Here is a 91060-nt window from a genome sequence, read left to right as displayed (position 1 = left end):
TGCGGTTGCGGCTCGTGGGGTGAGGGTTTCGCCCCCGGGGATGCGCGCGTGTGTGTCCGCGGGTGCGTGGGGGCCGGTCGCGCAGTTCCCCACGCCCCTGGAGGGCGGGGGCTGCGCCCTCTGCCCTCCGTGCCTCCCCTCTGGCCCGCTACTTCGTTTCCGTTGCCGCTCCCTTGCGGCGTTTTCTCTGGGTGTAGGTCTCCAGGGCCTGCCAGAGGTCTCGGCGGTCGGCCTCCGGCCAGGGGGCGTCGGTGAAGTGGAGTTCGGCGTAGTGGGCGTGCCAGGGGAGGAAGTTGGAGATGCGGAGTTCGCCGCTGGTGCGCCACAGGAGGTCCACGTCGGGCATGGCGTGGTGCGGGAGGTGCGCGGCGAACTGCTGCTCGGTGACCCGGGAGGGGTCGATGTCGCCGGCGAGGGCGGCACGCGCGAGGGCCGCGCCCGCCTGGGTCAGTTCGGCGCGGCCGCCGTAGTTGACGCAGACATTGAGGGTCAGGCCCGTGCGGTGGCGGGTGGCGCGCTCCTGGGAGCGCAGGACCTCGACGACGTCGTCCGGGAGGCCGTCGGGGGAGCCGATCCAGCGCAGGCGCACGTCGTGCTGGAGCAGTTCGCCGTCGAGGAGTTCGGCGCGCATGATGGCGAACAGCTTGGAGACCTCGTCGGGTGAGCGCTTCCAGTTCTCCGTGGAGAACGCGTACACCGTCAGATGGCGCAGGCCGATCTCCAGGGCGCCCTGGACGACGTCGCGCAGGGCGACCGCCCCGGCGCGGTGCCCCTCGTCGCGGGGCAGGCCGAGGCCGGTGGCCCAGCGGCCGTTGCCGTCCATGACGATGGCCACGTGGTTCGGGAGTTGGGCGGCGGCGATCTCGGGCGGGCGTACGCCGTCGACGTGGGGGCGCGGCGGCAGCGGCGGCTCGGCGACCGGCACCGGCTGCCACTCGGGGGTGGGGTGCGGGGCGTCGGTGTCGGGGCCCGGGGCCGGGCGGCCACCGGGAGTGGTTGTGGTGGGCGGCAGGGTCAGCCGCCAGATCGCGGCGGCGCGGGCGCGGGCCGGGCCGAGGACGCGCCACTGCTTGTGCCGGGGGACGCGTACGGGCCGGCTCAGCGCGGCGGGGCCCGCGCCTATGATCGCGTCCAGCTCCGCGGTGAACAGGTCGACGGTGGTGTCCAGGACGATCGCCGGCCCCAGCGGCAGGCTGCCGCGCAGGACCCGGCGGGCGCCCTCCAGCCAGTCGCGGGCCTCACCCGTGAGGTGGGCGATGAGCCGCCGGACGGCGGGGGTCCACCGACGGGCGATCAGGTCGGCCGGGGCGACCTGGAACCGGTCGAGCACCTCGGTCGGGAACCAGACATGGCCGCCGTCGAGGTCCTCGGGGAGGTCGCGGAGCATGTCCGCGAGGAACAGCCCCTCCACGAAACGGGTGAAGCCCGGCACGTCCCGCAACCGTACGGGGACGGGCAGGCCGCACCGCACGAGCAGTCGCATGAACTGCTCGGGCCAGCTGATGTTCTGGGCGTGGGACCGTTCCCGCCACTCCTGCCAGGTGGCGACGGACTGCCGGTCGCCGTCCCGCTGGACCGCCTCCAGCGCGCCCAGCAGGTCGCCGAGGTCGAGCCCCCAGTGCCAGACGGCGTCGGTCAGCGCGAGCCGGATCGGGTCGTCGCTGGTGCCGCTGGTGAGGTCGGCCTCCAGCGCCGTCCGCCACTCCCGGAGCCGGTCGGCGCGCTCCTCGGGGGTGCCGTCGGTGGAGTCGAGCAGGTCGTCCGCGTGGGCGAACGCCGCGTACAGGGCCCAGCAGGCGGGCCGGGCCGCCGGGGGCATCAGACCCATCAGGGCGTACTCGGTGGGCCGTGTCGTGCGGACCAGGCGGCGGCACTCGTCGTAGGCGGCGTCGAGTGCCGATCGCTGTCGCCCGGACTGCGCTGTACTGCGACGCATGGGGTACCCCGCATACCTTCGAATGGAACCGATGGGACCGACCCGGGTGACAGCGATCGCCTGCGATTGGCTGCGATCGCTGCCCCCGAGCAGTGCCGGAACCGCTGAAACCATTCGAACGCGGAGCACGGCCACGCCTGTCTGCGACATTATCAGCCGCAAAGTCGCCGCACAGGCGCAGGCCCGGCGGTCACAGCCGGGGGTCGACCGGCTCCGACTCCAGGGCCAGTACCCCGAACACCGCCTCGTGCACCCGCCACAGCGGCTCCCCCTCGGCGAGCCGGTCGAGGGCCTCCAGACCGAGGACGTACTCGCGGATGGCGAGCGACCTCTTGTGGTTGAGGAAACGGCCGCGCAGCCGGGCCAGGTTGTCCGGGCGGGTGTACTCCGGGCCGTAGATGATGCGCAGGTACTCCCGGCCCCGGCACTTGATGCCGGGCTGCACCAGCCGCCCCTGCTCCGTACGGACCACGGCTCCGACCGGCTTGACCACCATGCCCTCGCCGCCGCGGCCCGTCATCTCCAGCCACCAGTCGACGCCGGCGCGGACCGAGTCCTCGTCGCCGGTGTCCACGAAGAGGCGCCGGGTGGTCTGCAACAGTCCGCTGGCGTCGAACTCGACGAGCCGGTCGATCAGGGCGAGCTGCTCGTCGTGCGGCAGCGCCGCGAGGCTGCGGCCCTGGACGGCGAGGATCTGGAACGGGGCGAGCCGCACCCCGTCCAGGCCCTCGGTGGGCCAGCAGTAGCGCCGGTACGCCTCGGTGAACGCGGCCGCGTCGGCGGCCCGCTCCCGCTGCTTGTCCAGCAACCCGCCCACGTCGACGCCCCGTGCCGCCGCGCCCTCCAGGGCGGCCAGCGCCCCGGGGAACACCGCGCCGGACGCGGCGCCGACCGCCGCGTACTGGGTGCGCAGCAGCCCGGACGCCTTCAGCGACCACGGCATCAGCTCGGCGTCGAGCAGCACCCAGTCGGTGTCGAGCTCCTCCCACAGCCCGGCCGCCGTCATGGCCTCGCGCACCCGGCCGAGGACCAGCTCGGTGCGGGCCTCGTCGTCGAAGAACGGGCGGCCGGTACGGGTGTAGAGGGAGCCGGTGGGGCCGTCCACACCGAACCGTCGGCGGGCCGCGTCCGCGTCACGGCAGACCAGGGCGACGGCCCGCGAGCCCATGTGCTTCTCCTCGCACACGACCCGCGCGACCCCGTCCTCCTTGTACTGCGCGAACGCCTCCGCCGGGTGCTCCAGATAGCCCTCGACGTGCGAGGTGGCCGTCGGCGCCATGGTCGGCGGGAGGTACGGCAGCAGCCGCGGGTCGACGGCGAAACGGCTCATGACCTCCAGCGCGGCGGCCGCGTTCTCCTCGCGGATCGAGACGCGGGCCTGGCCGTCGTAGCGGGTCTCGACGATACGGCGGCCGTGCACGTCCGTCAGGGCCAGCGGCCGGCCCTCGTGGCCGCCGGGTGCCTCGGAGGCCAGCGGTCGCGTCGGCTCGTACCAGACCCGCTCCGCCGGTACGTCGACCAGTTCGCGCTCCGGCCAGCGCAGCGCGGTCAGCTTCCCGCCGAACACCGCGCCCGTGTCGAGGCAGATGGTGTTGTTCAGCCAGGTGGCCTGCGGCACCGGGGTGTGGCCGTAGACGACGGCCGCGCGGCCCCGGTAGTCCTCCGCCCACGGGTAGCGCACCGGCAGCCCGAACTCGTCGGTCTCCCCCGTGGTGTCGCCGTACAGGGCGTGGCTGCGCACCCGGCCGGAGGTGCGGCCGTGGTACTTCTCCGGCAGGCCGGCGTGGCAGACGACCAGCTTCCCGCCGTCGAGGACGTAGTGGCTGACGAGTCCGTCGATGAACTCCCGTACCTGCTTCTTGAACTCCTCGCTCTCACCTTCCATCTGTTCGATGGTCTCGGCGAGCCCGTGGGTGTGCTGGACGCCTCGGCCCTTGAGGTAGCGGCCGTACTTGTTCTCGTGGTTGCCGGGCACGCACAGCGCGTCGCCCGAGCCGACCATGGACATCACGCGGCGCAGGACGCCCGGGCTGTCCGGGCCGCGGTCGACGAGGTCGCCGACGAAGACGGCCGTACGGCCCTCGGGGTGGACACCGTCGACGTAGCCGAGCTTGCCGAGGAGTGCCTCCAGCTCGTGGGCGCAGCCGTGGATGTCGCCGATGATGTCGAACGGGCCGGTGAGGTGGGTGAGGTCGTTGTAGCGCTTCTCGGTGACGATCGTGGCGTTCTCGACGTCGGCCACGCCCCGCAGGACGTGCACCTTGCGGAAGCCCTCGCGCTCCAGGTGGCGCAGTGAGCGGCGGAGTTCGCGGGTGTGGCGCTGGATGACGCGGCGCGGCATGTCGGCGCGGTCGGTGCGGGCCGCGTTGCGCTCGGCGCACACCTCCTCGGGCACGTCCAGCACGATGGCGATCGGCAGCACGTCGTGCTTCCGGGCCAGGTCGATGAGCTGCTTGCGGGACTCCGACTGCACGCTGGTCGCGTCGACGACGGTACGACGGCCGGCGGCGAGCCGCTTGCCGGCGATGTAGTGCAGCACGTCGAAGGCGTCCTTCGTCGCGCTCTGGTCGTTCTCGTCGTCGGAGACGAGGCCCCGGCAGAAGTCGGAGGAGATGATCTCGGTGGGCTTGAAGTGCCTGTGGGCGAAGGTCGACTTGCCGGAGCCGGAGGCGCCGATCAGGACGACGAGGGAGAGGTCGGTGACGGGCAGGGTGCGCCCCTCGGCCTTCCGCACGCCGGTCTCCACGGTGGTGTCGCTCATGCCGCCTTCGCCTCCTTCTCGTTCCTGTCGCTGATGCTGAACACGGCCATCTGGGTGGGTGGCCCCACCTCCGGGTCGTCGGGTCCGACGGGCACGAACGCGACGTCGTAGCCGTGCCGTTCGGCCACCGTGGCCGCCCAGGCGCGGAACTCCTCGCGCGTCCACTCGAAGCGGTGGTCGCCGTGGCGGACGTGACCGGCCGGGAGGGTCTCCCAGCGGACGTTGTACTCGACGTTCGGGGTGGTCACGAGGACGGTCCGGGGGCGGGCCGAGCCGAACACGGCGTACTCCAGGGCGGGCAGCCGGGGCAGGTCGAGGTGCTCGATGACCTCGGAGAGCACGGCGGCGTCGTAGCCCCCCAGCCGGTTGTCGGTGTAGGCGAGGGAGCTCTGGAAGAGCTGCACGCGCGAGGCCTGCCGCTCGCCCATGCGGTCGAGCTTGAGGCGGCGGGAGGCGATGGTGAGCGCGCGCATCGACACATCGGTGCCGACGATCTCGGTGAACCGCGGGTCCTTGAGCAGCGCCTGCACGAGCTGGCCCTGCCCACAGCCGAGGTCGAGCACCCGGGCGGCACCGGAGTCCTTCAGCGCCGCGATGATCGCGTCGCGGCGGAGCACGGCGAGGGGGGTGGGCCTGTCCTCGGTGGGCACGGCGGTCTCGGCCGGGCCGTCTGCGGTGGTGGGGACGGGGCTGTCGGCGGTGGTGGGGACGGCACCGTCCGTTCCCCCGGCCGTCCCGGCGGCATCGGAGGCACCGGCGGCATCCGAGGCATCGGTCGCCGCCGTCTCCTCCATCTCCTCCGGGTCCTCGACGGCGTTGTCGATCTCCTCGACCTCGCTGTCGTCGGCCTCGGCCAGGCGTACGAGTTCCAGGCGCTCCATGGCCTGGCGGGTCAGCGACCAGCGGCGGGAGAGATAGCGGCTGGTGATCAGCTTCTGCTCCGGGTGGCCGGACAGCCAGCCCTCACCGGCCCGCAGCAGCTTGTCGACCTCGTCGGACGACACCCAGTAGTGCTTGGCGTCGTCGAGGACCGGCAGCAGGACGTAGAGGTGGCGCAGTGCCTCGGACAGGGTCAGCGACTCCGACTCCAGGACCAGGTGGACGTACCGGGAGGCGCCCCACTCCGGGAACTGTGTGTCGAGCGGCACCGCCTCGGCGGTGACCGTCCAGCCGAGCGGCTCGAACAGCTTGGCTACGAGGTCGGGGCCGCCGCGCGCGGGCAGCGCGGGTATCTCGATGCGCAGGGGGCGGGCCTCGCCCGGGGCGTCGGGCCGGGCGGTGCAGCGGCCGCTCATCGCGCTGGAGAAGACGCTGCTCAGCGCGACGGCGAGCAGGGAGGAGGCCGCGTACGGGCGGTCGTTGACGTACTGGGCGAGCGCCGCGTCCGGGGCGCCGCCGCGGCCCTTGCCCTTGCCCCGCCGGACCAGGGCCACCGCGTCGACCTCCAGCAGCAGCGCGGCCGTGCACCGCTCGACGCCCGCCTCCGGGTAGAGGACATGCGCCTTGCCGTACGACGTGGAGAACGCTTGCGCGTTGTCGGGATGCTTGTGCAGCAGGTAACCGAGGTCGGTCGCGGGGCGCTCTGGGGTGCCGGTGGTACTGATCGTCAGGAACACGTGGAGTTGGCCTCGAGTCGGGTTGGAAGTGTCCCTACAACCTACAGAGAACGTGCTCTGGTCAGTGAGTATTTTCGGCCCGGACCGGACGACGGCCGGTGGGCGGCTCACCGGCCGTCACCTCGTCCTCGTGCGGGGTGTCGAGGCGCCGCGTTCGTGGGTCAGGCGGTGAAGCCGCCGTCGACGTGGATCGAGGCTCCGGTGATGTACGCGCCGTCGGGGCCTGCCAGGTGGGCGACGGTGCCCGCGATCTCGGCGGCTTGCGCGTAGCGGCCGACAGCGGTGAAGCCGGAAGCATCGCCGCCGCCGGCACCGGAAACCGGCGGGAATCGGACCTGGTGTTCGCCCCTGGAGATCCGGGCGGCGCGGGTCGGGTCGGGCGGCGCGGGTCGGGTCGGGTCGGGCGGCTCGTGCGACGATCGGTGAGGGCGCCGGGGACGGTGCCTCGATCGGTCGGGGCGCCGGGACGGTGCCTCGATCCGGGGACGAGGGCTGAGCGGAGGGCACGCGGGACATGGGGACGCAGCGGGATCGTTGGGCGGAGCTGACGGGCGGGCAGGGCGGGGAGGAGTACGCCCGGCGGTTCGCGCGGCTCGCCGCTTCCGGCCAGGACGTCCACGGAGAGGCCACCTTCTGCGCCGCGCTGCTGGAACCCGGCGCCCGGATCCTCGACGCCGGCTGCGGCACCGGACGGGTCGCCATCCGGCTCGCCGAGCTCGGGTACCACTGCACGGGGGTGGACATCGACCGGTCCATGCTGGCCGTGGCCCGGCGCGAGGCGCCCGCCTCACGGTGGCTGCACGGGGACCTCGCCCTCCTGGACACCCTCGGCCTCGACTCGGACTTCGACCTGGTGGTCGCCGCCGGCAACGTCATCCCGCTGCTCGCCCCCGGCACCGAGCCGACCGTGGTCCGGCAACTGGCCGCCGTACTGCGCCCCGGCGGGCTGCTGGTCACCGGTATGGGCCTGGACACGGCTCACCTGCCACTGCCCGAGGCGACGGTGACCCTCAACGACTTCGACGACTGGTGCGAGCAGGCCGGACTGTCCCTCCGGGAGCGCTTCGCCACCTGGGACGGCGCCCCCTACGAGCAGGGCGGCGGGTACGCGGTGAGTGTGCACGCCCGCGCCGCGGGCTGAGTGCCGGACCGCCGAGGGGCGGGCGCCGGGGCGGAGCTCCGTCCCCCGGCCAGGGGCGGAGCCCCACACCCCCTGCCGAGGACCGGGCCCCGCGCATCCCGCCGGGGGCGCGGGGCCTGGTCCGAGTCGTCCGAGGGGGCCGGCCCTACGACAGCTGCGACTGCACCTGCGAGGAGATCAGCTCCAGGTGGTCCAGGTCGTCGAGGTCGAGGACCTGGAGGTAGAGGCGCTGCGAGCCGATGGCCTGGTAGCGGCCGATCTTCTCGACGACCTCGGCGGGGGTGCCGGCGAGCCCGTTGGTCTTGAGCTCGTCGACCTCGCGGCCGATCACGGCGGCACGGCGGGCGACCTCGGCGTCGTCCTTGCCCACGCAGACGACCAGCGCGTTCGAGTAGACGAGGTCGTCGCCCTTGCGGCCGGCCTCCTCGGCTGCCGCACGGACCCGCCCGAACTGCCGCTCGCTGTCCTCCAGCGAGCCGAACGGCATGTTGAACTCGTCGGCGTACCGCGCGGCGAGGCGCGGCGTGCGGCTCGCGCCGTGCCCGCCGATCAGGACCGGCACCTTGGCCTGCGCGGGCTTGGGCAGCGCGGGCGAGTCGGTCAGCTGGTAGTGGGTGCCCTCGTACGAGAAGGTCTTGCCGACCTCGGTGGCCCACAGCCCCGTGACGATGGCCAGCTGCTCCTCCAGGCGCGCGAACTTCTCCTTCGGGAAGGGGATGCCGTACGCCTTGTGCTCCTCCTCGAACCAGCCCGCGCCCAGGCCGAGTTCGACGCGGCCGCCGGACATCTGGTCGACCTGGGCGACCTGGATGGCGAGCACACCGGGCAGGCGGAAGGTTCCTGCGGTCATCAGGGTGCCGAGCCGGATGCGCTTGGTCTCCCGCGCGAGCCCGGCCAGGGTGATCCAGGCGTCGGTGGGGCCGGGCAGCCCGTCCACGGAGCCCATGCGGAGGTAGTGGTCCGATCGGAAGAAGGCGTCGAAGCCGAGGTCCTCCGTGGCCTTGGCGACGGTGAGCAGCTTGTCGTAGGTCGCGCCCTGCTGGGGCTCGGTGAAGATGCGAAGATCCATGCCCTCCATCCTGCACGCTCGGACGCCGGTCAACTCCACCGGTCCTGGCCGCGCTCGTGGTGCCCTGTCGGGTGAAAATGCGTCGATCCGGTGTCTGCGAGGGGCGGCGCCAGTGACCGGCGGCAACGGTGATCGTTGCTCGGGAGGAGCCGGACCGCCCGGCACCCGTCGCCGGCGGTCGCTGCCGGGGCGCTCCCACACGTGCCCCCTCGGGGGGCGAGGGCCGAGGAGGCCGTCACATGTCCCAGGAAGCCGTGCCGGAGCAGGCCACCGTGCCTGCGCAGCCCAAGGGTCTGCTCCAGCAGATGGAGGAGTTGATGGCTGCCCTGAACGCGGACCTGTCCCAGCTCGACGCCGATCTGTCGGCGCCGCGTCCCGCCCCGGCGGAGGGCTCGGACTCCGTCTGACCGCCCCCGCGACGCCCGACCGGCCTCACCGCCCGACCGCCCGACCACCCGACCGCCCAGCCGTCGACCGTCCCGCCGTCCGATGCGGGTGCACCCGGTTGTGCGGCGGGGGCGGGGCCGGTCCTCGTCGGGGCGCGGGGAACCGCGCTGTTCGCCCCTCCTCCCCTCCCCCGGCGTCAGAACGGTTCAGCTGGCCGCCGCGTCCCGTTCCGCGAGGACCTGGTCCCGAACCGCCAGACGGCGGAGCATTTCGAGGACTCTGTCGCGGGCCTCGTCGGCGGCGTCGATCGCCTCCATGCACTGCCAGTACGTCGACTCCTCGTCGGCGGCGCTGGCCAGGCCGACCAGGGCGATACCGACCTCGCCGAGGAGGCCGCCGAGGCGGGTGAGGGAGTCATGGGCGTCGCCCAACTCGGTGAGCTGGGCGGCGCGTAAATCGCCCACCCCGAGCGGAGGAGCGCCGAGTATGCCGCAGCCGCTGCCCGCCAGCTCGGTCAACCCCAGTGCCTCACCGCGTAGTTCGGGTGGTCCGGAGACGGCGAGGCGGCTGCCGATCGCCTGCGCGAGGGCGTACGCCTGCCATGCCTCCGCCATCAGTTGAGGTTCCTCGACGCTGCCCGCCAGAGCGCGCCTGCTCGCCAAGATGAGCCGCACCGCGTCCATGCGCTGCTCCCGACTGTCCCGACGCGCTCTCACACGTCCCGCCCGACCTCTTGTCCGTTCATTACCCACAGTGAGGGTGACTGAGACAGAAAGCCAGAGGAAGCCGGAAATCTGTGGATAACAAGTCGGCAGAGCACCGCATTTCGACTACGGAGAGTCACATACGGGTGGGGTGGCTCGGCTTCACGGGCCTTCCGGCGCCGGGAACCTCCGTTCGTTGCGGTCGATCTTCGCGTCCAGTGCGGCCAGCGGATCGATGTCCAGCACCTCGCACAGCTGGAGCAGGTAGGCGAGGACGTCGGCGACCTCGTCGGTGACCCGGTGGGCGGTGTCGGGGTCCGACATCACCCGGGCCGACTCCTCGGGCGTCAACCACTGGAAGATCTCGACGAGTTCGGACGCCTCGACGCTGAGGGCGGAGACCAGGTTCTTCGGCGTGTGGTACGGCGCCCAGTTCCGGGCGGCCGCGAAGTCGGCGAGGCGACGCTGGAGGGTGGGGACGTCGAGTCCGTCCGGGGCTTCAGGATCTTTCACGGTCCAGGTGTACCACCGTCGCCCCGGGGACCCCGGCGGCCCAGGACGCGTCGCTCACCGCGCCCACCAGCCGGATGTGGCCGCGTTCGCCCATGCGGGCCGCCACGCACAGGAGTTGGGCGCGCTGGCGGGGGTCGAGGCAGCGGTCGAGGCCGTCGGCCAGGACGGTCAGTGTCTGGAGCGCCGCCGGGACCTCGGCGACCGGGTCGACCTCCAGTACACCGGGGCCGGTGAACAGCACCAGGGCCAGGGCGAGATACCGCAGCTCGCCGTCGCCGAGGAGGGCGAGGGGTGTCCGCACGCCGTCGCCACGGTCGAGCACCGCCCGCACCAGGGCGGGGCCGGTCCCGCCCCCGTGACCTGCTCCGCCCCCGTGACCTGCCCCGTTCCCGTGACCGGGTCCGCTCCCGAGACCGGGTCCGCGACCCCGTCCGTGGCCGACTCCGTGGCCGGCCCCGTGCGCGGCCCTGGGTGCGTCCCCGTGCCCGTTCCCTCCCGGAGCGGGTTCGGCGAGGAGATCGGCGACCGGTCCCACGCAGCCGTCCCGGACTGCCGCGACGAGTTGCGCGTGGCGTCGGCCGCACTCCGTGCGCGTGCGATACAGCACGTCGGCGAGGTTGTCGCAGCCGCGCAGGAGGCGGCCGGAGCCGAGCGGTACGGCGGCCCGCATACGGCGGGGGCGCGGGTCGCAGGCGAAGACCGAGCGGAGGGCGACCACCATCTGTTCGGCGGCGGCGAGGACCCGGCGCTGACCGTCGGTCTTGCCGGCGACGCGCAGGGGAAGCAGGGCGGTGCCGAGGCGGTCGTCGGGCAGGGGGCCGCGGGTGACGGGGGACGCGCCCGCGGTGTGCCAGGCGGCCTGGACGACGGGGCGGCTCGGGTCGACCAGCGCGGTCTCCAGGAGGGTCAGCCCGCCGGAGGTCAACCGCTCGCCGACGACGCGGAGTTCGGGGTCTGCCTGGACGGCGATGTCGAGCCGGATGGGGCCCTCGGGGCCGTCGGCGGTGCAGCCGAGACGGAAGCCGCGGCGGCGCTGGGTGTCCGGGCGGGCCCGCTCGGGCACGCATCCGTGCGGGTCGGGGAACGCCTCGTCGAGGCGGGCGCCGCCGCCGAGCCGCGCGAGCGCCTCGTACGCTCTGAGCGCCGTCGTCTTGCCGCTGCCGCTGGGCCCGGTGAGGAGGGTGAGCGGTCCGAGCGGGAAGGCGGTGCCGCGGTGGCCCGCGAAGGCCGAGAGCCGCAGTTCGGTGACGCTCGGCCGCTCCGGGCGGACACCGGCGTCGGCGCCGGGCCGCACCGGCGACGAGGGTGACACGGTCATATGCGGACCGTAGGGGGCGCCGCGCCAGACGAACCGTTCCACCACGTGGATCTTCCTACGTTCGAGGGAGCGCTTCCACACGGGGACGCGCCTTGGTTGTTCCGGGAGCGCCGGCGAGGGTCGGCGAGCGCGGGGTGAAGGGGGGCCGGAAACGCCCGGTGAAGGATTGGGGGAAACCCGGGCGATGGGGCTGGGGTTGCGGAGCGCCGGGGGCAGCACTCGGGTGACGGCTCACACCGCCGGGAGGTGGGCTGGGGGCGTCGGCCCGATGGCTCGGTGGCGCCGGCGGACGGCTTGGGCAGCGCCCGGACCGCTGGGCGGCATCCGCCCCTCGTTTGCCAGGGGCGCCCGTTGCTCGGAACCCAACCGGGCCCGACGTTGGGAAGCCGGCGGGAATCCGGCGGGAATCAGGGATTCGCCGGGCCGACGGCAGGCCGGGGCACGCCATCCGGGTTCGGGCACAGGCAATGACGCGGGGAGGGCGACCGCGGGGGGCGGGGCGGACGCCTCCCCCACGGGGCGGGACACCGGCGGCCGGAGCAGGCGGTACCTGCGAGGGCGGGGGCTCACCCTGGAGACAGGCCGCCGAACGTCGGCCGCAGGCCACAGGCCGCCGACGTATCGACTCGCCCCTTCGGAGGGGATGGCCAGCGGGCCGGGGCGAGGGCTCGGCGGGGGCCCGGGGGCTTGCCCCCGGCTGGCGGGTCACCGCCGGCGGGAACTGCCGCCGTGCGGCGTTCGGCCTCGCTGCGGCCGGGGGTGGCTCGAGGCCCGGCGGAGGGGCGGGACGCTGGCCCGCGTGGGCACCGCCATCGGTGCCGCCGCCCCCCGGCGGGCCGCCCCCGGGGCCCGGAGCCGCTCGGAGCGCCGCGCGTGTGGTGGGCGCTCCGAGCGACTCCCGGTGAGAGTTCAGACTCCGGGGACTCCCGCGTTCTCCATCAGGCCTCGGACCTCCATGCCGTGGGGTGTGAGGAGGAACACGTTGCGGTCGACTCGGTGCATTCCGCTGGCGAGGCCGAAGACGACGCCGGTGCTGAAGTCGAGGACTCGCTTGGCCACCTCGGTCTCCGCGCCGGAGAGGTCGAGGAGGACCGGAATGCCCGCCATCAGCGTCTCGGCGACGTCGCGGGCGTCCGCGAAGACATTGACGCGCAGGACGACGAAACGGCGCCGGGCCTCCGTCTCGGCCTCCGGTATGGTCCGGTGGTCGACCGCGGACGGCCAGGCGTCCCGGCCCCGCAGCGGCACGACCTGTGCGAGCCCCTCCCACTGTTCGTCGGTGACATCGTGGCTGTTCACCCTGTTCACCGGCCTTCCCCCTGGCTCACACTGATTGACTGCATCGACCAATTCTTACGCATGGTCACCCGTTCGGCCCAACAGCGACACGGACCGCGAGGTGGGCCGGGAGGCGGGCCGCGAGACCCCCTCCGACGTCTCGCCGGATCGTGGCCTCACAGCCCCGCGCAGGACGGTGTGTGGTGGGCGTAACCCCTCATGATCAGGTCATGTGACATCGACGTAATGGGCAATTCGTACGATCGAGCCTGCCCGGCGGCCATCAGGACGCTGAGCGGAAGCAGTCCGGCCGCCGTACCAGAAGGGGACCGGACACCCCGCACGCCGACAGAGAGGGGCCGCCCGTGGTCGCGCAGGGCCCGCCGAGCACCACCACCCAGGTGCGGACCGTGTGCTCGTACTGCGGTGTCGGCTGCGGCATGCTCCTGGACGTCGGGACGGGTCCCGACGGGCGGCGCACGGTCCTGAGGGCGACCGGCGACAAGTCCCACCCGGCGAACTTCGGCCGACTGTGCACCAAGGGCGCGACGACCGCCGACATGCTGGCCGCGCCCGGCCGGCTCACCACGGCCCTCGTACGGGACGACCGGGGTGACGAGCCGGTGCCCGTGCCGGTCGCGGACGCCCTCTCCGAGACGGCCCGGCGGCTGCGCGCGATCATCGACGAACACGGGCCCGACGCGTTCGCGTTCTACGTGTCCGGCCAGATGAGCCTGGAGGCTCAGTACCTGGCGAACAAGCTGGCCAAGGGCTTCATCCGCACCAACCAGATCGAGTCGAACTCCCGGCTGTGCATGGCGAGCGCCGGCACCGGCTACAAGCTGTCGCTGGGCGCCGACGGGCCGCCCGGCTCGTACGAGGACCTCGACAAGGCGGACGTCTTCCTCGTGATCGGCTCGAACATGGCCGACTGCCACCCCATCCTCTTCCTGCGGATGATGGACCGGGTCAAGGCGGGCGCGAAGCTGATCGTCGTCGATCCGCGGCGGACGGCGACCGCCGAGAAGGCCGACCTGTTCCTCCAGATCCGCCCCGGTACGGACCTCGCGCTGCTCAACGGGCTGCTGCATCTGCTGCACGCGAACGGGCACACCGACCCGGAGTTCATCGCCGCCCACACCGAGGGCTGGGAGGCGATGCCTGACTTCCTCGCCGACTACGCGCCGGACGCCGTCGCCTCCGTCACCGGGCTCGTGGCGGACGACATCCGCGAGGCCGCGCGGCTGATCGGCGAGGCCGCCGAGTGGACGAGCTGCTGGACCATGGGGCTCAACCAGTCCACGCACGGCACCTGGAACACCAACGCCCTCGTCAACCTGCATCTGGCGACCGGCGCCATCTGCCGGCCGGGCAGCGGGCCGTTCTCGCTGACCGGGCAGCCCAACGCCATGGGCGGGCGCGAGATGGGCTACATGGGGCCGGGGCTGCCGGGCCAGCGGTCGGTGCTCGTGGACGAGGAGCGGGCGTTCGTCGAGGAACTGTGGGGGCTGGCGCCGGACACGCTGCGCCCGGACGGTTTCGGCAAGGGCACCGTCGAGATGTTCCGGAGGATGGCCGACGGCGAGATCAAGGCGTGCTGGATCATCTGCACCAACCCCGTCGCCTCCGTCGCCAACCGGAAGACCGTGATCGAGGGGCTGGAGGCCGCGGAGTTCGTCGTCACGCAGGACGTGTTCGCCGACACCGAGACCAACGCGTACGCCGATGTCGTGCTGCCCGGGGCCCTGTGGACCGAGTCCGAGGGCGTCCTCGTCAACAGCGAGCGGAATCTGACGCTGGCCTCCGCGGCCGCCGACCCACCGGGCGAGGCGATGGCGGACTGGCGGATCATCGCCGCCGTCGCACGGGAGATGGGCTTCGAGAAGGGCTTCTCGTACGACAGCGCCGAGCAGGTCTTCGAGGAGATCAAGCAGGCGTGGAACCCGAAGACCGGGTGGGATCTGCGGGGAGTGACGTACGAGCGGCTGCGGTCGACGACGGTGCAGTGGCCGGCCGCGGAGGAGACCGGACCGGCGCGGAACCCGATCCGGTACGTGGACGCGGACGGCGGGCTGACGTTCCCCACCGCGAGCGGGCGTGCCGTGTTCCACGCACGGCCGCACATGGAGCCCGCCGAACTCCCGGACGACGACTTCCCGTTCGTGCTCAACACCGGGCGGTTGCAGCACCAGTGGCACACGCTGACGAAGACGGGCAGGGTCGCCAAGCTCAACCGGCTGAACCCCGGGCCGTTCGTGGAGGTGCATCCGCGGGACGCGCAGGCGCTGCACGTCGCCGACGGCGACTTCGTCGAGGTCGCCTCGCGGCGGGGGCGGGCCGTGCTGCCGGTGGTCGTGACGGACCGGGTGCGGCCGGGGTGCCTGTTCGCGCCGTTCCACTGGAACGACCTGTTCGGGGAGTATCTGAGCATCAACGCGGTGACCAGCGACGCGGTGGACCCGCTGTCGTTCCAGCCGGAGTTGAAGGTGTGCGCGGTGGGGCTGACGAAGGTGGCGGCGCCCGCGCCGTCGCCGACCGGGACCCAGCCGGTCGCGGCCGGCGCGGTCGACACCCGGACGGGCACGGCTCACACGGCCGAGGCGCTCGTCCCGACCGCGGTCGCGCCTGGCGCCAATCCCTTCGGGCTCGCACCCGCTCCTCCGCCCGTGCTCTCCGCCCAGGAGCGCCAGTACCTCACCGGGTTCCTCGCCGGGCTCGGGTCCGGGGTCACCGGGGTGCCCGTGCTGCCGCCGGACGCGCCGTTCAGCCCCGAGCACGCGCTGTGGGTGAACGGGGTGCTCGCCGGAATGTACTCGCGGTCCGCGGCGCCCGTGGCCGTCCCCACGGCCGGGGCGGCCGGGCGGGACGTCGTGGTGCTGTGGGCCTCGCAGACCGGCACCGCGGAGGAGTTCGCGGTGGCCGCGGCCGAGCATCTGGGCGCGGCGGGGCACCGGGCGACGCTGGTCGGCATGGACGAGGCCGCCCCGTCCGAACTGCCGCGCGGCGCGGACCTGTTGCTCATCACGAGCACCTTCGGCGACGGGGACGCACCCGACAACGGCTCCGGTTTCTGGGAGGCGCTCACGGACCGGGAGGCACCACGGCTGGACGGTGTGCGGTACGCGGTGCTGGCGTTCGGCGACTCGTCGTACGACGACTTCTGCGGGCACGGCCGGCGGCTGGACGCCCGGCTCGACGAGCTGGGCGCGGTGCGGCTGGCGCCCCGCACGGACTGCGAGCCGGACTACGAGCCGTCGGCGGACGCCTGGCTAGGCCAGGTGCTCACCGCGCTCGGCACCGGGACGGAGACCACCGCTGCACGGGGACTGACGGAGGCGGGCCCGCAGACCGCGCCCGGCACAGCCCCCGTCACGGCCCCCCTCTCCGCGCCCGTCGCGCCCCGGTCCGCCCGGCCCGCGCCCGCGCACGCCCGGCTGGTCGGCAACCGGCTGCTCAGCCTGCCGGGGGCGGGCAAGGAGGTACGCCGGTTCACCTTCGACACGAAGGGGACGGGGCTCACCTACGAGGCGGGTGACGCGCTCGGGGTGCGGCCGGTCAACTCCCCCGGCCTGGTCTCGGAATGGCTGGCGGTGACCGGTCTGGACGGCTCGGCCGCCGTGGAGGTCGCCGGTGTCGGCGAGGTGCCCTTCGCCGAGGCGCTGCACCGGCATCTCGACATCACCCGGATCACCCCGGACCTGCTTCGCTTCGTCTCCGAACGGACGCGGGACAACCGGGAGTTGAAGAAGCTGATGCGGCCCGACAACAAGGACGGGCTCGCCCAGTGGTCGTGGGGCAGGCAGGCCGTGGACGTGGTCGCCGAGTTCGCGGTGCGGGCCTGTGCGGCCGAGTGGGCCGGGGTGTTCAAGCGGCTCCAGCCCCGGCTGTACTCCATCTCGTCGAGCCCGCTCGTCGACCCGCACGAGGTGTCGCTGACCGTGTCAGTCGTGCGGTACGAGAACCTGCGCGGGCAGCCGCGCGGTGGGGTCTGCTCACCGTTCCTCGCGGACGGCGAGGCGGGGCTGGAGGTGCCGGTGTTCGTGCAGCGGTCACCGCACTTCCGGCCGCCGGCGGACGCCACGACCCCGATGGTCATGGTCGGCCCCGGCACCGGCGTCGCCCCCTTCGTCGGCTTCCTCCAGGAGCGGCAGGCTCTCGGCCACCGGGCGCCCAACTGGCTGTTCTTCGGCGAGCAGCACCGGGCCACCGACTTCTACTACGAGGACGAGCTGACGGAGCTGCGGCGGGTGGGGGTGCTGGACCGGCTGGACACCGCGTTCTCACGGGACCAGCGGGCGAAGGTGTACGTGCAGGACCGGATGCGTGAGCACGGCCCCGAGCTGTGGCACTGGCTCCAGGACGGCGCCCGCTTCTACGTCTGCGGCGACGCCTCCCGCATGGCGAAGGACGTCGACCGGGCGCTGCGGGACATCGCGGTCGCCCACGGCGGGCTGAGCGAGGCGGAGGCCGCAGCGTACGTGAAGCAGCTGGCGAACGAGAAGCGGTACGTGCGGGACGTGTACTGACGGCACGGGCTCGGGGGCCGGATCAGATCCAGCCCTGCTGCCACGCGTGGTGGGCCGCGGCGTGGCGCGTGGGGGCGCCCAGTTTGGACATCGCGGCCGAGAGGTAGTTGCGGACGGTGCCCTGGGCCAGATGGACCTCGGTGGCGATCTCGGCGACGGAGGCTCCGGTGCGGGCGGCGCGCAGAACCTGGAGTTCGCGGTCGCTGAGGGGGCAGTCGTCCTCGGTGAGCGCGGACGCGGCGATGTCGGGGTCGACATAGCGGCGTCCTGCGGCGACCTCGCGGAGGATCTCCGCCAGCCGGGCGGCCGGGGTGGTCTTGGGGACGAAGCCCCGCACTCCGGCGGCGAGGGCCCGGCGCAGCACGGCGGGCCGGGCGTGCCGGGTGACGATGACGGTGCGCGTGGGCAGTTCGGCGCCGATCTCCTCGGCGGCGCGCAGTCCGTCGGTCGGCGGCATCTCCAGGTCGAGCACGGCGATGTCCGGGCGGTGTTCACGGGCGAGCCGGACCGCGTCGGTGGAGGTGGCGGCCTCCGCGACCACCCGCAGGTCGTCCTCCAGGGCGAGCAGCGCGGCGAGGGCGCCGCGCAGGAGGTCCTCGTCGTCGGCGATGAGGAGCCGGATCATCGGGCCACTTCCTTCAGGGGTTCGGGGGTCGCGTCGGCCCGGCCGAGCGGCAGTACGGCCGTGACCTCGAAGCGGTCGCCGTCGCGGTGCCACGTCAACTCGCCGCCGGCTGCCCCCAGTCGCTCGGCGAGGGCGGTCAGGCCGGTGCCGTCCCCGCTGCCGGGGCGCTCGTCGGCGCCGTCGTTGGCCACGCGCAGCCGGGCGCGGTCGCCGGTGACCCGGTGGTCGATCTCGGCGTACCGGGCGCGGCTGTGGCGCAGGACGTTGGTGGTGGCCTCCCGCATGACCAGGCCGAGCAGATGGCGGGTGAGGTCGGCCAGGTCGTGGCCGGGGGCGGCGGGTTCGCGGGACGTGCGGGTGTCGATGCCGGCCGCGGCCAGCACCTTCCCGGCGTTGGCGATCTCGTCGTCGAGGGTGGTCCTGCGGTAACCCCGCACCACGGCCCGGGTGTCGCGCAGGGCGTCGGCCGACAACTGCCGTACCTCGCGCATCTCGGCGGCGGCCCGCGCGGGGTCCCGTTCCACGAGCCGCGCCGCCAACTCGCTTTTCAGGGCGATGACCTGAAGGTGGTGGCCCTGGATGTCGTGCAGGTCGGCGGCGAAGCGGAGCCGTTCGTCCCGCACGGCCAGCTCGGCCTCCAGGCGTCGCGCCCGGTCGAGGCGTCCGGCGATGTTCCAGGCCCACAGGGGGCCGAGCACCGTCCACGCGGTGAAGGCGACGAGCCCGGCCGGGAAGAGCGCGGCGTACGGCAGCTCCCCGTCACCGGCGGACAGACTGACCGCGGCGCCCGGCAGCGTGGCGAGGAGCACCGCGCCGGCGAGCAGGAACCTGCGGTGGCGGGGGCGGAGGAAGGTCGCGCAGACGGCCGTGGTGACGGCGGGGGCGACCGCCCACAGCTCGTAGGCCCGCCGGGCCAGTGGAAGGGCCGCGAGCACGACGGTGGCGACGACCAGGGTCACCAGCGCATGCCGTGGCGGGCGCGGAGGGTGGGCGCCGTCGGCGGCCGTCGACGGGCTCAGCGGCCGGCCGAGCAGGACCGCGCCGGCGACCGTGTCGACCACGAGGGCGACGGCGACCGGAACGCGCGCCCGGGCGGGCACGTCCGGGTCCAGGACCCACTCGCCGTAGAACAGCACCAGAAGGCACACGGTGGTCCCCGGCACCGTCCACCAGGTGAGACGACGGAAGCCCGTCAGCTCCGCCCCGCGCTCGCTCTCCCCGTCCCGCACCCGGTCATTGTCGTACGGCCGTGCCCCCGCATGACAGATGTCACGCGGAGACGTGACAACGCCATGCGCGGGCGTGCGGATACGGCACTACTGGCGGCGTCGGCGCGGGAGCAGTCTGAGGGCCGGGGGAAGAACCCCGCCCCCTTCGCCCCGGCCAGACGCCTCTCATGGCCGTTCCCTCGTGTCTCAGGAGACCTCCATGTGTGCCACGACCTCCTCCAGTTCCAGCGACGTGTCCCAGGAGCGGCGGCCGGGCCGGGCGCTGTTGCGGCGCTGGCCCACGGCCCTCGCGCTCGCCCTGACGGTGCCCGGGTTGGTGCTGGGCGGGTCGGAGGAAGCGGCCGGTGCCGTCCGCGGATACGGGGAGTTCCTGCCGCTCCTCCCGCTGCTGTACGTGGTCGTCCATCAGGCGGGGAGGGCGAAGGCGACCTGGCCCGTGCTGGGGGCGGGCGTGGTGTTCGCGTTCGCCCTGCAACTCCTGGACGTCGTCTCACCGGCCGGTGTCATGGTGGGCGTCGCGCTGGCGGTACTGCTGTGGGGCGCCGCGCGCGGAACTCCCCACGGACGGCCCCTCCTTGGCGTCCAGGCGGCCGGCGCGGTCGTGTTCGGCGCGCTCGCGCTCACCGGTCTGGTGCTGGACCCCGACGTGGGCCGGTACCTGGTGGCCGCCGGCTGGTTCCTCCACGGTGTCTGGGACTTCGCCCATCTGCGGGTGCGTCGGCTCGACGGTGTCGTCGCGCCCACCTTCGCCGAGTGGTGCGGAGTCGTGGACGTGGTGGTCGCCGTGGAACTGCTGTTCCTCGTGTGACCCGTGGGACCCACTGCGACCAGGGTGCCGCGGTCGCCGTACCGAGAGGTGGGTCGCGGTGGCGGGCCGACTCCGGCCCGCGACAACGACTTTGCCATCTCTTTACAACGGGGTCGGTCGCTGTCTCGTCTCTCCGCTCGATCCGCAACGCCGCCCCGCCGGGTCACCGTCCGGGCGGCCCGACGAGAGAGAGCGACTCATGCGCCGTACCGTCCTCAGTGCCGCGGCCCTGGCCTGCACCGCCGTCCTGGCCGGCGCGCTGCCCGCGTTCGCCGACGACACCGCACCGTCCGCCGCGCCCCGGTCGGCGACCTCCACCGCAACGCCCGTGCCGTCCACCGCCGGGCCCGCCGAGGATTCGACCACGCCCGGGCCCGCCGAGGATTCGACCACCCCCGAGCCGGCCGAGGACGCCACCGATGCGTCTCCGGTGCCCAGCCAGGTCTCCGTGGTGCCGAGCGGGGCGCCCGACACCGGGGAGGCGGCGGAGTCGGACGGGTCCGGGACCGGAGCGGTGCTCATCGGCTCGGGCGCCGTCGCGGCCCTCGTCGGCGGGGCCGGCGCGATCGTCCTCGTCCGGCGCCGCCGGGGCGACACGGCATGACACCGCCCACCGGGGCGCTCTCCCGACGCTCCCTCGTCGCCGTGGCGGCGGCCTCGCTGCTCGTCGGGTGTCGGGGGAGCGGCGGGGCCGGGGGCCGGGACTCGGGCGGTCCACCGGTCGACACAGCCCCGTCTCCCCTCTCGTCGGACGCGGCCCGTCGGTCGTCCTCCTCGGGCGGGTCGCCGTCGCCGCTGGCGCGCTCCGTGCCGGTCAGGCTGCTGATCCCGGCCATCGGGGTGGACACGCCGGTCATGGGGCTGGGGCTGGCGGCGGACGGGAGCGTGGAGGTGCCGCCGGTGGCGGAGCACGACCGGGCGGGGTGGTACCGGCACTCACCGACACCGGGTCAGACCGGCCCCTCGGTGATCCTCGGGCACGTCACGGTCGGGGCCTACGGCGACGGTGTCTTCCGCCGGCTCGCGCGGCTGCGGCGCGGCGCGCGGATCACCGCGCGCCGGGCCGACGGCTCGACGGCGGAGTTCACCGTCGACCGTGTGCGGACCGTCGCCAAGGCCGACTTCCCGGCGGCGGAGGTCTACGGGAACGTGGACCGCCCCGAACTCCGTCTCATCACGTGCGGTGGCCCCCGCTCCGGCGAGGAGTACCGGGACAACGTGATCGTCTTCGCGACGCTGAGCGCCACCGGCCGTACGGGCGAGCCGATGTCGTGACCGGTCGCCCCTCCCCCGCCGCCCGCCCGTACGGGCACCCCCGTGGCGGGCCTCATCCCTTCCCGTACGACGGCCCGCACGGCATGACGAGCCCACGACCCTGGAGAGCGTTGAAACGGTCCCGTGAGAAGGCCGCGTCCGAACTGTTCGCCGCCCTCTACCCCCGCCTCGCCGGCTGGTGCCGCAGGCTGGTCGACGACGACGAGACGGCCCACGAGATCGCGTCGGAGGCGTTCACCCGGCTCTGGGCCCGCTGGACCTCCGTCGCCGAACCCCACGGCTTCCTCTACGTCACCGCGGCGAACCTCGTACGGGACCACTGGCGCAAGCTCGAACGGGAACGCCGGGCGATGCACCGGGCCACGGCCGAGGCGGCGGTGCGCCCGCAGGGCGATCACGCCGAGCAGGCCGACCCCTCGGTGCGGCTGCTGGTGCAGTCGCTGCCGGAGCGACTGCGTGTCCCGATCCTGCTGCACTACTACGCTGACATGCCGATCCGGGAGGTGTCCGTCCTGACCGGACGCAAGGAGGGAACCGTCAAGGCCGATCTCCACGCGGCCCGCGAACTGCTCCGCGCCCATCTGAGGAGAAGCCTTGATCACACACGCTGACGACGGCCCGGAGTTCGAGCCCGACGATCCGCTGGCCGTCGTCCTGCGCCCACCCGCCGAGCACCTCGGGCCGCCGTCCGGCCGCTACGAGGCGATCCGCCGCGCCGCGGCCCGCCGCCGACTGCTGCGTGCGGCCGCCGGAACCGCCGTCACCTGCGCGGTGGCCGCCCTCATCACCGTCCCGACGCTGTTCGCCACGTCCGGGACGCGTACGCCCCCGTCGCCGCCGCTCGCCCCGCCACCGCTGAGCAGTCCCGCTCCCACGCACCCCCGCGCGGGGTCGCCCTCACCGACGCGGCCCGACTCCGGATCGCCCTCGTCCGCCACCCCCGTTCCCGATCCCGCGGAGGACTCCTCCACCGGCCCGTCCGCGCAGCCGGGCGCGTCCTCCCCGACCGAGGAGCCCTCGGCGGCGCCGACCCCGTCCACTGCCCCTTCGGCGACCGACGCACGCTGAAGGCCGCCACACGCGAGGGGCCCCTGCACGGCAACGGTCGCCTCACCCTCGTGCCGAACGGCCGTCGTGGCTGAACTACCGCTTCGGTGAACGGAGTTGGCGGAGCACCGGCGCGTCCGTGCCCTCCAGGGCGGTCAGCGCGCCGCGCCAGTGACTCCGGGCCACCCCGTCGTCCCCGAGGGCCCGCGGGACATGCCCGTACCCGTACTCGTACTCGGCGAGGCCTGGAGCAGCCCGTACGCGTCGATGCGCTGGGCGGCCTGCCGGAGCAGCGCTCCGCACGCCGACCGCGCCGGGTCGAGGCGGCTCAGGGCCCGCAGCGCCTGCGCCCGGCCAGCAGGGAGTCTCCCGCTCGGCGTTCCCGTGGGCCGCGCCGGCTGCCATGACCCGCAACGCGCCGTCGAAGCTCCGCGGGGCTCGGGCGCGTTCGCCGAGGGTGAGCTGGGCGCGGCCCGTGGCGCAGAGGGCGACCTGCTCGATCACATGGCGGCCCGCCCGTCGGGCCAGTTGCGGAACAGCGGGCGCCCGGCGTCCGACGTCGACCCGGTACCCCTCACACCTCCGCCCCCTCACACCCCCCGTCGCATGCACACCAGCTGATCGCGCGCGTCCCACGACTCGGCGATCGTGAAGCCGAGCCGTTCGTAGAGGGCGATGGCTCCGGTGCGCCACTGCCACACCGACAGCCGCAGGGTGCTCACCCCGCTCTCCGGGGCGTGCGCCACCGCGGTCTCGATCAGGCGGGACGCGACGCCCCTGCCGCGATGGGCGGGATCCGTCCAGAGCCGCTTGATCTCGGAGCAGCCGTCGACGGGCGCGGTCACCACGAGGCAGCCGACCGCGGCCTGTTCACTCGTCGCCAGCAGCACGACATCGGCGGCGAACGCGGTCCGCGGATCCGTGATCTCCGCCCGGTAGCGGTCGGGCAGCCCGTCCACGCCGGTGACGGCCCGGCCCTTCTCCGCCTCGGTCCGCAGGTGGTAGTCCGCGAGCAACCGGGCGAGGCCGCCCTCGTCACCGGGGTCGTGCCCGGGCCTGCGGACCACCGCGATCTCGCGCTGCTCAGTCATGCCGTCAGCATCACACGCCCTCATACGCCTTCATACGCCTCATACGCCCCCTCACGCCCTGGTCGAGCCGCCGAACACAGGCGTACACCTCGGCAACTCTCCGCGAATGCCGCCCGAACTCTCGACACGACACGGGTAACCGGGGGTAACTTCAGCCACGATCGTCCGGCAACCGCTTTCCCCAGCCCCCACAGCCCCAGCCCCCGCCCCCAGCCCCAGTTCACTCCCCAGGAGAGACTCCCCATGCACAGACTCCTCGCCTGTCTGACGACGGCGGCCGCCGTCCTCGGCGGGTTCACCGTGGCCGCCCCCTCCGCCCAGGCCGCCGCGGCCGCCGACTCCGGCACCTTCAACGTCCTCAGCTACAACGTCGCGGGCCTGCCCGAGGCGATATCCAGCGCACCGACGCCCCGCGAGTCCAGCACCACGACGATCGGTCAGCGGATCGCGTCGTACGACGTCGTCCACGCCCAGGAGGACTTCAACTACCACGCCCTCCTCTACGCCGCCGACACCGCGCACCCGTACCGCACCCCCACCAGCGGCGGCGCCGGCGTCGGCAGCGGACTCAACTCGCTCTCGAAACTCCCCTACGACGAGGACGACTTCGAGCGGGTGCGCTGGAACAACTGCACCCTGGGCTCGGGCGACTGCCTGACCCCCAAGGGCTTCACCTTCATGCGCGAGCGCCTCGCCGAGGGCGTCTACGTCGACTTCTACAACCTGCACACCAACGCGGGCACCAACGACGACGACCTCGCCGCCCGCAGGGCCAACCTCAGCCAGCTCACCGACTTCATCGCCTCGCACTCCGCGGGCAACGCCGTCGTGGTCATGGGCGACACCAACACCCGGTACACCCGTTCCGGCGACACCATCGCCGAGTTCGCCGCCGCCAACGGCCTCACCGACCCGTGGGTCAAGCTGATCCGCGGTGGCGTGGCCCCCGCGAAGGGCAGTGACGCCCTGGTCTGCGACCAGACGGGGACGACCGTGCCCAACACCTGCGAGGTCGTCGACAAGATCCTCTACCGGGGCAGCAAGCTCGTCTCGCTGAACGCGACGCGCTACAACAACGAGCACGCCAAGTTCCTCACCGACGGCGGTCTGATGCTCTCCGACCACGACCCGCTCACGGTGGACTTCTCCTGGTCGCGCAACGCCGCCTTCCAGCTCAGCGACCAGTTCGGCGGCCCGCACGGCGACTACTTCAACGACATCGGCAGCGTGCCGGCCGGGGCCCGCGCCACCACCGTCGCCCTGCGCGCCGGTTCCCGCGTGGACCAGCTGAGCCTCACCCTCGCGAACGGCACCACGCTCACCCACGGCGGCACCGGGGGCACCGCGTCCTCCCTCGCGCTGGGCAGCGGCGAGTACCTCACCTCGGCCACCCTGTGCCAGGGCCAGAAGGACGGCCGCACCCGGATCTTCTCCGCCAGGTTCACCACCAACCAGGGCCGCACCCTGGCCGGGGGCACCACCACCTCGACGTGTGTGACGCGCACGGCACCGTCGGGCTGGCAGATCGCCGGCTTCCACGGCCGCGCGGGCGACGAGGCCGACAAGATCGGCTTCATCTACACCCAGCGCTGACCCGGACGACCGGCGGCGCACCCGGTCCCGGGCGGGTCGACCCGACCCGCCCGTGGCACCCCGCGGCCCACCGCACCCGGCCCGGTCACGCCAGCGGGTCGAGGAACGTGAGCACGGAGGCGTCCTCCTCGATCAGCGGCGCGAGCGCGGCGTTGAACGGGCCGCCGTAGGGGGCGTTCAGATGGGCCTGGAAGGCGTCCTCGTCCCGGTACACCTCGAAGATCCAGAAGGCGCGCGGTGCGGCCGCCTTGGTGTAGACCTCGAAGGCGAGGTTGCCTTCCTCCTCGCGCACCTTCAGGGCGTACTCCCCGATCATGCGGGCCACTTCGTCCCGCGCCCCCTCACGGGCGGTGAACTCGGCGAGCAGCGTCTTCTTCACGATGGCGTGTCCTTGTCGTTCCAGGGGTGAGTGTCGCGTCGGGGCCCGTGTCCACGGCCCGAACCGGCGTCCCGAAAAGCCCGCTTGTGGCGTTTCGTCCACGGAACGAGCCTGTCGTCGCCGAACCCGGGCCGGGGCCGCCGTCACCGCCCCGGCCAGGGCGTTCATCCCGGACGGCCGTGCCCGTCGGCCAATGTCATCGATGACATCGAGTGGCCCGATGATGGGCGAGATCCGGTGGGCACGTCAACGGCCCGCGGGGAATCGCCCGTACGGCCCGCCCCGCGGCTCAGGTGCCCACGGCGGGCGCGAGCTCCGTCAACTGCTCCCGCCACGGCGGGTTGGGGCCCGCGACCGAGCAGGTCAGGGCCGCCACCCGGGCGCCGAACCGGCACGCCTCGGCGACCTCGTCGAGACCGACCCCGTCCAGTCGGCCACCGAGCAGACCAAGGGTGCCGAGGTGGTGCAGGAGGCCGGCCGTGAAGGAGTCGCCCGCGCCGACCGTGTCGACGACGCGGGTGGCCACCGCGGGCACCCGTACCCGTTCGCCGTCGAGCGAGGCCAGGGCTCCGTCGGCGCCGAGGGTGATCACGACGAGCCGTACCCCCGCGGCGTGCCAGGTGTCGCAGGCCCGCTCGGGCGAGGTGCCCGGCAGCAGCAGGTCCAGGTCGTCCGAGCTCAGTCGCAGGATGTCGGTGAGACCGCACCAGCGCGCCAGCCGGGCGCGGTAGACCTCGGGATCCACCAGCAGCGGCCGGACGTTGGGGTCGATGCTGACGGTGGCATGGTCGGCCGCCGTCTCCAGGAACCGTTCCACCACCGCCCCGCCGGGCTCGCGGACCAGCGCCAGCGAGCCGGTGTGCACACAGGCCGTCCCCGACAGGTCCACCCGGGCCAGTTCCTCCGGGGTCCACTGCCAGTCGGCGGTGTTCTGGGCGTGGAAGGAGAACGCGGCCTGCCCGGTGGCGTCCAGTTCCGCCACGGCCAGCGTGCTGGGCTCGGCGGCGGCGACGGCGTACGAGAGGTCGACGCCGGACGCCTCCAGGTGCCCCCGGAACAGCCGGCCGAACACGTCCCCCGACAGTCGGGCGAGGAAGCGGGCCGGGGTCCCGAGCCGGCCCAGGGCCACGGCCGTGTTCGCGGGTCCGCCGCCGGGCAGCACCCGCAGAGCGAGTTCATCGGGAGCGTGGGCCGGCTCGGTGAAGGCGTCCGCGACGCACTCTCCCAGCACAGTGATCCGACTCGGGCTCATGGGCTGCTCTCTCTCGAAGAAGGCTCGGAAGGACCGGGCGAAAGGGCCGACGCGGCGACAGGGGGCTCACCGGCGTACGGAGACGACGGCTTCGTACGTTGCCGATTTGTGACGGGTGGAAGGCATTGACGTTGCCCGGATCCGGAGTCCATCATCCTCGCCATGCAGTGTCAACGATGACATAAGTCAACGATGACACCCGGGGCGGCATGTTCCGATCACCCAGCCCCGTGCCGCTCGCTATCCCACAGGAGTCGATCATGTCTCGCACCACTCGCCTGTCCTCCTCCCTCCTCCGAGCGGCCGCGGTCACGGGCGTCGCGGCCCTCACGCTGACGGCCTGCGGCTCCGGCTCCGGTTCGGACTCCTCCTCGGGTTCCGGCTCCGGAACCGTCAAGGTCGGCCTGATCACCAAGACCGACACCAACCCGTTCTTCGTCAAGATGAAGGAGGGCGCGGAGAAGGCCGCCAAGGAGAACGGCGCCGAACTGTCCACCGCGGCAGGCAAGTTCGACGGGGACAACGCCGGCCAGGTGACCGCTCTGGAGAACATGGTCGCCGCCGGCGTGAAGGGCATCCTGATCACCCCGAGCGACTCCAAGGCGATCGTCCCCGCGATCGAGAAGGCCCGCGCCAAGGGCGTCCTGGTCATCGCGCTGGACACCCCGACCGACCCGGAGAAGGCCGTCGACGCCCTCTTCGCCACCGACAACCTCAAGGCCGGCGAGCTGATCGGCGAGTACGCCAAGGCCGCGATGAAGGGCAAGAAGGCGAAGATAGCCACCCTCGACCTGGCGCCGGGCGTCTCGGTCGGCGTCCAGCGGCACGACGGTTTCCTGAAGGGCTTCGGCGCCTCGGACAAGGACGTCGTCTGTGCCCAGGACACCGGCGGCGACCAGGCCAAGGGCCAGACCGCGATGGAGAACTGCCTGCAGAAGGCCCCCGACATCAACGTCGTCTACACCATCAACGAGCCGGCGGCCCTCGGCGCCTACACCGCGCTGAAGGCCAAGGGCCGCGAGAAGGACGTGCTGATCGTCTCCGTCGACGGCGGCTGCACCGGCACCCAGGCCGTCAAGGACGGCAAGATCGCCGCGACGTCGCAGCAGTACCCGCTGAAGATGGCCGCCGAGGGTGTGAAGGCCGTCGTGACGTACGCCAAGGACGGCAAGAAGGCGTCCGGTTACACGGACACCGGCGTCACGCTGATCACCGACAAGGCACAGGACGGGGTCGCGTCGAAGGACACCGCCTACGGCCTGGAGAACTGCTGGGGCTGAGCCTCCCGGGACCGTACGACCCCGCCACCGCCCTCAGCGGGGCGGCCGCCCTCTCCCTGACCGGGGACGGCCGCCCCGCCCCGGTGGCGGGGGCTTCCCCCCTCGTCCTCCGACCAGGACGCCACGTCCTCCGACCAGGACTTCTGTCTTCCGACAAGGACTTCGCATGACAGCGACGACATCGCCGTACTCGGAGCTCAAAGCGCCGACCACGGTCCGCAGACTGCTCACGGCACCGACCACCGGCCCCCTGGCCGCCCTTCTCCTGGCCTGCGCCTTCTTCTCGTTCTCGACCGACCAGTTCCTCACCGGCGGCAACTTCTCGCTGATCGTGCAGCAGGTCATGGTCGTGGGCACCCTCGCCATCGGGCAGACCCTGATCATCCTCACGGCCGGGATCGACCTGTCGTGCGGTGCGGTGATGGCGTTCGGCAGCATCGTGATCGCCAAGATGGCGGCCGAGGGCTCCGTCCCGCCGCTGGTCGCGATCGCGCTGGGCCTGGTCGTCTGCGGCGGTTTCGGGCTGCTCAACGGCCTGTTGGTGCAGAAGATCCCGCTGCCGCCGTTCATCGTCACCCTCGGCATGCTCAATGTGGCGTTCGCGCTGACGCACATCTACTCCGAGGAGCAGACGGTCAGCAATCTGCCCGGCCCGCTGACCGCCCTCGGCGAGACCTTCCCCCTCGGCCACACGGACATCACCTACGGCTCCCTGGTGACCATCGCCCTGTTCCTGCTGTTCGCCTACGCGCTGAGCAGCACCGGCTGGGGCCGCCACGTCTACGCCCTGGGCAACAGCGCCGAGGCCGCGCGGCTGAACGGCATCCGCACCTCCCGCCTCACCGTCGGCGTCTACACGGTGGCCGGTCTGCTGTACGGGGTCGCCGCCCTGCTGCTCATCTCCCGCACCGGTGTCGGCGACCCGCAGGCCGGGCAGACCGACAACCTCGACAGCATCACCGCCGTGGTCCTCGGCGGCACCAGCCTCTTCGGCGGCCGCGGTTCGGTCCTCGGCACCTTCATCGGCGTCCTCATCGTCGGTGTGTTCCGCAACGGGCTCCAGCTGATGGGGGTCGCCTCGATCTACCAGACCCTGATCACGGGTGTCCTGGTGATCCTCGCGGTGACCGTCGACCAGATCTCCCGGAAGAAGGCACGATGACCGCGACCCCCGCCCCCACGCCCGTGCTCCAGGCCCGCGGCCTCGTCAAGCGGTACGGACACGTCACCGCCATCGACGGCGCCGACTTCGATCTGCTGCCCGGTGAGGTCCTCGCCGTCATCGGCGACAACGGAGCCGGCAAGACCAGCCTCATCAAGGCGCTGACCGGCGCCGTCGTCCCGGACGCGGGCGAGATACGGCTGAACGGCGAGCCCATCACCTTCTCCGGCCCGCAGAGCGCACGCGCCCACGGCATCGAGACGGTCTATCAGGACCTCGCGGTCGCCGCGTCGATGGACATCGCCTCGAACATGTTCCTCGGTCGTGAACTGCGTCGCCCCGGTGTCCTCGGCACCGCCTTCCGCATGCTCGACAAGAAGCGCATGCGGCAGGAGGCCGCCGAGCACATGGCCGACCTCAAGATCGGTCTGCGCTCGCTCACGCAGTCGGTGGAGACCCTCTCCGGCGGACAGCGCCAGGCGGTCGCGGTCGCCCGCGCCGTGGCCTGGGCCCGCTCGGTGGTCGTCATGGACGAACCGACCGCCGCCCTCGGCGTCAAGGAGTCGGGCCAGGTCCTCGATCTGATCCGCCGGGTCCGCGACAAGGGCATGCCCGTGGTCCTCATCAGCCACAACATGCCCCATGTCTTCGAGATCGCGGACCGAATCCACGTCCACCGGCTGGGCCGGCGGGCCGCCGTGATCAAGCCCTCCGACTACTCCATGGCCGAGGTCGTCGCCATCATGACCGGCGCACTCACCGTCGACGCGGCCGGAGATACTGTCGTTGCGGATTCGGAGGCCGCGAAGGCCGCCGGCGTCCGGGCCACCTGACAGCCCAACCCCGCTCTCCCGTCTCCGGCCGAAGGCCGCGGCCGGAGAGGAGAGCCCTTCAGGAGACGGTTTCCTCCATGGCAGCGAACCGCCGCCCCACCCTGGCCGATGTCGCCCGAGAGGTGGGGGTCAGCGCCAAGACGGTCTCCCGGGTCCTCAACGAGGACGGCCCCGTCTCCGCGCGGACCAGGGAACAGGTACAGGCCGCAGTGGCGAAGCTCGGCTTCCAGCCGAACCTCATGGCCCGCAACATCCGCGTCGGCGGCCCGGACACCACCATCGGTCTGGTCATCCCCGACCTGGCCAACCCCTTCTTCGGGGCGGTGGCCCGGGCCATCGAGGACACCGTCGGCGACCGCGGACTGACCCTGCTCATGGGTTCCTCCGCGGACGACCCGGAACGGGAACGCGCCCTCACGGACAAGTTCCTCGCCCGCCGCGTCAGCATCCTGATCGTCGTCCCGTCCGTGGGCGCCGACCACTCCCACCTCAAGTCCCAGCGCACGGCGGGACTGCCCGTGGTCTTCCTCGACCGGCCCGGAGTCGGCCTGGTCACCGACAGCATCGTCAGCTCCAACCGGGCCGGGGCCCAGGAGGGCGTCGCGCACCTCATCGCCCACGGGCACCGCAGGATCGGCTTCGTCGGCGACCTGCCCCCGAAGCTGTACACCCGCCGTGAGCGCCAGGCGGGCTACCGCGCGGCGCTGTCGGAGGCCGGCATCCCCTACGACCGCGCCCTCATGGCCAACGCCCACGACCAGTCGGGTGCCGAGGCCGCGACCGCCCAGCTCCTCGGTCTGGCCGATCCCCCCACCGCCCTGTTCGCGGGCAACAACATCATGGCGCTGGGCATAGTGGCCGAACTCGCCCGCAGCAAGCGCAAGGAGGTCGCGGTCGTCGCCTTCGACGACGTGGCGCTCGCCGAGACACTGGAGCCGGCCCTGACCGTCGTCGCCCAGGACGCGGAGGAGCTCGGCCGGGTGGCCGCGACCACCGCCCTGGCCCGCCTCGACGGCGACCGCGGCCGCGCCCGCACCCTCACCGTCCCCACCCGTCTGATCGTCCGGGGCTCGGGCGAACAGCCCGCCCCGCGGCCGCGGCCCCGCACCGAGTAGCCCCGCACGGCGTGCGGTTCACCCCTGGTCGGCCGGTGCGATGGGAGGTGGCTTCTCAGGACCTCTGCTCCCAGGTCGCGGTGTCCGGGTCGATGCCGTGGGCGCGCGCGTCGGCGTCGACGAGGTGACGGCACCAGGTGGCGAGGCCGGCGCGGACGCCGTCGTGGTGGGCGGCGAACTCCGGGTCGGCCTCGTACGTGCGGGCGGGACAAACCGCTGGAGTTCTGTCGGTGTCTCGGCGAGACGGCTGAGTGCCTGGAGCCGATCCGGTGTAATGGCGACGAACAGTTTTCCGGGGGAAGGGTTGGCGGACGCGACAGGACCCTGCGACCAGCGGGATTCCCGAGTCGCCGGTCACGGACTTGACCTTGACACGGTGACAGGGTTTTCGCTTGGCGCAGGAGGTGGTCCCGATCAGCACGACCCACGTAACCCCGCAGAACACCCGAGTGACCAACGCCCTGGGCGCCGAGGACTCGTCGATCCGGCTTCAGACGGCCCTGGCGGTCGGCTCGAACCCCGACCCCGCGTTCCTGGAGACGATCGTCGAGCGGTGCGCGGTGGAGCCGGACTTCTTCGTACGAGACATGCTGTCCTGGGCGCTGACCCGTCTCCCACCAGAGATCAGCCTGCCCCGGATCCGCCAGGAGCTCGACTCCGGGCGTACTCAGGCCCGCAGCCAGGCGCTGCACACACTCTCCAAGATCGGCGACAGGAACACGTGGGCCTGGATCACCCGCGACCTGCTGCGGGACGCCGACGACGAGGTCGCGCGGACCGCGTGGCGCGTCGCGGTCGTCCTCGTGCCCGAGGACGAGGAGAAGGACCTGGCCGACGAACTGGTTCTGCAACTCGGCCGTGGTGACCGCGATGTGCAGCTGAGTCTGAGCCGGGCCCTGGTCGACCTCGGTGACGTGATCAAGCCCGCGCTGGAGAGGGCCGCGGAGAGTTCCGACCCGGCGGTGGCCGCGCACGCCCGTGCCACCGAGCTGCTCCGGCAGAACCCGGAGACCGGTTTCGACGCGGCCCTCGACGAGGCGAAGCGCGTGGTCGCACTCGGCCCGGAACGAGCTGCTGCCGCCGCCGCGGCTGCGTCAGCAGGCACCGAGACCTCGGAGACCGCCGAGCCCGCGGAGACGACCGAGCCGAGGGAAGCCGCGAAGGCAGCAGAGGCCTCGGAGGGCGCGGGTTGCTGATCGGCGATGTGGCCCGCCGCTCCGGGGTGAGCACCCGGATGCTCCGGCACTATGACGCCCTGGGGTTGGTGCGGCCCACGGGCCGCACCGCCGGTGGCTACCGCGAGTACTCCGCCGAGGATGTCCGCAGGATCTTCCACGTGGAGAGCCTGCGGTCCCTCGGGCTCTCGCTCAAGCAGATCGGGCGCGCGCTGGAAGACCCGGCCTTCACGCCGTCCGCCCTGGTCAGCGACCTCATCCGGCGAACGGAAGAGCGCCTGGCGCGGGAACAGGAGCTGCTCGAGCGGCTCCGTGCGATCGACGCGTCGGCGCCCAACGACTGGCAGGGGGTGCTGCGCGTCGTCGCACTCGTGCGGGAACTCACCTCGACCAACGCCGCGCGCAGACAGCAGGCCGTCCTGGCCCGGCCAAAGGACGTGTCGGCACCCGCCGAACTGCTGGCCGGGGCGGTCCTGACCGAAGCCGACCCGCACGTCGCAGGCGCCCTGCGCTGGGCGCTCGCCCGATCGGGCGGCGACGGCTGGGCGACGCTGACCGCCGGCACGCACTCGGAGGATGCCGACATCCGGCGGCGCGCGGTGCTGGCCATCGCCGAGATGCCCGAGGCTCCGGGTGCTACCGCGGTGCTCACGGACGCTCTCGGGGACCCGGACACGACGGTGCGCAGGCACGCTGCTCTGGCTCTGGGCAGGCAGGGCGAGGCCGCGGCCGTGCCCACCCTCGTCAGCATGGTGGTGGAGGGTTCCCACGACGTGGACGCGGCGGAGGTTCTGGGAACGCTGTCCCTGGACCCCGCGTGCACGGATCGGATCACGACCGCCCTGGTCGACGAACTGGCCGCGCCCACCGCGGACTCCGCGACGCGGATCCGTCTCACTCAGGCGCTGGTCGAGCTCGCGGGAACCACCGCGCGGGAGGTCCTGCGCCAACTGGCCCACGACGACGACAGCGTTGTCGCCCTCGTCGCCTCGGCCCTCGTCGGAGTTCTCAAGGACCAGTCCCTCGAAGATCGTTGACGAGCCCTGGTGACAGGCCCCCCACATCCGGAGGGGTGTGGGAGGGGTCTCTCGCATTCCGACCTGATCGATCGACTTGTTCGTGGGACTAAGTCGATACAATGGCTTCATGGCTCACGTTTCCGCGGCCGAGCGCCGTCCTCAGCTGATCAAGGCCGCCATCGACCTCATGACGAGGGAGGGCGTGGCCGCCGGCAGCACCCGTGCCATCGCGGCCGAACTCGGCGTGGCCCAGGCCACGGTGCACTACACCTTCGGGACCAAGGAAGACCTGTATCGCGCCGTCATGGAGCAGCTCACCCACGATCTGATCACCCAGGTCGGACGGTCGGCGCCCGCCGACGCCGGCTTCGAGGACACAGTCGCGGCACTCGCCACCGCCCTGTGGCGGACCGTGCGTGAGCAACCGACCACGCACCTGCTGCTCACCGAGCTGTCCATGTTCGCGCTCCGGACCCCGCGACTGAAGGAGGCCCTGGAGGGCCACTACCGCGAGGTGACGGCCGTGACGACGAAGCTGGTGACCGAGGCGGCCGAGCGCACGGGTCACCAGCTGGCCCAGCCGCCGGAGACCCTCGCCCGGTTCTTCCTGGCCGGCTTCGACGGTCTCTCGTCGCAACGCCTCTCCCTGCCCGACGAGGAAGCCGAACGCGCCTGCCTCCAGGCCCTGGTCTCCGCCGTCGTCGCACTCGCGGGCGGCCGCATGGAGTTCGTGACCCTGCCGACGGACTGGTGAGCCGACGGCGAGGCGGGAAAGGGCCGGCGCGGACGGTGTTCCGTCCGCGCCGGCCCTTCGGCGGTTGATCGGCGGTCTGTGGGCGCGCGTCCCGTGCGGCCTGCTCAGGCCGTCGGCACACGTCCGGGTGGTGACGCGCCGGCGGTCTCCCCGCCGGCCACCGTCATCCTCAGCAGGGGCAGCGAGGCGAGGCAGGTGCCGCTCGCCAGGACGACGCTCAGTACGCCGGCCCCGGCCCCGTCGAGCACGGCGCCGACGGCCAACGGCCCCACGCCGGTGCCCAGCGCACCCGCGCCGCTGAGGGAGGCGACAAGTCGGCCGGTCGGGTCGAGGAGCGCGGCGGCGGCAAGCATCTGCACCAGGACGGCCAGTTGGCAGCCCTGCCAGAGGACGGCCGCGACGGTGAAGAACACGGGGTCATGGGTGAAGATCAGGATCGCCATCGCGACGGCCTGCCCCATGACGAACGCGGCCATCGACCGCATGCGCCCCAAGTGCCGTGCGGTGACGGGCCCCACCACCGCGCCGACGAGTGCCACGACGCTGGAGACAGCGAGGACGGCCGACACCGCCGAGTGCGACATGCCGGTGTGCTGACGCCCCAGGACCGAGGCGTACGACCACGCGCCCTGGGTGACGGCCCACAGGAGCCCGGTACCGACGAGCAGCACGACCGACGGCCTCGACGCCGCCGCCACGCGCGTACCGGACCCGGCGGCCGGTGGCGTGGGACCGTCGCCCGGCGCGGTGGGACCGGCGGGGCCGTCGGGGAGCCGGCGCAGCAGCGGCCAGGCGACGAGACAGCACACCGCCATGAGCAGGAAGCCGGCGCCCTCCCCCAGGTCGTGGTTGGCCATGGGGACGCCCATGATCAGGAGCGCGGTCACGCCGACGACACCGCAGATGGTGACCGCGGAGGCCTTGTCGGCGTCGTCGGTGGCGGCGAGCGCGGCCGTGGCCGCCGCGTAGACGGCGCCGAGCCCCGCGCCGAGGACCAGGTTGGCGAGGACCAGGGTGACCGTGTCGTTGACCGCGGCCGCGCCCAGGAAGCCGACGCACGAGACGGCCAGGCCCAGCCGGGCCATCCGTACCCGGCCCGGCCGCGCCGCCCGCCCGGCCAGCAGCAGCGTGACGACGGCGGTCGCCATCAGCTGGGTCGCGGCCACGAGCCCGGCGGTGGAGTCGGACAGCGCGAAGCGGGTCGCGAAGTCGTCGACGAAGACGGGCATCACGTTCGCTCCGCCGTTACCCAGGGTCACTCCGGCGACGAGGGCGACCGCCATGCCGAAGGTGAGTGCGGAACCCGTTCGCGCGTTCACCGACCGCTCCTCTGTGGGTGGTTGGGGGTGGTCAAGGGTCCTCGGCGGGACGCCGGGCGTGTGACGGGCATGCGAGCCTCACGAGTTCAGGAGGGGGGGAGACGGTGCAAAGGGGAGACAGGGCCACGGAGGGGGGGAGTGTCCGTGACCCTGTCGGTCAGTGGGGTGGCGCGGTGTGCGGCGGGCGCCGCCACCACGCCCTGGCCGGTCAGCCGGCCCAGACGTCCTCGACGTAGATGCCGGACTCGATCAGCGCGTTCAGCCAGGCCCTCGCCTCGACATCCGCGGCGCCGGTGTGCGTGCGGTAGATCGCCATGAACGCCTCCCGCACGGCGGGCGCCATCCGGCGGCCGTCGCCGCAGACATGGACACGACCACCGGCCTCCAGGGCCGCCCACACCTCGTCGCTCTCCTTGGCGATGCGGTCCTGGACGAAGCGGGCCCCGTCCTCGGGCGCGCAGGAGAAGGTGGGCCGCATGCTGACGGCTCCGGCGGCCTCGGCCGCCGCGAACTCCGTGCGGTGCAGGTAGTCGACGTCGGGGTGGTCGCAGCCGAAGTAGCACAGCAGGGTGCCCGTCGACCCGGCGTGGTGGCGGTCGAGCACGGCCCCGCGGAAGGGGGCGAGACCGGTGCCCGCGCTGACCAGGATCACCGGCACCGAATCGTCCTCGGGCAGCCGGAACGCCTCACTGCAGGGCAGTACCCGGGCCTGGACCGTGTCGCCGGCGCCCACCGTCTGGAGGTAGTGCGAACCGATGCCACGGAAGGTGCCCTCGCCGCAGCGGTGGGGCGCGGCGAGCAGCGACACCATCAGGTCGACCTCGCCGGGTGCCGCCGCGGCGGACGAGGAGATCGAGTAGTGGCGCGGGCGCAGCACCGGCAGCAGCTCGAGGAAGACCTCGAACGGCAGCTCGCAGGCCCGGTAGCGCTCCAGCAGGTCGAGGAGACTGCGTCCGGCGGCGGTCACCTGCTCGCGGAAGGTGTCCTCGTCCGCCGCGGCGAGTTCGGCCAGGGGGCGCTTCTCGGGCGGGCAGGCGGTGTGCTCGGCGAGCACGGCGACCTGCTCCCGGGTGGCGGGGTCCTGGAGTTCGACGAAGTCGGTGAGGAGGCGGCGCAGGGTCAGCGGGCGGTCGACGGGCAGGGCACCCCGGCTGCGGCGGCGGGCCTGGAGCCGGACGGTGCGGTCCAGGTCGAGGGCGAAACGGTCGGCCACCCGCCGCACGAGGTCGGCCGGATTGCTCGGGAGGACGGCGAGGTGGTCGCCGGTGCGATAGGTGACCCCCTCCGGCAGCCGCAGCTTCAGAAAACGCTTGGAGCGGCCCAGCCCGTGGTCCATGTCGACCAGTTCACCGGCGTCGAGCACCTCCATCGGCTGGACGCCGTGCCGTGCGGCGAGCCCGCCGATGACCGAGTCGGTCGCGTCCTCCAGTACGTACAGGCCTGCGTCCTGGTCGTCCTCCGGTTCGGCGGCGGGCGCCTCCCCGGCGGTCCCGTAGCGCTCCAGGAGAGTGGTCCACAGGTCGCCGGTCCAGCGGTCCACGGTGCCGGCGAAGTCACCGGCGGCGTCGGCGGCGCCGCGCTCCAGCAGTGGTGTGGCGCCCGCGGCGGTGAGCCGCTCGTCGATGAGGGTCGGGACGCGCTGGTAGGTGGCGGCCCAGTTGCGGTCGCCGACGCCGAGTACGGCGTACCGCACGCCGTCGAGGGCGCCGGGCTCCAGCCCCTCCAGCCAGGTGACGAACTCCGTGGCGTCGTCGGTGGGCCTGCCGTTGTAGGAGGCGGCGACGATCACGACCGGCCCGTCGGTCCCGGCGAGCTTGCCCACGGCTTCGTCGAGGGGGGCGACGGAGGCGGTGAAGCCGCGCTCGCCGCCGTCGTCGGCCAGGTCGCGGGCGATGCCCAGGCAGGTGCCCAGGTTGGAGCCGTGCAGGAGCGTGAGCGAGGTGCCGGTGGCACGCCGGACGACGGCGCGGTCCTGGCCGGCGGGAGCGCCGCCCGCCACGAGGGCCCCGGCGGCTGGCGAGCGCCGCTCCCCGCTGGTGCGCCGGGCCAGGTTCAGGGTGAACTCGTCCGGCTTCAGGGTGAGCGACTGCTTGATCTTCAGCTGGTAGTTGGTGTGGTCGATCAGGCGGTAGCGGTGGATCACCAGCGCGAGGACCAGGGTGGCCTCGTGCAGCGCGAACTGCCGCCCGATACAGGCACGTTCACCGCTGCCGAACGGCTTGAACAGATGGACCGGTCGCTCCTCCTCCCGCTCCGGCAGGAACCGGTCCGGGTCGAACAGCTCGACGTTCTCGCCCCAGGCGGGGTCGCGGTGCAGCTGCGGAATGAGGATCTGGATGGATTCGCCCGCGCGCACGGCGTACTTCCCGCCGATGACCGTGTCCTCGATCGGCTCCACCGCGAAGGCGGGCGCCGTCGGCCACAGCCGCAGGCTCTCGTTGAGCACCTGACGGATGTACGTCAGCTTGCCGATGTCCCCGTAGTCGGGATCGGGGGCGTCCGTGTCACCCCACAGGGCGTCGACCTCGGCCTGGGCCCGGGCGAGGACCTCGGGGTGCTTGGTCAGGTAGTAGAGGGCGAACGACAGCGCCCCGCTGGTGGTCTCGTGGCCGGCGATGAGGAACGTGATCGCCTGGTAGCGGATGTTGACGTCGTCCAACGGCTCGCCCGTCACCGCGTCACGGGTGTGCAGCATCCGCCCGAGCAGGTCGTCGGTGCTCAGGTCCCCCGACGCCCGGCGCTGTCGGATCACGTCGTCGACGAGGCCCTCCATCAAGGCCACGTCCTCGCGGAACTGCTCCGCCTGCTTCCACTTGAACAGCTCCGCGCCCGGGATCGACTCGCCCTTGTCCTGGGCGAAGGCCAGCGCCCTGGACAGCGCGGTGACGAAGGGGTGCGGCTCGTCGCGGTCGAACGACTCGAAGTCGTAGCCGAAGCCGCACAGGCCGATCGTGTCGAGCGTCAGGCGCGTCATGTCGTCGGCGACGTCCACGGACTCCTCGCCCGCCGCCCGGTCCCACTTCCCGATCAGTTCCCGGGCGACCCGGAGCATCGTCGCGTGGTAGCCGCGCATCGCGCCGAGTGAGAACGCCGGCATCAGAACGTCGTGCGCCTTGCGCCAGTTAGGCTCGTCGTTGTACGCGGTGAACAGCCCGTCGCCGCCGATCCCCCGGAGGATCACCAGGTCGGGGTGGACGTTCTTGCGGAACCGGCTCTCGTCCGCCAGCTCGGTGACCAGGTCGAGACCGGAGGCGAAGTTGATCTCGTTGCCGAAGACGCGGAGCCTGAACAGCGGCCCCAGCTCCTTGGCCTCCTTCATCACGTAGAGCAGGCCGTCGGCCCCGCTGGGGATGTCGAACGCGTGGCCCACCAGGGGCAGGGCCGGGCGCTGAGGAATCGGTTCGGTTCCGCGCAGGGTCTCGTGGGTCATGAGCTTGCCTTTCGTCGCCGCACAGGCTGTCCGCTGGCTAGAACCATACAAGCGACATTGTCACTCGACAATGTCGCTTGACTGTGGCGCCTGACACAGTCGGTCGATGGGCCACCGGACCCCCTTGGGGGAGCGCCACAAAACACGCACCGAACAGGCACGGAACAGGCAAAGCCCCTCCCGCGACGCACTGTCGCGGGAGGGGCTTCTCGGACCGTCGAAGGCCGACCGGGAGCCGGCCGGAGCTCATCGCACCGGGCCCGGCAGGGGGTTGAGGGAACCGACCATGAACCCCGGAGGTCCGACCAGGGACTGCGGAGGACGGGCAAGGGCTCGGAGGACGGGCAAGGGCTCGGAGCACGGGCAAGGGCTCGGAGGACCGGGCAGGAGCTCCGAGGGCTCAGGGGGTGAGGACGAACCGAATCGGGTCGCCGATCTTCTTCTCCAGCCGGTGGACGGCGTCCGCGGCCTCGGCCAGCGGGACGTGGGCGGTGATGGAAGGGGCCAGATCGATCCGCCCGGCGGAGGTCAGGCCGATGAGCTGCTCCACATGCTCGAAGCCGGAGCCGTAGTGGCCGCGGATCTGGCTGCCCCGGAAGCAGAACCCGGTGCTGTCGCCGACGACGATCGGCTCGGGCGTGAGCCCCGCGAGCACCAGAACGCCGCCGGCCCCGAGCGAGGCGACCGCCTGAGCGCGAGCGGCGGGAACACCGGCGAAGTCGAACGCCACGTCGATCCCCTGGCCCGCCGTGGCCTCCGCCACCGCGTCGGCGAAACCGTCCGCCGCCGGGTCGAGAGCGAAGTCGGCGCCGAAGGCGAGGGCCCGCTCCCGGGCGGTGGGCAGGGGGTCGACGGCGATGATCGGCGCCGCGCCGACCATGCGGGCGAGCCGGATGCCGTGCGCGCCGAGACCGCCCGCGCCCCAGATCCCGACCGCCTGCGCGGGACGCACCGCGCCGGTCTCCACGATCGCGGCGTACGGGGTGGAGACGGCGTCGGGAATGATGGCGGCCTGGTCGAAGGGAAGGTCGTCCGGGATGGCGAGCAGGGTGTCCTCGCGCGCCACGGCGTACTGGGCCCAGCCACCGTCGTAGTCCACGCCACGGGTGAGCGGCTGCCGGCACGAGGTGCGGCGCAGACAGCCACCGCACACGCCGCACGCCTGCCCGGCCTGAAGCACGACGCGAGTACCGGGCGCCCATTCACCGGCCACCCCCGGCCCCACGGTATGGATGACACCGGCGACCTCATGCCCGAGCGTGACGGCACGGGCGGCGGCGACGGAGTCGACGGGGAACTCCGGGCTGATACTGCCGTCGATCAGATGCACGTCGGACAGACACACCCCGGCGGCCCGCACCTCGACCAGCACCTCACCCGGCCCCGGCGTGGGCACCGGAACCTCTTCGACGGCGAACGTGCGGGTGTCCAGGCGGAGCCGCCCAGCAAGCATGGTCGTCATGGCGGACCACAATCCTTCCAACGCCTCAAGCGATTGACCTTGTCGACTGACAATGTCACTCAAGCGGGTCGCTAGACAAGGTCGAGTGACCCACATCTCACGCGTAGGGCCCAGGGAGGAGGGACTCACCCCACCGCCGGAAGCGCAGCTCGCGGCGCGCCGGGGGATCACGCCCATGCCGAGTGGGCGGGGGCGGAGACACGGAGCATCGCCCGCGCGGCGACGTCGGGCGATGCCGGACACGCCCCGGCCCTCAGTCCGCAGCCGACGCGCAGCCGCGCCCTTCAGCCCTCGGTCACCGGCCCTCGGCCACCGGCCCTCAGTCCTCAGTCCTCAGCTTTCAGCCCAGAGCCCTGAACCCTGAGCCCTGGACCCTGAGCCCCAAGCCCCAAGCCCCAAGCCCCAAGCCCCAAGCCCCAAGCCCCAAGCCCCAAGAAGCTGTCACGGGGCGGTGAACCCCTGGAAGGTCACGTGCTCGCGCGTGTGGAAGCCGAGCCGCTCATAGAGGGCGATCGCCCCGGTGTTCGCCTCGGCCACGTGCAGGAAGGGGCGTTCGCCACGGGCCACGATCCGGGCGACGAGCGCGCTGACGAGACGGGCCGCGTGACCGCGCCCGCGGGCCTCGGGAGAGGTGCAGACAGCGCTGATCTCGGTCCAGCCCGGCGGCCGTAGCCGCTCCCCCGCCATCGCCACCAACCTGCCATTGGCGCGGACGCCGAGATACGTGCCGAGTTCGTGCGTACGCGCCCCGAACGGCCCCGGCTCGGCGCGCGCGACGAGGTCGAGCATCTCGGGCACGCTGTCCGCGCCCAGTTCGACCACATCGGTTCCGGAGGAAGGCTGACCGGGCCGGGAGCCGCCCGCCCAGATCATCTGGCGCCCTTCGAGACGGAACACCGGCTCCCAGCCGGACGGCGGCGTCGCCGGGCAGCTGAACATGTCGGCGAACCCACCCGGACCGAGCAGCCGAGCCAGGTCTCCCCAGCCCGCTTCCTCCGCGCCGGCGGACAGCGCGCAGAAGGTCACGACCCCTGGCTGGTAGGTGGCGGCATGCCCCAGCCGACGGGCGAACCGTGCGTGGTGACCGAGCAACGACCGGCCCACGGGATCGTCGAGCCCCGATTCGTCACGGATCACCATCGCGCCGTCCCCCTCATGTCACAGCGCTGCGATCGTAGATCGTCGCCACTCGGGCGGGCGATGAGAGGGTCGGTCGAACCAAGACCGCAACGGATGTGCACGTGACACGTCACGCCCGACCGCCCGACCGCCCGACCAGTGCGCGACCCTCACACCACGGCGCCGCTCTCGACTGCCTGGCCGGCCTGAGCGGCGATGCGGCGCAGCCATATGTGGGCCGGTTCCCGCTCATGGAGGGGATGCCACCACAGGGACTCCACCAAGTGGCCGATCTCGAAGGCGGGTTGGACGACGGTGATCGCTTGTCCGGAGAGGGCGGGGATCGCGACCCGTTCGGGTACGAGGCCGATCCGGTCGGTCCCCGCGACCAGGTGGGGAATGGCCAGGAAGTTCTCCGTGACGATCTCCGCGCGCGGTTCGACGCCCTCCGCGTGCAGGCGGTTCAGGGGTGAGAAGACCGGCGACGGGTGCCGGTAGGGCAATACCCAGGGGCGTTCCGCCAGTTCCTGCCGCCCCAGGACAGCCGGGGCGCGGTCGGCGGACACGACGCACACCCAGCGGTCCTTGTAGAGGTCGAAGGTGGGGATGTTCGACAGGATGCCCTGGGGCAGGACGAGGGCGTCCACCGTGCGCAGATTGTCCAGCGCCTGCCGCACGACCCGTTCGGTGCTGTGCTGGAACCGCAGCCGCACGTTCGGGGCGGCGGTGCGGACCAGATCGGCCAAGGCGCGCCCGAACGTGGGCAGCTGACAGTCGGCCATGATCACGGTGAACTCGTGCCGGGCCTGGGCGGGGTCGAAGCCGGGGCGCGTCTGGAGGACCCGGTCCGCCCAGCTCAGGGCCTGCTCGGTGTGTTCCACCAGTCGTTCCGCCAGAGGGGTCAGCTCGTAACTGTTGCCCACCCTGACGAGGAGTTCGTCGCCGTAGTGCCGGCGCAGCCGGGCCAGTGCCGCGCTCAGCGTGGGCTGGCTCAGACCGAGCCGTTGCGCGGCCCGCGTCACACTGCGCTCCTGGAGGAGCGCGTCCAGCGGCGTGAGCAGGTTGAGGTCCAGAGTCACGGCACCCACCTCGAAATGATCATCAGCCCTGTCTATATCGAGCATAGGTGATTTCGGCTTCCCTGATCCCATGGCGGACGCAAGAGTGGTGGCACGGCTCGGCGGGACCTCGTGTCAGAGGAACCGCCACCACCCCAGACGTTCGCGTTCTCGGGCCTGCACCGATCGATGCAGGTGTTCCGAGCCCATCAAGGAGGCGACAATGCCGTCGTTCCATGTCCTGATCGCCGGCGGAGGCATCGGAGGGCTCTGTCTGGCCCAGGGCCTTCGCCGCGCGGGCATCAGCTGCACCGTCCACGAGAGCGCGCCGGGCATCGGGCGGGCCGGCTACCGCCTGCACATGAACGGCGCGGGTGGCCGCGCTCTCCAGCAGTGCCTGCCCGACCATTTGTTCGAGCTGTACATGCAGACCTCGCGCGAGACGCCGCGTCGTGAGGTCATGGTCATGCTCGATCATCGGGCCCGTGAACGCGGCGCCCGCCCCCACATCGGCCCGCCCAACGACCCGCGGCGGCCCCACACAGCGGTCAACAGGCGCACGCTGCGCCAGATCATGGGCCTGGGCCTGGAGGACATCGTCCGCTACGACAGCACCGTCACCGGCTTCGAGACGGACGGCGAGAAGGTGCGGGTACTGCTCGACGACGGCACGAGCGAGACCGGGGACGTACTGGTGGGCGCCGACGGCATCAACTCCGTCGTGCGCGGGCAACTGCTGCCCGACATCCCGGTCGTGGACACCGGAATGCGCGGCCTGTACTCCACCGCACCGCTGACCGACGATCTGGCGGCGAGTCTGCCCGAGGCACTGTTCGACGGTTTCGCCGTCGCCACGGGGCCGAACGGCGCGATGTTCGCGTACGGCGTGTACCGACCGCGCAGGCCGGTCGCCGAGGCGGTGGCCGAACTGGCGCCCGGCGCCCCCGTCGATCCCGTCGATCCCTACATCATGGTCAACCTCGGCCTTCCGCCCGGCAGCCCTGTCGCCGCCGAGGCTCCCGACCTGTGGCACAGCTCCGCCGACACCCTGCACGCGCTGATGCGCACCGCGGTGCGGGGCTGGGATCCCGCCCTGGCCGAACTCGTCGAGCACGTCGACACGTCGACGATCTTCCCGGTGTCCACGCGTCACCTACAGCCGGCAGACCCCTGGCCGGCCGGCCGCGTCACCCTGCTCGGTGACGCGATCCACGCCATGCCCCCGTCGTTCGGCTCCGGCGCCAACACGGCACTGCGCGACGCCGCGGCTCTGGCCCGGGCCCTGGAGCGCGCCGCCCACGGCGACACACCCGTGACGGAGGCCGTGGCCGAGTACGAGACCGAGATGCGCGCCGAGGTCTTCCCCATCCTGCGCGCCTCGGCCGACCCGCGGGCCGCCGACACCGACTTCCTCCCCGACGAACTCCCCGTCAGCCGCACCTGATCGCCGCCCTGGCCGACACGACCCGCACCACGAGGAGAACCATGCCCGTCACCGAAGACATCGAGTTCCGAGTCTCGGAACTGACCCTGCGGGGCAAACTGTTCCGCCCGGCCGACGGCCCCGAACGCCCGCCCGTCGCGATCCTCCAGGGCGGCCTGGGCGGCCCCGCGGAATCCATGTTCGCCATGGCCGAGGGTTTCACCGACGCCGGTCTGGCCTGTCTGATCTACGACCACCGCAACACCGGCTACAGCGACGGCGAACCCCGTCAGCAGTTCGACCCCTGGCAGCAGTGCCGCGACCTGCGCGACGTCATCACCCACCTGACCCTGCGCGAGGACGTCGACCCCGACCGCATCGGCCTGTGGGGCATCAGCATCGGGGGTGCCAACTCCCTCTTCACGGCCGCCACCGACCGCCGGGTCAAAGCCGTCGTCAGCATCATCCCCCCGGTCAGCGGCTGGAGCGCGCGCACCCTCCAACCGGCCGACACGCTCGCGGAGCTGGAAGCTCTCATCCCCGCCGACCGCCAGGCCCAGCTGCGCGGCGAGCCCGCCGCGAGCATCCGCCTGCACGGCGTCCCGGCCCCCGGGGACCCGGTCATGTTCAGCGACCAGGAGGGTCTGGAATTCGTCGAGAACATGATCCACGGGCTGCCCAGCTTCCGGAACGAGATCACCATCTCGACCCTCGACCGCATCTTCGAGATGGAGGTGCGCGCCTACGCCGAACGCATCACCGCCCCGGTCCTGATGATCCTCGCCTCCAAGGACACCGTCGCCCCCGTCGAGGAGGCCCGCGAGATGTACGAGCGGATCCCCGACCCGAAGGAGGTCATCGAGTACCCGGGCCAGCACTACGAGATCCTCTCGGACCACTTCCCCGAGATCATCACCCGCAGCGCCGACTGGCTGGCCGCCACCCTGCGCGGCTGACCACCCCGCCCTTCGCTCCCATCCGGTCCGCCGGAGCCCACGTGGCCCGGCGGACCGACCCCCGTCCCCCGAACACAGAGAGGTGTCGTCGATGCGTCTGCTCGGACTTGCCTGCGGGCAGGAGGACGGCAGTGCCGAGGTACTGCTGAAGGCCGCGCTCTCCGCGGCCGCGCGGGAGGGCACAGCCGTCGAGCTCGTACGGCTGACCGACCTGTCCCTGGTGACCGCCGCCACCGCGGACGCCGGCGACGACGCTGCCTGGTTCTGCGACCGGCTGCTCGACGCGGACGGCGTGATCGTCAGCTCCCCCACCTACACCCGCAGCGCACCGGGCGCGTTGAAGCTCCTCATCGACCGCGCCTTCGGTCCACGCACGGACGTGGTCTTCGTCCGTGAGGCCCTCGCCCACCGCCGGCACGGCCGGGCCGAGCAGAAGGAGGCCGGCGGCCTTCTGGGCCTGGACACGGCCCCTGATCCGCGGGTCCTCAAACCGCGGGTGGCCGGCTTCATCGCCGTGGGCGGCTGCCCGTCGCCCCACTGGCGCACGCTGACACTGCCCACTCTGCACGCCCTGGCCTTCCCCCTGCACATGGCCGTCGCCGACCAGATGGAAGTCCCCACCCCGGGCGGCCTGGGCGGCATAGCCACCGACCCGGCGGCTGTGCTGCGGGCCGAGCGGCTGGGCGAGGCGGTCGCCCGACAGCTCGGCCTGCCCCACGACGAGGTCCGGTTCCTGGGAGAGCCCGGTACCTGTCCGATGTGCCATCTCGACCTGATCGTGCTGCGCGGCGGCCGCGCCGAATGCGGCACCTGTGGGGCCGTGGGCCGTTTCGTCGTCGAGGACGGCGATGTCCGGGTCGACTTCTCCCCCGCCGGCATGGCTTCCTCCGTCCACACCCTCACGGAGCTGGAGGAGCACTACCGGGAACTGCTGAGCGCCGCCTCACTGGAGCCGGACCCGCAGGACATCGACAAGCACGCCGGCGCGTTCCGCGACAGCATCCCCGTCCTGCGCCCACCGCGGCCGTAGACGACCGTGGGCGGGCTCTCGGGAACCGACGGCCGCCGTCGGCAGACGTCACGTCGAACTCGACCGGGCGCGCGCCGCAGTACCCCGCTGTTGATGCGCCGCTTCGGGCCGGACACCGCGCCCGGCTTCTCGCTCTCCTCGGCGACGAAGAACCTCACGATTGCCGACCCACCTGGAGGTCGAGGGCGACCACACGCCTGTTCCCTTCACGGCACAACTGACCGTCTACCGTCTGGTACAGGAAGCCTTGACCAACACCTTCAAACACACACACCCCCCGGCACCCGCGCGGAGGTCCGGATACGCTGTCTGACCGAGACCGTCACGGTCGACGTCACCGACAACGGACGCCGCCCACAACCTCTCGACGCCCCGTCCGGGCACGGCATCCCGGGAATGCGCGAGCGAGCGGTCGCCTACGGAGGGACACTCCACGCCGGCCCCCTGCCGGGCGGCGGCTGGCGCGTGCACACCCGCCTGGAACTGGGCGGCGGAAGGGACGTGTCCGTATGACGACCGCGTCCTGCTCGCCGACGACGAGTCACTCCTGCGTATGGCCTTCACCACCGTGCTGGACGCCCAGCCGGACATGCAACCGGTCGGCGAGGCCGTGAACGGCGACGAAGCCGTCCGCCTCGCCCGGGAGTTGCGCCCCGATGTCGTACTCATGGACGTCCGCATGCCGGGGTCGGACGGCATCGAGGCGACCCGGCGGATCATCCGTGTCTCGCCTCAGAGCAGAGTGCTCGTCCTCACCACCTTCGACCTCGACGAATACGCGTTCGCCGGGCTCAGGACCGGCGCGTCGGGCTTCCTGCTGGAACACCCGGCCCGAGGAACTGCTGACCGCCATTCGCGATGTCGCCGCAGGAGACGCGGTGGTCTCCCCGCGGATCACCCGCCGCCTGCTGGAGAACTTCTCCGCCCATATCCCTGGCGGCGGCAGCAGCAACGGTCATCGGGAGGAGCGTCTGCAACGGCTGACCGCCCGCGAGCGTCAGGTATTCGTCCAGGTGGCCCGCGGCCTGTCCAACTCCGAGATCGCGGCCACGCTGTACCTCGCAGAGGCAACCGTGAAGTCCCACTTGGGACGGATCCTTCAGGAGCTCGAACTACGCGACCGCGTACAGGCCGTGGTCTTCGCCTACGAAAGCCGCCTCGTTCACCCCGACTGAAACAGCGCACATACTGCACACCACCCGAACCTGCAGGTCAGGATCCCTTTGCCGCAGGCTCAAGGGTCGCGACGCACTCCAGGTGATGCGTCATCGGAAGGATGTCGGCCTGAGTACGTCGCAGAAAAGGCCAGGTCAGAGGCGCTTTCTTGGCTCGCCACAGTGTGTGCGGGCGTCCAGAGCGTCAAACGAGCGTCACGGCTGTCGGCCCGTCCCGCCTGCTCGGGCGGGGCAGACCAAGCTACCCCGACCAGCTCCCTGGCAAGCTGCGTCCACTCCAGGCGCCAGCTCGCTCATGATGACCCGAGCCACGACTTTGGCCGCCATAATGGAGTCATGTCCTCCAGCTCACAGCACCCCGCGCCCACCCCGAGGGACGTCTCGGGCGCGGAAGCCGAGGACCTCGCGCTGTACCGGGAGAAGTTCCGCCGCCGTCTCCCGGAGTCGCTGGACGAGCTGCACGGCCCGACCCAGGGGGTCGTGGAGCTACCGCTGCACATGGCCTGGTCCGGGATGACCTCGTACGACCTGGGCAAGCCTCGCCAGCGCATGGGCCTGTACCGCACCGTCCTGCACGAGGGCCTCTACGACGACCTGCCCCGCTACCTCAACCGGGACCTGCTCCTCCATCTGTGGACTGTGCTTCGCACCCTCGTCGGTCGCACCGTGCGCGCCGTATGGGAAGACGCCTTCCCCCAGCTCGCCTCCCGCACCCGGTCAGCCGCGTGACGGACATGCCGGAGCTGCACACGCGGCTCCTGGCGGACGTGATCGCCCTCGGCTCCCCATACCCCCTGGTCCTTACAGGCGGATACGCCGTGCGAGCGCACCGCCTCGTGAACCGCCCCAGCCAGGACCTCGACGTCGCCACCGAGAACCCGGCGCCCATAGCCCGTACGGGCCCGTCCTCGCGGAGGAGGACGTGATCGGGACCAAGGTCCGCGCCCTCGCCGACCGCGGATCGCCCCGCGACCTGATCGACGTGTTCGCGGCCTCCCGCCGCTGGAGCAATGCCGAACTCGAGGAGTTCGGCCGCCGCCACGCGCGTGGCCGCTTCGAGCGCGAGGATCTACAGGCGAACCTCACAGGCGCCGAGTGGACCGACGACGACGCCTTCACTGCCTATGGCTTCGATGACGCCACGATCACCGCTCTCCGCGCATGGGCTGTTGAATGGGCCGACGACCTCGCTGCTCGTCTCCTCGAAGAGGGCGGTGCTCCGGACAACGACTGACCAAGCCCCGCAAAGATCACAGCTGCGAATCAGGGGGAGCCGACTCTGTGCGTCTCCTGCGTGACTTCTGGAGATCTTCAGCAGCTGGGGTTGCGGGGCTTCGGGCGAGTCCGGTCTTGGCTACGAGGCCACGGAGTTGCGCGGGCCGATCAGTGTGTCATGGCTCTGCCGCCGTACATGTCTTGGTCGGGGATGACCTCGTACGACCTGGGCAAGCCGCGCCGGCGTACGGGCCTGTGCCGGACCGCCCTGCACGAGGGCCTGCGCGACGACCTGCCCCACGCCGACCGTGCAGGTCCCTCCGTGGTCAGCCACCCGTGCCGGCCCGGGCAACCGCTTCGGCGAGTACCTCGGCCACCTCGTCCGCGTGCGACAGGTGGGGCGAGTGGCCGGAGGGGACACGAACGCTGTGGGCACAGTGCGCAGCCCACTGCTCCTGGACCGCGGGCGGTAGCGCCGGGTCCTCTGTGGCTACGACGTACGTCAGCGGTACGTCCGTCCGCGCGGCGACCAGCTTTTCCGTGAAGGCGCGCATGCCCTGCCAGTTGAGGCGCTCGACCGCCTCGGCGGTCAGGACGGGGTCGACACCGCTGAAGATCGACTGCTCGGCGTCCCCCGCCTTGACGGCGCGTCCGTCCGGCGAGTGGATCCAGGTCGGCGGGAAGTCCCCGCCCATCCACTCCATCATCGAGGTGCCGGGTTCGATCGCGAACGCGGCCAGGTAGACGAGTTCGGCGACCTGTTCCGCCTCGGCGGCGGCCCACGTGGCGGGCACTCCCCCGTAGGAGTGGGCGGCCAGCACCACGGGGCCGCCGACCGCGTCGATCGCGTTCCGGACGACTGCGACGTCCTCGGTCAGTCCTTCGGCGGCGGCACTGTCGGGATTGCTGCTCGGCAGTTGCACGGCTCGGGATTCGATGCCACGGGCGGTGAGCCGCTCGCGCAACGGTTCGAAGATCCACGGGGTGTGCATCGCCCCGTGCACCAGCACGACGGTGGGGTTCATGTGGAGCATCCTCGGGTGCGGGTCAGGCGGTCATGGCGTCGCGGACGACGGCGGTGTCGACGAACTGCTCGAAGCGGACGATCAGTCCGCCGCGTACGACGAAGTGGTGGGCCACGCGGACGTCGACCGGCTTGCCGGTCGCCCTGTTGGTGGCGGTGTAGCGGGCGAGGACGACGACGTTCTCGCCGTCGACGACGTAGGTGTCGTCGTGGGCGGTCCAGCCGTCCCAGTCCTTGCCCAGTCGTTCCATCACGTTCGAGGTCACGCCCTCAGGGGTGCGGTAGGTGCCGGCGAGGGGGAAGCCGGCCATCTCCGTCCACTCCACGTCCGGTGCGAGGGTGGCCCGCAGGGCCTCGAGGTCACCGGCGGCGGAGGCCAGGTACTGGCGGCGTACGACGTCGGCGGGGGCGGCGGAGGTGAAGGACTCGCTCATGGTCAGCCCCACTGCATCTCGCCCTTGGCGACCTTCGCGCCGATCTGGGCGGCGATCAGCATGCCGTGGTCGGGGTAGCGCTTGACCAGGGCCTCGGTCAGTGCGGCGCCGTCGGCTGCCTTGCCCAGCTCCTCCTCGAAGGCGAGCAGGTAGTCGCGGGTGGCGCTGATGGCGGAGGCGTCGGCGGGGGTGCCGGGCAGGCGGTGGCCGGGCACGACCAGCTCCGGCTGCAGGGCGGCCATCTCGTCCAGCAGGCCGATCCAGGCGGCGCGGTCGCCGGGGGTGGGGGTGTCGGCGACCCAGACGTGCTCCTGCTGGAAGAGCAGGACGCCACCGAGCAGGGCGCGGTGCTCGGCCTGCCACAGGTAGTGCCGGTCGGGCAAAGCTGCGGGGCCGCCCTTGAGCTGGAAGGTGTGGCCTTCCAGGGTGAGGTCCCCGGTCAGCGGGGTGAGGCCGACCATGCGGGTCGGCAGGTTGGCGCCGAGGGCCGCCCATGCCTTGATCTTGCCCTCGTAGGAGTGGGCAATGTGCTCGATGACCAGGGGGGTCGCCACGAATACGGCGTCGGGGAAGGCGTCGGCGACTACTTCGGCGCCGAAGTAGAAGTCGGGGTCGGCGTGGGAGACGAAGACGGTGGTGAGCTGCTTGCCGGAGTCGAGGATCTCGGCGGCCAGCCGGTGGCCGTCGGCGCGAGTGAAGGCGGCGTCGACCAGCAGCGCGTCTGTCTCGCCGGTGACGAGGCCGGCGGTCTTGTTTCTGCTGCCGGCCGGAAAGTCCAGGTCGAGGACCTTGAAGTCGAGGGTGCTCAACTGTGCCTCCATGCATAGGGATGACGGAACGGGTCACGCCGAGAATTCGCTGCCGCTCAGGTCGGTGATTCATGCGTACGCATCAGGCGATATTCCGTGCACACGTGTGCACCATTGGCCCTGCGGGTTCGGAGTTCTCCACTCGGTGCCGTGCCATCAGGTGAGCAATCGTGATCAGTTCAACCCTTTCCCCGCCGGAACGCGCCGACAAGGTGGAAGGAGGACTCGCCGTGGTGAATCGAAGACAGCGACTATCAGCGACGATCAGCGACCCACCATGGGGTGTGGGCCGTCGGACTGGAATGGCTCACGGAAAGCACCCGGGGCGGTGCCCGTGTGCCGGGTGAAGAACTTTCCGAAGTTGGTGGATTCCGGAAAGCCGAGGTGCCGCGCGATCGTCGCCACCGGCTCGTCCGTGTGGGCGAGCAGCCGCCGCGCTTCCAGAGCGACGCGCTCGTCGATGACTCGCTTGACCGGCTGCCCGGTAGCGGCCATGCAGGCACGGCTGAGAGTCCTGACGGTGTAACCCAGACGGTCGGCATAGTCGGCGGCCCGCCGGGTGGTGGCGTAGGAACGCTCCAGCTCGGCGCGGAAGCGGGCGTACACCTCCCCGCCTGCCTGCGCATCACCCTCCTCGTCGGTGCACGACAGCCGGTCGATGTGCAGCAGCACGGCGGCGAGCAGATGACGAAGCATCTCCGGTGACACCGACTGGTCGCAGCGGTCGTACTCCGCGCGGATCTGGGTGACCAGCGTCGCCAGGACGGCGTAGTCGGAGCTCGTGCCGAGTTGCCTGCACACGGGGCCGCGCCACTCGTTGAGCAGACGGTCGGCGGTGTTGCCGAGTGGCAGGAACGACGGGGTGAACAGCAGGTGCAGGCCGTTCGTGCTGCCCGGACGGACGTAACGCTGCACCTGCCCCGGCCGCACCCACAGCAGCGTGCCTGGACGGCATGGGTAGGTCACGAAGTCGACCGCGTGATCCCCGTCGCCCTCCGTGATCAGGGAAAGCGTGTGAAAGTCGATGCGGTGCACCCCGCCCGGATCCCGACGGGCCCGGCGCCGGTGCAGAACGGCCAGCTCGACGATCTCGAAGCCCGGCACCCGCTCCCGCGGCGGACGGAAAGGGAGCCGGGGAATCGGTTCCCGCTGCGGGACGTGCATGGCCACCGACTCTTCGACCCGCATGACGATCTCCACGCGATCTGGTTCCACCGCGGCTGCTCAGCAGCCTATCCCGGCTGCGCGAGGGCAGCGCGCCGCCACCGAGTGCGAGCGTTTCGCCTTGACTGGAACCGGGCGGAAAGAGGAACTGCACATGACCGTCCCCTTGTCTTTTCGTGAGCGGTGAGGTGCCTACGCGCCCTGATGGGCCTGGCGAAACGCGCCCGGAGTCATGCCGCTGTGCCGGGTGAAGAACTTGCCGAAGTTGGTGGGTTCGACGAAGCCGAGACGTCGTGCGATCGTCGCCACCGGTTCGTCGGTGTGGGCGAGCAGCCGTTGGGCCTCCAAGGCGACCCGGGCGTCGATGACATGCTTCACGGGCTGTCCGGTGGCGGCCAGGCAGGCACGCGTCAGTGTCTTGACGCTGTACCCCAGGCGGTGGGCGTAGTCGGCCGCGCGGCGGGTGGTGGTGTAACCGCGCTCCGGCTCGGCGCGGAAGCGGCGTTGACCTCGCCGCCCGCGTACGGGTCGCCACCGTCCTCGGCGTGGGGCAGGCGGTCGATCTGCAGCAGCACGGTCGCCGGCAGAAGCTGGAGGATCTCCGCCGACACGGTCTGCGCGGGACGGTCGTACTCGGCCCGCATCTGACCGAACAGGGTCGACAGTACGGCGTACTCGGGGCTGGCTCCCAGGTGCCGACAGGCCGGTCCGTACCACTCCGTCACCAGCCGGTCGGCGCTGCTGGCGTGCGGCGGGAAGGCCGGCGTGAAGAGGAGGTGGGCGCCGTTCGCCGTGCCGGGCCGGACGAAACGCTGCACCTGCCCCGGCCGGACCCACAGTCGGAGGATGGCGCCTTGCGAAGCGGGATCGCCGCCTCCGAGGTCTGCGGGACGCATCACCATCTCCAGATGTCCTCGATTTACCATGCCGCGTCCTCAGCGTATCTCGCCTGCCTGGGGCGATGCGACAACAGTGGAGGACGTCAAGGCGGCACGAGGCCGCCTCCACCGCAAGGAGCTTCCCAATGACGATGTCAAGCCGCAGCCGTGACCGGCGGTGTGGCTTGGTAGCACGCTCCGTCGCGGATCATGGCCCAGAGAACGTTGACACGGCGGCGGGCGAGCGCCAGCAACGCCTGCTTGTGGCCCTTCCCTTCGGCGCGCTTTCGTTGGTAGTACGCCTTCGAGGCCGGGCAGCTCTTCAGGCTGGCCAGCGAGGACAGGTAGAAGGACCTGAGCAGGCCGCGGTGGTAGCGGCGGGGCCTGCGCAGGTTGCCGCTGATGCGTCCGGAGTCCCGTGGAGCCGGAGCCAGCCCGGCGTAGCCGGCAAGCCGGTCCGCGCTGCCGAAAGCGTCCTAGTCACCGCCGGTGGCGGCGATGAACTCGGCGCCCAGCCTGGCTCCCATGCCGGGCAGGCTGCGGATCACCTCTGCGTGGGGGTGCTCGCGAAACCGGGCCTCGATGAGTGCGTCGAGTTCGGCGATCTCCTCATCGAGTGCCTTCACCCCCTTTGCGAGCCGGACGAGCATGGTGGCGGCGAGCTTCTCGCCCGGCAGTGCCGTGTGCTGCGATTCGGCCGCGTCGACGGCCGCCTTCGCCAGCGCGGCCGCTCCGTGCGCTTTGCGGTTCTTCAGCCAGGTCTCGATGCGCCTGGCACCGGACCGGCGGATCGCCGCGGGGGTCTGGTATCCGGTCAGCAGCAGCACCGGTCCCTTGTTGGTCAGATCCAGGACTCGTTCCAACGCCGGGAAAATCTCCAGCAGTTGGCTGCGCAGCCGGTTGATCTGCCGGGTGCGGTCGCAGACCAGATCGGTGCGACGGGTGGTAAGGGTGCGCAGGTCGACGGCTATCTCATCGCCTGGCCGCAGCAGGCCGAGGTCCCGGCGCATGCGGGCCTGGTCGGCGATGACGAAGGCGTCCTTCGCGTCGGTCTTTCCCTCCCCGCGGTAGGTGCCGGAGGCGCGGTGGACCGCCAGGCCGGTGATGTATGCCATGGGCTGACCGTGGCTGACCAGCAGCCCGATCAGCAGGGCGGCACCGCCATGGTTCATGTCCACGGCCCACAGCACGTCCTGGGACAGGTCCAGCACATCGCGGATCAGGTCCAGCAGCGCGGTCTCATCGTTCTGCACGCGACGGGACAGCAGCCGGGCGCCTTCGAAGTCGATCACCACGCAGTGGTGCTGTTCCTTGCCGATGTCCACGCCGGCCCAGATCTGGGGCACGGTCACCTCCGCCAGCTCGTCGTCACACATCGATCCCGCAGACGACCTCGCCGACGTGGCCCTACACAGCGATCCAGTCGCGTTAGCGGTCGAGTCGTCGCAAGGCCCGCGGCGGCCAAGCTCCTTGAGCCATCAGACGGCTCCCCTATGCCAGCCATACCCCGGGCCCCTGGGGTGACCCAACCCTACGAATGGCCCGATCAACCCGAACAGAAAGGTAGGGCCCCTATGAACGGCTCGGTCACCGTCCTGGACAAGGGCACGGTCCGCATCCACAGCTACATGTCTCCCGCCGACACCTTTCACACCACCACCCAGCTGATCGAGACCCCGGCCCGGATCATCGCGATCGACGCCCAGCTGCTGCCCGCCTACGCGGACGAGGCCGTCGCCTACGCCAAGGGACTCGGCAAGCCGATCGACCGCCTCCTCGTCACCCACGCCCACCCGGACCACTACAACGGCGCCTCCCACTTCGGCGTCCCCGTCCACGCTCTGGCTCGGGTGAGCGAGCAGATTGTCGCCCGGGGCGACAGCCGGCTGCCGACCGGACAGGTCATCCCCCTCACCGACTTCACCCCAGACGTTGCCCTCGTCCCGGGCACCGAGGTCATCGACGGCGTCACCTTCGTGTTCGAGGCCGTCTCCGGCGGCCAGGCGGCCGACGAACTCCTGATCAAGCTGCCGGAACAGGGAGTTCTGATCGCCCAGGACCTCGTCTACCACGACGTCCACCTCTACCTGGGCAACAACGACATCACCGGCTGGCAGCAGGCCGTGGACGCACTGGCCTCTGAGAGCGGCTACGACACGATCCTCGCCGGTCACGGCGTCCCCACCGGGCCCGAGGTCTACGAGGACATCCGCCGCTACCTGGCCGACGCCCGCGAACTGCTCGGCGACGACGGCGACGCCTACAAGAAGGCGATCGTCGACAAGTACCCCGACCACGTCGGCCCGTTCATCATCGACCTCGCCAACCGCTCACTCTTCCCCGCCGCCGGCTGACGTCCGTTCGTTCCTCAGCTCCCTGCCGGCACACGCTCCTCCCGAGAGATCCGCCATTGTCTCCCGTACGTCTGCGCGGCTCCCGTGACACGGCTGTCGCGGCGGCCGACCTCCTCTTGCGGGACGGCGCCACCCCGGCCCTCGCGACCTCCGGCGGCACCGTGCCCCGCCGCCTCCACCGCCCGGCACAGCTGATCCCCGGCGGCAACCTTCCCGTTCCAGATCGCCGACCCCACGCTGCCGTTCGACGTCGTGCGCGTGCAAGCCCGATAGCGGTACGGCATCGCAGCAGAGAGAAGGAAACCCATGAAGATCACCATCATCGGCGCCGGGAACATGGCCCGCGGCATCGCCACCAGGGCCCTGGCCGGTGGCCACACGGTCACCATCACCGCCAAGGACCCCGGCAAGGCCGTACGACTCGTGGACGAACTACGCGCACAGGCAGACGGCGCCGGGCAGGTGGGCGCCGCCGACGAGTCGGCCGTGGACCAGGCGGACATCGTGGTCCTGGCGGTGCCCTTCGACGCGGCCAGGCAGCTCGCCGCCTCCTACGGGCCACGCCTCGGCGGCAAAGTGCTGATCGATATCAGCAACCCCGTCGACGCCTCGCTCGACGCGCTGGTCGTCCCGCCCCGCACCTCGGCCGCCGAGCAGATCGCCGAGGCCGCGGGACCACAGGTGCGGGTGGTCAAGGCGTTCAACACGACGTTCGCCACCACCCTGATCTCCGGTCAGGTGGGCGGAACCCCGCTGGACGTCTTCGTCGCCGGTGACGACCAGGCCGCCCGCAAGGAAGTCGCCGACCTGGTCACCTCCGGCGAACTGAACCCGGTCGACGTCGGCGCGCTCAAGCACGCCCGCCAACTGGAGGGCTTCCAACTGCTCCACATGGCGCTCCAGATCCGCGAAGGCGGCCACGGCTGGGCCAGCACGATCAAGATCGTCGCTCCCTGAACCCATCCCCCCCACACACTGTCGGGCCCGCCCCCTCCCACGGACCGGCAGTGCCCGACCCACACCAGGAGAACCACCCCATGCACGTCCGCGCCACCGTCACCACGCTCGCCGCCACAGCGGTCCTGCTGACCTCCGCGGCGACCGCCACGGCGGCGACCGAGCCGCTCTCCAAGCCGCACATCGCGGACCACTTCAGCCTCGCGGCCTCGCAGCAGCCCGAGAACATCACCGTCGACCGCACCGGATCCGCGTACCTGACCTTCTCCTTCGCCCGGCAGATCGTCCGCATCGCCCCCGACGGACACGCGCAGGCGCTGGCCACGCTCCCCGCACCCGACAAGGCCAGCACCCCCAACCTGGGCAAGGCTTTCGTCGGCGGCATCGCCCGCGCCGACGACGGCACCCTCTACGTCACCTACGCCACCGGCACCGCCGACCTCACCGGCGTCTGGGCCATCCGCCCCGGCGGCCGCCCGCACCGGATCGCCGCCCTGCCCGCCGACGGACTGCCCAACGGCCTCGCCCTCGACCAGCACACCCAGAGGCTCTACGTCACCGACTCCGTCCACGGCGTCATCTACCGCCTGCCCGCACGCGGCGGCGAGGCCACCGTCTGGGCCCGCGGCGAGGCGCTCGAACCCAGCACCTTCGCCGGCGCCAACGGTCTGAAGCTCCACAACGGAGCCGTCTGGGCCACCAACCTCGACAAGGGCACCGTCCTGCGCATCCCGTTCACCACGCACGGCGCCGCGGGCACCATCGAGGTCCGTGCAACGGGCATGCCCTTCATCGACGACTTCGCCTTCACCGGCCACGGCGACACCCTCCTCGCCGCCCGCGACGACAACCAGGTCGACCTCGTCCGCCCCGACGGCACCCACGTCACAGTGCTCACGGCCGCCGACGGTCTGCAGACCCCGACCTCCGTTGCGGTCCACGGCAACAAGGTGTACGTCCCCAGCGCCGCGTACCTCACGAACGAGGACCCCAACCTGCTCGTCGCCCGCCTCGACCGCTGACACGGCCGTACCGGCCACCCCTTCGTGGCGACCGTGAGCGGCAGGGTTCCCTGCCGCTCACGGTCGCCGACCGACGCAGTCTGGAACAGAGATGGACGCAATTCCGCAGACCGGCGCCCCGGCAGACGCCACGGAGCGACGCACGGCTCGAGGCCGCCGCCACCTCTCCCTCGTCCTGGTCCTGGGCTCCCTGACCGCACTCGGCCCCCTCACCATCGACCTGTACCTGCCGGCTCTCCCGCAGGTCGGCACGGACCTGCACGTCTCACAGGCCGTCACTCAGCTCACCCTGACCGCCTTCATGGTCGGGATCGCCCTGGGGCAACTGGCCATCGGCCCTCTCAGCGACACCCTCGGCCGGCGTCGGCCGCTGATCGTGGGCCTGTCGGTGTACGTGGTGACCGGCGCCCTGTGCGCCTTCGCCCCGGATCCTGCGGTGCTCATCGGCATGCGTCTGGTCCAGGGCCTGGCGGGGGCCGCCGGCATCGTCATCGCCCGGGCGGTCGTGCGTGACCTGTACGACGGACTCGCCGCCGCCCGGCTGCTGTCCTCGCTGATGCTGGTCTCCGGCACCGCGCCGATCCTCGCCCCTGTACTGGGCGCCCAGTTGCTGCGGCTGACCTCATGGCGCGGCGTGTTCGTCACCCTCACGCTCCTGGGGCTGGCCATCCTCGCGGCCACCGCCACTGTGCTGCCCGAGACCCTGCCACGTCCGGCACGGCGACACGGCGGACTCCCGGCGACCCTGCGCACCATGCGCGAGCTGGTGGGCGACCGCTCCTTCACCGGTTACCTGCTCACCGGCGGCCTCGGCTTCGCCGCCCTGTTCGCATACATCGCCGGCTCCTCCTTCACTCTCCAGGAGGTCTACGGCGCCTCCCCACAGACGTACAGCCTGCTCTTCGGCCTCAACTCGCTCGGCATGGTCGCCACCGGGCAGCTCAACGGCAAACTCCTGCTCGGCCGCTTCCCCTCGCACCGGGTGCTGGCCACCGGCCTGGCCGTGCTCGCCGCCGCGGGCGTGGCCCTGGTGCTCCTGGTCACCGCCACGCACGTGGGTCTGCCATGGATCGCGGTCGCGCTCTTCTTCACCGCTTGTCCGGTCGGCATGATCCTTCCCACCACCACAGCCCTGTCCCTGCAGCGCGCCCCGCACGCGGCGGGCAGTGCCTCCGCGCTACTGGGCACCACCCAGTTCCTCATGGGCGCCCTCGCCCCCGCCCTCGCCGGTCTCGGGGGGGCAGTCCACCGCCCTCCCCATGGCGATGTCGGTGCTCGGCCTCGCCGTGGCCGCGGCCGGATGCTTCCTCGCGCTGTGCCGCCCCTGGCAGGCCGGTCCCGATCCACTGGCGCGGTGAGCCCGGTTTCGTCCAGCAGCCTCCGCTGTCCTGCGCCTCATCAGAGCGAGCGTCATCTGAGCGTCGAGATCGTTGGCGTCGCCGGGCCGAGGGACGGCAAGACGATCCCCGCCGATCCTGCAGCGGCCCCAGACATGCCAGGTCGGACGGCCTTCACGAGCCATGGAGACGCCCCACGTCATGGACTTCGGGAAACAGGTCGAGCACACACCCGGTCAGCCGAGGAATGAGAGAACCCGCAGCTCAGAGACTCTTTGTTGCGGGCTCCAGAATTGCCACGCACTCCAGATGATGCGTCATCGGAAACAGATCGAACGCCCTCAGCATCCGCACCCGGTAACCCCCCTCGCGGAAGTACCCCAGGTCGCGGGCCAGCGCAGCGGGATCGCAGGCGACGTACGCGATACGACGCGCGCCCAACGTCGACAGGTGCTCCACCGTCTTGCGGCCCGCGCCCGCGCGGGGCGGGTCGAGGACGACCAGGTCGACCTCGGTGATCCCGGTGCGCGGCAGCACCGCCTCGACCTTGCCCAGCTCGATCCGTACGCGGTCGAACTCCGCGAGGTTGTGCCGCGCGTCCTCGACCGCCCGCTTGCCGGACTCGATGCCGAGGACGGCTCCCTTCTCACCGACCCGGTCGGCGAGGGCGCCCGCGAACAGCCCGACCCCGCAGTAGAGGTCGAGCGCGGTGTCGCCCTTGCGGGGCAGCAGGCCCTGCATGACGGCCTTCACGAGGGTGTCCGCGGCCTTGGGGTGGACCTGCCAGAAACCACCGCTGCCGACCCGGTACGTGCGGTCGTCGGCGCGCTCGCGGACGAAGGGGCGCCCGTGGACGCGGTGCACACCCCGGTCCTTCTCCCCGACCCGCATCACCGACACCGGCTTGTCCAGCTCCACGATCGGCAGCCGCGCCCCCGGCTTCGGCGTGAGGATCACCTGGCGGTCCTGTGAACCCGTCGCCGCGATCGCGTCGACCGACTCCATGCCGGACCAGTCCCGCTTCTCGATGCCCAGCTCGCTCACACCCGGCGCCGCGATCATGCAGTGGTCGATCGGCTCGACCTCGTGGGAGCGGTGGCGGCGCAGACCCGCGTGCCCCGAGGCGTCCACCGCGTACTGCACGCGCGTGCGCCACGCCGGGACCTCGCCCGCCGGGACCTTGTCGCCCTCGGTCGGCATCACGGTGCCGTCCCAGCCCGCCTCCTCGGGCGTGAGACCCGCGAGCCGCCGCAGCTGCTCGGCGAGGACCTCGCCCTTGAAGCGGCGCTGCGCGCCCGGCTTCACATGCTGCCAGTCGCAGCCACCGCAGCGGCCGGGGCCGGCGTAGGGGCAGGGCGCCTCGATGCGGTCCTTGGCCGCGTCGAGCACCTCGACGGCGTCGGCCCGCAGGAAGCGCGCGCCCTCCTCGCCCTCGGTCACCCGGGCCACGACCCGCTCACCGGGCAGCGTGTGCCGGACGAAGAGGACCTGACCCTCCGCCGTACGGGCGATGCAGTGACCACCATGGGCGACGGGGCCGACCTCGACCTCGTACTCCTCCCCCACCAGCGATTTCTTCGGTTCTGCCTGCATGGCGGGGTGACTCCAGGAGAGAGGGAAGCGACAACGGCCGGACAACAGCCCACCAGTCTACGTGGGTGCCGTCCGGCCGCCGACCACAGGAGCGGCGCCCCGCCCTCGCGAGGCGCCGCTCCGGGTGACCGGTGACTCAGCTCTGGTTGGCCGAGGACTCCTTCGCCGGGGTCTTGGACCGCTCGTGCGCCGGACCACGCCGTACCGAACCCGGCGCGTTCCACTCCTGCCGCTTGCGTTCGCGCCGCTTGGCGACCTCGGAGGACTCCAGCTGGTACGGCACGGAGGTCACCATGACACCCGGCGTGAACAGCAGGCGCCCCTTGAGCCGGAGCGCGCTCTGGTTGTGCAGCAGATGCTCGTACCAGTGACCGACCACGTACTCGGGGATGATCACCGACACCGCGTCGCGCGGGGACTCCTTGCGCAGGCCCTTGACGTACTCGATGACCGGCCGGGTGACCTCCCGGTACGGCGAGTCGAGGACCTTCAGCGGTACGTCGATGCCGCGCCGGTTCCACTCCTCCTGGAGCGCCTTGGTCTCGGCCGGGTCGACGTTGACGCTGAGCGCCTCCAGGGTGTGCGAGCGCAGCAGCTTGGCGTAGGCGAGGGCGCGCAGGGTCGGGCGGTGGATCTTGGAGATCAGCACCACGGAGTGGACCCGGGACGGCCGTACGACGTCGTCGCTGGGGCCGTCGGGGGCGGCGATCTCGGCGGCGACCCGGTCGTAGTGCTTACGGATCGCGGTCATCGTCGCGTAGAAGATCACCATGCCGAGCAGGGCCACCCAGGCGCCGTGCGTGAACTTGGTGACGAGGACGACGATCAGGACGAGCCCGGTGAAGAAGGCGCCGAAGGCGTTGATGGCCCGCGAGCGGACCATGTGGCGCCGCTTGGCCTGGTCCTTCTCGGTGCGCAGATGGCGGTTCCAGTGCCGGACCATGCCCGTCTGGCTCAGCGTGAAGGAGACGAACACACCGACGATGTACAGCTGGATCAGGCGCGTGGAGTCGGCGCCGTAGATCCACACCAGGAGGACGGCGGCGCCCGCGAGGAGCACGATGCCGTTGGAGAAGGCGAGGCGGTCGCCGCGGGTGTGCAGCTGGCGCGGCAGGTAGCGGTCCTGCGCGAGGATCGAGCCGAGGAGCGGGAAGCCGTTGTACGCGGTGTTGGCGGCCAGGAAGAGGACCAGGGCGGTGGCGGCGGCCAGCACGATGAAGAAGAACGTTCCGTCGCCGAAGACGGCGGCCGCGACCTGCGAGATCACCGGGTTCTGGACATAGGACTCGCCGACCGGGGTGCCGTCGCGCACGAGGTCGACCGCCGGGTTCTCGGCCATCCGCACGTTGGTGGCCATGGCGAGGCCGATGATGCCGCAGAACATGGTGACGGCCAGCAGGCCCATCGCGGCGAGGGTGGTCGCCGCGTTCTTCGACTTGGGCTTGCGGAAGGCGGGGACGCCGTTGGAGATGGCCTCCACGCCGGTCAGCGCGGCGCAGCCGGAGGAGAAGGCGCGCAGCAGCAGGAAGACCAGCGCGAAACCGGCGAGCCCCTCGTGCTCGGGCTTGATCTCCAGGTCCGAGGTGGGTGCCCGCATCGTCTCGTCGAGGACCAGCCCGCGGAAGGCACCCCAGGCGATCATCGCGAACACTCCGACGACGAAGACGTACGTCGGGATCGCGAACAGCTTGCCGGACTCCTTCACCCCGCGCAGGTTCATCAGCGTGAGCAGCACGATGATGCCGACCGCGCACAGCACCTTGTGCTCGACGAAGAAGGGGATGGCCGAGCCGAGGTTCTCCACGCCGGAGGAGATCGACACCGCGACGGTGAGGACGTAGTCGACGAGCAGGGCGCTGGCGACGGTGAGACCGGCCTTGGGACCGAGGTTGGTGTTCGCCACCTCGTAGTCGCCGCCGCCGCTCGGATAGGCGTGCACGTTCTGCCGGTAGGACGCCACCACGGTGAACATCAGCACGACGACGGCGACGGCGATCCAGGGGCTGAAGTGGTAGGCCGACACGCCCGTGATGGAGAGGACCAGCAGGACCTCGCCGGGTGCGTACGCCACGGACGAGAGCGGGTCGGAGGCGAAGACGGGGAGTGCGATCCGCTTCGGCAGGAGCGTTTCGCCGAGCCGGTCGCTGCGCAGAGCGCGCCCGATCAGAATCCGTTTGGGCAGGTCGGTCAGTTTGGACACGCAGAGGATCGTAAGCGCCCCGGCTGGTTCTGGGCACATCCGGGTGAAATCCCGGCGGGCCCCTGGGTGAAATCTCCCCGGGCGTCCCTGCGAGGTGCGTCACGTGACGCATCCTCAGGCCTAATGGGGGCGTCCTGATGTCTATATGACGAATCCCGTCCCCCATCTCTGGAGGCCCCATGCAGGCGTCGACCGCGGAGCTGATCGGCGCACTCGTGTCCCTCGTCGGCCTCGGTGTCCTGACGATGATCAGCGTCCGCCGGATCAGCCGTCGGCGCTCGCCCACCTGACGGGTGCTGCACGGGGGTGCCCTTGGCGGACCGCGCGTGTGTAGCTTGGGCCACGGTCTGAGACCCTGTTTTTGCCGTTTCGGCTGAACACCAGCTATTGACACCGGAAGGACGGTCGTGCACATCGTCATCATGGGCTGCGGGCGAGTGGGGTCGACCCTCGCCCAGACCCTGGAGCAACAGGGGCACACGGTCGCCGTGATCGACCAGGACCCCACTGCCTTCCGTCGTCTGGGCTCGGGATTCGGTGGCCGCCGTGTCACCGGTGTCGGCTTCGACCGCGACACCCTGCGTGAGGCGGGCATCGAGGAGGCGGGCGCGTTCGCGGCCGTCTCCAGCGGCGACAACTCGAACATCATCGCCGCCCGCGTCGCCCGCGAGATGTTCGGCATCGAGAACGTGGCGGCGAGGATCTACGACCCCCGCCGCGCCGAGGTCTACCAGCGTCTGGGCATCCCCACGGTCGCCACGGTCCGCTGGACGGCCGACCAGATGCTGCGCCGGCTGCTGCCCGCCGGGTCCGAACCGTTGTGGCGCGACCCCACCGGGGGCGTCCAGCTCGCCGAGGTGCACGCCTCCTCGGCCTGGGTGGGCCACAAGATCAGCAAGATGCAGGAGGAGACGGGCGTCCGCGTCGCGTTCCTCACCCGCCTGGGTGAGGCCATCCTGCCCACCTCGCAGACGGTGCTGCAGGAGGGCGACCTGGTGCACGTGATGATGCGTACGGACGACGTCGAGAAGGTCGAGGCCTCCTTCGCCGAGGGCCCCGACGAGGAGGGCGGTCACTGATGAGGGTCGCCATTGCCGGAGCCGGTGCGGTGGGCCGCTCGATCGCGGGCGAACTGCTGGAGAACGGCCACGAGATCCTGCTCATCGACAAGGCGCCGACCGCCATCTCGGTCGAGCGTGTCCCCATGGCGGAGTGGCTGCTGGCCGACGCCTGCGAGATCACCTCGCTGGACGAGGCCGCGCTGCAGCGCTGCAACGTGGTGATCGCCGCGACGGGCGACGACAAGGTCAATCTGGTCGTCTCGTTGCTGGCGAAGACGGAGTACGGCGTCCCGCGTGTGGTCGCCCGCGTCAACAACCCGAAGAACGAGTGGCTGTTCAACGAGTCGTGGGGCGTGGACGTCGCCGTGTCGACGCCCCGGCTGATGTCGGCCCTGGTCGAGGAGGCGGTGAGCGTCGGTGACCTGGTGCGTCTGCTCCGCTTCAGCCACGGTGACGCCAACCTGGTCGAGTTGACCCTCCCGCCGGAGTCGGCGCTGGCCGGCACGCAGGTGGGCGAGGTCGAGTGGCCGGAGGACACGTCCCTGGTGACGATCATCCGCGGCACCCGGGTCCTCACCCCGACCCGGGAGGACTCCCTCGAAGCCGGCGACGAGCTCCTCTTCGTCGCCGCCCAGGCCCGCGAGGAGCAGCTGGAGGATCTGCTGTCGGTCCGCCGCGAGGACGCGACGAGCTGACCCGCCGGACACGGCGAAGGGGCGCCCGGAGGTCTCCGGGCGCCCCTTCGCGTGTGGTTCGGTCGGGCGGTGCCTTCGGCCGAGGATCGGCCGCCGGTGGCTCGTTGCGTGGTTCAGTCGACCGTGTGGGCAGCCCGCTCGGCGGCCTTGCGCTCCTTCTCGGCCTGCTCGGCCGCCTCCATCTCCGCGAACACGTCGATCGGCGCCGGCGCCTTGGCCAGGAACACCCAGGTCAGCCAGACGGCCAGCAGGAACGGCGGGATCTTCAGCGCGACGAGCACCCAGCCGAGCTGCTCGGTGTCGGCCCACCAGTACAGCGGGAAGAGGATGGCGCACTTGCCGAGCAGGATCGCACCCCAGGCGTAGCTCGCCTTCGCGTACGCCTTCTTGCGGCCGGGGTTGCGGGTCCGCCAGGAGAGGTTCTCCTTGAACACCGGCCCGAGCATCAGCCCCATCAGCGGCACGCCCGCGAGCGTGGTGATGATGTACGTGAGGCCCATGCCGAGCGTGTAGAGCATGCCCGGCAGGTAGAAGTCCTTCGCCTTGCCGGTCATCATCGCGAAGACCACGCCGAAGGCGACGCCGAAGACACCGCTGAAGGCGTGCTTCACGGTGTCCTTCCTGACCAGCCGCACCACGACCAGCAGCAGGGAGACACCGAGGGCCGCGAGGGCCGACGAGTGCAGGTCCTTGTTGATCGTGTAGATGGTGACGAAGAGGAGGCCGGGCAGCACGGTCTCGACCATGCCCCGCACGCCGCCGAACGCCTCGAACAGCGCGGCCTCGGTCACCGCCCTGGAGTCCTGGGGGTCGTCCTGGACACCGGTCGTGTCCTGGGCGCCGCGGGCGGCGTCCTCCGTCGGCTTGTCGAGCGACGTCACCGGCTACTCCCGTCCGAGCGGTCTGAGTTCGTACTTCGGGTTGAAGAGCACCCTACGGCCCCGGCTCATCGAGACCCGACCGGATGCGATCAGCTTGCGCCCCGGCTCTATCCCGACGATGGAGCGCCTGCCGAGCCACACCACGTCCAGGGCGGCCGAACCGTCGAACAGCTCGGCCTCCAGGGCCGGCACACCGGCCCGCGGGCGCAGCGTGACCGTGCGCAAGGTACCAGTAACCGTCACGATCTGGCGGTCGTGGCAGTCACAGATCCGCGTACAGCCCGCGGTGTCCGTGTCCTCCCGCAGCTCCTCGCTCTCCAGGTCCTCCTGGGACGAGGACAGCCGGTCGAGCATGCGCCGGAACCGGCCCGCCGGCTTCTCTGAACGAGGAACAGCACTCATGGCAAAAAGCCTACCGGGGAGCGCCGACAGAGCCGCACCCCCGTATGAGCCACCTCTGTTCGCCAGGGCCCTGCGGACCCCCGTTCCGCGTTCCCGGTACGACGAAGGGCCGCACCCCGAGGGAGTACGGCCCGTGCGCCTGTGCGGTGGGTCAGCGGACCTCGGTGATCTCCGGGCCCCGCTGCAGCTGGCCCATGCCGCCGGAGAAGCGGGAGCCGCTCTGCTCCTCCTGCTGGACGCCTTCCGGCACCATCTGCGCGTCGTTCGGGAGCTTCAGGACGATCGGGTCGCGCGGGGCCATGGGGCCGTCACCGCGGACGATGACGGTGTCCCGGAAGATCTGCTCCAGCAGCCCGGCGGTCTGCGGCTCGACCGCGCCCCGGCCGGAGATCACACCGCGCAGGAACCAGCGCGGCCCGTCCACGCCCACGAAACGGACGACCTGGAAGCCACCTGTGCCGTCCGGCAGCTGCACGGGCACCTGGGCCCGCAGCTCCCAGCCCAGCGGGCCCTCGACCTCGTCGATGACACCGCCCTGCTGGGTGATGCCGGTGGCGATCTCCTCGCGGACCTCGCCCCAGATGCCCTCGCGCTTGGGCGCGGCGAAGGCCTGCAACTGGACCGCGCTGTCGCGCAGGACGACGGTGGCCGCGACGATCGCGTCGCCCGCGACCTCGACCCGCAGCTCCATGCCCTCGACCCCCGGCACGAAGAGACCGCCGAGGTCGACCCGGCCCTCGCCGGGGTTGGAGACCTCGGAGCTGTCCCAGGGTCCGTCGGGCCGCGGCTCCGGCTCCAGCCGCACCCGCTCCCGCTCGACCTCGTCCGTCTCAGTGCCGACTGCGTCGACGACCTGCTCGGCCTCGCTCGCCGCGTCCGCCGCGTCCTCAGCGGAGCCCTTCTTCTTGCGACGTCCGAACACGTCACTGTCCTTCCCGGTCGGATACGACCGAAGCGTATCGATTCCCACCCGTTGTGCCGCCCACGGCGGCATGACCGCCGGTGGACCCGAAGCCCCCCTCGGCCCGCGCCGAGTCGGGAAGCTCCGCCACCTCCTGGAAGCGCACCTTCTCGACCTGCTGGACGACCAGTTGGGCAATCCGGTCGAAGCGCTCGAACACCACGGCCTCCCGCGGGTCGAGGTTCACCACAATGACCTTGATCTCCCCACGGTACCCGGCATCAACCGTCCCTGGGGCATTCACCAGGGCGACACCGCAGCGGGCGGCGAGACCGGATCGAGGGTGCACGAAGGCCGCGTACCCCTCCGGGAGCGCGATGGACACTCCCGTGGGCAGGACGGCCCGTTCGCCCGGCTTCAGTTCACGGCTCTCCGTGGTGCGCAGATCGGCGCCCGCGTCACCGGGGTGCGCGTACTCCGGCAGCGGAACGTCCGGGTCCACGCGCCGGATCAGCACGTCGACGGGGGTACGTCCGCCGCTCACGGGTTCACCTCGAAGGCGCGGGCCCGCCGGACCTGGTCCGGGTCGTTCATGGCCGCCTGGATCTCCTCCTGACGGCCGTTGTCGATGAAGTGGTCGACCTTCACCTCGACGAAGAGCGCGTCGGCGCGGACGGCGAGCGGGCCGTCGGGGCCGCCCACGCGCCCGGTGGCGCTCGCGTAGATCTTCCGTCCGGCCACGGCCGTCACCTCCGCCTGGAGGTGCAGTACGGCGCCGACGGGCACGGGCCGTACGAAGTCGGTCTCCAGCCGCCCGGTCACCGCGATGGTGCGCAGCAGCCAGGTGAGGGAGCCGAGCGTCTCGTCCAGGGCAGTGGCCAGGACCCCGCCGTGCGCCAGGCCGGGCGCGCCCTGGTGGGCGGCCTTGACCGTGAACTCGGCGGTGAGGGAGACCCCCTCGCCGGCCCGGGCCTGAAGATGCAGCCCGTGGGGCTGCTCGTCGCCGCAGCCGAAACACTGCCCGTAGTGCGCGCCCAGCAGCTCGCCCGGGGCGGGCGCCTCGGGGTGCCGGACGGGCGCCGTGGCGTCCGCCGGGGGCTGCAGGGCCGCGGAAGTACCTCTCACAGCCGCAGACCTTACCCGTCCGTCAGCCTCCGGCCATCGTCCCGGCGGACAGGGTTTCCCCTCGGGTGCCCCCATTTCCGGGGGGCGGCGCTCCCCGTGCCAAGCTTGACGCCATGCAGCTCTCCGCCTCGCCGTACGAAGAACGCCTCACCGCGCCCCGTTCGTGGTGGCTGGTGTGCCTCCTGGTCGGCGTCTCCATGGCCCTGATCCTGCTCCCCTTCGGCACCCTGCCGCTCCTCGGCGGCCTGGCGGGCGGCACCGCCGCGGCGGCGGTCGTGGCCAGCTCCTACGGCTCGGTCCGCATCCGCGTGGTCGGGGACGCCCTGATCGCGGGAGAGGCGAAGATCCCGGTGAGCGCGCTCGGTGAGCCGGAGGTCCTCGACGCCGAGGAGGCGCGGGCCTGGCGCACGCACAAGGCCGACACCCGGGCGTTCATGCTGCTGCGCGCCTACATCCCGGGCGCCCTGCGCATCCCGGTCACGGACCCGGCCGACCCGACGCCGTACCTGTATCTGTCGACCCGGCAGCCGCAGCGGCTGATCGCCGCCCTGGAGGCGGCCAGGGCGGCGGCGTAGCCGCGGCGCAGGCTTCCCCGCCGCCGCAGATTTCTCGTCCGATTTCTCGCCTGATTCTTACGGTCGGCGACAGTCGCCGGGGCTGACGTGTTCGCGGACCTGTTCCGGGGTCGGTGGGTTGCCACACCTCGACGCGAAGGGCCGTGGTCAGTCCTCTTCGGGGTCCTGCGGCGGCTCGGCCACCGCCACGGGGTCCGTCGGCTTCTCCAGCGCCGGGAGGTCCGGCAGCGCCTCCCAGGGCACCTGGGTCCGCCGCAGGTCCTTGCGGACGCGCTGGGCGAGGTGCCTGGTGTCCCGGCGGTTCATGACGGCGCCGACGGCGGCCCCGACCAGGAACGGCATGAGGTTCGGCAGATTGCGCACCATGCGCTTCATGATCTGCTGGCGCAGCTGCCGCTTCAGCTGTCCGCCGAGCGCCGCGTCGATCGTCATGGGCCTGGTCACATCGATCCCGCGCTCGCCGGACCAGGAGTCGAGGTAGGCGGTGCTGCGCTGCCGGAGGGTGCCGGGCGGTCGTACCCCGTACACCTCGTGCAGCTCGGCGATGAGTTTCAGCTCGATGGCGGCGACGCCGGTGATCTCGGCGGCCAGCTCCGCGGGCATGGCCGGCGGCGTCGGCAGCATGGCGGCGGCCCCGACCCCGGCGCCCACGGTGGAGGACGCGTTCGCGGCGCCCGCCACGAGCTTGTCGGCGAGCTGCTCGGGCCCGAGGCCCGGGAACTGGGCGCGCAGGGTCGCGAGGTCCCGTACGGGGATCCTCGGGGCCATGTCGATGATCCGGTCGGTGAGGTACGCGAGCCCTGCCCGGGCGCGGTCACCGCTCTTGCGGGCCCCGACGCTCAGGCCCTGTCTCAGGCTCGCCCGGACGACCGCCGCGCGCCTTCTGGCGACCGGCGCGGGAGTGTCCACCGGTACGGGCAGGCGCCCCTGCTCATCCGTGGCGCCCCCCGACGCCGTGCCCGACGTACGTTCGAGCGAGGCCGCTCCGGGATCGGAGGAGCCCCGCTCGTCGTCACGCACGCCGTCAGAGCCGCTGTACGGCCCATGGTCCGCCCCCTTGCGGAAGCGGCGCTTCCAAGGAGGGGTCGAGCCAGTCACGGCCGACCCTGCCTCAGTCGCAGTCGCGGCAGATCGGCTGACCGTTCTTCTCGCGGGCCAGCTGGCTGCGGTGATGCACGAGGAAGCAGCTCATGCAGGTGAACTCGTCCTGCTGCTTGGGCAGGACGCGGACGGCCAGTTCCTCGTTCGAAAGGTCGGCGCCCGGCAGTTCCAGGCCCTCGGCGGCCTCGAACTCGTCGACGTCCACCGAGGAGGTCGACTTGTCGTTCCGGCGCGCCTTGAGTTCTTCCAGGCTGTCCGAATCGACGTCGTCGTCGGTCTTGCGCGGGGTGTCGTAATCCGTTGCCATGTCGCTCTCCCCCTCTGGGTGTCTGTGGTGTCTCCAGCGCACGTAACGCGTGAGAGGCCGGACTTGTGCCCGACCTGAGGCGGAGATTTTGCCTCACATCAAGGTCTGTTACTCAATCGACACCCAACCGGACCCCTCAAGAGTGATCGGCTTGGATGGCGAACGGGACCGTACACGGTCCTCAGGCTGCATTACAAAGGCGCCTCAGCATGTACTTCCCGTGATCTCAATGCCTGAAAACCCGGATGTTCCCGGCGTTCCGACAGGCACATGATCACGCTCAGTAGATGGCTGAATATTCGCCCATGTGATCGATCACACATTCGTCGTGCGCGACTGTTCTGATCAGAACCCATGGGCCCTCCGGGAAATTCCGCGTGAAGCGAACATGTCCCGGAAGCCGGCACATTTTCTCAGACGGGCAGGGTCACGCGCATCACCAGCCCGCCCCCTTCCCGTGGCTGGGCGGCGATGTGGCCGCCGTGCGCGCGGGCCACGGACCGGACGATCGACAGGCCGAGGCCCACGCCCTTGTCGCTTCCCGTGCGCTCCGTCCGCAGTCGCCGGAACGGTTCGAAGATGTTGTCGATCTCGTACGCCGGCACCACGGGGCCGGTGTTCGTGACCACGAGGACCGCCTGGCCCTGCTGGAGCTCCGTCGTCACCTCGACCCAGCCGCCCGGCCCCGGCACGTTGTACCGGACGGCGTTCTGGACGAGGTTCAGCGCGATCCGCTCCAGCAGGACGCCGTTGCCCTGGACGACCGCGGGGGCCCGCTCGCCGCGGATCTCCACCTTCTTGGCGTCCGCCTCGGCGTGCACCTGGTCGACGGCCTGGGAGGCCACCTCGGCGAGGTCCACGGGCTTGCGCTCGACGATCTGGTTGTCGCTGCGGGCGAGCAGCAGCAGCCCCTCGACGAGCTGCTCGCTGCGCTCGTTGGTGGCCAGCAGGGTCTTGCCCAGCTGTTGCAGCTCCGCGGGCGCGTTCGGATCGGAGAGGTGCACCTCCAGCAGCGTGCGGTTGATCGCGAGGGGGGTGCGCAGCTCGTGCGAGGCGTTGCCGACGAAGCGCTGCTGGGCCGTGAAGGCCCGTTGGAGCCGCTCCAGCATGTCGTCGAAGGTGTCCGCGAGCTCCTTCAGCTCGTCGTCCGGCCCGTCCAGCTCGATACGGCGGGAGAGGTCCGACCCGGCCACCGCGCGCGCGGTGCGGGTGATGCGGCCGAGCGGCGCGAGGACCCGGCCCGCCATCGCGTAGCCGAAGGCGAACGCGATCACGGCGAGCCCCAGCAGCGCCAGCAGTGAGCGGCTGAGGAAGGCGTCCAGGGCGGCCGCGCGCTGGTCGTCGATGCAGTTGGCGATCGCGGCGTTGAAGTCGCTGAGCGGGACGTTGACCGTCGAGTCGGCGTCGACGGCGGGGCACTGCTCGCTGGACACGCTGATGTACTTGCCGCCCACGATCTTGAACAGCGGCTGGTTGCCGGTGTTGATCGCCTGCGCGGCCAGCAGATAGATGATCGACAGCAACAGGATGCCGGCGATCAGGAACATGCCGCCGTACAGCAGCGTGAGCCGTATGCGGATGGTCGGGCGCAGCCACGGGAACGGGGCCTGCGGCCGCTGGGGGTCCCAGGTGGGCTTGGGGGGAGCTGCGGGGGGTGCCGGGGTGGTGGCCATGGCGATCAGATCCGGTAGCCGGAGCCGGGCACGGTGACGATCACCGGTGGCTCTCCGAGCTTGCGCCGCAGCGTCATGACGGTGACGCGGACGACGTTGGTGAACGGGTCGGTGTTCTCGTCCCAGGCCTTCTCCAGGAGCTGCTCCGCGGAGACGACGGCGCCCTCACTGCGCATCAGCACCTCCAGGACGGCGAACTCCTTGGGCGCGAGCTGGACCTCCTTGCCGTCGCGGAAGACCTCGCGGCGGTTGGGGTCGAGCTTGATCCCGGCGCGCTCCAGGACCGGCGGCAGGGGAACGCTCGTACGCCGCCCGAGGGCCCGCACGCGCGCGATGAGCTCGCTGAAGGCGAACGGCTTGGGCAGATAGTCGTCGGCGCCGATCTCCAGGCCCTCGACGCGGTCGCTGACGTCGCCGGACGCGGTGAGCATCAGCACGCGTGTGGGCAGGCCCAGCTCGACGAGCTTGCGGCAGACGTCGTCGCCGTGGACAAGCGGGAGGTCGCGGTCGAGGACGACCACGTCGTAGTCGTTGACGCCGATGCGCTCCAGGGCGGCCGCACCGTCGTAGACGACGTCGACGGCCATGGCCTCCCGGCGAAGTCCCGTGGCCACTGCATCTGCGAGCAACTGCTCGTCCTCGACGACGAGTACGCGCACGTCGACTGTCCTTCCTAGGGGGTGCCAGCGAACGGGAAGGCACACGCTGGCCTGTTTTTATTGCTGTGGTCCCCCATCCTGCCGTTCTCGCCCGTAAACCGGTTGTAAGTTGGGCTGCCGATGATCAAAGACTGGTAGCTTCCAAAACGACCACATGAAATGATCATCGAGGGGGAACCGTGCGCAGGCACGCACTCAAGGCCATAGTCACCGCAGCCGTGGCCATCGCGGGGCTGGGAACCACCGCGGCGCCCGTCGCGAACGCCACCGGCACCATCTGTGTGGGACCGGAGACCACTGGCGCCGCGGCGTGTTTCGTCTCGGACGGGGACTACGTCGAGATCCTGGACTCTTCGGAGGACGGCCACCGCGCCGTCGCCGTCTGGTACACGGACTACGGCCGGTCCGACGAATGTGTGAACACCAAGGGCAAGGGCAAGTGGGCCAGGTGCAACTACAACCTGCGCGAAAAGGGGTACATCACGATCCGAGCCGAGGTCCGCGAGGGCAACAAGCTCATCCGGAAGTCGGACTGGAAGACCTACCCCATCAAGGGTAGCTGCCCCTCAGGTCATGTCTGCAGCGACTAGCGCTCCACGCTGATCCGGGCGCATGACAAGGGGCCGACAGTTGTCGGCCCCTTGTCATGCGCGGGACTGTTTCCGCCCTTGCCCTCGGCCGGAGAAAGATTCCGTGGCGCTTGAGGTTTCCGCGGAAGAAGGCGTGGGGAGGACAGGCTTTACACCCCGCGATCACGCTCTGCTTGTGCCGCACCACCATGCGGTACAGGGCGATCCGCTTTCCGCAGAGCGGGCGTGGGTGTCCGGCACCGACGCCGCCCGGCACGGGTGGCGCTGGGCATCCACAAAGAAGCGTGATCGTCCCTTCCGAACCGGCACACCCCCGTGCCATCGACCCACGACCAGGACGAGGGGGCGCAGCATGGACGCATTCACCGCAGGACTTCTGCAGCGCATAAGGGCGACCGAGTCCGACCTGACCAGGGCTCGTGACGAGGGCGACGACTTCCTCGTCGAAGTGGAGCAGGCCGAGCTCGACGACCTGCACCGCCTCGCCGCCGACCACGGTGTGGAGGTCGGCGCGTTCAGCGTCTGATCCGGCCCACGCGAACGACAGCGGGACCCCAGGCAGCCGGCCTGGGGTCCCGCTCTTGTGTGTGCTCGTTCGCGTGCCGCCGTCGGCCCGCTCAGTCGTGCCAGGCGCCGAGCTCCTCCAGTCGGGCCTGGAGGGCCTCGAAGAGGCCGGGTGGGGCGGCGATGGTCAGGTCGGGCGAGAGGGGCTGTCCGGGGCGACCACCTGTCAGGGCGCCCGCCTCCCGGGCGATGAGGTCGCCCGCCGCGTAGTCCCAGGCGTTCAGGCCGCGCTCGTAGTACGCGTCCAGACGGCCCAGGGCCACGTCGCACAGGTCGATCGCGGCCGAGCCGCCGCGGCGGATGTCGCGGACCTCGGGGATCAGCTCGCGCAGCACGTCGGCCTGCCTGGCCCGGCGCTCGGCGCGGTAGCCGAAGCCCGTGCCGACCAGGGCCAGTGCCGGGGCGGGTGCGGGCCGCACGCGCGCGGGGCGGTCGTTCACGTACGCGCCCTCGCCGAGGACCGCGCGGTAGGTCTCGCCGCGCACGGGGGCGTGGACCACGCCGACGACGGTCTCGCCGTCCACGCGGGCCGCTATGGACACGGCCCAGCTCGGCAGGCCGTACAGGTAGTTGACGGTGCCGTCGATCGGGTCGATCACCCACTGGACACCGCTGGTGCCCTCGACGCTGGCACCCTCCTCGCCCAGCACGCCGTCGTGCGGCCTGCGCTCGGCCAGCAGGCCGGTGATCAGCTTCTCGGAGGCGATGTCCATCTCGGTGACGACGTCGACCGCGCTGGACTTGGTGGCGGCCACCCCGAGGTCCTCGGGCCGGCCGTCGTGGAGGAAGGCGCCCGCGCGGTGGGCCGCCTCCAGGGCGATCTCCAGCAGTTCGGCCTTGAGCCCGTCCGGGTGGTTCGGCTGGTCGTTCACGGTGCTCCTCACGCGTACGGGCTGTCGGCGCCCGCGGCGGCGGGCTTCGGGGCGCGGGCCGGGCAGCAGCCGACCGGGCAGAGCTGGTGGCTCGCGCCGAGGGCGCCGAGGGCGCAGGGCGTCACGTCCTGGCCCCGCTCGACGGCGGCGCGCTCCAGGACCAGGTCGCGGATCGCGGCGGCGAAGCGCGGGTCGGCGCCCACGGTGGCCGAGCGGCGCACCGGCAGTCCCAGCTCCTCGCCCTTGGCCATCGCCTCGGTGTCGAGGTCGTACAGGACCTCCATGTGGTCCGAGACGAACCCGATGGGCGCCATCACGACGGCCGGGGCGCCGGAACCGCTCAGCTCCTCCAGGTGGTCGCAGATGTCGGGCTCCAGCCACGGGATGTGGGGCGCCCCCGAACGCGACTGGTAGACGAGCTGCCAGGGGTGTTCCACGCCGGTCCGCTCGCGCACGGCCTCCACGACGAGCCGGGAGACGTCCAGGTGCTCCTCGACGTAGGCGCCGCCCTCGCCGTGCCCCTCGACCGGGCCGGAGGTGTCCGCCGACGCGTTCGGGATGGAGTGTGTGCAGAAGGCGATGTGCGCGCCTTCGCGGACGTCCTCGGGGAGGTCGGCGAGGGACTCGATCACCCCGTCGATCATGGGCTCCAGGAAGCCCGGGTGGTTGAAGTAGTGCCGGATCTTGTCGATCCTCGGCAGCTCCAGGCCCTCGGCCTCCAGGGCGGCGAGCGAGTCGGCGAGGTTCTCGCGGTACTGGCGGCAGCCCGAGTACGAGGCGTACGCGCTGGTGGCGAGGACCAGGACGCGACGGCGGCCGTCGGCGACCATCTCGCGCAGGGTGTCGGTGAGGTAGGGCGCCCAGTTGCGGTTGCCCCAGTAGATCGGCAGGTCCAGGCCGTGCCCGGCGAAGTCCTTGCGGAGGGCGTCGAGGAGGGCGCGGTTCTGGTCGTTGATGGGGCTGACCCCACCGAAGCGGAAGTAGTGCTCGCCGACTTCCTTGAGACGTTCCTTGGGGATGCCGCGCCCCCGCGTCACGTTCTCCAGGAAGGGGATCACGTCGTCCGGGCCCTCCGGGCCGCCGAACGAAAGCAGGAGCAGGGCGTCGTAGGGGGTGGCGTCGTGCGCGTGTGGCATGGGTCGATCCTGCCACCCGGCGCGGACGGGCGGGATCCCGGCCCGTTCTCGGAGATGACTTGGGTTTACCTGACCCGTAAGCTGTATCGGCTGCCTTCACGCCTTACAGCACCGGCCAGGGAACGGTTCTCTCCGCTTCCCGCACCTTTCGGAGATCCGCCGTGCCCAGCCCGTACACCGCTCTGTTCGCCGCGCCCGGCACCAAGGGCTTCACCGCCGCGGGCTTCATCGGCCGTATGCCGCTGTCGATGATGGGCATCGGCGTGGTCACGATGATCTCGCAGATCACGGGGCGATACGGCCTCGCCGGCGCCCTGTCGGCGACCATCGCGCTGTCCGCCGCCGTGCTCGGTCCGCAGATCTCCCGCCTGGTGGACCAGTACGGGCAGCGGCGGGTGCTGCGCCCGGCGACGCTCGTCGCGCTGACCGCGGCCGCGGGGCTGCTGTGCGCCGCGCACTTCGGCTGGCCGGACTGGGTGCTGTACGTGTGCTCGGCCGGCATCGGCTGTGTGCCGAGCCTCGGCGCGATGACCCGGGCGCGCTGGGCGGCCCTGTACCGGGGCACTCCGCGGCTGCACACCGCCTATTCCTTCGAGTCCGTGGTGGACGAGGTCTGCTTCATCTTCGGACCGATCATCTCCATCGGCCTGTCGACGGCGTGGTTCCCGGAGGCCGGGCCGCTGCTCGCCGCCTGCTTCCTCGCGGTCGGTGTGTTCTGGCTGACCTCCCAGCGGGCCACCGAGCCCGACCCGCATCCGCGCGGGCAGCAGGGGCGCGGCCGTTCGGCGCTGCGCTCGCCCGGGCTGCGGGTGCTGGTGGCCACGTTCGTGGCGACAGGGGCGATCTTCGGGGCCGTCGACGTGGTCACCGTGGCCTTCGCGGAGGAGCAGGGCCACAAGGCCGCCGCGAGCGTCGTCCTGGCCGTCTACGCGGCCGGGTCCTGCGTCGCCGGCGTCGTGTTCGGACTGATGCGGTTCTCCGGGGCGGCCGAGCTTCGCTGGCTGCTGGGCGTCTGCGGCATGGCCGTGAGTATGATCCCCCTCCTACTGGTCGGAAACTTGCCGTTTCTGGCCGTGGCGCTCTTCGTCGCGGGGCTGTCCATCGCACCCACGATGATCACGACGATGTCCCTGATCGAAGAGCACGTACCACGCGCGCAACTGACCGAGGGCATGACCTGGGTGAGCACCGGACTCGCGGTCGGCGTCGCGCTCGGCTCCTCCGTGTCCGGCTGGGTGATCGACGCAGCCGGGGCGGACGCCGGGTACGGGGTTCCGGCGGTGTCCGGTGCCGTCGCGGTCGCGGTCGGTTTCCTTGGGTACCGCCGGCTGCGCAGGCCGGCACCGGAGCGGGGAGGGCCCCATGAGCACCACAGTGATCGGCAAGAGCGGCACGTGGCGTAACTGGGCGGGGAACGTGACCGCCCGGCCCGTACGGGAGGTCACCCCTGCCACCGTCGAGGAACTCGCCGCGGCCGTGCGCCGGTCCGCCGAGGACGACCTCAGGGTGAAGGCCGTCGGCACGGGGCACTCCTTCACGGCCGCCGCCGCGACCGACGGCGTATTGATCCGCCCTCAACTGTTGACGGGCATACGCAACATCGATCGTGACGCCATGACCGTCACGGTGGGCGCGGGCACTCCGCTCAAGAGACTCAATGTGGCGCTCGCGCGCGAGGGCCTGTCGCTCACGAACATGGGCGACATCATGGAGCAGACGGTCTCCGGGGCCACCAGCACCGGCACCCACGGCACGGGCCGCGAGTCGGCCTCGATCGCCGCCCAGATCACCGCACTTGAGCTGGTCACCGCGGACGGTTCGATCCTCACCTGTTCCGCCACGGAGAACGCGGACGTCTTCGCGGCCGCCCGCGTCGGCATCGGCGCGCTCGGCATCGTCACCGCGATCACCTTCGCCGTGGAGCCGATCTTCCTGCTCACGGCCCGCGAGGAGCCGATGCCGTTCGACAAGGTGCTGGCCGAGTTCGACGAACTGCACGCCGAGAACGAGCACTTCGAGTTCTACTGGTTCCCGCACACCGGCAACACCAACACCAAGCGCAACAACCGCAGCGCCGGCCCGGAGAAGCCAGTCCCCCAGCTGAACAGCTGGTTCGAGGACGAGTTCCTCTCCAACGGCGTCTTCCAGGTGGCCAACCTGGTCGGGCAGGCCGCGCCCGCCACCATCCCGACGATCGCCAGGATCTCCAGCCGCGCCCTGTCCGCGCGCAGCTACACCGACATCCCCTACAAGGTCTTCACCTCTCCGCGCCGGGTGCGTTTCGTGGAGATGGAATACGCCGTTCCGCGTGAGGCCCTGGTGGACACACTGCGTGAACTCAAGGCGATGGTCGACCGCTCCGCCCTCCGCGTCAGCTTCCCGGTGGAGGTCCGCACCGCGCCGGCCGACGACATCACCCTCTCCACCGCCTCCGGCCGGGACAGCGCCTACATCGCCGTCCACATGTTCAGGGGTACGCCCTATCAGGCGTACTTCACGGCCGCCGAGCGGATATTCACGGCGCACGAGGGGCGTCCGCACTGGGGCAAGGTGCACACACGGGACACGGACTACTTCGCCAAGGTCTACCCCCGCTTCGGCGAGTTCACCGCGCTGCGCGACCGGCTCGACCCCGAACGGCGCTTCCAGAACGACTACTTGCGTCGCGCCCTCGGGGCGTAGCCGGGCGGCGGTGCCGGTGATCGCGTGACGCGCTCCCCCTACCCGGCGTGACGAAAGGGCCCTCCCCTGCGGCCGATTGCCGTCTCTCACCAGAAGTCGAGCGGCGTGCCGATCCACGCAAGTGGCCCGAATGGAGTACTGTTGCGAGCCCTGGGTCCGGACTCCCGCCAGGGTGTCCGGGGCCCACGAGGACCGCCGGGAGGGGGATCGTTGCACAGGGTGATGAGGTTCGTCACTTAGCGTTGCGAATAGGTAACCGTGCCATAACGGCGACCTCGGGCCCACGCCCGACACGCCGGGCAACTCGGCAAGGTTGTGGCAGGCTGCACCCGGGCAGGCCACACTCGACTAGCGGAAGCAGCGACGCACGTGACGTCGGCAGGCACCACCCGGGAGGTCCCCATGCCCGAACTGCGTGTCGTGGCCGTCTCCAATGACGGCACACGGCTGGTGCTGAAGGCTGCCGATTCCACGGAGTACACGCTTCCGATCGACGAGCGTCTGCGTGCCGCCGTGCGCGGCGACCGTCCCCGTCTCGGTCAGATCGAGATCGAGGTCGAGAGCCATCTCCGCCCCCGTGACATCCAGGCGCGTATACGTGCGGGTGCCACGGCCGAGGAGGTCGCGCAGCTCGCCGGTATCCCCGTCGACCGGGTGCGCCGGTTCGAGGGTCCGGTACTGGCCGAGCGCGCCTTCATGGCCGAGCGGGCACGCAAGACGCCGGTCCGCCGCCCCGGCGAGAACGCCGCAGGCCCGCAGCTCGGCGAGGCCGTCCAGGAACGGCTGTTGATCCGCGGCGCCGAGAAGGACACCGTCCAGTGGGACTCGTGGCGCCGCGACGACGGCACCTGGGAGGTCCTGCTGGTGTACCGGGTCGCGGGCGAACCGCACTCGGCGAGCTGGACGTACGACCCGCCCCGGCGCCTGGTCCAGGCCGTCGACGACGAGGCGCGCTCCCTGATCGGCGAGTCCGACGATCTGGGCGCCCCGGAACCGAGCTTCCCGTTCGTGCCGCGGATCGCCCGGCTGCCCCGCGACCGCCAGGCGGAACGTCCCGCCCTGCCGGCCATGACACCGGAGTCCGACGAGGAGAGCGTGAGCGAGCGCGACTCGCTCACGAGCATCCTGGAGGCCGTTCCCAGCTATCGGGGCGACCTGGTGGTGCCCGAACTGCCCGCCGCCGAACCGCAGGACGAGTCCGTGGAGGAGATGGACGAGGAGTCCGCGGCACCCGCGGCCTCGGCCGGTTCAGCCTACGCGGACGTCCTCATGCCGCCGCGGTCGGTCAACGGCCACCGCGACCGGCTCATCGGCTCCACGGACCGCCAGGCCGAGGCCGACGGTGTACGGCCGGGTCGGCGCGCGGCGGTGCCCAGCTGGGACGAGATCGTGTTCGGCACCCGCCGCAAGAAACAGGAGTAGCGGGAGACAGCGTTAGGAGTGGGGGTCGGCGGCTGCGAGCAGGAACGGTCGCGCACGCCGATCCGTTTCTGCTTTCTTCTGCTTCCGGTTCTTCTACCGTGGGTGAGGGGCGCCCTCTCATACGTGTGTGGGGCCCGTGTCGTTCAGACGCGGGCCCCTCGGCATGCCTGTCAGCCGTGGGTCACTGGGGGTCAGGGCCGGTGGCGACCGGACGGCCGCCGTCGCGGGACCACTCCGACCAGGAGCCGACGTACAGGGCGGCCGGGATGCCCGCGACGGCGAGGGCGAGCACCTGGTGGGCGCCGGAGACGCCCGAGCCGCAGTACACGCCGACCTCCGTGTCCCCGGTCGCGCCGAGTGCCTTGAAACGGTCGGCGAGTTCGGCGGCGGAACGGAAGTGACCGGATGCGGTCACGTTCTCGGTGGTGGGCGCGGACACGGCGCCCGGGATGTGGCCGCCGACCGGGTCGATGGGCTCCACGTCACCGCGGTAGCGCTCGGCGGCCCGCGCGTCGAGGAGCAGACCGGCGCGGGCGAGCGCCGCGGCACCGTCCGCGTCGAGCAGCGGGAGGGCCCCCGGGGCGGGGGTGAAGGTTCCCGGCTCGGGGTCGGGGAGTTCGGCCGTGACCGGGCCGTCCCAGGCCGCGAGACCGCCGTCGAGGACACGCACCGAGGGGTGGCCGGACCAGCTCAGCAGCCACCAGGCGCGCGCGGCGGCCCAGTTGAGGCCGCCGTCGTAGACGACGACCGGACGGTCGGCGGACACCCCGGCCGCCCGCATCGCCGCGCCGAAGGTCTCGGGGTCCGGCAGCGGGTGGCGGCCGGCCGCGCCCGCCGGGCCGGCGAGTTCGGCGTCCAGGTCGACGAAGACGGCCCCCAGGAGGTGCGCCTTGTCGTACTCGGGCCGCAGGTTCGGGCCGCCCAACTGCCAGCGCACGTCCAGCAGGACCGGCGGGCGGGGTCCGGCCAGCTCCTCGGCGAGCTCAGATGCGGTGATGATGGCGTTCATGGCCCCATCCTCGCGCACGGGGTGGCCCCTTCGCCCGGGTCCGGCTACTCTGCCCGCCGGACGGTGCCGATCACCGCGCGTACGGGATCGGACACATGCCGTACAGACGACGGCCACCACACGTTTGCCCCGCGGAAGGCGGCGCGTCACGGTCGACCGCGTCCCGTTCGCGTACGTACGTGCGCCAGGGCGCGGCGGTGCGGCGCGGGCGCCCGGCACCACGGGCGGTGCGAGCATCGGCACGGGGCGTGATCGCGGGTGGACGCGGTACACGGGTACGGCGGGGCGGACGGACGCGGCCGCGAGGGGCCGAGGAGAGAGTGACGATGACCGACGCACGGGGATCGACCGGCCCGAACGGTGGGGCGTACCCGCAAGGCACGCCCTGCTGGGTGAGCCTGATGGTGCACGGGATGGCCGCGACCCAGGAGTTCTACGGAGCGCTGTTCGGCTGGGAGTTCGAGCCCGGTCCGCAGCAGCTCGGCCCGTATGTGCGGGCGTTGCTCGACGGGCGTGAGGTGGCGGGCATCGGCCAGCTGCCGCCGGACCGGCACCTTCCGATCGCCTGGACGCCGTACTTCGCCTCCGACGACGTGGATCTGACGGCGGCGACCGTGCGGCACTGCGGCGGGACCGTCGGGGTCGGTCCGCTGGACGCCGGGGAGGCGGGGCGCCTGGCGATCGGCTCGGATCCCACGGGGGCCGTCTTCGGCATCTGGCAGGCGGCGGCGCATCTCGGCAGGGACATCACCGGTGTGCCGGGCACCCCCGCCTGGGACGAGCTGCTCACCTATGACACGGAGAGCGTCGCCAAGTTCTACGAGGTGGCCTTCGGCTACGAGGAGAGAGCGGTGGCGTCCCCCGACCCCGACACCGACCATGTCACCCTCCACATCAAGGGCCGCCCCGTCGCCGGCATCCATGGCGTGGGCGCCGCGCTACCCCGTGATCGCGGCCCGCACTGGCTGACGTACTTCGAGGCCGTCGACACCGACGAGGCGGCCCAGCGGGTCCTCGCCCTCGGCGGCCATGTCCTGACCTCGCCCCAGGACTCCCCGCAGGGCCGTGTGGCCACCGTGGCGGATCCGGAGGGTGCCGTCTTCGCGCTGGTGCACATGGAGCGCTGAGGCGGCGGCTCAGGCCGTCTCGACCGGGAGGACGTCCGGGGAGAGGGCTCCCGCGTGGGCCGTCGCGGCGGTCATGCGGCGGCGGTGGTGGCGGCGGCAGAGCACCTCGTAGCCGATGTCGTCGGGCTGGTTGACGTCGCCCACGACGACCTGGGCGCCCTCGACGACCATGTGGCCGCCTATGGTGCGGGCGTTGTGGGTGGCGCGGGCGCCGCACCAGCAGAGGGCCTCGACCTGGAGGACCTCGACGCGGTCGGCGAGCTCGACCAGCCGCTGGGAGCCGGGGAAGAGCTTGGAGCGGAAGTCGGTGGTGATGCCGAAGGCGTACACGTCGAGGCCCAGGTCGTCCACGACGCGGGCGAGTTGGTCGATCTGCTCGGGGGCGAGGAACTGGGCCTCGTCGGCGATGACGTAGTCCGCGCGGCGCCCTTGGGAGAGGTGGTCGACGAGGTACGCGTAGAGGTCCTGGCCGTCCTCGACCTCGACGGCGTCGGTGACCAGGCCGAGTCGGGAGGAGAGCTTGCCCTGGCCCGCGCGGTCGTCACGCGTGAAGATCATGCCCTGGAGGCCCCGCGCCGAGCGGTTGTGCTCTATCTGGAGGGCCAGCGTCGACTTCCCGCAGTCCATGGTTCCGGAGAAGAACACCAGCTCGGACATGGTGAGGTGAACACCTTTCGGCAAAGGAGGGCAGCGGAACGGTCGGGGGCGGCAGGGTGGTGCGGCAGGGTGTGCGGCGGGACGTCAGGAGCGTACTTCGAGGAGCGGGATCAGTTGTTCCGCCGGGGTCATCGAGCCGTGGTTGCCGACCATCGCCGACTCCTTGGGCTCCCGCTCGGAGGCGATGATCAGGACGTCGTCGCGAGCGGCCGCGACCACGTCACCGATGCGGCCGTACACCCGTTCGTCCACCGTCGGCCCGAACCAGCCCGCGGCGATGGCCTCGTCCCGCGAGGCGATCCAGAACTGTTCGCCGAGCACCTCGCGCCAGCAGGTCAGGACGTCCGACTCGGCGCCCGGTACCGCGTACACATGGCGGGCGCGGCCCTCGCCGCCCAGCAGGGCGACCCCGGCGCGCAGTTCCCAGTCCTCGTCGAAGTCGATGCGGTGCTGCTCGTCGAAGGGGACGTCGATCATGCCGTGGTCGGCGGTGACGTAGAGGGCGCTGCGCGGCGGGAGTTGCTCCGCGAGTCGCTGGACGAGGCGGTCGACGTGCATGAGCTGGCCGCGCCAGGTGTCCGAGTCGAGGCCGTAGCGGTGTCCGGCGCCGTCGACCTCGGAGTAGTACGTGTAAACCAGGGCCCGGTCGCCGGCGCCCAGTTGCGCGGCGGCGAGGTCCATGCGGTCTTCGCCGGAGAGGCGGCCGTGGAAGGTGCCGCCGCTCAGCGCGACCTTGGTCAGGGGGGTGTGTTCGAAGGCGGGGGACGAGACCTGCGCGGTGTGCACACCGGACTCGTGGGCGAGCTGGAAGACCGTCGGGTACGGCTGCCAGACGTGCGGTGCGGTCCAGGGCTGCCAGCGGAGCTGGTTCATCAGCTCCCGGGTCTCGGGGTCGCGGACCGTGTAGCCGGGGAGCCCGTGCGCGCCCGGTGGCAGTCCGGTGCCCACGGAGGCCAGGGAGGTCGCCGTGGTGGCGGGGTAGCCGGCGGTGATGGGACGGCCGGTGCCGCCGCGCGAGGACGCCAGCAGGGAGGTCATGAACGGCGCCTCGTCGGGGTGCGCCCGCAGCTGCTCCCAGCCGAGCCCGTCGATCAGGAAGACGCAGGCGCGGTCGACCGGCGCCAGTTCCTGTATCGCGGCGGTCGTGCCGGGGACCTCCATGCCCGCCGCGAGGGTGGGCAGAAGGTCGGCGAGCGAGCCGACGCCGTACTCGGGGACGGGTGCCGAGCCGACGGCGAGGGGTTCCGGGTGGTCCCAGGTGGGCAGTGCCATCAGCGGGCGAGGTCCGCGGTCGCCTCGGAGAGGGACTGCGCGAAGGCGAGGGCCTGGCGAACGGTCTCCGGGCCGTCCCCGGCCTCGCTGACGCGCAGGCTGAGGTCGTCCGCCGTGGAGCTGCCCGTGTAGCCGTGGTCGGCCTCGCAGTTGGGGTCGCCGCAGGCGGCGGGCTCCAGGTCGATACGGGAGACGGCGCCCCAGCCGATGGTCAGGACGACCTCGCGCGGCAGGGTGCCGGGGGTGTACGACTCGGGGTTGGCGACGACCCGGCTGACCACGACCGAGGAGATCCGGCCGAGCTTCACCGACTCGGTGGACGTGGTGGCGTAGGGCGTCGGCGACGTGCTGTCCGCGGCCTGCTCGTCGGTGTGGCTGACGATGAACCGGTTGGCCGTGAGGACGAGCACGGTCACATGGCGCCGCACCTCGTTCGCGTCGAACGTCGTCTCCTGGTGGACCAGGTACGACTTGATGGCCTCGCCGCCGACAGCGGCCTCCACCGCCTCGGCCACGAGAGCCGGGTAGTAGCCGCTGCGCTCGATCGCCGCACGCAGCCCCTGGGTCGTCGTACTGGTCTTGGCCATGACGTCCATCCTAGTCCGTGGGCAAGGGCGGTCCGGCTCAGTCAAGGGCATCCCGGGGGTATTCGAACAGCGGGCCGACGCACCTTCGCGCGTCCGGCGCCCGGGGCCTGCCCACGGAAGGGGATGCGGTCACGGCACCGCAGTGGCCCTGGCAGCGGGCCGCCCCCTCTGCGAGGGCGGCCCCTTTCGGGTCTCGGGAAAAGGTGCGCCCGCATTTCCCGAGGCACCGGAAGAAAGCGAATTCCCGTCACCGGAAGAACCGTGGATTCTCTCCGCGGGATCCGGTCGGGAATTCCTGGAAGAGGGCCGCGGTCCCGTGTACCGGGTGGGACCGCGGCCGCGTTTCACCGGAACTGCCGGATGTCCGCGCCGAGCGACCAGCCGACGCCCTTGCCGTCGTCGTACACGCGGGCCTCGAAGACCGCGTCGGCGGGCAGGTGGGTGCACACGTCGCTGCCCGGCCACGGGTTGGCGCGGGCCGGCCAGTCCTCGCAGCGGATCTTCTTCACCGGCTGGGCGCCGACCTTCCACCGGAACTTCGCCTGGTCGACCACCGGACAGGCGCCGTCCTTCTTGTAGTCGACCGCGACGTACGCGTTGAAGGCGCGGTTGCTCCGGAGCTCGGTCCAGCCGTCCTCGTTCTCGGTGTAGACGCACAGCCGGCGGCCGGACTCGGCGTACGCCGTGCCGGTGACCGGGCCCGAGGTGACCATGAGCGCCGTGACGGCGACGGCGAGGAGTCCCGCCCGTCGAAGGCCACGACGCATTCGCGATGTCCGCATGACTCTCCTTTGAGTCCGTGGGGGGTGGATACGCGTCGACCGTAAAGACGCGGACATGGCGAGGACAATGGATTTGAGCTTCGGCTGAGGAAAAGGACGCTTTTATGAAGGGACCATGAGCGCCGCCTCGGAAAGGCGTCCGGATTACCTCCGGGTAAAGTCAGAATCGCGTTCAGTAGACCGGAAGGGTCCTCGGGCCGAGATCGTCCCGAGCGGGCGGGCGGGCGAGCCGTACGGTGGCGCCGAGCACGCTGAGCCCGTGCGGGGCGACGACGACCGGCTCCAGGGAGACGGCCACGACCTCGGGGTGGTCGTCCACCAGCCGGGAGACCCTCAGCAGCAGCTCCTCGAGGGCGCCGGTGTCGACCGGCGCCGAACCTCTCCAGCCGAAGAGGAGGGGAGCGGTCCTGATCGACCGGACCAGGGAGGCGGCGTCGCGTTCGGTGGCCGGAATCAGCCGGTGCGCCATGTCCCCGAGCAGCTGCGACGCCGGTCCGGCCAGCCCGAAGGAGAGCACCGCTCCGGCCGCCGGGTCGACCACCGTCCGCACGATCGTGTCGACACCGCGCGGGGCCATGGCCTGGACGACCGGACGCAGCTCCTCCGGCCCGCCGAACAGCTCCGTCAACTCCGTGTACGCCCGCCGCAGTTGCTCCTCGTCCGCCAGGTCGAGCCGTACGCCGCCCAGGTCCGCCCGGTGCCTCAGCTGCGGGGCGGTCGTCTTCAGCGCCACGGGATAGCCGAGCGCCTCGGCCGCCGCCACCGCCTCGTCCGGTGTGGGCGCGGGCCGCGCCTCCCGGACCTGGATGCCGTACCGTCCGAGCAGGGCGCAGGTGTCCTCCGCGCCGAGGGCGAGGCCCTCGTCCCGCGCGAGCAGCTCGTCGATCTGCCGCGCGGCGCCCTTCTCGTCGATGTCCTCGTACTCGGGCACCCTGCCCGGCTCCGCCGCCTCGCGCCGCCACTGCGCGTACTTCACGGCTTCGGCGAGTGCGCGGACGGCCCGCTCGGCGGCGGGATAGGCGGGGATGAGCCGGGAGTCGGCGGGCCGGACAGGGGTGAGCCGCAAGTCCGCGGGCGGCGCAGGCGCGATGGCTTCCGCCGCGAGGGGACGGGTGGGGGCGGAGGGGGGTGCCGCCGGGGTGGGCGGCGCCTCGGTGAGCGGCCGTTCCGCGGAAGGCCGTTCCACGGGGTGCCGCGTGTCCCCCCGGGCCGGGGCGGCCAGCGGCTGTGGGGCACCGCTCGTGGCGGCAGGGGTCCGGTCGCCGGCCTGGGGTGCGGTGCTCGCCGCGGCCGACAGCGCCTCGGCGAGGCCGCCCAGCTCGACGTGCACGACGAGCACCGGCTTCGAGGGGGTCGCCGCCGCCGCGGAGCGCAACGCCTCGGCGAGGGCCGCGTCGTCGGGGGACGTCTCCCCGAGTGCCGGTATGGCCGTCACGACGACCGCGTCGCACGCGTCGTCGGCCAGGGCGTCCGACAGCACCCGGTGGAAGTCGTCCGCCGAGGCGGCGGTCGTCAGATCGACCGGCGGCAGCGGACGGAGCCCCTCGGCGAGGCACGCGTCATAGGTGAGCAGCCCCAACGACTCGGAGTTGCCGAGGATCGCCACCCGCGGGCCCGAAGGGAGCGGCTGCCGGGCCAGCAGCAGCCCCGCGTCCACCAGCTCCGTGATCGTGTCGACCCGGATCACCCCCGCCTGCCGCAGCACCGCCGACACGGTGGCGTGCGGCAGCCGCGTGGCGCGCACCGCGTGCCCCTGCGGGGCCGCCCCGTGGCGTGCGCCCTGGACGACGACGAGCGGTTTGACCGCGGCGGTCCGCCGGGCGAGGCGGGTGAACTTGCGCGGGTTGCCGATGGACTCCAGGTACATCAGCACGACATCGGTGTCGGGGTCCTCGTACCAGTACTGGATGACGTCGTTGCCGGAGACGTCCGCCCGGTTGCCGGACGACACGAACGTGGACACGCCCGTCACGCCGGTCACCCCTCCTCCGCGCCGGTGCAGCCGGGACAGCAGCGCGATGCCGATGGCGCCGGACTGGGCGAAGAGGCCGATGCGCCCGGAGCGCGGCATCTCCGGGGCGAGCGAGGCGTTGAGCCGTACGTCGGGGGCGGTGTTGATGACGCCGAACGCGTTCGGCCCGATGATGCGCATGCCGTACGCGCGCGCCATGCGGACGAGTTCACGCTGGCGGTCGTGACCCTCCGGGCCGCTCTCGGCGTACCCGGCGGAGACGACCACGAGTCCCTGCACACCGTGTTCACCGCACTCGGTGACGACCTCGGGGACCTGCGCGGCGGGGACGGCCACGACGGCGAGGTCGACGGGGCCCTCGATGTCACGGACGGAGGGGTAGGCCGGGACGCCGTCCAGCTCCTTCTCCCGCACGGCCTTGTTCACCGCGTAGAGCCGGCCCGCGAAGCCCGCGTCCCGGAGGTTGGCGAGCACACTGCGGCCCACTCCGCCCGGTGTGCGCCCGGCGCCGATGACGGCGACCGAGCCGGGGGCGAGGAGCCGCTGCACCGACCTGGCCTCGGCGCGCTGCTCCCGCGCGCGCTGCACGGCGACGGAGCGGTCGGTGGGCTCCAGACCGAACTCCAGGCGCACGACGCCGTCCTCGAAGCTGCGCTTCTGCTGGTACCCGGCGTCGGTGAACACCTTGATCATCTTGGTGTTGGCGGGCAGCACCTCGGCGGCGAAGCGCCGGATGCCGCGCTCGCGGGCGACGGCGGCGATGTGTTCGAGAAGGGCGGAGGCGACGCCGCGGCCCTGGTGGGCGTCCTGGACGAGGAAGGCGACCTCGGCCTCGTCGGCGGGGGCCGAGGCGGGCATTCCGTCGGCACCGATCCGGTCATAGCGTACGGTGGCGATGAACTCGCCGCCGACGGTGGCGGCGAGACCCACCCGATCCACGAAGTCGTGGTGCGTGAAGCGGTGGACGTCCTTGGCGGACAGGCGAGGGTACGGCGCGAAGAAGCGGTAGTACTTCGACTCGTCGGAGACCTGCTCGTAGAAGCTGACCAGACGCTCGGCGTCATCAACGGTGATGGGCCGGATGCGTGCGGTGCCGCCGTCGCGCAGCACCACGTCGGCCTCCCAGTGGGCGGGGTACTCATGCCGGTCCGACGAGGTCTGCATGGGCCCCAGAGTACGGCTCGCGTCCGGCGACGGCGCGAGGCAGTCTGGGGAACCACAACAACCGGTGCGCGGTCAGGCCGTGGGCCCGTTCCGGTGTCGCTTCACGATATGGGAAACTGGTCTAGACAATACGGTCTAGACCTCTTCGAGGTACCCGAGACACACCTGAAGGGCAGCATCACATGGCTGAGCGCCGCGTCAACGTCGGCTGGGCCGAGGGCCTCCACGCCCGCCCCGCTTCCATCTTCGTCCGGGCCGCCACGGCCTCCGGTATCCCCGTGACGATCGCCAAGGCCGACGGCAACCCCGTCAACGCCGGTTCCATGCTGGCGGTCCTGGGCCTGGGCGCCCAGGGCGGCGAGGAGATCGTCCTCGCCTCCGACGCCGAGGGCGCGGACGCCGCGCTCGACCGTCTGGCGAAGCTCGTCGCCGAGGGGCTCGAGGAGCTCCCCGAGACGGTCTGACCCCCGCGACGCCGGCCTGAAGGCCACTCGCGGCAGCACTGAAGGGCTCGTCCGATTTATCGGGCGGGCCCTTCGCATTTGCCTGGGCAGAGGGGTCGGTTAAATTGGTCTGCGGCGTCGGGAAATCCGTCCGCGGGCAGCATGAATAACACCCCTCGAATTCATGCCCTTCTTTGTATACGGCCCTCGTGTTAATGCCGCAGACTCGGCATGTTTACGGGGTGTTGCGAAGTCCTCACACGGTCCGGTCGGTCCGCCGCCGCGGGCCGGCCCGGAAAGCGCAGCCGGTGCGCCGAGGTCGCCCGTTCGGCGTGCAGAGCGGTGATCGTCCGCGCGCGCTCGCTGTCACCGCGGGCCACGGCGTCCACGATGCCGCCGTGCTCGGCCCAGGACTCCACGGGGTTGGCCGGCGCCTCGACCGCGTACATCCAGGCGATCTTGTGCCGCAGCTGGGCGAGCGTCGAGGTCAGGGCGGGGCTCCCGGAGGCCTGGGCGAGCGTCTCGTGGAACCAGCCGCCCAGCGAGCGCAGATCCTCGCTGTTGCCCCGCCTGGCCCGCTCCTGGCCCAGTCTGACCAGGCCGCGCAGGACCTTGAGGTGTGCCTCCGTGCGGCGCTGGGCGGCGCGGGCGGCACCCAAGGGCTCCAGCAGCATGCGCATCTCCAGCAGGTCGGAGGCCTCCTGCTCGGTCGGCTCGGCGACGCACGCGCCCGCGTGCCGACGTGTCACCACGAAGCCCTCCGCCTCCAGCGTGCGCAGCGCCTCGCGCACGGGGACGCGGCTCACGCCGTACCGTCGGGCGAGCAGTTCCTCGGTGAGCCGGCTGCCGCGCTCGTAGACACCCGCGACGATGTCATCACGGATCGCCGTGCATACCGAGTGCGCCGGAATACGCATGACCGACCTCCGCCTTAATCCCCGTGAAACGTCATTGATTGACGTGTGTTCAGGTGACTCTATTGCAGCGGGCCGGAATTTCCGATGGCGGACCGGAATCCATGGATATTTTTTGGACAGCGGGTACGCCGCAACAAGGAAAGCCCCGGCTCGATGAGCCGGGGCCTCCTGAAGGGTGAAGCTTTCGTCAGACGTTCACGCCGTGCGAGCGCAGGTACGCGACGGGGTCGATGTCCGAGCCGTACTCGGCCGTGGTGCGGGCCTCGAAGTGCAGGTGCGGGCCGGTGACGTTGCCGGTCGCCCCGGAGAGGCCGATCTGCTGGCCGGGGGTCACCGTCTGGCCGACGGAGACGCCGATGGACGACAGGTGGCCGTACTGGGTGAACGTGCCGTCGTTCATCTTGATCACGACGTTGTTGCCGTACGCGCCGCCCCAGCCGGCCTCGACGACGGTGCCGGCGCCCACGGCATGGACGGGCGTGCCGGAGGCCGCGTGGAAGTCGACACCGGTGTGGCTGCCGGAGGACCAGATGGCGCCGCCCGACTTGTAGCCGGTGGAGATGTAGGAGCCGGTGATGGGAGAGACGTACGCGTTGAGGCGCTCGCGCTCGGCGGCGCGGGCGGCACGCGCCTTGATCTCCTCGCGCTCCTTGGCGGCGGCGCGCTCCTGCTTGGCCTTCTCGGCGGCGGCCTTGCGGGCCTCCTCCTGCGCCTTCTGCTTGACGGCAGCCACCTCGGCGGCCTGCTGCTGCGCGGCGGCCTGGGCGTCGACCTGCTCGGCGACCGTGTCACCGAGGACGATGATCTGGTTCAGCCCCGTCTGCTCGGGGGCGGGCTCCGCGGCGAGCGCCGGGACGGCGACGGTGCCGACGACACCGGTGGTGGTGAGAGCGGCGACGCCCACGGTCCTCGTGGTCGTGCGCTTCACGCGGCCGGGACGGCGGTGCTTCCCGGGAGCGCGGGTGAACGCCATGGAGTGGCTGATCCTTTCCTTCCCTCTCGCCTACCGGGTTAGCTGACGGGTTCGGAGCAGGAAGGTCTCCTACGGACACCCCTCGTTTCGCGAAGCTCGCGAAGGGCACCCGATTCACCCCAGGGACTGCGGTGGGTCCCCGGCTCCCCTGGCTCGCGCCGTGGGGGGACTCGGCGATGACTGTCCGGTGCCGCGGGTGCGGCGAACTGCTGGCGAACAGCCGGACCGACGCTAAGCGGGCCGCCTCCGAAATAACAAACGCATCACGGGTTTTGAGGCGTACGCCACAGGTCAGACAGGCAACCTCCCCCATCAATACGAGCAATACGGGCAAACAAGGGCCCCGGTGACACTTCCGTCACCGGGGCCCCTCGTCGACCCCACCGCCCGCGAGCCGGTTCCGCCCGGCTTCTACTCGGCGGGGACGACGGTGACTTCGCCGATCCCGAGGGCCCTGACCGGCTCCTCGATCTGCGCGGCGTCACCGACCAGGACGGTCACCAGACGGTCCACCGGGAAGGCGCTCACGACGGCCGCGGTGGCCTCCACGGTGCCGGTGGCGGCGAGCTGTCGGTACAGCGTCGACTGGTAGTCGTCCGGCAGGTGCTGCTCGACCTGGTCCGCCAGCGTGCTCGCCACGGCCGCCGCCGTCTCGAACTTGAGGGGGGCGACCCCGACGAGGTTCTGCACGGCGATGTCCCTCTCGGCGTCCGTCAGGCCCTCGGCGGCGAGGGTGCGCAGCACCGTCCACAGGTCGTCGAGCGCCGGACCGGTGTTCGGGGTGTCCACGGAGCCGCTGATGGCGAGCATCGAGACACCGGAGCCGTCGGGCGCGGAGCGCAGCACCTGGCCGAACGCGCGCACGCCGTAGGTGTAGCCCTTCTCCTCACGCAGGACGCGGTCCAGTCGGGAGGTGAGGGTGCCGCCCAGGCAGTAGGTGCCGAGCACCTGGGCCGGCCACACCCGGTCGTGCCGGTCGACGCCGACGCGGCCGATGAGCAGCTGTGTCTGGACGGCGCCGGGGCGGTCGACGATGACGACGCGCCCGGTGTCGTCGGCGCTCACCGCCGGCATGGTGCGGGGCTTGGCCGGGGAGCCGGTCCAGGCGCCCAGGGTGTCACCGAGCAGTGCGTCGAGGTCGACGCCGGTGAGGTCGCCGACGATCACGGCGGTGGCCGTCGCCGGGCGGACATGCCGCTCGTAGAAGGCGCGTACGGCCGCGGAGTCGATGCTCGCCACCGTCTCCTCGGTGCCCTGGCGGGGCCGGGACATACGGGAGTCCGTGGGGAACAGCTGCTTGGAGAGCTCCTTCGCGGCCCGGCGGCCCGGGTTCGCGGTCTCGTGCGGGATCTCGTCCAGCCGGTTGGCCACGAGCCGCTCGACCTCGCTGTCGGCGAAGGCGGGGGCCCGCAGGGCGTCGGCGAGGAGACCGAGCGCCTTGCCCAGCCGCGACACCGGCACTTCGAGGGAGAGACGGACGCCGGGGTGGTCGGCGTGCGCGTCGAGGGTGGCGCCGCAGCGCTCCAGCTCGGCGGCGAACTCCTCGGCGGAGTGCTTGTCGGTGCCCTCGGAGAAGGCCCTCGTCATGATCGTGGCGACGCCGTCGAGTCCGGCGGGCTCGGCGTCCAGGGGAGCGTCGAGGAGGACCTCGACGGCGACGACCTGC

The 91060-nt window shown here is 71.6% G+C and carries 77 protein-coding genes, 7 pseudogenes and 1 riboswitch (1 of these 85 only partly in view); of the genes and pseudogenes, 36 read left to right on the top strand and 48 right to left on the bottom strand.

Translation table 11 applies throughout. From position 1 onward, the window contains the following. Nucleotides 1-148: 148 nt before the first annotated feature. From uppS to SMA5143A_RS00845, 4 genes and pseudogenes are all read right to left on the bottom strand, one after another. Entirely contained in the window at nt 149-1936 is a 1788-nt protein-coding gene (gene uppS / locus SMA5143A_RS00860; protein WP_107460867.1) for a polyprenyl diphosphate synthase, read from the bottom strand. 190 nt (nt 1937-2126) lie between these two features. Continuing rightward, on the bottom strand, nt 2127-4697 hold the full coding sequence (locus SMA5143A_RS00855) for a polynucleotide kinase-phosphatase (protein WP_107460866.1): 2571 nt from the start codon (nt 4695-4697) through the stop codon (nt 2127-2129). After that, entirely contained in the window at nt 4694-6313 is a 1620-nt protein-coding gene (locus tag SMA5143A_RS00850) for a 3' terminal RNA ribose 2'-O-methyltransferase Hen1 (protein ID WP_107460865.1), read from the bottom strand. The genes SMA5143A_RS00855 and SMA5143A_RS00850 overlap by 4 nt, the downstream gene beginning before the upstream one ends. Nucleotides 6314-6474: 161 nt before the next feature. After that, nucleotides 6475-6606, bottom strand: a pseudogene (locus tag SMA5143A_RS00845) (SDR family oxidoreductase); the annotation flags it as partial. Nucleotides 6607-6827: 221 nt separating this feature from the next. Here SMA5143A_RS00845 and SMA5143A_RS00840 point away from each other — a divergent pair. Then, entirely contained in the window at nt 6828-7454 is a 627-nt protein-coding gene (locus SMA5143A_RS00840; RefSeq protein WP_107460864.1) for a class I SAM-dependent methyltransferase, read from the top strand. Between the two features lie 145 nt (nt 7455-7599). Here the strand turns inward: SMA5143A_RS00840 and SMA5143A_RS00835 are convergent, their stop codons facing one another. Next, entirely contained in the window at nt 7600-8523 is a 924-nt protein-coding gene (locus SMA5143A_RS00835) for an LLM class F420-dependent oxidoreductase (protein WP_107460863.1), read from the bottom strand. A gap of 239 nt (nt 8524-8762) precedes the next feature. Between SMA5143A_RS00835 and SMA5143A_RS42840 the strand changes: the two genes are divergently transcribed. After that, the gene (locus SMA5143A_RS42840) at nt 8763-8930 is read left to right on the top strand and encodes a hypothetical protein (protein WP_181361659.1); all 168 of its coding nucleotides are present in this window, start codon (nt 8763-8765) and stop codon (nt 8928-8930) included. A 186-nt stretch (nt 8931-9116) separates the two neighbouring features. On the opposite strand, the gene SMA5143A_RS00830 is transcribed toward SMA5143A_RS42840, so the two are convergent. The 4 genes from SMA5143A_RS00830 to SMA5143A_RS00815 all read right to left on the bottom strand — a co-directional run bounded on the left by SMA5143A_RS00830 (nt 9117) and on the right by SMA5143A_RS00815 (nt 12744). Beyond that, on the bottom strand, nt 9117-9593 hold the full coding sequence (locus SMA5143A_RS00830; protein ID WP_055543252.1) for a DUF6099 family protein: 477 nt from the start codon (nt 9591-9593) through the stop codon (nt 9117-9119). A 183-nt stretch (nt 9594-9776) separates the two neighbouring features. Further along, nucleotides 9777-10127 (bottom strand): nucleotide pyrophosphohydrolase, encoded by a 351-nt coding sequence (locus tag SMA5143A_RS00825; protein WP_107460862.1) that lies wholly within the window; start codon nt 10125-10127, stop codon nt 9777-9779. Further along, nucleotides 10114-11445: an ATP-binding protein gene (locus SMA5143A_RS00820; protein ID WP_107460876.1), complete on the bottom strand. Its 1332-nt coding sequence runs from the start codon at nt 11443-11445 to the stop codon at nt 10114-10116. The genes SMA5143A_RS00825 and SMA5143A_RS00820 overlap by 14 nt, the downstream gene beginning before the upstream one ends. A 909-nt stretch (nt 11446-12354) precedes the next feature. Further along, nucleotides 12355-12744, bottom strand: coding sequence for a cell division protein SepF (locus SMA5143A_RS00815; RefSeq protein WP_107460875.1), 390 nt, complete (start codon nt 12742-12744; stop codon nt 12355-12357). Nucleotides 12745-13088: 344 nt separating this feature from the next. Here SMA5143A_RS00815 and SMA5143A_RS00810 point away from each other — a divergent pair, with 344 nt between their 5' ends. Continuing rightward, nucleotides 13089-17249 (top strand): bifunctional nitrate reductase/sulfite reductase flavoprotein subunit alpha, encoded by a 4161-nt coding sequence (locus SMA5143A_RS00810; protein WP_107460861.1) that lies wholly within the window; start codon nt 13089-13091, stop codon nt 17247-17249. A 22-nt stretch (nt 17250-17271) separates the two neighbouring features. Here the strand turns inward: SMA5143A_RS00810 and SMA5143A_RS00805 are convergent, their stop codons facing one another. Further along, nucleotides 17272-17874 (bottom strand): response regulator transcription factor, encoded by a 603-nt coding sequence (locus tag SMA5143A_RS00805; protein WP_055716860.1) that lies wholly within the window; start codon nt 17872-17874, stop codon nt 17272-17274. Continuing rightward, complete coding sequence (locus SMA5143A_RS00800) at nt 17871-19103, bottom strand: sensor histidine kinase (protein WP_107460860.1); 1233 nt, start codon at nt 19101-19103, stop codon at nt 17871-17873. The genes SMA5143A_RS00805 and SMA5143A_RS00800 overlap by 4 nt, the downstream gene beginning before the upstream one ends. 199 nt (nt 19104-19302) lie before the next feature. Here SMA5143A_RS00800 and SMA5143A_RS00795 point away from each other — a divergent pair, with 199 nt between their 5' ends. From SMA5143A_RS00795 to SMA5143A_RS00775, 5 genes are all read left to right on the top strand, one after another. Beyond that, nucleotides 19303-19911, top strand: coding sequence for a hypothetical protein (locus tag SMA5143A_RS00795; RefSeq protein WP_107460859.1), 609 nt, complete (start codon nt 19303-19305; stop codon nt 19909-19911). A 199-nt stretch (nt 19912-20110) separates the two neighbouring features. Continuing rightward, entirely contained in the window at nt 20111-20515 is a 405-nt protein-coding gene (locus SMA5143A_RS00790) for a Tat pathway signal sequence domain protein (RefSeq protein ID WP_107460858.1), read from the top strand. Further along, nucleotides 20512-21186 carry a class F sortase gene (locus tag SMA5143A_RS00785; RefSeq protein ID WP_107460857.1) on the top strand — a complete coding sequence of 225 codons (675 nt, stop codon included), beginning with the start codon at nt 20512-20514 and terminating at the stop codon, nt 21184-21186. The genes SMA5143A_RS00790 and SMA5143A_RS00785 overlap by 4 nt, the downstream gene beginning before the upstream one ends. 110 nt (nt 21187-21296) lie before the next feature. Beyond that, nucleotides 21297-21797: an RNA polymerase sigma factor gene (locus SMA5143A_RS00780; RefSeq protein ID WP_107460856.1), complete on the top strand. Its 501-nt coding sequence runs from the start codon at nt 21297-21299 to the stop codon at nt 21795-21797. Then, nucleotides 21781-22254: a hypothetical protein gene (locus SMA5143A_RS00775; protein ID WP_107460855.1), complete on the top strand. Its 474-nt coding sequence runs from the start codon at nt 21781-21783 to the stop codon at nt 22252-22254. The genes SMA5143A_RS00780 and SMA5143A_RS00775 overlap by 17 nt, the downstream gene beginning before the upstream one ends. Nucleotides 22255-22823: 569 nt before the next feature. Here the strand turns inward: SMA5143A_RS00775 and SMA5143A_RS00770 are convergent. Next, nucleotides 22824-23324 carry a GNAT family N-acetyltransferase gene (locus SMA5143A_RS00770; protein WP_107460854.1) on the bottom strand — a complete coding sequence of 167 codons (501 nt, stop codon included), beginning with the start codon at nt 23322-23324 and terminating at the stop codon, nt 22824-22826. A gap of 243 nt (nt 23325-23567) precedes the next feature. Here SMA5143A_RS00770 and SMA5143A_RS00765 point away from each other — a divergent pair, with 243 nt between their 5' ends. Further along, complete coding sequence (locus SMA5143A_RS00765) at nt 23568-24917, top strand: jacalin-like lectin (protein ID WP_107460853.1); 1350 nt, start codon at nt 23568-23570, stop codon at nt 24915-24917. Nucleotides 24918-25002: 85 nt separating this feature from the next. Here SMA5143A_RS00765 and SMA5143A_RS00760 read toward each other — a convergent pair whose 3' ends face one another. Beyond that, complete coding sequence (locus tag SMA5143A_RS00760) at nt 25003-25296, bottom strand: putative quinol monooxygenase (protein WP_107460852.1); 294 nt, start codon at nt 25294-25296, stop codon at nt 25003-25005. 289 nt (nt 25297-25585) lie between these two features. Further along, nucleotides 25586-26548, bottom strand: coding sequence for a carbohydrate kinase family protein (locus SMA5143A_RS00755; RefSeq protein ID WP_107460851.1), 963 nt, complete (start codon nt 26546-26548; stop codon nt 25586-25588). Nucleotides 26549-26808: 260 nt separating this feature from the next. Between SMA5143A_RS00755 and SMA5143A_RS00750 the strand changes: the two genes are divergently transcribed. The 4 genes from SMA5143A_RS00750 (at nt 26809) to SMA5143A_RS00735 (ending at nt 30938) form a co-directional block, all read left to right on the top strand. Further along, the gene (locus SMA5143A_RS00750; RefSeq protein WP_107460850.1) at nt 26809-27828 is read left to right on the top strand and encodes a sugar ABC transporter substrate-binding protein; all 1020 of its coding nucleotides are present in this window, start codon (nt 26809-26811) and stop codon (nt 27826-27828) included. Between the two features lie 166 nt (nt 27829-27994). Next, the gene (locus SMA5143A_RS00745) at nt 27995-28990 is read left to right on the top strand and encodes an ABC transporter permease (protein ID WP_107460849.1); all 996 of its coding nucleotides are present in this window, start codon (nt 27995-27997) and stop codon (nt 28988-28990) included. Continuing rightward, entirely contained in the window at nt 28987-29823 is an 837-nt protein-coding gene (locus SMA5143A_RS00740; protein ID WP_055712371.1) for an ATP-binding cassette domain-containing protein, read from the top strand. Before SMA5143A_RS00745 ends, SMA5143A_RS00740 begins: the two co-directional genes overlap by 4 nt. Nucleotides 29824-29900: 77 nt before the next feature. Beyond that, nucleotides 29901-30938 (top strand): LacI family DNA-binding transcriptional regulator, encoded by a 1038-nt coding sequence (locus SMA5143A_RS00735; RefSeq protein ID WP_107460848.1) that lies wholly within the window; start codon nt 29901-29903, stop codon nt 30936-30938. A gap of 55 nt (nt 30939-30993) precedes the next feature. Here the strand turns inward: SMA5143A_RS00735 and SMA5143A_RS43650 are convergent. After that, nucleotides 30994-31152 (bottom strand): annotated as a pseudogene (locus tag SMA5143A_RS43650) (MerR family transcriptional regulator); the annotation flags it as partial. Between the two features lie 178 nt (nt 31153-31330). Between SMA5143A_RS43650 and SMA5143A_RS00725 the strand changes: the two are divergent. The 3 genes from SMA5143A_RS00725 (at nt 31331) to SMA5143A_RS00715 (ending at nt 33886) form a co-directional block, all read left to right on the top strand. Next, nucleotides 31331-32134: a HEAT repeat domain-containing protein gene (locus tag SMA5143A_RS00725; protein ID WP_258193196.1), complete on the top strand. Its 804-nt coding sequence runs from the start codon at nt 31331-31333 to the stop codon at nt 32132-32134. After that, nucleotides 32128-33150, top strand: a complete 1023-nt coding sequence (locus SMA5143A_RS00720) for a MerR family transcriptional regulator (protein WP_107460846.1) — start codon at nt 32128-32130, stop codon at nt 33148-33150. Before SMA5143A_RS00725 ends, SMA5143A_RS00720 begins: the two co-directional genes overlap by 7 nt. Before the next feature lie 109 nt (nt 33151-33259). Continuing rightward, the gene (locus SMA5143A_RS00715) at nt 33260-33886 is read left to right on the top strand and encodes a TetR/AcrR family transcriptional regulator (protein ID WP_107460845.1); all 627 of its coding nucleotides are present in this window, start codon (nt 33260-33262) and stop codon (nt 33884-33886) included. 104 nt (nt 33887-33990) lie between these two features. Here the strand turns inward: SMA5143A_RS00715 and SMA5143A_RS00710 are convergent, their stop codons facing one another. The 5 genes from SMA5143A_RS00710 to SMA5143A_RS00690 form a co-directional block, all read right to left on the bottom strand. After that, nucleotides 33991-35205, bottom strand: a complete 1215-nt coding sequence (locus tag SMA5143A_RS00710) for an MFS transporter (RefSeq protein WP_107460844.1) — start codon at nt 35203-35205, stop codon at nt 33991-33993. 208 nt (nt 35206-35413) lie between these two features. Continuing rightward, entirely contained in the window at nt 35414-38635 is a 3222-nt protein-coding gene (locus SMA5143A_RS00705) for a bifunctional cytochrome P450/NADPH--P450 reductase (protein WP_107460843.1), read from the bottom strand. A gap of 400 nt (nt 38636-39035) precedes the next feature. Beyond that, the gene (locus tag SMA5143A_RS00700; RefSeq protein WP_107460842.1) at nt 39036-40097 is read right to left on the bottom strand and encodes a zinc-binding dehydrogenase; all 1062 of its coding nucleotides are present in this window, start codon (nt 40095-40097) and stop codon (nt 39036-39038) included. 441 nt (nt 40098-40538) lie between these two features. After that, the gene (locus SMA5143A_RS00695; RefSeq protein ID WP_107460841.1) at nt 40539-41237 is read right to left on the bottom strand and encodes a GNAT family N-acetyltransferase; all 699 of its coding nucleotides are present in this window, start codon (nt 41235-41237) and stop codon (nt 40539-40541) included. 149 nt (nt 41238-41386) lie between these two features. After that, nucleotides 41387-42295 (bottom strand): LysR family transcriptional regulator, encoded by a 909-nt coding sequence (locus SMA5143A_RS00690; protein ID WP_258193195.1) that lies wholly within the window; start codon nt 42293-42295, stop codon nt 41387-41389. 202 nt (nt 42296-42497) lie between these two features. Between SMA5143A_RS00690 and SMA5143A_RS00685 the strand changes: the two genes are divergently transcribed. The 6 genes and pseudogenes from SMA5143A_RS00685 (at nt 42498) to SMA5143A_RS00655 (ending at nt 48092) form a co-directional block, all read left to right on the top strand. Continuing rightward, a complete protein-coding gene (locus SMA5143A_RS00685; RefSeq protein WP_107460839.1) occupies nt 42498-43718 on the top strand; it encodes an FAD-dependent oxidoreductase in 1221 nt (406 codons plus the stop codon). 41 nt (nt 43719-43759) lie between these two features. Continuing rightward, entirely contained in the window at nt 43760-44653 is an 894-nt protein-coding gene (locus SMA5143A_RS00680; RefSeq protein ID WP_107460838.1) for an alpha/beta hydrolase, read from the top strand. A gap of 91 nt (nt 44654-44744) precedes the next feature. Beyond that, nucleotides 44745-45683 (top strand): flavodoxin family protein, encoded by a 939-nt coding sequence (locus SMA5143A_RS00675; RefSeq protein ID WP_107460837.1) that lies wholly within the window; start codon nt 44745-44747, stop codon nt 45681-45683. Nucleotides 45684-46236: 553 nt separating this feature from the next. Next, nucleotides 46237-46858 (top strand): annotated as a pseudogene (locus SMA5143A_RS00665) (response regulator). Between the two features lie 336 nt (nt 46859-47194). After that, complete coding sequence (locus tag SMA5143A_RS00660; protein ID WP_107460836.1) at nt 47195-47587, top strand: hypothetical protein; 393 nt, start codon at nt 47195-47197, stop codon at nt 47585-47587. A 5-nt stretch (nt 47588-47592) separates the two neighbouring features. Next, nucleotides 47593-48092, top strand: a pseudogene (locus SMA5143A_RS00655) (nucleotidyl transferase AbiEii/AbiGii toxin family protein). A 307-nt stretch (nt 48093-48399) separates the two neighbouring features. Here the strand turns inward: SMA5143A_RS00655 and SMA5143A_RS00650 are convergent. From SMA5143A_RS00650 to SMA5143A_RS00625, 6 genes and pseudogenes are all read right to left on the bottom strand, one after another. Beyond that, on the bottom strand, nt 48400-49098 hold the full coding sequence (locus SMA5143A_RS00650) for an alpha/beta fold hydrolase (protein WP_258193194.1): 699 nt from the start codon (nt 49096-49098) through the stop codon (nt 48400-48402). 22 nt (nt 49099-49120) lie between these two features. Continuing rightward, nucleotides 49121-49531: a nuclear transport factor 2 family protein gene (locus tag SMA5143A_RS00645; RefSeq protein WP_107460874.1), complete on the bottom strand. Its 411-nt coding sequence runs from the start codon at nt 49529-49531 to the stop codon at nt 49121-49123. A gap of 2 nt (nt 49532-49533) precedes the next feature. Continuing rightward, nucleotides 49534-50340, bottom strand: coding sequence for an MBL fold metallo-hydrolase (locus SMA5143A_RS00640; RefSeq protein WP_107460834.1), 807 nt, complete (start codon nt 50338-50340; stop codon nt 49534-49536). Between the two features lie 264 nt (nt 50341-50604). Next, entirely contained in the window at nt 50605-51528 is a 924-nt protein-coding gene (locus SMA5143A_RS00635) for a helix-turn-helix domain-containing protein (RefSeq protein ID WP_258193193.1), read from the bottom strand. A gap of 168 nt (nt 51529-51696) precedes the next feature. Then, nucleotides 51697-52343: pseudogene (locus SMA5143A_RS00630) on the bottom strand (helix-turn-helix transcriptional regulator); the annotation flags it as partial. Nucleotides 52344-52537: 194 nt separating this feature from the next. Continuing rightward, nucleotides 52538-53758, bottom strand: a pseudogene (locus tag SMA5143A_RS00625) (IS110 family transposase). Nucleotides 53759-53956: 198 nt separating this feature from the next. Here SMA5143A_RS00625 and SMA5143A_RS00620 point away from each other — a divergent pair. From SMA5143A_RS00620 to SMA5143A_RS00600, 4 genes and pseudogenes are all read left to right on the top strand, one after another. Beyond that, nucleotides 53957-54736 carry an MBL fold metallo-hydrolase gene (locus tag SMA5143A_RS00620; protein ID WP_107460833.1) on the top strand — a complete coding sequence of 260 codons (780 nt, stop codon included), beginning with the start codon at nt 53957-53959 and terminating at the stop codon, nt 54734-54736. Between the two features lie 306 nt (nt 54737-55042). Further along, on the top strand, nt 55043-55693 hold the full coding sequence (locus SMA5143A_RS00610; protein ID WP_107460831.1) for an NADPH-dependent F420 reductase: 651 nt from the start codon (nt 55043-55045) through the stop codon (nt 55691-55693). 80 nt (nt 55694-55773) lie between these two features. Further along, nucleotides 55774-56715 (top strand): SMP-30/gluconolactonase/LRE family protein, encoded by a 942-nt coding sequence (locus SMA5143A_RS00605; RefSeq protein WP_107460830.1) that lies wholly within the window; start codon nt 55774-55776, stop codon nt 56713-56715. Between the two features lie 91 nt (nt 56716-56806). Then, nucleotides 56807-58073 (top strand): annotated as a pseudogene (locus SMA5143A_RS00600) (multidrug effflux MFS transporter). 243 nt (nt 58074-58316) lie between these two features. On the opposite strand, the gene SMA5143A_RS00595 reads toward SMA5143A_RS00600, so the two are convergent. Together SMA5143A_RS00595 and SMA5143A_RS00590 are read right to left on the bottom strand one after the other, a co-directional pair. Next, nucleotides 58317-59645 (bottom strand): class I SAM-dependent RNA methyltransferase, encoded by a 1329-nt coding sequence (locus tag SMA5143A_RS00595; protein WP_107460829.1) that lies wholly within the window; start codon nt 59643-59645, stop codon nt 58317-58319. A gap of 136 nt (nt 59646-59781) precedes the next feature. Then, nucleotides 59782-61845: an APC family permease gene (locus SMA5143A_RS00590; protein ID WP_107460828.1), complete on the bottom strand. Its 2064-nt coding sequence runs from the start codon at nt 61843-61845 to the stop codon at nt 59782-59784. 407 nt (nt 61846-62252) lie between these two features. On the opposite strand from SMA5143A_RS00590, the gene SMA5143A_RS00585 reads away from it, so the two are divergent. Both SMA5143A_RS00585 and SMA5143A_RS00580 read left to right on the top strand, forming a co-directional pair. Further along, nucleotides 62253-62924, top strand: coding sequence for a potassium channel family protein (locus SMA5143A_RS00585; protein WP_055520747.1), 672 nt, complete (start codon nt 62253-62255; stop codon nt 62922-62924). Beyond that, a complete protein-coding gene (locus SMA5143A_RS00580) occupies nt 62924-63601 on the top strand; it encodes a potassium channel family protein (RefSeq protein WP_055520746.1) in 678 nt (225 codons plus the stop codon). The genes SMA5143A_RS00585 and SMA5143A_RS00580 overlap by 1 nt, the downstream gene beginning before the upstream one ends. A 113-nt stretch (nt 63602-63714) precedes the next feature. On the opposite strand, the gene SMA5143A_RS00575 is transcribed toward SMA5143A_RS00580, so the two are convergent. From SMA5143A_RS00575 to SMA5143A_RS00555, 5 genes are all read right to left on the bottom strand, one after another. Then, nucleotides 63715-64482 (bottom strand): DUF3159 domain-containing protein, encoded by a 768-nt coding sequence (locus SMA5143A_RS00575; RefSeq protein ID WP_107460827.1) that lies wholly within the window; start codon nt 64480-64482, stop codon nt 63715-63717. A 3-nt stretch (nt 64483-64485) separates the two neighbouring features. After that, entirely contained in the window at nt 64486-64884 is a 399-nt protein-coding gene (locus SMA5143A_RS00570) for an OB-fold nucleic acid binding domain-containing protein (protein ID WP_079049391.1), read from the bottom strand. A gap of 151 nt (nt 64885-65035) precedes the next feature. Continuing rightward, nucleotides 65036-65806, bottom strand: a complete 771-nt coding sequence (locus SMA5143A_RS00565; RefSeq protein WP_107460826.1) for a DUF3710 domain-containing protein — start codon at nt 65804-65806, stop codon at nt 65036-65038. A 1-nt stretch (nt 65807) separates the two neighbouring features. Next, nucleotides 65808-66329 carry a dUTP diphosphatase gene (gene dut, locus SMA5143A_RS00560; protein WP_055712359.1) on the bottom strand — a complete coding sequence of 174 codons (522 nt, stop codon included), beginning with the start codon at nt 66327-66329 and terminating at the stop codon, nt 65808-65810. Continuing rightward, nucleotides 66326-66910, bottom strand: a complete 585-nt coding sequence (locus SMA5143A_RS00555) for a PaaI family thioesterase (protein WP_055538643.1) — start codon at nt 66908-66910, stop codon at nt 66326-66328. The genes dut and SMA5143A_RS00555 overlap by 4 nt, the downstream gene beginning before the upstream one ends. A 113-nt stretch (nt 66911-67023) precedes the next feature. Here SMA5143A_RS00555 and SMA5143A_RS00550 point away from each other — a divergent pair, with 113 nt between their 5' ends. Next, complete coding sequence (locus SMA5143A_RS00550; protein ID WP_107460825.1) at nt 67024-67485, top strand: DUF3093 domain-containing protein; 462 nt, start codon at nt 67024-67026, stop codon at nt 67483-67485. Between the two features lie 147 nt (nt 67486-67632). On the opposite strand, the gene SMA5143A_RS00545 is transcribed toward SMA5143A_RS00550, so the two are convergent. From SMA5143A_RS00545 to SMA5143A_RS00530, 4 genes are all read right to left on the bottom strand, one after another. Beyond that, nucleotides 67633-68583 carry a hypothetical protein gene (locus SMA5143A_RS00545; RefSeq protein ID WP_181361658.1) on the bottom strand — a complete coding sequence of 317 codons (951 nt, stop codon included), beginning with the start codon at nt 68581-68583 and terminating at the stop codon, nt 67633-67635. A 13-nt stretch (nt 68584-68596) separates the two neighbouring features. Next, nucleotides 68597-68893, bottom strand: coding sequence for a DUF4193 domain-containing protein (locus SMA5143A_RS00540; protein WP_003997302.1), 297 nt, complete (start codon nt 68891-68893; stop codon nt 68597-68599). A gap of 413 nt (nt 68894-69306) precedes the next feature. Next, nucleotides 69307-70566, bottom strand: a complete 1260-nt coding sequence (locus tag SMA5143A_RS00535; RefSeq protein ID WP_107460823.1) for a sensor histidine kinase — start codon at nt 70564-70566, stop codon at nt 69307-69309. 5 nt (nt 70567-70571) lie between these two features. Beyond that, nucleotides 70572-71225: a response regulator transcription factor gene (locus tag SMA5143A_RS00530; RefSeq protein WP_009340866.1), complete on the bottom strand. Its 654-nt coding sequence runs from the start codon at nt 71223-71225 to the stop codon at nt 70572-70574. Nucleotides 71226-71404: 179 nt separating this feature from the next. Here SMA5143A_RS00530 and SMA5143A_RS00525 point away from each other — a divergent pair, with 179 nt between their 5' ends. Beyond that, on the top strand, nt 71405-71815 hold the full coding sequence (locus SMA5143A_RS00525; protein ID WP_107460822.1) for a hypothetical protein: 411 nt from the start codon (nt 71405-71407) through the stop codon (nt 71813-71815). A 352-nt stretch (nt 71816-72167) separates the two neighbouring features. After that, a complete protein-coding gene (locus SMA5143A_RS42835) occupies nt 72168-72341 on the top strand; it encodes a hypothetical protein (RefSeq protein WP_167738856.1) in 174 nt (57 codons plus the stop codon). 91 nt (nt 72342-72432) lie between these two features. On the opposite strand, the gene SMA5143A_RS00520 is transcribed toward SMA5143A_RS42835, so the two are convergent. Both SMA5143A_RS00520 and SMA5143A_RS00515 read right to left on the bottom strand, forming a co-directional pair. Next, the gene (locus tag SMA5143A_RS00520; protein ID WP_107460821.1) at nt 72433-73251 is read right to left on the bottom strand and encodes an inositol monophosphatase family protein; all 819 of its coding nucleotides are present in this window, start codon (nt 73249-73251) and stop codon (nt 72433-72435) included. Between the two features lie 8 nt (nt 73252-73259). Then, nucleotides 73260-74387 carry a ferrochelatase gene (locus tag SMA5143A_RS00515; RefSeq protein WP_107460820.1) on the bottom strand — a complete coding sequence of 376 codons (1128 nt, stop codon included), beginning with the start codon at nt 74385-74387 and terminating at the stop codon, nt 73260-73262. Nucleotides 74388-74548: 161 nt separating this feature from the next. On the opposite strand from SMA5143A_RS00515, the gene SMA5143A_RS00510 reads away from it, so the two are divergent. The 3 genes from SMA5143A_RS00510 to sepH all read left to right on the top strand — a co-directional run bounded on the left by SMA5143A_RS00510 (nt 74549) and on the right by sepH (nt 78491). Beyond that, nucleotides 74549-75790, top strand: a complete 1242-nt coding sequence (locus SMA5143A_RS00510; RefSeq protein WP_107460819.1) for an MFS transporter — start codon at nt 74549-74551, stop codon at nt 75788-75790. After that, on the top strand, nt 75750-77069 hold the full coding sequence (locus SMA5143A_RS00505; RefSeq protein WP_107460818.1) for a D-arabinono-1,4-lactone oxidase: 1320 nt from the start codon (nt 75750-75752) through the stop codon (nt 77067-77069). The genes SMA5143A_RS00510 and SMA5143A_RS00505 overlap by 41 nt, the downstream gene beginning before the upstream one ends. Nucleotides 77070-77471: 402 nt before the next feature. Next, the gene (gene sepH, locus SMA5143A_RS00500) at nt 77472-78491 is read left to right on the top strand and encodes a septation protein SepH (RefSeq protein WP_107460872.1); all 1020 of its coding nucleotides are present in this window, start codon (nt 77472-77474) and stop codon (nt 78489-78491) included. 181 nt (nt 78492-78672) lie between these two features. On the opposite strand, the gene SMA5143A_RS00495 is transcribed toward sepH, so the two are convergent. Then, nucleotides 78673-79500 carry a sulfurtransferase gene (locus tag SMA5143A_RS00495; protein WP_107460817.1) on the bottom strand — a complete coding sequence of 276 codons (828 nt, stop codon included), beginning with the start codon at nt 79498-79500 and terminating at the stop codon, nt 78673-78675. A gap of 326 nt (nt 79501-79826) precedes the next feature. Between SMA5143A_RS00495 and SMA5143A_RS00490 the strand changes: the two genes are divergently transcribed. Next, nucleotides 79827-80627 (top strand): VOC family protein, encoded by an 801-nt coding sequence (locus SMA5143A_RS00490; protein ID WP_107460816.1) that lies wholly within the window; start codon nt 79827-79829, stop codon nt 80625-80627. Nucleotides 80628-80636: 9 nt separating this feature from the next. On the opposite strand, the gene SMA5143A_RS00485 is transcribed toward SMA5143A_RS00490, so the two are convergent. The 5 genes from SMA5143A_RS00485 to SMA5143A_RS00465 form a co-directional block, all read right to left on the bottom strand. Beyond that, nucleotides 80637-81284, bottom strand: a complete 648-nt coding sequence (locus SMA5143A_RS00485) for a thymidine kinase (RefSeq protein ID WP_055520731.1) — start codon at nt 81282-81284, stop codon at nt 80637-80639. Between the two features lie 84 nt (nt 81285-81368). Continuing rightward, nucleotides 81369-82556: an alkaline phosphatase family protein gene (locus SMA5143A_RS00480; protein ID WP_107460815.1), complete on the bottom strand. Its 1188-nt coding sequence runs from the start codon at nt 82554-82556 to the stop codon at nt 81369-81371. Next, entirely contained in the window at nt 82556-83143 is a 588-nt protein-coding gene (locus SMA5143A_RS00475; protein WP_099968251.1) for a DUF5998 family protein, read from the bottom strand. The genes SMA5143A_RS00480 and SMA5143A_RS00475 overlap by 1 nt, the downstream gene beginning before the upstream one ends. A 344-nt stretch (nt 83144-83487) precedes the next feature. Next, entirely contained in the window at nt 83488-83925 is a 438-nt protein-coding gene (locus SMA5143A_RS00470) for a hypothetical protein (RefSeq protein WP_146193872.1), read from the bottom strand. Nucleotides 83926-84097: 172 nt separating this feature from the next. Beyond that, nucleotides 84098-87061, bottom strand: coding sequence for a bifunctional acetate--CoA ligase family protein/GNAT family N-acetyltransferase (locus SMA5143A_RS00465; protein ID WP_107460813.1), 2964 nt, complete (start codon nt 87059-87061; stop codon nt 84098-84100). Between the two features lie 182 nt (nt 87062-87243). Between SMA5143A_RS00465 and SMA5143A_RS00455 the strand changes: the two genes are divergently transcribed. Continuing rightward, nucleotides 87244-87525: an HPr family phosphocarrier protein gene (locus SMA5143A_RS00455; protein ID WP_055541657.1), complete on the top strand. Its 282-nt coding sequence runs from the start codon at nt 87244-87246 to the stop codon at nt 87523-87525. A gap of 191 nt (nt 87526-87716) precedes the next feature. Here SMA5143A_RS00455 and SMA5143A_RS00450 read toward each other — a convergent pair whose 3' ends face one another. From SMA5143A_RS00450 to SMA5143A_RS00440, 3 genes are all read right to left on the bottom strand, one after another. Next, entirely contained in the window at nt 87717-88421 is a 705-nt protein-coding gene (locus tag SMA5143A_RS00450; protein ID WP_107460812.1) for a GntR family transcriptional regulator, read from the bottom strand. A gap of 187 nt (nt 88422-88608) precedes the next feature. After that, a complete protein-coding gene (locus SMA5143A_RS00445) occupies nt 88609-89394 on the bottom strand; it encodes a M23 family metallopeptidase (RefSeq protein ID WP_107460811.1) in 786 nt (261 codons plus the stop codon). Nucleotides 89395-89406: 12 nt separating this feature from the next. Next, nucleotides 89407-89580: riboswitch (cyclic di-AMP (ydaO/yuaA leader) on the bottom strand. Between the two features lie 225 nt (nt 89581-89805). Then, a protein-coding gene (locus SMA5143A_RS00440) for a M16 family metallopeptidase (RefSeq protein WP_107460810.1) crosses the window boundary here: on the bottom strand, nt 89806-91060 show its 3' portion. The gene runs 134 nt beyond the window's last position; the window shows 1255 of its 1389 coding nt (coding positions 135-1389); the start codon falls outside the window, past its right edge — the gene reads right to left on this strand; the stop codon is at nt 89806-89808.

Source organism: Streptomyces sp. MA5143a (assembly GCF_900290235.1).
In the GTDB taxonomy this organism is placed as follows: Bacteria; Actinomycetota; Actinomycetes; order Streptomycetales; family Streptomycetaceae; genus Streptomyces.
This window is presented reverse-complemented; position numbering and strand designations above follow the sequence as displayed.

Bases quoted from the DNA above. Each gene is read 5' to 3' on its own strand.
- uppS (WP_107460867.1), bottom strand. From the start codon at position 1,936: ATGCGTCGCAGTACAGCGCAGTCCGGGCGACAGCGATCGGCACTCGAC.
- SMA5143A_RS00855 (WP_107460866.1), bottom strand. From the start codon at position 4,697: ATGAGCGACACCACCGTGGAGACCGGCGTGCGGAAGGCCGAGGGGCGC.
- SMA5143A_RS00840 (WP_107460864.1), top strand. From the start codon at position 6,828: ATGGGGACGCAGCGGGATCGTTGGGCGGAGCTGACGGGCGGGCAGGGC.
- SMA5143A_RS00835 (WP_107460863.1), bottom strand. From the start codon at position 8,523: ATGGATCTTCGCATCTTCACCGAGCCCCAGCAGGGCGCGACCTACGAC.
- SMA5143A_RS42840 (WP_181361659.1), top strand. From the start codon at position 8,763: ATGTCCCAGGAAGCCGTGCCGGAGCAGGCCACCGTGCCTGCGCAGCCC.
- SMA5143A_RS00830 (WP_055543252.1), bottom strand. From the start codon at position 9,593: ATGGACGCGGTGCGGCTCATCTTGGCGAGCAGGCGCGCTCTGGCGGGC.
- SMA5143A_RS00820 (WP_107460876.1), bottom strand. From the start codon at position 11,445: ATGACCGTGTCACCCTCGTCGCCGGTGCGGCCCGGCGCCGACGCCGGT.
- SMA5143A_RS00805 (WP_055716860.1), bottom strand. From the start codon at position 17,874: ATGATCCGGCTCCTCATCGCCGACGACGAGGACCTCCTGCGCGGCGCC.
- SMA5143A_RS00795 (WP_107460859.1), top strand. From the start codon at position 19,303: ATGTGTGCCACGACCTCCTCCAGTTCCAGCGACGTGTCCCAGGAGCGG.
- SMA5143A_RS00790 (WP_107460858.1), top strand. From the start codon at position 20,111: ATGCGCCGTACCGTCCTCAGTGCCGCGGCCCTGGCCTGCACCGCCGTC.
- SMA5143A_RS00785 (WP_107460857.1), top strand. From the start codon at position 20,512: ATGACACCGCCCACCGGGGCGCTCTCCCGACGCTCCCTCGTCGCCGTG.
- SMA5143A_RS00770 (WP_107460854.1), bottom strand. From the start codon at position 23,324: ATGACTGAGCAGCGCGAGATCGCGGTGGTCCGCAGGCCCGGGCACGAC.
- SMA5143A_RS00765 (WP_107460853.1), top strand. From the start codon at position 23,568: ATGCACAGACTCCTCGCCTGTCTGACGACGGCGGCCGCCGTCCTCGGC.
- SMA5143A_RS00755 (WP_107460851.1), bottom strand. From the start codon at position 26,548: ATGAGCCCGAGTCGGATCACTGTGCTGGGAGAGTGCGTCGCGGACGCC.
- SMA5143A_RS00750 (WP_107460850.1), top strand. From the start codon at position 26,809: ATGTCTCGCACCACTCGCCTGTCCTCCTCCCTCCTCCGAGCGGCCGCG.
- SMA5143A_RS00745 (WP_107460849.1), top strand. From the start codon at position 27,995: ATGACAGCGACGACATCGCCGTACTCGGAGCTCAAAGCGCCGACCACG.
- SMA5143A_RS00740 (WP_055712371.1), top strand. From the start codon at position 28,987: ATGACCGCGACCCCCGCCCCCACGCCCGTGCTCCAGGCCCGCGGCCTC.
- SMA5143A_RS00735 (WP_107460848.1), top strand. From the start codon at position 29,901: ATGGCAGCGAACCGCCGCCCCACCCTGGCCGATGTCGCCCGAGAGGTG.
- SMA5143A_RS00715 (WP_107460845.1), top strand. From the start codon at position 33,260: ATGGCTCACGTTTCCGCGGCCGAGCGCCGTCCTCAGCTGATCAAGGCC.
- SMA5143A_RS00705 (WP_107460843.1), bottom strand. From the start codon at position 38,635: ATGACCCACGAGACCCTGCGCGGAACCGAACCGATTCCTCAGCGCCCG.
- SMA5143A_RS00700 (WP_107460842.1), bottom strand. From the start codon at position 40,097: ATGACGACCATGCTTGCTGGGCGGCTCCGCCTGGACACCCGCACGTTC.
- SMA5143A_RS00695 (WP_107460841.1), bottom strand. From the start codon at position 41,237: ATGGTGATCCGTGACGAATCGGGGCTCGACGATCCCGTGGGCCGGTCG.
- SMA5143A_RS00685 (WP_107460839.1), top strand. From the start codon at position 42,498: ATGCCGTCGTTCCATGTCCTGATCGCCGGCGGAGGCATCGGAGGGCTC.
- SMA5143A_RS00680 (WP_107460838.1), top strand. From the start codon at position 43,760: ATGCCCGTCACCGAAGACATCGAGTTCCGAGTCTCGGAACTGACCCTG.
- SMA5143A_RS00675 (WP_107460837.1), top strand. From the start codon at position 44,745: ATGCGTCTGCTCGGACTTGCCTGCGGGCAGGAGGACGGCAGTGCCGAG.
- SMA5143A_RS00660 (WP_107460836.1), top strand. From the start codon at position 47,195: ATGTCCTCCAGCTCACAGCACCCCGCGCCCACCCCGAGGGACGTCTCG.
- SMA5143A_RS00650 (WP_258193194.1), bottom strand. From the start codon at position 49,098: ATGAACCCCACCGTCGTGCTGGTGCACGGGGCGATGCACACCCCGTGG.
- SMA5143A_RS00645 (WP_107460874.1), bottom strand. From the start codon at position 49,531: ATGAGCGAGTCCTTCACCTCCGCCGCCCCCGCCGACGTCGTACGCCGC.
- SMA5143A_RS00635 (WP_258193193.1), bottom strand. From the start codon at position 51,528: ATGCGGGTCGAAGAGTCGGTGGCCATGCACGTCCCGCAGCGGGAACCG.
- SMA5143A_RS00620 (WP_107460833.1), top strand. From the start codon at position 53,957: ATGAACGGCTCGGTCACCGTCCTGGACAAGGGCACGGTCCGCATCCAC.
- SMA5143A_RS00610 (WP_107460831.1), top strand. From the start codon at position 55,043: ATGAAGATCACCATCATCGGCGCCGGGAACATGGCCCGCGGCATCGCC.
- SMA5143A_RS00605 (WP_107460830.1), top strand. From the start codon at position 55,774: ATGCACGTCCGCGCCACCGTCACCACGCTCGCCGCCACAGCGGTCCTG.
- SMA5143A_RS00595 (WP_107460829.1), bottom strand. From the start codon at position 59,645: ATGCAGGCAGAACCGAAGAAATCGCTGGTGGGGGAGGAGTACGAGGTC.
- SMA5143A_RS00580 (WP_055520746.1), top strand. From the start codon at position 62,924: ATGAGGGTCGCCATTGCCGGAGCCGGTGCGGTGGGCCGCTCGATCGCG.
- SMA5143A_RS00570 (WP_079049391.1), bottom strand. From the start codon at position 64,884: ATGAGTGCTGTTCCTCGTTCAGAGAAGCCGGCGGGCCGGTTCCGGCGC.
- SMA5143A_RS00550 (WP_107460825.1), top strand. From the start codon at position 67,024: ATGCAGCTCTCCGCCTCGCCGTACGAAGAACGCCTCACCGCGCCCCGT.
- SMA5143A_RS00540 (WP_003997302.1), bottom strand. From the start codon at position 68,893: ATGGCAACGGATTACGACACCCCGCGCAAGACCGACGACGACGTCGAT.
- SMA5143A_RS00535 (WP_107460823.1), bottom strand. From the start codon at position 70,566: ATGGCCACCACCCCGGCACCCCCCGCAGCTCCCCCCAAGCCCACCTGG.
- SMA5143A_RS42835 (WP_167738856.1), top strand. From the start codon at position 72,168: ATGGACGCATTCACCGCAGGACTTCTGCAGCGCATAAGGGCGACCGAG.
- SMA5143A_RS00515 (WP_107460820.1), bottom strand. From the start codon at position 74,387: ATGCCACACGCGCACGACGCCACCCCCTACGACGCCCTGCTCCTGCTT.
- SMA5143A_RS00505 (WP_107460818.1), top strand. From the start codon at position 75,750: ATGAGCACCACAGTGATCGGCAAGAGCGGCACGTGGCGTAACTGGGCG.
- sepH (WP_107460872.1), top strand. From the start codon at position 77,472: ATGCCCGAACTGCGTGTCGTGGCCGTCTCCAATGACGGCACACGGCTG.
- SMA5143A_RS00495 (WP_107460817.1), bottom strand. From the start codon at position 79,500: ATGAACGCCATCATCACCGCATCTGAGCTCGCCGAGGAGCTGGCCGGA.
- SMA5143A_RS00490 (WP_107460816.1), top strand. From the start codon at position 79,827: ATGACCGACGCACGGGGATCGACCGGCCCGAACGGTGGGGCGTACCCG.
- SMA5143A_RS00485 (WP_055520731.1), bottom strand. From the start codon at position 81,284: ATGTCCGAGCTGGTGTTCTTCTCCGGAACCATGGACTGCGGGAAGTCG.
- SMA5143A_RS00480 (WP_107460815.1), bottom strand. From the start codon at position 82,556: ATGGCACTGCCCACCTGGGACCACCCGGAACCCCTCGCCGTCGGCTCG.
- SMA5143A_RS00475 (WP_099968251.1), bottom strand. From the start codon at position 83,143: ATGGCCAAGACCAGTACGACGACCCAGGGGCTGCGTGCGGCGATCGAG.
- SMA5143A_RS00470 (WP_146193872.1), bottom strand. From the start codon at position 83,925: ATGCGGACATCGCGAATGCGTCGTGGCCTTCGACGGGCGGGACTCCTC.
- SMA5143A_RS00465 (WP_107460813.1), bottom strand. From the start codon at position 87,061: ATGCAGACCTCGTCGGACCGGCATGAGTACCCCGCCCACTGGGAGGCC.
- SMA5143A_RS00455 (WP_055541657.1), top strand. From the start codon at position 87,244: ATGGCTGAGCGCCGCGTCAACGTCGGCTGGGCCGAGGGCCTCCACGCC.
- SMA5143A_RS00450 (WP_107460812.1), bottom strand. From the start codon at position 88,421: ATGCGTATTCCGGCGCACTCGGTATGCACGGCGATCCGTGATGACATC.
- SMA5143A_RS00445 (WP_107460811.1), bottom strand. From the start codon at position 89,394: ATGGCGTTCACCCGCGCTCCCGGGAAGCACCGCCGTCCCGGCCGCGTG.